Annotated in this window: 101 protein-coding genes and 2 pseudogenes (2 of these 103 cut by a window edge); 48 read left to right on the top strand and 55 right to left on the bottom strand. The window is 72.0% G+C overall.

Going from position 1 to position 114,743, the window contains the following annotated elements:
- Together OG251_RS27695 and ku are read right to left on the bottom strand one after the other, a co-directional pair.
- Positions 1-997, bottom strand: partial view of a serine/threonine-protein kinase gene (locus OG251_RS27695; protein ID WP_326679668.1) — the 5' portion only. It extends 767 nt beyond the left edge of the window; 997 of the gene's 1,764 nt are visible here — the first part of the coding sequence; its start codon is at positions 995-997; the stop codon falls past the left edge of the window.
- 184 nt (positions 998-1,181) lie between these two features.
- The gene (gene ku / locus OG251_RS27690) at positions 1,182-2,336 is read right to left on the bottom strand and encodes a non-homologous end joining protein Ku (protein ID WP_326679667.1); all 1,155 of its coding nucleotides are present in this window, start codon (positions 2,334-2,336) and stop codon (positions 1,182-1,184) included.
- 59 nt (positions 2,337-2,395) lie between these two features.
- Between ku and ligD the strand changes: the two genes are divergently transcribed.
- The 9 genes from ligD (at position 2,396) to OG251_RS27645 (ending at position 12,791) form a co-directional block, all read left to right on the top strand.
- On the top strand, positions 2,396-3,292 hold the full coding sequence (gene ligD, locus OG251_RS27685; RefSeq protein ID WP_326679666.1) for a non-homologous end-joining DNA ligase: 897 nt from the start codon (positions 2,396-2,398) through the stop codon (positions 3,290-3,292).
- A 255-nt stretch (positions 3,293-3,547) separates the two neighbouring features.
- Positions 3,548-5,806 carry a HEAT repeat domain-containing protein gene (locus OG251_RS27680; RefSeq protein WP_326679665.1) on the top strand — a complete coding sequence of 753 codons (2,259 nt, stop codon included), beginning with the start codon at positions 3,548-3,550 and terminating at the stop codon, positions 5,804-5,806.
- Positions 5,803-6,120, top strand: a complete 318-nt coding sequence (locus tag OG251_RS27675) for a zinc-ribbon domain-containing protein (protein ID WP_073717827.1) — start codon at positions 5,803-5,805, stop codon at positions 6,118-6,120. The genes OG251_RS27680 and OG251_RS27675 overlap by 4 nt, the downstream gene beginning before the upstream one ends.
- A 153-nt stretch (positions 6,121-6,273) precedes the next feature.
- On the top strand, positions 6,274-7,026 hold the full coding sequence (locus OG251_RS27670; RefSeq protein ID WP_326679664.1) for a hypothetical protein: 753 nt from the start codon (positions 6,274-6,276) through the stop codon (positions 7,024-7,026).
- Positions 7,023-8,324 carry a HAMP domain-containing sensor histidine kinase gene (locus OG251_RS27665; protein WP_326679663.1) on the top strand — a complete coding sequence of 434 codons (1,302 nt, stop codon included), beginning with the start codon at positions 7,023-7,025 and terminating at the stop codon, positions 8,322-8,324. Before OG251_RS27670 ends, OG251_RS27665 begins: the two co-directional genes overlap by 4 nt.
- 132 nt (positions 8,325-8,456) lie before the next feature.
- Positions 8,457-9,836 carry an FtsW/RodA/SpoVE family cell cycle protein gene (locus OG251_RS27660; protein WP_326679662.1) on the top strand — a complete coding sequence of 460 codons (1,380 nt, stop codon included), beginning with the start codon at positions 8,457-8,459 and terminating at the stop codon, positions 9,834-9,836.
- Positions 9,833-11,290 (top strand): penicillin-binding transpeptidase domain-containing protein, encoded by a 1,458-nt coding sequence (locus tag OG251_RS27655; protein WP_326679661.1) that lies wholly within the window; start codon positions 9,833-9,835, stop codon positions 11,288-11,290. Before OG251_RS27660 ends, OG251_RS27655 begins: the two co-directional genes overlap by 4 nt.
- A gap of 95 nt (positions 11,291-11,385) precedes the next feature.
- Positions 11,386-12,489, top strand: a complete 1,104-nt coding sequence (locus OG251_RS27650; RefSeq protein WP_326679660.1) for an amidase — start codon at positions 11,386-11,388, stop codon at positions 12,487-12,489.
- The gene (locus OG251_RS27645) at positions 12,462-12,791 is read left to right on the top strand and encodes a DUF3291 domain-containing protein (protein WP_326679659.1); all 330 of its coding nucleotides are present in this window, start codon (positions 12,462-12,464) and stop codon (positions 12,789-12,791) included. The genes OG251_RS27650 and OG251_RS27645 overlap by 28 nt, the downstream gene beginning before the upstream one ends.
- Here OG251_RS27645 and OG251_RS27640 read toward each other — a convergent pair whose 3' ends face one another.
- Both OG251_RS27640 and OG251_RS27635 read right to left on the bottom strand, forming a co-directional pair.
- Positions 12,792-13,655, bottom strand: coding sequence for a hypothetical protein (locus OG251_RS27640; RefSeq protein WP_326679658.1), 864 nt, complete (start codon positions 13,653-13,655; stop codon positions 12,792-12,794). It lies immediately after the preceding gene.
- Positions 13,656-13,878: 223 nt separating this feature from the next.
- Positions 13,879-14,991: a ferritin-like domain-containing protein gene (locus OG251_RS27635; RefSeq protein ID WP_326679657.1), complete on the bottom strand. Its 1,113-nt coding sequence runs from the start codon at positions 14,989-14,991 to the stop codon at positions 13,879-13,881.
- Positions 14,992-15,205: 214 nt separating this feature from the next.
- Between OG251_RS27635 and OG251_RS27630 the strand changes: the two genes are divergently transcribed.
- The 5 genes from OG251_RS27630 to OG251_RS27610 all read left to right on the top strand — a co-directional run bounded on the left by OG251_RS27630 (position 15,206) and on the right by OG251_RS27610 (position 21,520).
- On the top strand, positions 15,206-16,141 hold the full coding sequence (locus OG251_RS27630; RefSeq protein WP_326679656.1) for an AurF N-oxygenase family protein: 936 nt from the start codon (positions 15,206-15,208) through the stop codon (positions 16,139-16,141).
- A 41-nt stretch (positions 16,142-16,182) separates the two neighbouring features.
- Positions 16,183-16,959: a TetR/AcrR family transcriptional regulator gene (locus OG251_RS27625; protein WP_326679655.1), complete on the top strand. Its 777-nt coding sequence runs from the start codon at positions 16,183-16,185 to the stop codon at positions 16,957-16,959.
- Between the two features lie 4 nt (positions 16,960-16,963).
- Positions 16,964-17,239 carry a hypothetical protein gene (locus OG251_RS27620; RefSeq protein ID WP_326679654.1) on the top strand — a complete coding sequence of 92 codons (276 nt, stop codon included), beginning with the start codon at positions 16,964-16,966 and terminating at the stop codon, positions 17,237-17,239.
- Positions 17,240-17,319: 80 nt separating this feature from the next.
- Complete coding sequence (locus tag OG251_RS27615; protein WP_326679653.1) at positions 17,320-20,010, top strand: outer membrane protein assembly factor BamB family protein; 2,691 nt, start codon at positions 17,320-17,322, stop codon at positions 20,008-20,010.
- A gap of 163 nt (positions 20,011-20,173) precedes the next feature.
- Positions 20,174-21,520 carry a C40 family peptidase gene (locus tag OG251_RS27610; protein ID WP_326679652.1) on the top strand — a complete coding sequence of 449 codons (1,347 nt, stop codon included), beginning with the start codon at positions 20,174-20,176 and terminating at the stop codon, positions 21,518-21,520.
- 70 nt (positions 21,521-21,590) lie between these two features.
- Here the strand turns inward: OG251_RS27610 and OG251_RS27605 are convergent, their stop codons facing one another.
- From OG251_RS27605 to OG251_RS27585, 5 genes are read right to left on the bottom strand one after another with little or no spacing between them, the layout of a single operon-like run.
- Complete coding sequence (locus OG251_RS27605) at positions 21,591-22,826, bottom strand: styrene monooxygenase/indole monooxygenase family protein (protein WP_326679651.1); 1,236 nt, start codon at positions 22,824-22,826, stop codon at positions 21,591-21,593.
- A gap of 41 nt (positions 22,827-22,867) precedes the next feature.
- Positions 22,868-23,518: a GTP-binding protein gene (locus OG251_RS27600; protein ID WP_326679650.1), complete on the bottom strand. Its 651-nt coding sequence runs from the start codon at positions 23,516-23,518 to the stop codon at positions 22,868-22,870.
- Positions 23,499-23,912 carry a DUF742 domain-containing protein gene (locus OG251_RS27595; protein WP_073717843.1) on the bottom strand — a complete coding sequence of 138 codons (414 nt, stop codon included), beginning with the start codon at positions 23,910-23,912 and terminating at the stop codon, positions 23,499-23,501. The genes OG251_RS27600 and OG251_RS27595 overlap by 20 nt, the downstream gene beginning before the upstream one ends.
- The gene (locus OG251_RS27590) at positions 23,909-24,388 is read right to left on the bottom strand and encodes a roadblock/LC7 domain-containing protein (protein ID WP_326679649.1); all 480 of its coding nucleotides are present in this window, start codon (positions 24,386-24,388) and stop codon (positions 23,909-23,911) included. The genes OG251_RS27595 and OG251_RS27590 overlap by 4 nt, the downstream gene beginning before the upstream one ends.
- Positions 24,385-27,498: a sensor histidine kinase gene (locus tag OG251_RS27585; RefSeq protein WP_326679648.1), complete on the bottom strand. Its 3,114-nt coding sequence runs from the start codon at positions 27,496-27,498 to the stop codon at positions 24,385-24,387. The genes OG251_RS27590 and OG251_RS27585 overlap by 4 nt, the downstream gene beginning before the upstream one ends.
- A 365-nt stretch (positions 27,499-27,863) precedes the next feature.
- Between OG251_RS27585 and OG251_RS27580 the strand changes: the two genes are divergently transcribed.
- Complete coding sequence (locus OG251_RS27580; RefSeq protein WP_326679647.1) at positions 27,864-28,649, top strand: hypothetical protein; 786 nt, start codon at positions 27,864-27,866, stop codon at positions 28,647-28,649.
- A 135-nt stretch (positions 28,650-28,784) separates the two neighbouring features.
- On the opposite strand, the gene OG251_RS27575 is transcribed toward OG251_RS27580, so the two are convergent.
- A complete protein-coding gene (locus tag OG251_RS27575; RefSeq protein ID WP_385891875.1) occupies positions 28,785-29,282 on the bottom strand; it encodes a MarR family winged helix-turn-helix transcriptional regulator in 498 nt (165 codons plus the stop codon).
- Between the two features lie 247 nt (positions 29,283-29,529).
- On the opposite strand from OG251_RS27575, the gene OG251_RS27570 reads away from it, so the two are divergent.
- Both OG251_RS27570 and OG251_RS27565 read left to right on the top strand, forming a co-directional pair.
- The gene (locus OG251_RS27570) at positions 29,530-30,354 is read left to right on the top strand and encodes a lysozyme (protein WP_326679645.1); all 825 of its coding nucleotides are present in this window, start codon (positions 29,530-29,532) and stop codon (positions 30,352-30,354) included.
- A 247-nt stretch (positions 30,355-30,601) separates the two neighbouring features.
- Complete coding sequence (locus OG251_RS27565; protein WP_385892360.1) at positions 30,602-31,282, top strand: polysaccharide deacetylase family protein; 681 nt, start codon at positions 30,602-30,604, stop codon at positions 31,280-31,282.
- 107 nt (positions 31,283-31,389) lie between these two features.
- Here the strand turns inward: OG251_RS27565 and lon are convergent, their stop codons facing one another.
- A complete protein-coding gene (gene lon, locus OG251_RS27560) occupies positions 31,390-33,810 on the bottom strand; it encodes an endopeptidase La (protein ID WP_326679643.1) in 2,421 nt (806 codons plus the stop codon).
- Positions 33,811-34,027: 217 nt separating this feature from the next.
- On the opposite strand from lon, the gene OG251_RS27555 reads away from it, so the two are divergent.
- The 9 genes from OG251_RS27555 (at position 34,028) to OG251_RS27515 (ending at position 45,382) form a co-directional block, all read left to right on the top strand.
- Positions 34,028-34,669 (top strand): RNA polymerase sigma factor, encoded by a 642-nt coding sequence (locus OG251_RS27555; RefSeq protein ID WP_442818380.1) that lies wholly within the window; start codon positions 34,028-34,030, stop codon positions 34,667-34,669.
- Positions 34,666-35,625 (top strand): zf-HC2 domain-containing protein, encoded by a 960-nt coding sequence (locus OG251_RS27550; RefSeq protein ID WP_326679642.1) that lies wholly within the window; start codon positions 34,666-34,668, stop codon positions 35,623-35,625. Before OG251_RS27555 ends, OG251_RS27550 begins: the two co-directional genes overlap by 4 nt.
- Positions 35,622-36,392 (top strand): ABC transporter ATP-binding protein, encoded by a 771-nt coding sequence (locus OG251_RS27545; RefSeq protein ID WP_326679641.1) that lies wholly within the window; start codon positions 35,622-35,624, stop codon positions 36,390-36,392. The genes OG251_RS27550 and OG251_RS27545 overlap by 4 nt, the downstream gene beginning before the upstream one ends.
- Positions 36,389-37,720: a hypothetical protein gene (locus OG251_RS27540; RefSeq protein ID WP_326679640.1), complete on the top strand. Its 1,332-nt coding sequence runs from the start codon at positions 36,389-36,391 to the stop codon at positions 37,718-37,720. The genes OG251_RS27545 and OG251_RS27540 overlap by 4 nt, the downstream gene beginning before the upstream one ends.
- A 104-nt stretch (positions 37,721-37,824) precedes the next feature.
- Positions 37,825-38,412: a hypothetical protein gene (locus OG251_RS27535; RefSeq protein ID WP_326681437.1), complete on the top strand. Its 588-nt coding sequence runs from the start codon at positions 37,825-37,827 to the stop codon at positions 38,410-38,412.
- A 155-nt stretch (positions 38,413-38,567) separates the two neighbouring features.
- Positions 38,568-39,245, top strand: a complete 678-nt coding sequence (locus OG251_RS27530; protein ID WP_326679639.1) for a spermidine synthase — start codon at positions 38,568-38,570, stop codon at positions 39,243-39,245.
- Positions 39,246-39,479: 234 nt separating this feature from the next.
- Entirely contained in the window at positions 39,480-40,217 is a 738-nt protein-coding gene (locus tag OG251_RS27525; RefSeq protein ID WP_073717853.1) for a response regulator transcription factor, read from the top strand.
- Positions 40,214-41,290: a HAMP domain-containing sensor histidine kinase gene (locus OG251_RS27520; protein WP_266802858.1), complete on the top strand. Its 1,077-nt coding sequence runs from the start codon at positions 40,214-40,216 to the stop codon at positions 41,288-41,290. The genes OG251_RS27525 and OG251_RS27520 overlap by 4 nt, the downstream gene beginning before the upstream one ends.
- 258 nt (positions 41,291-41,548) lie before the next feature.
- Positions 41,549-45,382 (top strand): multifunctional oxoglutarate decarboxylase/oxoglutarate dehydrogenase thiamine pyrophosphate-binding subunit/dihydrolipoyllysine-residue succinyltransferase subunit, encoded by a 3,834-nt coding sequence (locus OG251_RS27515; RefSeq protein WP_326679638.1) that lies wholly within the window; start codon positions 41,549-41,551, stop codon positions 45,380-45,382.
- Positions 45,383-45,575: 193 nt separating this feature from the next.
- Here OG251_RS27515 and fxsT read toward each other — a convergent pair whose 3' ends face one another.
- From fxsT to OG251_RS27480, 7 genes are all read right to left on the bottom strand, one after another.
- Positions 45,576-48,554, bottom strand: coding sequence for an FxSxx-COOH system tetratricopeptide repeat protein (gene fxsT, locus OG251_RS27510; RefSeq protein WP_326679637.1), 2,979 nt, complete (start codon positions 48,552-48,554; stop codon positions 45,576-45,578).
- 69 nt (positions 48,555-48,623) lie between these two features.
- Positions 48,624-49,796 (bottom strand): FxsB family cyclophane-forming radical SAM/SPASM peptide maturase, encoded by a 1,173-nt coding sequence (locus tag OG251_RS27505; protein WP_326681436.1) that lies wholly within the window; start codon positions 49,794-49,796, stop codon positions 48,624-48,626.
- Positions 49,797-49,936: 140 nt separating this feature from the next.
- Entirely contained in the window at positions 49,937-50,113 is a 177-nt protein-coding gene (locus OG251_RS27500; protein ID WP_158074357.1) for a YxD-tail cyclophane-containing RiPP peptide, read from the bottom strand.
- Positions 50,110-53,529, bottom strand: a complete 3,420-nt coding sequence (locus OG251_RS27495; protein WP_326681435.1) for an SAV_2336 N-terminal domain-related protein — start codon at positions 53,527-53,529, stop codon at positions 50,110-50,112. Before OG251_RS27495 ends, OG251_RS27500 begins: the two co-directional genes overlap by 4 nt.
- A 7-nt stretch (positions 53,530-53,536) precedes the next feature.
- Complete coding sequence (locus tag OG251_RS27490) at positions 53,537-54,547, bottom strand: AAA family ATPase (RefSeq protein ID WP_326679636.1); 1,011 nt, start codon at positions 54,545-54,547, stop codon at positions 53,537-53,539.
- 127 nt (positions 54,548-54,674) lie between these two features.
- Positions 54,675-56,645 carry a VMAP-C domain-containing protein gene (locus OG251_RS27485; RefSeq protein WP_326679635.1) on the bottom strand — a complete coding sequence of 657 codons (1,971 nt, stop codon included), beginning with the start codon at positions 56,643-56,645 and terminating at the stop codon, positions 54,675-54,677.
- Positions 56,638-56,994: a CU044_2847 family protein gene (locus OG251_RS27480; protein ID WP_073717860.1), complete on the bottom strand. Its 357-nt coding sequence runs from the start codon at positions 56,992-56,994 to the stop codon at positions 56,638-56,640. The genes OG251_RS27485 and OG251_RS27480 overlap by 8 nt, the downstream gene beginning before the upstream one ends.
- A gap of 178 nt (positions 56,995-57,172) precedes the next feature.
- Here OG251_RS27480 and OG251_RS27475 point away from each other — a divergent pair, with 178 nt between their 5' ends.
- Complete coding sequence (locus OG251_RS27475; RefSeq protein ID WP_010061466.1) at positions 57,173-57,358, top strand: DUF6104 family protein; 186 nt, start codon at positions 57,173-57,175, stop codon at positions 57,356-57,358.
- 135 nt (positions 57,359-57,493) lie between these two features.
- Here OG251_RS27475 and OG251_RS27470 read toward each other — a convergent pair whose 3' ends face one another.
- Positions 57,494-58,354 (bottom strand): hypothetical protein, encoded by an 861-nt coding sequence (locus tag OG251_RS27470; RefSeq protein WP_326679633.1) that lies wholly within the window; start codon positions 58,352-58,354, stop codon positions 57,494-57,496.
- A gap of 155 nt (positions 58,355-58,509) precedes the next feature.
- Here OG251_RS27470 and OG251_RS27465 point away from each other — a divergent pair, with 155 nt between their 5' ends.
- Positions 58,510-59,367: a DUF4097 family beta strand repeat-containing protein gene (locus OG251_RS27465; protein ID WP_326679632.1), complete on the top strand. Its 858-nt coding sequence runs from the start codon at positions 58,510-58,512 to the stop codon at positions 59,365-59,367.
- A 1-nt stretch (position 59,368) separates the two neighbouring features.
- Positions 59,369-60,394: a PadR family transcriptional regulator gene (locus OG251_RS27460; RefSeq protein WP_326679631.1), complete on the top strand. Its 1,026-nt coding sequence runs from the start codon at positions 59,369-59,371 to the stop codon at positions 60,392-60,394.
- A 39-nt stretch (positions 60,395-60,433) separates the two neighbouring features.
- Here OG251_RS27460 and OG251_RS27455 read toward each other — a convergent pair whose 3' ends face one another.
- The 5 genes from OG251_RS27455 to OG251_RS27435 form a co-directional block, all read right to left on the bottom strand.
- Positions 60,434-61,015: a Clp protease N-terminal domain-containing protein gene (locus tag OG251_RS27455; protein WP_326679630.1), complete on the bottom strand. Its 582-nt coding sequence runs from the start codon at positions 61,013-61,015 to the stop codon at positions 60,434-60,436.
- Complete coding sequence (locus OG251_RS27450) at positions 61,015-61,224, bottom strand: sigma factor-like helix-turn-helix DNA-binding protein (protein ID WP_014154112.1); 210 nt, start codon at positions 61,222-61,224, stop codon at positions 61,015-61,017. Before OG251_RS27450 ends, OG251_RS27455 begins: the two co-directional genes overlap by 1 nt.
- Before the next feature lie 116 nt (positions 61,225-61,340).
- Positions 61,341-62,747: a cellulase family glycosylhydrolase gene (locus tag OG251_RS27445; protein ID WP_326679628.1), complete on the bottom strand. Its 1,407-nt coding sequence runs from the start codon at positions 62,745-62,747 to the stop codon at positions 61,341-61,343.
- Between the two features lie 81 nt (positions 62,748-62,828).
- Complete coding sequence (locus OG251_RS27440) at positions 62,829-63,794, bottom strand: zinc-binding dehydrogenase (protein WP_326679627.1); 966 nt, start codon at positions 63,792-63,794, stop codon at positions 62,829-62,831.
- A gap of 222 nt (positions 63,795-64,016) precedes the next feature.
- Positions 64,017-65,249 (bottom strand): NAD(P)-dependent malic enzyme, encoded by a 1,233-nt coding sequence (locus tag OG251_RS27435; protein ID WP_326679626.1) that lies wholly within the window; start codon positions 65,247-65,249, stop codon positions 64,017-64,019.
- A gap of 525 nt (positions 65,250-65,774) precedes the next feature.
- Here OG251_RS27435 and OG251_RS27430 point away from each other — a divergent pair.
- The 3 genes from OG251_RS27430 to OG251_RS27420 are packed head-to-tail and all read left to right on the top strand — an operon-like array spanning position 65,775 to position 68,459.
- Positions 65,775-66,731 carry an ABC transporter substrate-binding protein gene (locus OG251_RS27430; RefSeq protein ID WP_326679625.1) on the top strand — a complete coding sequence of 319 codons (957 nt, stop codon included), beginning with the start codon at positions 65,775-65,777 and terminating at the stop codon, positions 66,729-66,731.
- A 28-nt stretch (positions 66,732-66,759) separates the two neighbouring features.
- A complete protein-coding gene (locus OG251_RS27425) occupies positions 66,760-67,701 on the top strand; it encodes an amino acid ABC transporter permease (protein ID WP_326679624.1) in 942 nt (313 codons plus the stop codon).
- Between the two features lie 5 nt (positions 67,702-67,706).
- A complete protein-coding gene (locus OG251_RS27420; protein WP_326681434.1) occupies positions 67,707-68,459 on the top strand; it encodes an amino acid ABC transporter ATP-binding protein in 753 nt (250 codons plus the stop codon).
- Positions 68,460-68,544: 85 nt separating this feature from the next.
- On the opposite strand, the gene OG251_RS27415 is transcribed toward OG251_RS27420, so the two are convergent.
- Entirely contained in the window at positions 68,545-69,306 is a 762-nt protein-coding gene (locus tag OG251_RS27415; protein ID WP_326679623.1) for a class I SAM-dependent methyltransferase, read from the bottom strand.
- An 88-nt stretch (positions 69,307-69,394) separates the two neighbouring features.
- Between OG251_RS27415 and OG251_RS27410 the strand changes: the two genes are divergently transcribed.
- A complete protein-coding gene (locus OG251_RS27410; protein ID WP_073717871.1) occupies positions 69,395-70,024 on the top strand; it encodes a CGNR zinc finger domain-containing protein in 630 nt (209 codons plus the stop codon).
- Here the strand turns inward: OG251_RS27410 and sodX are convergent.
- Positions 69,928-70,365, bottom strand: a complete 438-nt coding sequence (gene sodX, locus OG251_RS27405) for a nickel-type superoxide dismutase maturation protease (protein ID WP_326679622.1) — start codon at positions 70,363-70,365, stop codon at positions 69,928-69,930. The two genes, OG251_RS27410 and sodX, sit on opposite strands and share 97 nt — an antisense overlap.
- Positions 70,366-70,545: 180 nt before the next feature.
- Between sodX and sodN the strand changes: the two genes are divergently transcribed.
- Positions 70,546-70,941 carry a superoxide dismutase, Ni gene (gene sodN, locus OG251_RS27400; protein ID WP_014154121.1) on the top strand — a complete coding sequence of 132 codons (396 nt, stop codon included), beginning with the start codon at positions 70,546-70,548 and terminating at the stop codon, positions 70,939-70,941.
- Positions 70,942-71,039: 98 nt separating this feature from the next.
- On the opposite strand, the gene OG251_RS27395 is transcribed toward sodN, so the two are convergent.
- The 4 genes from OG251_RS27395 to OG251_RS27380 form a co-directional block, all read right to left on the bottom strand.
- Positions 71,040-71,498, bottom strand: coding sequence for an NUDIX hydrolase (locus OG251_RS27395; RefSeq protein ID WP_326679621.1), 459 nt, complete (start codon positions 71,496-71,498; stop codon positions 71,040-71,042).
- Positions 71,499-71,631: 133 nt separating this feature from the next.
- On the bottom strand, positions 71,632-73,161 hold the full coding sequence (locus tag OG251_RS27390) for a DUF6056 family protein (protein WP_326679620.1): 1,530 nt from the start codon (positions 73,159-73,161) through the stop codon (positions 71,632-71,634).
- 128 nt (positions 73,162-73,289) lie between these two features.
- A complete protein-coding gene (locus tag OG251_RS27385; RefSeq protein ID WP_326679619.1) occupies positions 73,290-74,729 on the bottom strand; it encodes a glycosyltransferase in 1,440 nt (479 codons plus the stop codon).
- 150 nt (positions 74,730-74,879) lie between these two features.
- Positions 74,880-75,101 (bottom strand): hypothetical protein, encoded by a 222-nt coding sequence (locus tag OG251_RS27380; RefSeq protein WP_073717876.1) that lies wholly within the window; start codon positions 75,099-75,101, stop codon positions 74,880-74,882.
- Between the two features lie 149 nt (positions 75,102-75,250).
- Between OG251_RS27380 and OG251_RS27375 the strand changes: the two genes are divergently transcribed.
- Entirely contained in the window at positions 75,251-75,649 is a 399-nt protein-coding gene (locus OG251_RS27375; RefSeq protein WP_326679618.1) for a DUF4440 domain-containing protein, read from the top strand.
- Positions 75,650-75,776: 127 nt separating this feature from the next.
- Here OG251_RS27375 and OG251_RS27370 read toward each other — a convergent pair whose 3' ends face one another.
- On the bottom strand, positions 75,777-76,199 hold the full coding sequence (locus OG251_RS27370; RefSeq protein WP_326679617.1) for a DUF7144 family membrane protein: 423 nt from the start codon (positions 76,197-76,199) through the stop codon (positions 75,777-75,779).
- Positions 76,200-76,595: 396 nt separating this feature from the next.
- Here OG251_RS27370 and OG251_RS27365 point away from each other — a divergent pair, with 396 nt between their 5' ends.
- The 4 genes from OG251_RS27365 to OG251_RS27350 all read left to right on the top strand — a co-directional run bounded on the left by OG251_RS27365 (position 76,596) and on the right by OG251_RS27350 (position 81,349).
- Positions 76,596-77,288, top strand: coding sequence for a hypothetical protein (locus tag OG251_RS27365; protein ID WP_326679616.1), 693 nt, complete (start codon positions 76,596-76,598; stop codon positions 77,286-77,288).
- Positions 77,289-77,415: 127 nt separating this feature from the next.
- The gene (locus OG251_RS27360; protein ID WP_326679615.1) at positions 77,416-79,314 is read left to right on the top strand and encodes an AfsR/SARP family transcriptional regulator; all 1,899 of its coding nucleotides are present in this window, start codon (positions 77,416-77,418) and stop codon (positions 79,312-79,314) included.
- 111 nt (positions 79,315-79,425) lie between these two features.
- Entirely contained in the window at positions 79,426-80,250 is an 825-nt protein-coding gene (locus OG251_RS27355) for an SDR family NAD(P)-dependent oxidoreductase (RefSeq protein ID WP_326679614.1), read from the top strand.
- 226 nt (positions 80,251-80,476) lie between these two features.
- A complete protein-coding gene (locus OG251_RS27350) occupies positions 80,477-81,349 on the top strand; it encodes an alpha/beta hydrolase (RefSeq protein ID WP_442818435.1) in 873 nt (290 codons plus the stop codon).
- A 41-nt stretch (positions 81,350-81,390) separates the two neighbouring features.
- Here OG251_RS27350 and OG251_RS27345 read toward each other — a convergent pair whose 3' ends face one another.
- The 16 genes and pseudogenes from OG251_RS27345 to OG251_RS27270 all read right to left on the bottom strand — a co-directional run bounded on the left by OG251_RS27345 (position 81,391) and on the right by OG251_RS27270 (position 96,969).
- Entirely contained in the window at positions 81,391-82,071 is a 681-nt protein-coding gene (locus OG251_RS27345; protein ID WP_326679612.1) for a response regulator transcription factor, read from the bottom strand.
- Positions 82,072-82,198: 127 nt separating this feature from the next.
- Positions 82,199-82,537: a hypothetical protein gene (locus OG251_RS27340; RefSeq protein ID WP_326679611.1), complete on the bottom strand. Its 339-nt coding sequence runs from the start codon at positions 82,535-82,537 to the stop codon at positions 82,199-82,201.
- A 16-nt stretch (positions 82,538-82,553) separates the two neighbouring features.
- Positions 82,554-83,207, bottom strand: coding sequence for a hypothetical protein (locus tag OG251_RS27335; RefSeq protein WP_326679610.1), 654 nt, complete (start codon positions 83,205-83,207; stop codon positions 82,554-82,556).
- Positions 83,204-84,502, bottom strand: coding sequence for an MFS transporter (locus OG251_RS27330; protein ID WP_326679609.1), 1,299 nt, complete (start codon positions 84,500-84,502; stop codon positions 83,204-83,206). Before OG251_RS27330 ends, OG251_RS27335 begins: the two co-directional genes overlap by 4 nt.
- Before the next feature lie 12 nt (positions 84,503-84,514).
- Positions 84,515-84,757, bottom strand: a complete 243-nt coding sequence (locus OG251_RS27325) for an acyl-CoA carboxylase epsilon subunit (RefSeq protein WP_326681433.1) — start codon at positions 84,755-84,757, stop codon at positions 84,515-84,517.
- A gap of 21 nt (positions 84,758-84,778) precedes the next feature.
- A pseudogene (locus tag OG251_RS27320) lies at positions 84,779-86,332 on the bottom strand (acyl-CoA carboxylase subunit beta); the annotation flags it as partial.
- Positions 86,329-87,093: an SDR family oxidoreductase gene (locus OG251_RS27315; protein ID WP_326679608.1), complete on the bottom strand. Its 765-nt coding sequence runs from the start codon at positions 87,091-87,093 to the stop codon at positions 86,329-86,331. The pseudogene OG251_RS27320 and the gene OG251_RS27315, both read right to left, overlap by 4 nt.
- Positions 87,090-89,168 (bottom strand): SDR family oxidoreductase, encoded by a 2,079-nt coding sequence (locus tag OG251_RS27310; protein ID WP_326681432.1) that lies wholly within the window; start codon positions 89,166-89,168, stop codon positions 87,090-87,092. The genes OG251_RS27315 and OG251_RS27310 overlap by 4 nt, the downstream gene beginning before the upstream one ends.
- 22 nt (positions 89,169-89,190) lie before the next feature.
- Complete coding sequence (locus OG251_RS27305; protein WP_326679607.1) at positions 89,191-90,138, bottom strand: aromatase/cyclase; 948 nt, start codon at positions 90,136-90,138, stop codon at positions 89,191-89,193.
- A gap of 95 nt (positions 90,139-90,233) precedes the next feature.
- On the bottom strand, positions 90,234-91,019 hold the full coding sequence (fabG, locus tag OG251_RS27300; RefSeq protein ID WP_326679606.1) for a 3-oxoacyl-ACP reductase FabG: 786 nt from the start codon (positions 91,017-91,019) through the stop codon (positions 90,234-90,236).
- A gap of 55 nt (positions 91,020-91,074) precedes the next feature.
- The gene (locus tag OG251_RS27295) at positions 91,075-91,347 is read right to left on the bottom strand and encodes an acyl carrier protein (protein ID WP_326679605.1); all 273 of its coding nucleotides are present in this window, start codon (positions 91,345-91,347) and stop codon (positions 91,075-91,077) included.
- 110 nt (positions 91,348-91,457) lie between these two features.
- Positions 91,458-92,678, bottom strand: a pseudogene (locus OG251_RS27290) (ketosynthase chain-length factor).
- The gene (locus tag OG251_RS27285) at positions 92,675-93,955 is read right to left on the bottom strand and encodes a beta-ketoacyl-[acyl-carrier-protein] synthase family protein (RefSeq protein ID WP_326679604.1); all 1,281 of its coding nucleotides are present in this window, start codon (positions 93,953-93,955) and stop codon (positions 92,675-92,677) included. The pseudogene OG251_RS27290 and the gene OG251_RS27285 overlap by 4 nt, the downstream one beginning before the upstream one ends.
- On the bottom strand, positions 93,952-94,278 hold the full coding sequence (locus tag OG251_RS27280) for a TcmI family type II polyketide cyclase (protein ID WP_326679603.1): 327 nt from the start codon (positions 94,276-94,278) through the stop codon (positions 93,952-93,954). The genes OG251_RS27285 and OG251_RS27280 overlap by 4 nt, the downstream gene beginning before the upstream one ends.
- A 64-nt stretch (positions 94,279-94,342) precedes the next feature.
- Positions 94,343-95,815: an FAD-dependent monooxygenase gene (locus tag OG251_RS27275; protein ID WP_326679602.1), complete on the bottom strand. Its 1,473-nt coding sequence runs from the start codon at positions 95,813-95,815 to the stop codon at positions 94,343-94,345.
- 122 nt (positions 95,816-95,937) lie between these two features.
- On the bottom strand, positions 95,938-96,969 hold the full coding sequence (locus OG251_RS27270; protein WP_326679601.1) for a methyltransferase: 1,032 nt from the start codon (positions 96,967-96,969) through the stop codon (positions 95,938-95,940).
- 421 nt (positions 96,970-97,390) lie between these two features.
- Between OG251_RS27270 and OG251_RS27265 the strand changes: the two genes are divergently transcribed.
- Positions 97,391-98,632: an acyltransferase family protein gene (locus OG251_RS27265; protein WP_326679600.1), complete on the top strand. Its 1,242-nt coding sequence runs from the start codon at positions 97,391-97,393 to the stop codon at positions 98,630-98,632.
- A gap of 124 nt (positions 98,633-98,756) precedes the next feature.
- Here OG251_RS27265 and OG251_RS27260 read toward each other — a convergent pair whose 3' ends face one another.
- Positions 98,757-100,223, bottom strand: coding sequence for a DHA2 family efflux MFS transporter permease subunit (locus tag OG251_RS27260; protein WP_326679599.1), 1,467 nt, complete (start codon positions 100,221-100,223; stop codon positions 98,757-98,759).
- Between the two features lie 146 nt (positions 100,224-100,369).
- Between OG251_RS27260 and OG251_RS27255 the strand changes: the two genes are divergently transcribed.
- The 5 genes from OG251_RS27255 to OG251_RS27235 all read left to right on the top strand — a co-directional run bounded on the left by OG251_RS27255 (position 100,370) and on the right by OG251_RS27235 (position 105,293).
- A complete protein-coding gene (locus OG251_RS27255; protein WP_326679598.1) occupies positions 100,370-101,080 on the top strand; it encodes a TetR/AcrR family transcriptional regulator in 711 nt (236 codons plus the stop codon).
- Positions 101,081-101,082: 2 nt separating this feature from the next.
- Positions 101,083-101,790 carry an SDR family NAD(P)-dependent oxidoreductase gene (locus OG251_RS27250; RefSeq protein WP_326679597.1) on the top strand — a complete coding sequence of 236 codons (708 nt, stop codon included), beginning with the start codon at positions 101,083-101,085 and terminating at the stop codon, positions 101,788-101,790.
- Positions 101,791-102,035: 245 nt separating this feature from the next.
- Positions 102,036-102,803, top strand: a complete 768-nt coding sequence (locus OG251_RS27245; RefSeq protein ID WP_326679596.1) for a response regulator transcription factor — start codon at positions 102,036-102,038, stop codon at positions 102,801-102,803.
- 205 nt (positions 102,804-103,008) lie between these two features.
- Positions 103,009-104,127, top strand: a complete 1,119-nt coding sequence (locus OG251_RS27240) for a DUF1266 domain-containing protein (RefSeq protein WP_326681431.1) — start codon at positions 103,009-103,011, stop codon at positions 104,125-104,127.
- Positions 104,124-105,293 (top strand): DUF1266 domain-containing protein, encoded by a 1,170-nt coding sequence (locus OG251_RS27235; protein WP_326679595.1) that lies wholly within the window; start codon positions 104,124-104,126, stop codon positions 105,291-105,293. The genes OG251_RS27240 and OG251_RS27235 overlap by 4 nt, the downstream gene beginning before the upstream one ends.
- Positions 105,294-105,395: 102 nt before the next feature.
- Here OG251_RS27235 and OG251_RS27230 read toward each other — a convergent pair whose 3' ends face one another.
- The 4 genes from OG251_RS27230 to OG251_RS27215 form a co-directional block, all read right to left on the bottom strand.
- Positions 105,396-106,277 carry an SDR family oxidoreductase gene (locus OG251_RS27230; RefSeq protein ID WP_326679594.1) on the bottom strand — a complete coding sequence of 294 codons (882 nt, stop codon included), beginning with the start codon at positions 106,275-106,277 and terminating at the stop codon, positions 105,396-105,398.
- Positions 106,274-106,615, bottom strand: coding sequence for a DUF952 domain-containing protein (locus OG251_RS27225; RefSeq protein WP_326679593.1), 342 nt, complete (start codon positions 106,613-106,615; stop codon positions 106,274-106,276). Before OG251_RS27225 ends, OG251_RS27230 begins: the two co-directional genes overlap by 4 nt.
- A gap of 218 nt (positions 106,616-106,833) precedes the next feature.
- Positions 106,834-107,826 carry an NAD-dependent epimerase/dehydratase family protein gene (locus tag OG251_RS27220; RefSeq protein WP_326679592.1) on the bottom strand — a complete coding sequence of 331 codons (993 nt, stop codon included), beginning with the start codon at positions 107,824-107,826 and terminating at the stop codon, positions 106,834-106,836.
- Between the two features lie 94 nt (positions 107,827-107,920).
- A complete protein-coding gene (locus OG251_RS27215; protein WP_326679591.1) occupies positions 107,921-108,874 on the bottom strand; it encodes a LysR family transcriptional regulator in 954 nt (317 codons plus the stop codon).
- Positions 108,875-109,207: 333 nt separating this feature from the next.
- Between OG251_RS27215 and snpA the strand changes: the two genes are divergently transcribed.
- Positions 109,208-109,882 carry a snapalysin gene (snpA, locus tag OG251_RS27210; protein ID WP_326679590.1) on the top strand — a complete coding sequence of 225 codons (675 nt, stop codon included), beginning with the start codon at positions 109,208-109,210 and terminating at the stop codon, positions 109,880-109,882.
- A gap of 218 nt (positions 109,883-110,100) precedes the next feature.
- On the opposite strand, the gene OG251_RS27205 is transcribed toward snpA, so the two are convergent.
- Positions 110,101-110,469 (bottom strand): GntR family transcriptional regulator, encoded by a 369-nt coding sequence (locus OG251_RS27205; RefSeq protein WP_073717891.1) that lies wholly within the window; start codon positions 110,467-110,469, stop codon positions 110,101-110,103.
- Positions 110,470-110,471: 2 nt separating this feature from the next.
- Positions 110,472-111,443, bottom strand: coding sequence for a DUF1648 domain-containing protein (locus tag OG251_RS27200; RefSeq protein ID WP_326679589.1), 972 nt, complete (start codon positions 111,441-111,443; stop codon positions 110,472-110,474).
- Between the two features lie 138 nt (positions 111,444-111,581).
- On the opposite strand from OG251_RS27200, the gene OG251_RS27195 reads away from it, so the two are divergent.
- On the top strand, positions 111,582-112,895 hold the full coding sequence (locus tag OG251_RS27195) for a hypothetical protein (protein WP_326679588.1): 1,314 nt from the start codon (positions 111,582-111,584) through the stop codon (positions 112,893-112,895).
- Positions 112,892-113,308: a hypothetical protein gene (locus OG251_RS27190; protein ID WP_326679587.1), complete on the top strand. Its 417-nt coding sequence runs from the start codon at positions 112,892-112,894 to the stop codon at positions 113,306-113,308. Before OG251_RS27195 ends, OG251_RS27190 begins: the two co-directional genes overlap by 4 nt.
- Here the strand turns inward: OG251_RS27190 and OG251_RS27185 are convergent.
- A protein-coding gene (locus OG251_RS27185; protein WP_326679586.1) for a tetratricopeptide repeat protein crosses the window boundary here: on the bottom strand, positions 113,253-114,743 show its 3' portion. 693 nt of this gene lie beyond the right edge of the window; the window shows 1,491 of its 2,184 coding nt (coding positions 694-2,184); the start codon falls outside the window, past its right edge; the stop codon is at positions 113,253-113,255. The two genes, OG251_RS27190 and OG251_RS27185, sit on opposite strands and share 56 nt — an antisense overlap.

The raw sequence follows: 114,743 nt of genomic DNA, 5'->3' as shown, positions 1-114,743 counted from the left end.
ACGGTACGCGATCGGCGGGGGTGGGACCCGTGGTGGGGATCCGGTCCACGGGGGTGGGGCCCGTGGGTGCGCGGTGCGCCGGATTCAGCGCCAGCGTGTGCGCCGCTGGGGGCGAGCCGGTGGGCTCGGCCGTGGGGGATGCGGGCTCGCGCATCGTTCCGGCGGCCGCGTCCGCCAGCATCCTGTCCAGTTCCCCGACGCCGGGGCGGGCGGCTATGTCCCTGGTCAGCAGGGCCTTCAGGACGGGGGTGAGGGCACCGGCCCGTACCGGCGGCGGCACCTCCTCGTCCAGCACGGCCGCCAGCGTGGCGAGCGTGGTGGCCTTGCGCAGCGGATGACGGCCCTCCACGGCGACGTACAGCATCATGCCGAGCGACCAGAGGTCCGAGGACGGGTCGCCCTCGGTGCCCCGGATGCGTTCGGGCGCGATGTAGTCGGGTGAGCCGATGAGGGCGCCGGTCATCGTCAGGCTGGTGGACTCGCGGATCGCGGCGATGCCGAAGTCGGTGAGGACCGGGCGGCCGTCGGCGCGGAGCAGGACGTTGGCGGGCTTGACGTCCCGGTGGTGGATGCCCGCCGCGTGGGCGGCGCGCAGCGCGGAGAGGATGCCCCGGCCGAGCTCGGCCGCCTCGGCCGGTTCCATCGGGCCCCGGACCAGCCGCTCGTGGAGGGAGGCACCGGGCACCAGTTCCATGACGATCCATGGGTAGCCGTCCTCGCCGGGGTCGACGATGTGGTGGACGGTGACCACGTTGGGGTGGTCCAGGCGGGCGAGCGCGCGGGCCTCGCGCAGCACCCGGGCGCGCAGCGTGCGGGCCGCCTCCGGGTCGTACTCCTCCAGGGCGGGGTCCGGGGGCCGGACCTCCTTGAGGGCGACATCGCGGTGCAGCGCCAGATCGTGGGCGCGCCAGACCATTCCCATGCCGCCGCTGCCGAGCCGCTCCACCAGCGTGAAGCGGCCGTCGATCACCCGTCCCGAGGGGGCCTCTGCGCTCATGGGCCGTAGCGTACGGGGGTGGTGGGACAGCGGTCGTCCGGGGCCGGTTCAGCTGCCCACGACGACCGGATGCCCTAGGGGGACGATCTCCACGGGGATGTTCCGATGGGGCGTTCCCTGTGGGGCGTTTCCTGCGGGGGATTCGCTGTGGGGGATTCGCTGCGGGGCGTTCCCTGCGGGGTGTTCAGGCCGAGGCGCGCTTTCGGGGCGAGGACCGCTCCGACTTCTTCGCGGTGCTTCGGCTGCCGGACGCCGTCTTCTTCGCCGCGGTGCTCTTCGCCGCCGTCTTCTTCGCCGCGGTCTTCTTCGTCGGCGACTGCGCGGATGCCTTCTTGGCCGTTGCCGTGGACTTCTTCGTACCGGTGGTCTTGGGGGCGGACTTCTTCGCGGCGGAGGCCGTGCCACCTCCCGAGCGGGTCACCGTCTTGCCGGTCGGGGTCCGGTGCGTCGTCTTCTGTGCCGTCTTGTGCGTCGTCTTCTGTGCCGTCTTCCTTGCCGGTTTCCGGAGGGGATGGACCTCGGCCACCTCTCCCCCGGTCTCCTCCCCGTCCCCCTCCTCGCCGCGGGACTTCTTCGCCGCGCGGACGCTGTTCTCCAGGGCCGCGATCAGGTCGATGACCTTGCCGCCGCCGGAGTCCTCCGCCGCGGCCGGCTCCGTCGCCCCGCCGGACGCCTTGACGGCGATCAGCTCCTCGACGGCCTCGCGGTAGTCGTCGTGGAGGGTGTCCATGTCGACCTCGCCGAGGGTGTCCATCAGGGCGTCCGCCAGGTCGAGTTCGGCGTCGCGGACCGTCACGTCGGTCTCCGGGGCCACGCCCTCGGGGGCGCGGATCTCGTCCGGCCACAGCAGTCCGTGCAACGCGATGACGTCGTCGACCACGCGCAGCATGCCGAGCCGCTCGCGCCCGCGCAGCGCGTACTTGGCGACGGCGACCTTCCGGCTGCGCTTCAGCGCCTCGCGCAGCAGGGTGTAGGGCTTGGCGGCCGGGACGCCGTTGGCGCAGAGGTAGTACGCCGCGTCCATCTGGAGCGGGTCGATCTCGTCGGCGGGCACGAAGGCGACGATCTCGATCGTCCTGGTCGTGGGGAGCGGGAGGGAGGCGAGGTCGTCATCGGTGATCGGGATCATCGTGCCGTCGGCGTCCTCGTACGCCTTGCCGATCTCGGCGGTGGTCACCTCCTGCTCGTCCAGTTCGCATACCTTGCGGTATCGAATCCGGCCACCGTCGGCGAGGTGGATCTGCCGGAAGGAGATCGAGTGGTTCTCGGTGGCGTTCACCAGCTTGATCGGGATGCTGACCAGCCCGAAGGAGATCGCGCCGTTCCATATGGACCTCACCGTTCACCCCTTTTGCCGGTAATAACCTCTTAGGTCGCCTTTCATGTGATTCTTATCGTATGACGCCCATCACGGAGGTGGAGGGGCGGCGCCTGGCGCTCAGCAATCTCGACAAGGTGCTGTACCCGGCCACCGGGACCACCAAGGGCGAGGTGCTGCACTACTACGCGGCCACAGTGGCGGGGGCGCTGCTCGCGCACCTGTACGACCGACCCGTGTCCTTCCTGCGCTATCCGGACGGGCCCGACGGCCAGCGTTTCTTCACCAAGAATCCGCCGCCCGGTACGCCCGGCTGGGTGCGTACGGCCGCCGTGCCGCGGCACGAGGGCGAGCACGCCCGGCAGGTGCTCGTCCAGGATCTGGCCTCGCTGGTGTGGGCGGCGAACCTGGTGGTGGAATTCCACACCCCGCAGTGGCGGGCGGACGCGCCCGGGATGGCCGACCGGCTGGTGTTCGACCTGGACCCCGGCGCTCCCGCGAGCGTCGTGGAGTGCTGCGCGGTGGCGCTCTGGCTGCGGGAGCGGCTGGCCGCCGACGGGCTCCTCGCGTACGGGAAGACGTCCGGGTCCAAGGGACTGCATCTGCTCGTGCCGCTGGAGCCCACCCCTTCCGGCCAGGTGTCCGCGTACGCGAAGGGGCTGGCCGTGGAGGCGGCCGGCGCCCTGCCGGAGCTGGTCGTGCACCGGATGACCCGGGCCCTGCGGCCGGGGAAGGTCTTTGTCGACTTCAGCCAGAACGCCGCAGCGAAGACGACCGCCACCCCCTACACTCTGCGGGCCAGAACGGAACCCACCGTCTCCGCACCCGTCACCTGGGAGGAGATCGAGGGCTGCCGGGCACCCGGTGAGCTGGTATTCCTGGCCGGTGACATGACCGCGCGGCTGGAACGGTACGGGGATCTGCTCGCCCCGTTGATCAATCCGAACCGGGCGCGGCCGCTGCCCGTGGATCATTAGCGCGGGGCCGGCCGAGGCGGGAACGGGCAGGCGGGACGCTGTTCGGTGGCGGTCGTGCATCGTGTCGCCCGGCGTTCCGGCCATGAAGTGGTCATGACCTGGTCATGGCACGAGGAAAGGCCGCAAGTGGTGGGTGGATTGTCCGGGCCGTGGTGCACACTCTGCCCAGACGCTTCTTCGGAGCGTGCCGGAAGGGTGTGCCGGAAGACTGTGCGCCATTTCCGGGCGCTGCCGTAATCGTGGGGAGGGCATGGCGTGTTCGCGGGGATCGACGAGGTCGACTGGGCTTCGATGGAGCATGCCTACGGACCGGCCGACGATGTGCCCGGTCTCCTGCGGGGGCTCGCCTCCGCGGATCCGGCGGTGCGCGAGAGCGCGCTCGACGGGATGTACGGGGCGGTTCACCACCAGGGCGATGTCTACGCCTGCACACTCGCGTGCATCCCGTTCCTGTTCGAACTGGCCGTGGATCCGGGCGTACAGGACCGGGGCAGTGTGGTCGAGCTGCTCACCAGCATCGGCGGGTTCGATCTGGACGAGGACGACGAGGACGAGATCGATGAGGACGAGATCGAGGGCGCCGCGAACTACGCCATGGCGGCGGCCGCGGTCACCGCGGGCGCGGGGGTGTTCTTCGAGCTGATCGCCGACGAGGACCCCGGAGTGCGGCTCGCGGCCCCGCTGGCCCTCGCCACCCTGCACCGGCACCCGGTGCGGGTGCTCGCGCTGCTGCGGGAGCGGCTGCCGGTGGAGGCGGACGAGGAGGTACGGCTGGCGCTCGTCGAGGCGGCCGGGCGGGTCGCCCTCCGGCACCGCCCGCTGGCCGGCCGGGTGGCGGAATGGCTGAGCCTCCTGGCGGCTCAGGCGTACGCGCCGGGGCTGCGCCTGGCCGCCCTGGCCCAGCTGGCGCGCTGTGCCCCGGACGTCCTGCCCGGCGATGTCGTGCCGGTGGTCTCCGGGCTCCTGGGCGAGCTGCGCTCCATGACCGGCGCGCCCCCGGAAGCGCGGGCGGAGGCGGAGGCGCACGCGGGAGCGGAAGCCGGTGCGGATACGGGCGCGGGCGTGGTCACGGGAGCGGGCCCGTCGCCGGATGCCGGTCTGTCGCCGGATACGGAGTCCGAGGCCGCACCGGACGCCGAACCGGACGCGGAGCCCCGTACCGGCGGGAAGACCCCCGTCGTGGAGCAGGCGCCGCCGACCCTCGTCGGACAGTTCCGCGCGCTGTCCGCCGAGGAGTACGTCGGCCGCAGCGCCCCGTGGACCGCCGACCTGCTGCGCACCCTGCACGTCGGGCTCGACGACCGGGTGAACGACCGGACCGCCCTGCTCACCGACCAGCTGCGCAGCCCCGACCGCTGGCAGCGCATCGACGCCGTGCGGATGAGCGGCGGGCTGATCCGGGCCTGGCGCGGCTCGTACGACGGCCTCGTCCGGCTGGTCGGGGAGCAGCTCGCGGACCCCGAACCCCGGCTGGCCGACGCCGCCTCGCACGTTCTCGAAGAGCTGTTCGGCCTGGCGGCCCCCGCCGCGGATGCCCTGGCGGCTCGGCTGGCCGCCGACCCCGGCGGCTGGGTCAAGGAGTGGGCCAGCGGTCCTCCCGGCCTCGGCTCCACCGTGAAGGCGCTGGCCCGGCTCGGCGACGTCCGTGCGGTGCCCGCGCTCGCGGCGGCGCTGGAGCAGCCCGAGGTGCCGCACGACGTGGGGTACGCCATCGGCCACCTCGGTGCCGCCGCCGCGCCGCTCGCACAGGCGCTGCGGCGCAGGCTCGGCGAGGTCGGTCTCGACGAGGGGGCCTACGACCGGGCGAGCCCGTTGCTGTCCGGGCTGACCGGGCTGCGGGCGGGCGAGGCGGCGCCCGAGGTGCTGCGGGTGCTGCGCGGGGCGCCCGAGTACCGGGGCGAGTGGCTGCGTACGGCGGCGTTGCGGGCGCTCGGTTCGTTCGGGCCCGCGGCGCACTGTGCCGTGCCGGAGCTGCGGGCCCTGATCCGGCGGCCGGGGACCGTGGCGGCCACGGAGGCGGCCGACGCGCTCTGGGCGGTCGCCGGGGACGCCGACGCCGTGCTGCCCGTGCTGATCGAGGGCCTCCAGACGGAGCATGTGCACGACCGGCGGACGGCGGCTGCGGCGCTGGGCAGGCTCGGGCCGCACGCGCTGGTGGTCGCGCCCCGGCTGCGGGCGCTCCTGGAGCACGACGAGCTGTGGCTGCGGGTGGACGCCGCGATCGCGCTCTGGGAGGTGTCTGGGCGGACCGAGGAGACCGTTCCCGTGCTCCTCGCCGCCTGGGAGAAGAACCGGCACGTCCGAGTCCGGGTGGCGGAATGCCTGGCGCGGATGGGTCCCGCTGGTGCAGGCTCGGGAGCAGCGCACGTGCTGCGCGCCGAGCTCGTCTCCGTACGCCGCCACAACGCCATGGACGGCGGATACGGCAGCCATGACACGTACGAGGACGAGAGGCTCCTGACACTGTGCCGTCAGGCGCTTCACGGGAAGACGGGGAGAGGGACCAGAGCATGATCATTTTTGGTACGCGGGGCTATCTGTACCAGTTGGCCATCCTGACGATGGTGTGCGGCTGGTGCGGCAACCCGGCCGCGCACACGCTGCGCAAGCGGGTCACGAAGTTCACGCTGTTCTTCGTGCCGCTGTTCCCGTTCTCGACGAAGTTCGCGACGCAGTGCACCTTCTGCGGCGGGGAACAGCAGATCCCGAAGGAGCAGGCCGACGCCCTGCTCGCCCAGCACCACGCCGGACAGGACGGCAACCCGTACGGCCAGGCGCAGCAGCAGCCCGGCTACGCGCCGCCAGGACAGAACCCGTACCAGCGCTGAGGTGGGGCCGGGGGCCGCGGAGCCGCAGGGCCGCGGTCGCCCGGACCACCGCGCGCCGCGGTCGCCATATCGCTGTAAAACATCATGAAATAGTCATTGCGCGTCCCTTTCCGTCTAGGGTGTAGGCCCTGTCGTCGAAGAGGGGGCCGCGCCGTGCGTCCGCACCACGTTCCGACGCCGGCCTGCGCCGCCGCGGCCGTCGGCGCCGCGCTGGCGCTGCTCTGCGGCTGCGGCGCCGCCGGAGGGCTGGAGAGCGCCGGGCGCACCCCGTCCGCCGTCGAACCCTCCCGGCTCTGGCCGGATCTGCCCGCCGCCTCGGCCGCCCCGTACGACTACGGGGAGGGCGAGACCGCCCGTATCCCCGGTATCCGGGTTCCGGACGGCAATGTGCGCGCGCTGGACCCGGTGGCCGTGGTGCGGGCGGGACTGAAGGCCCACCCCGACCGGGACAGCGGCACCGACGAGCTCCCGCAGGAGACCGTCCGGCGGCTGAACGCCTGCGGCGTACAGGCCGGCACCTGCCCGGTCCTCGCTCCGTATTTCCGCGATCTGACCGGTGACGGGAAGGACGAACTCGTCCTGGGCGTCACGCTGCCCGACCACCAGCTCGCCGTACGGGTCTACATGGCCGACCGGGAGGGGCTGACCCGGATCATGTCCACCGCGGACGCGGTGATCAGCGTGCAGCTGGCGGGCCGCGACCTGATCATGCGGTCGCCTTCGGCGATCACCGGCTACGAGTACCGCACGGCCTGGACCTGGGACGACCAGCAGCACGCGATGCTGCCCACCAGGGACGAGATCCTGCGCATGCCCCGGCAGCGGAACCCTGCCCCCACCCCGCCCGCCTCACCGTCCCCCTCCGTCTCCCCGGCCGCCTCCGACTCCGCACCGGGGCAGCGGTGAAGAGGCGCGGGCTTCGCACGCCCTCCTGGACCGCGAGCCTCACCTGGAAGTCCGCGGTCTTCCTCACGGTGATGTGCTGCACGCTCGCCGCCCTGCTGGGCGTCCTGGTGCACACAGCCGTGACCCGGCAGACGGTCGGCCACGCCCGCGAGAAGGCCCTGGACCGGCTGGAGGAGGTCACCAGGGCGTACGAGGCCGGCGAACCGCTCCCCCGGGGCTCCGGGGTCGATCCGGCGGGCCTGCCCGCGTCGCTGCGCTCCCTGGCCGTGGGCGGCGAGCAGGGCACGGTGGTCACCGACGACGCGGGCCACCCGGCGATGTGGGCGGCGGGTCCGGCCGACGGCCGCGCGCTCGCCACCTGGATCGACTACAGCCAGAGCGCCCGCACGATCAGCGGCCTCGACCGGGCGATCGTCGGCTCCTCGCTGCTGGCCATCGCCGCCACCCTCCTGGTCGGCCTGTTCGCCGTCAGCCGGGTGACCCGGCGGCTGCACCAGAGCGCCCGGGTGGCCCGCCGGATCAGCGCGGGCGACCTCGACGCCCGGGTCCACGACCCCCGTACCGCGCGCCCGGCACGGGCCCAGGACGAGGTGGCGATCGTCGCCGGCGCCCTGGACACCATGGCCTCCACGCTCCAGCACAAGCTCCAGACCGAGCAGCGGTTCACCGCCGATGTGGCGCACGAACTGCGCACCCCGCTGACCGGGCTGTCGGCCGCCGCCGAACTGCTGCCGCCCGGCCGCCCCGCCGAACTCGTCCAGGACCGGGTCCGGGCGATGCGGGCGCTGACCGAGGACCTGCTGGAGATCTCCCGGCTCGACGCCCGTACCGAACAGATCGATCCCGCCGTGCACGAACTGGGGCCGGTCGCCGAGCGGGTGGTCCGGGCCTCCGGTACGGACACCGAGGTACGGATCACCGGCGCGGCCCGGGTCGAGACGGACCGGCGGCGGCTGGAGCGGGTGATCGGCAACCTGGTCGCCAACGCCCACCGGCACGGCCGCCCTCCGGTGGTGCTGAGCATCGAAGGCCCCGTGGTGACCGTGCGCGATCACGGGGCGGGGTTCCCGGCGTATCTGCTCGACGGCGGGCCGCAGCGGTTCCGTACGGACGGCAGCGGGAAGGGCCACGGGCTCGGCCTGACCATCGCCGTGGGCCAGGCACGGGTGATCGGGGCGGAGCTGGTCTTCGCCGACGCGGCGGACGGCGGGGCGGTGGCGCGGCTGACGCTGCCGGAGTACGTGCCGCCCGACGACGACCCGGCTCCGGAATCCCCCGGCCCCGCACCGGCCCCCTGAGGCCGATGGGGGCATCCGGGCCGGGGGCGCGGGCAATCCGGGCCGGGGGGCGCGGGCCCCGGCCCTCTGCCGCGCCGCGGACGCGCTGCGACATAAGGGAAATACCGCACGCCTCTTGCTACGTTGCGTGGCATGACCCCATCGACGGCGGACGCTCCCCCGCCCGAGCTACGCCTGCCCAAGCGGCGCGGGGTGGAGCTCTGTCTCCTCGTCGGGGCCGTCCTCATCTCCGTCTACGGCTACGCGAACGTCGGCCTCGCCAGGAACGGCGCCGTGCCGCCCGATGTCGCCGGTTACGGCGGGGGGCTCGGTCTGCTCGCGCTCCTGGCCCATCTCGCGGTCCGCTTCCGCGCCCCGTACGCCGATCCGCTGCTGCTGCCGATCGCCGTCCTGCTCAACGGCCTGGGCCTGGTGCTGATCTACCGGCTGGACCTGGAGACCCCGAAGGACCAGGCCGCGCCCACCCAGCTGATCTGGTCCACGCTCGGGGTCGCGCTGTTCATCGCCGTCGTGGTCCTCCTGCGCGACCACCGGGTGCTCCAGCGCTACGCGTATCTCTCGGTCGCCACCGCGCTGGCGCTGATGATCGTGCCGATCTTCTTCCCCGCCGTGAACGGGGCCAAGATCTGGATCAGGATCGGCGGACTCTCCTTCCAGCCGGGCGAGTTCGCCAAGATCCTGCTCGCGGTGTTCTTCGCCGCGTACCTGGCCGCGAACCGCAACGCGCTGGCGTACACCGGGCGCCGGATCTGGAAACTCCAGCTGCCCACCGGCCGGGTGCTCGGCCCCATCGTGGCGATCTGGCTGCTCAGCGTCGGCGTCCTGGTCCTGGAGCGCGACCTCGGCACCTCGCTCCTCTTCTTCGGACTCTTCGTCATCATGCTGTACGTGGCGACCGGCCGTACCGGCTGGATCGCCGTCGGACTGCTGCTCGCCGCGGTCGGCGCCTTCGTCGTCGGCTCGTTCGAACCGCATGTGCACAGCCGGGTGCAGGACTGGCTCGACCCGTTCGCCTCGATCGACGCCGGGCGGGGTCCGAGCCAGCTCGCCCAGTCGCTGTTCGCGTTCGCGGCGGGCGGCATGCTCGGTACCGGACTCGGCCTCGGCCACTCCGTCCTCATCGGCTTCGCCGCCAAGTCCGACTTCATCCTGGCGACCGCGGGCGAGGAACTGGGCCTGTCCGGACTGACCGCGGTGTTCCTGCTGTACGCGCTGCTCGTCGCCCGGGGCTACCGGGCCGGACTCGCGCTGCGCGACCCGTTCGGGCGGCTGCTGTCCATCGGTCTCGCCTCGATCCTGGCCCTTCAGGTCTTCGTGATCGCGGGCGGTGTGATGGGACTGATCCCGCTGACCGGCATGGCCATGCCGTTCCTCGCCCAGGGCGGTTCGTCCGTCGTCACCAACTGGATCATCGTCGCGCTGCTGATCCGGGTCAGCGATGTGGCCCGCAGACCCCATCCCGACCAGGTGGAGACCGGCGTCATCGCCCCGGTCCTGGAGGACGAACGGTGATCCGCTACATCCGGCGGGCCGCCGCCTTCTGTCTGCTGCTGCTCGTGGCGCTGCTGCTGAACGCCGCCCGCATCCAGCTCTTCGAGGCGGACGAGCTGGACGACAACCCCGCCAACCGCCGCAACACCATCGACCGTTACGACGAGCCGCGCGGCAACATCCTGGTCGGCGGCAAGTCCGTCACCGGCTCCAAGGACACCGGTGAACAACTCGCGTACGAGCGCACCTATCTGCACGGCCCCCTGTACGCACCGGTCACCGGCTACGCCTCGCAGACGTACGGCACCACGCTCATCGAGAACGCCGAGGACGGCATCCTGTCCGGCACCGACTCGCTGCTCGCCCCCTTCCCCCTGTGGAACGACATCACCCGCGGCCGGCAGCCGGGAGGCGATGTCGTCACCACCGTCAAGGACTCGATGCAGCGCGCCGCGTACGACGGGCTGAGCGGACGCCGGGGGGCGGTCGCCGCCGTGGAACCCTCGACCGGCCGGATCCTGGCTCTGGTCTCGACGCCCTCGTACGACCCCGAGCGGCTGTCCGGCACCGGTTCCCCGGTCACCGACGCCTGGGCCCGGCTCAACGCGGCCAAGAGCCGGCCGATGCTCAACCGGGCCATCCGGCAGACCTATCCGCCGGGTTCCACCTTCAAGATCGTGACGGCCGCCGCGGCGCTGGACGCCCGGGTGGTGACCGATCCGGACGCCGGCACGGACACCCCGTCGCCCTATGTCCTGCCCGGCACCACGACCACGCTGCCCAACGAGGCGAGCGGCTGCGCCAAGGCGTCCCTGGCCGAGGCGATCCGGGTCTCCTGCAACACGGTCATGGCGCACCTCGGCGTCGAGGTGGGGCTCGACAAAATGGTGGAGGCGGTGGGCAGGTTCGGCTTCAACGACGGCGGACTGCGGATTCCGTCCGGGGTGGCGAAGAGCAACTTCGACACGGACATGAGCGACGACCAGCTGGCACTGTCCTCGATCGGGCAGTTCGACACGACCGCGACACCCCTCCAGATGGCGATGGTCGCCGCCGCGGTCGCGAACGGCGGCGACCTCAGATATCCGCATCTCGTGGACCGTACGACCGCCCATGACGGCGACACCGTCCAGCAGCAGGGCTCCCGCTCGTACCACCAGGCCATGAGCCCGTCGACGGCGATGCAGTTGCAGCGGATGATGGTCGACGTGGTGGAGGACGGCACCGGGTCGAACGCCGCGATCGACGGGGTGAAGGTCGGCGGCAAGACCGGTACCGCGCAGCACGGCATCGACAACTCCGGTACGCCGTACGCCTGGTTCATCTCCTGGGCGCAGAACCCGGACTCCGGACGGCCCGCGGTCGCGGTCGCGGTGGTCGTCGAGGACGCCTCCGCCGACCGGGCGGACATCAGCGGCGGCGGCAGCGCGGCGCCGATCGCACGGGCCGTGATGGAGGCGGCGCTCGACGGGTGAACGGGCGGCGGGCGGGCGGGTGAGGGGCCGGGGAACGGGCGGGCCGTTGCGAAAGCCGCTCGACCGCTCGGCGCGCGGGCCGGGAGACTGGCCTCATGACGCAGGTATCGGCGGTGGCGCGGGCGCTGGAGCGGATCGACCGGCTGGACCCGCGGCTGTGCGCGTTCACCGAGGTGTGGCACGAGGCGGCGCTCGCCCGTGAACCGGAGGCCCGGCTGCTCCCCCTGGCCGGGCTGCCGTTCGCGGTGAAGGGGCCCGCCGGCATCCGCTCCTACGCGGCCCGCCGGCTGATCGCGGCGGGCGGTGTGCCGGTCGGTTCGACGTCCGTGCCGGGCCCCGGCACGGTCTGGCAGACCTGGGGGCAGGGCAGGCACGGCCGTACGGTCAATCCCTGGCGGGCCGACCGCACCCCGGGCGGCTCCTCCGCGGGTTCGGCGGTCGCGGTCGCGGCGGACCTGGTGGAGCTGGCGACCGGAAGCGACGGGGCGGGATCGGTCCGCATCCCGGCGGCCTGGTGCGGCGTGTTCGGGCTGAAGACGACGAACGGGCTGCTCCCCTCACCGGACCGTTCGGGGCTCGCGGCGGCCGGGGTGATCGCCCGGTCGGTGGCCGGAGCGGAGCGCTACCTGCGCCATGTACTCGACGACTGCGCACCGCCCGCCGCACCCGCGCCGCCGCTGCCGCTGCCGCTGTCCGCCGTGTACAGCCCGGACCTCGGGTACGCGGACGTGGACCCGGAGGTCGAGGCCGTGGTGCGGGGCGCGGTGGACCGGCTGGTCGCGGCCGGGGCCGTCACGCTGCTGGACGGGGACTGCGCCCTGCTCGACCCGGCGGCGGCCTGGGTCGCGATACGCGGCGGTGGGCCGGACCAGGACGGCGCCCGGTCCGTGCGGGGCGAGAACGACCGCAGGCTCGATGCCCTGTTCGCCCGTGCGCCGTTGCTGCTGACCCCGACCACACCCAACCGGCCGCACGGGCACGAGGGTCCCGGCGACACCTATTCCACGGCGCTGACCTGGGCGTTCAATCTGAGTGGCCATCCGGCGGCCACCTTGCCCGCCGGATTCACCCGGGACGGCTGCCCGGTGGGGCTCCAGCTGGTGGCCGGGCGCGGGGAGGATGCCTCGCTGCTCGGAACGGCCCGCGCGGTGGAGAACGTCCTGCCACCGGCATGGCCGTTCTCGGCGACGACCGGCTGATCATCGACTTGTCCGTGTGGCGGGACGCCGACGCACTGACCCGATTCATGTACGCGGGACGGCACCGCGAACCGCCGGCCCGCCGCCGTGAGTGGTTCGAGCACGCCCAGGAGTCGATGACCGCGCTGTGGTGGGTCCCGGAAGGCCGGCGCCCCACGGTCGCGGATGCCGGGAAGCGCCTGCCCCACCTGTGTGCACACGGTCCCACCGCACGGGTGTCCACGCTGCGGAGCCGCTTCCCGGCACCGGTCGGCGGGCGACCCGGCGGACGGTCCCCACCGCCGCGCCGCCGCGCCGCCTGATCAGCCGAGCGGCTTGCGCGTCTCCTCGCGGACCTTGGCGGCCTCCGCGGCGGACGCCTTCAGATCGATGGACTTGGCGTCCTTCAGCACGTTCTCGGGTCGGATGACCGCGACCATCGCCGCGGTGTTGCCGTCGCCCCAGGCACACATCGGGATGTTGGCGGTGCCGCCGCTGTCCTTCGACTGCACGATCTGGCACTCGATCGTGATGTCGTACCCGTCGGGGGTGAACTTCTTGGCGGGTACGACGAGGGTCGCGCCCTCGGCCTCCGCGGCCCCCTCCATGATCTTGCCGCGCATGAAGTCCGGGCTGGCGAGCCGCCCGTACATCCCGGAGAGCACGAGGGCGCCCTGCTTGTCCGAGGTGTACTGCGCCATGACCGCCTTCCCGTCCCGGACGCTCGGGTCGGGCGTGTCCTCGATCTCCTTGCCCTCGGTCTCCGACATGTCCTGGGCCAGGGTGAATTCCTCGTCCAGCACCTTCTTGGGTACGACGAGCTTGTACTCGGCCTCGGGGAACACCGCGTCGGCGCCCTTGTCGACCAGCTGCGAGACGCCGAAGGCGATCCCGCCGGCGACGACCACCGCACCGGCCACGATCCCGATGACCAGTCCGGTGCGCTTCCTGCGCGGCGGCTGCGGGCCCTGCGGCGGCCAGCCGGGCATCCCGGGCTGCCCGCCGCCGGGTATGCCCGGCTGACCCCATCCGCCCTGCTGCGGCGGCGGGGGCGGGGGCGTCTGCGGGTAGCCGTAGGGCTGTTGCTGTGGCGCGTAGGGCCCCGGGGCGGCCTGCCGGCCGTACGGATTCTGCTGAGGCTGGGGCGGCCCGTACGGGCCCTGCGGCGGCGGAGGCGGCGTGGTCATGCGCTCAAGTTACGTCACGTTTGCGAACGGAATTTCGACCAGGGCCATATCGGTATCAGGTCGAGAGAATCCCGAGGCAGGACCGGCGCCGTCGGGCCGTTCACCGGAGGAACCGAAGGAACCCCGGGACCCCGAGAAACCGAGGAACCGGCCGGGCGCCCGAGGGAGCCGGTGCGCCCGGTTCGGCCCCCGAACACCCCGGCGCGCCCGGCCCGTCGCCGGATCACCCCGCCAGAACGCCGCCCTCCGCTATCGCGTCCGCGACCTCGGCGACCCTGGCCTGCTCCTCCACGGCGAAGCGGTCCCGGTCCAACTGCTCGGCGATCTCCTCGTCCTGGGCCATCAGGAGGTCCAGGCTGGAGTCGCCGAGTTCGAGGACGCCCATGTCGACGTACGCCTTCTGGAGCCTGGGGCCCCACAGTCCGATGTCCTTGACGCACGGGACTATCCGGCTGAACAGCAGCTTGCGGAAGAGCTGGAGGTACTCCGAGTGCTCGGAGAGGTCCTTGGCCTCCTGCTTGGCGATACCGAAGTTCTCCAGGACCTCGACGCCGCTGAGCCGGTCGCGCATGAGGTAGCAGCCCTCGATGACGAACTCTTCGCGCTCGCGCAGCTCGGCGTCGCTCAGCTGCTTGTAGTAGTCGCGCAGGGCCATCCGCCCGAAGGCCACGTGCCGGGCCTCGTCCTGCATGACGTACGCGAGGATCTGCTTGGGCAGCGCCTTGGTCGTGGTGTCGCGGATCATCCCGAACGCGGCGAGGGCCAGGCCCTCTATGAGGACCTGCATGCCGAGGTAGGGCATGTCCCAGCGGGAGTCGCGCAGCGTGTCGCCGAGCAGCCCCTGGAGGTTGTCGTTGACCGGGTAGAGCATCCCGATCTTCTCGTGCAGGAAGCGGCCGTATATCTCCGCGTGCCGCGCCTCGTCCATCGTCTGGGTCGCCGAGTAGAACTTGGCGTCCAGGTCGGGGACGGACTCGACGATCCGGGCCGCGCAGATCATGGCGCCCTGCTCACCGTGCAGGAACTGGCTGAACTGCCAGGACGTGTAGTGCTTGCGCAGCTCGCCGCGGTCCTTGTCGGTCATCTTCGCCCAGTGCGGGGTGCCGTACAGCGTGAGGGCCTCGTCCGGGGTGCCCAACGGGTCGGCCGGGTCGACCTCGATGGACCAGTCGATGCGCTTGTTGCCGTCCCACTGCTTGTCCTTGCCCTTCTGGTAGAGGGCGAGAAGGCGTTGGCGTCCGTCGTCGTAGTCCCAGCTGAACCGGGCGGCCCCGGAGGCGGGCACCTGCCACAGTGGTTCCTCGGGGGCGGTGGTGTAGAGGTCGTGTGTCGACACGGACGGCTCCTTCGCCTCGCATGACTCGGTAAGTTCCTTGGCACCCACGCGCGTTGATCGTTCTCTGAGCACTTCCAGCGACTGCTTCCCTGGCAGGTTCACACGCTGGTAGACGCTGGGTCAACAAGTCGTGCGCAAGGGATTGACGGCCTTGCTGACAGGCAGTCTCATAAGGGGTGACCGCCGGTAACCCACGTGTGAGGTGCCCCCAGCCATGACGACAGTGACCGATCGCGATGTGCAGGCGCTCCGCGACGCACTCGGCCCGCTCCGCGACCGCGAGCAGGTGGCCGCGCGACTGCTCGAATCCTCGGCCAAGCACTCCTTCGACCCCGAGACCGAACTCGACTGGGACTCCGCCGTCGAGGAGGGCAAGTGGTTCTGGCCGCCGGAGCTCGTCTCCCTCTACGACACCCCGCTGTGGGACCGGATGTCCGAGGAGCAGCGGATGGACCTGGCCCGGCACGAGTCGGCCGCGCTCGCCTCGCTCGGGATCTGGTTCGAGATCATCCTCATCCAGCTGCTGGTCCGGCACGTCTACGACAAGCCGGTGACCAGCAACCACGTCCGGTACGCGCTCACCGAGATCGCCGACGAGTGCCGGCACTCCATCATGTTCGGCCGCATGATCGACTGGGGCGGCGCCCCCACCTACCCGGTCCCACGGGTCTACCACAACCTGGCGCGGGTCCTGAAGACCGTGTCCACCACTCCCGGTTCGTTCGCCGCGACCCTGCTCGGCGAGGAGATCCTCGACTGGATGCAGCGGCTGACCTTCCCGGACGAGCGGGTCCAGACCCTGGTGCGCGGAGTGACCCGCATCCATGTCGTCGAGGAGGCCCGGCACGTCCGGTACGCCCGCGAGGAGCTGCGCCGCCAGATGGTGACCGCGCCGCGCTGGGAGCGGGAGCTCACCCGGGTCAGCTGCGGGGAGGCCGCGCGTGTCTTCTCCGTCTGCTTCGTGAATCCGCAGGTGTACGACAACGTCGGCCTGGACCGCCGTGAGGCGGTCGCCCAGGTGCGGGCGAGCGGCCACCGGAAGGAGGTCATGCAGTCGGGCGCGAAGCGGCTGACGGACTTCTTCGACGACATCGGCATACTGAACGGGGTCGGCCGCCGGTTGTGGAAGCGCTCCGGCCTGCTGGCTTGAGCCCGCTCCCCGGCGCGGGGCGGCCCGTTAGGCTTCGGGCCATGACCTCCACCGCCGCAGCCCCGCCGCCGCCCCGTGCGTACCGCAGGCTCAGCGTCGAGGAGCGTCGCACCCAGCTCCTCGGCGCGGCGCTCAGCCTCTTCGCGCACCGGGCTCCCGACGAGGTCTCGCTCGACGAGGTGGCGGTGGTCGCCGGTGTCTCCCGGCCCCTCGTCTACCGCTACTTCCCCGGCGGACGGCAGCAGTTGTACGAGGCGGCGCTGCGCTCCGCCGCGGACGAGCTGAAACTCTGCTTCACCGAGCCCGCGGTGGGTCCCCCCACCGAACGGGTCGGCCGGGTCCTGGACCGCTACCTCGGCTTCGTCGACGAGCACGACGCCGGCTTCAGCGCCCTGCTCCAGGGCGGCAGCGTCGCCGAGACCTCCCGTACGACGGCGATCGTCGACGGCGTACGCCGGGCGGCTGCCGAACAGATACTGCTGCACCTCGGCCGGGGCACGGGCCCCGGCCCGCGTCCCGCCGGGCGGCGGCTGCACATGATGGTGCGCACCTGGATCGCCGCCGTCGAGGCCGCGTCCCTGATCTGGCTCGACGAGGAGAAGCAGCCCCCGGCTCCCGAGCTGCGCGGCTGGCTGGTCGACCATCTGATCGCCCTGCTCGCGGCGACCGCGGCGACGGACCCGGAGACCCGGTCCGCGGTGGCGGACCTGCTGGCCCTGGAGACCGCCGGAGGACCGGCCGGACGGCTGGCGGCGCTGGTTCTCCCGGTCGTCGGCGAGGCGGCGCACCTGCTGCCCGACCCCGCTGCGTCAGACTGACCCGGTGAAAAGCGAGAACACCCCCTTCACCGGCGGCCCCCTGGACGGCAGGGTGCTGCCCATCCTCCTCGGCCCGACCGGCCACCCGCCCAAGTGGTACGAGGTCCCGGTGCCGGACGCCGACGGCGGGCCGGCCACCGTGTACGCGTACCGGCGGGTTCCGGCCGGGTACTCGAAGCGGCTCGGGATCCAGCGCGGCTGGGTGTACGAGTACGCCCCCGGCGGACGCGAGCCGCGCACCCTCAAGTGGCCCTGGACGAAGCCCGGGAGCGGCAGCTGAGCCTGTGGGGCGGAGCGGCGCGGGGCAGGCCCTAAGATCGACGGTCAGGTGCCGAGGGACGGTCACGAGGGGGGTGCGCCATGGAGGCGCTGCGTCAGGACGATCCACGCCATTTCGGCCGGTACACCGTGCTGGCCCGCTTCCGTGAGGGCGCCGCGGCCGTGCAGTACCTGGCGCGGGAGACCGGCGCGGACGAACGCGCCGTGATCACCGCGGCGCGGCCCGCCCTCGCCGAGGTACCGGCCTTCCGCCGCCGCTTCCAGTCGGAGGCCCGCACCGCCGAACGCCTGGCGGGCGGCTGGGTGACGCCGCCGCTCGACGTCCGGGGCACCCGTGACGACGACGCCGGCGGTGCGGCGGAGGAGCCCGACAGCCTCTGGACGGCCACCGGCTACGTCCCCGCGCTGACCCTGTCCGAGGCGATCGGCCTCGCCGGACCGCTGCCCGAGCGCGCGGTGCGGATACTGGGCGCGGGCATCGCCGAGATCCTCTCCCGGGTGCACGCGGGCGGTGCCGTGCTCCAGGGGCTCGCCCCCGGGACGGTGCTGCTGGCCGAGGACGGACCCCGGCTCACCGCCTTCGGCCCGCTGGGCGCGGCGGCCTCCGCCGAGGCGAGGGGCGGGCAGCTCTCGGTACGGCTGGGGTACCTGACGCCCGAGCAGGCCGAGGGCAGGGAAGCGGGCGCGCCCTCCGACCTCTTCGTGCTCGGGCTGCTGCTGGCGTACGCGGCCACCGGTACGACGCCGTTCACGGACGGCCCGCCCGAGGAGGCCGCCGACCGGATCGCGCACGCGGAGCCCGAACTGGGGGCCGTACCCGAAGGGTTGCGGGAACTGATCGCCGGGTGCCTCGCGAAGGATCCGGATCAGCGGCCGAGCGCCGGTTCGGTCGCCGCGGAACTGGCGCTGGAGGGAGCGGCGGGCCTCGCCAGGGGCGGCTGGCTCCCGGAACGGCTGTCGGCGGCGGTGGCGGACCAGGAGGCGCGGGTACGGGCGCTGGAGACGCCGGTCGAGGAGGCGGACGGGGCGGACGGGCCCGAGGACGCGCCGGTCGTGACAGCGGACGGGCCCGAGGACGCCGTCGTCGTCGCACGCGGTGCCGACGTGGTGGCCGTGCCCGCGGCCCCGTCCGGAGTCGTGGCCGGAGCCCCGTCCGGAGCCGTGGCCGGGCAGGAGGACCGGGGAACCACCCGCTTCCTCGGAACCGTGTCCGGCGCCCCGAGGACCGACCACCCGACGACCCAACTCGCCGTCCCCCGCGAGCTGACCGCCGCCGCCCCGGCCGCCGCACAGACCCCTCCGGCCCTTCCGGCCCCCTCCCCCGCGGCGCCCTACCAGCACCACCGGGGCGGCCCCGCCCCGTACGCCGCCGCCGCTCTGCCGGGGGCCGCCGCACCGGCGGCCACCCCGATGGTGTCGCTCCCCCTGCCGCCCCCGGCTCCGGCCCCCGATCCCACCGCGAGCCGCCGGGCCCTGCTGATCACGGCGGGCGCCGCGGCCGCCGGGCTGATCGTCGGCGGTGGCGCCGTCGCCGTACTGGGGTCGGACGACAGCCCGTCCACCGGCGACGACAAGCCCGCCCCGGACCGCCCCCGTACCCTTCCGGGCCAGGCTCCGGAGCCTCGGTGGACCTACGCGCACCCGGCCTCCGAGTCGACGCCGCTCACCACCGCCCTGTGGCAGGACAAGCTGCTGGTGCTGACCAGCGAGAGCCAGGCGACCGGCGTCGACCTGCGCACCGGTAAGCGCCTCTGGCAGCGCGCGGACGCCGCGAAGGGGCAGGCGGCCCTGGCGGCGGGCGAGAACCTCTGCTTCGTGGCGAGCCCGACCGAGTTCCTGTGGCTGTCGCCCGAGGACGGCGCGGTCGAGCACCGGGTGCGGTACGTGGACCAGTTCACCGGCCTGCCGGCTCTGACGGTGGGCCGGATCACCGGGCAGTCCGGGTCCGTCATCTGGTTCACCGGCTCGCACACGGTCACGGTGAAGGCCCCGAAGCCGAAGAAGGGCAAGAAGCCGGGCAAGGACAAGCAGGTCGTCCAGGCGTACTTCTTCGCGTACGACATCGTGCGGCGCAAGGAGCTGTGGCGCACGGCCGTACCCGCGGGCCGGGCCCCGGGAACGCCCTCCTACCAGCTGGTCGCGGAGCGCTCCGCCGACCTTCTCGTACGCCAGGACGCGGCGACCCTCACACCCGCCGACGTCAGGACCGCCAAGGGGAAGGGCACCATCCGCTCCTTCGACCAGAAGACCGGCAAGCTGCTGTGGGCGAAGCAGTACGGTGCCGTCGCCCCGGGCGCGGGTGTGCTGGGCGACGAGGACGGCCGGCTCTACGGCGCGGTGGGCACGAACCTTCAGGCTTTCGAGGCGGACACCGCCAAGCCGGTGTGGGTGCTGAACGGTGGTACGGGTTCCGTGTACGGCACGCCCGTGGTCGCCGGGCCCCTGCTGCACACCACCAACCGCAGCCAGGAGGTCGGCGCGGTCCAGCGGGAGACCGGCCGGCTCGTGTGGCGGCGTTCGACGGAGGTCCCGCTCGGCGGCAACGCCCCCGCCATCACTCTCAGCGCCAGCGAGAAGACCCTGATCGCCGCCGACGCCTCCCAGGTCACCGTGTTCTCGGCGGCCGACGGGCGGCGGCTGTGGAAGTTCCAGGACATCGGGGCGCAGGACCCCAAGGGGGCCACGGTCACCGCCCCGTACCGGACCCTGACCGCCAAGAAGACCGTCGTGGTCCAGCGGGACCGGACGTTCTACTCCTTCCCCGTGGAGTGACGCCCCGCCGGCGGATCCCCCGGCACCGCCTTTCGGGGGATCCGCCGGCCGCCACGCCGCGCGGTGCTTGCCTCACCCGACATCGAGTGAGCGGATTAATCAGATTCGCTTACTTATACGGGGCTCCTTCACGGCGCTCCGCCCCCGTCCCGGAGGTGATGTCGTGTCAGGCGGAATCCTGCGCGCGGTCTGCACGGCGGCACTGGCCGCACTCGTCGCGACCTCCCCCGCCACCGCCTCGCCCGCCTCCTCCGTCGATCCGGGCCCCTCTCCGTCCGGGGAGTCCACACCGTCGGCGGAAAAACCCGGGGAGGAAGCCGGAGCCGGGGACACGGACGCGGACGCGGATGCAGAAGCGGACGTGGACGTAGACGTAGACGCAGAAGCGGACCTGGACCTGGACCTGGATTCCGACGCGGAGGTCGGCCTCGGCCAGGACACGGACGCCCCCGAGTCGGGCAACGGACCCGGAACCTCCAGGAGCATCGGCGAGCTGCTCACGGAGCTACGGACGCTCTATCAGCAGGCCGAAGAGGCCACCGAGACCTACAACGGCACCGCGGAGGAGTTGAAGAAGCGCACCGCGGCGACCAGGAAACTGACGTCCGATCTCGCGAAGGCCCGGCTCGCCCTCGACGGCAGCCGGGATGACGCGGGGCGGCTGGCCCGTGAGCAGTACCAGGGCCGGTCCGAGTACTCCGCGTATCTGCATCTGCTGCTGGCCCGCGACCCCGTACACGCCCTGGACCAGAGCCATGTCATCGAGCGGGCCGCCGCCGGACGGGCGGCGACCGTGAGCAGGCTCACCGGTGCCGAGAGGCGCGCCGCCGCGCTCGCGACCGCCTCCCGCAAGGCGCTGGCCGAGCAGCGGACGCTGACCGCGAAGCAGAAGAAGCAGCGCGACACCGTCCGGTCGAAGCTGAACAAGGTCGAGGCACTGCTGGCCACGCTCTCCGCCGAACAGCTCGCCGGGCTGGCGACGCTGGAGGGGCGGAACACGGCGAAGGCCCAGCGCGAGCTGGTCGCCTCGGGGGCACTCAGCTCGACCCGGCCGCCGACCGAACAGGGCGGTGACGCCGTCGCGTTCGCGGTCGAACAGATCGGCAAACCGTATCTGTGGGGAGCGGAGGGCCCGGACTCCTTCGACTGCTCCGGGCTCACCTCGCGGGCCTGGTCGAAGGCGGGGCGCACCATTCCGCGGACGTCTCAGGAGCAGTGGCGGCAGCTGCCGAAGGTGCCCATGGAGTCCCTGCGCCCCGGCGACCTGGTGGTCTACTTCCCGAAGGCGACCCATGTCGCGCTGTACATCGGCAACGGCAGGGTGGTGCAGGCGCCGCGCCCCGGGACCTCGGTGAAGGTGTCGCCGGTCGCGTCGAACCCGCTGCTGGGCGCGGTCCGCCCCGATCCGCAGGGCACGCCGCTGAGCACGTACACACCGCCGGAGCTGCCCGAGGGAGCGTCGGAGGGCTCGGACGAGGGGTACAGCCCGGACACGGCCCAGGAGGAGTAGACCGGCGCATGCGGCGGCCGGGCCGGCGGGTCGACACATCGGCCCCGGCCCGGCCGCCGGATGTACGGGGTCAGGCCCCGGAGACCTCGGCGAGGTACGCGTTCGTCTTCTCCGGCTCGAAGAAGAAGTTGTCGAAGTCCGCCGGGTCGTTGAACCCGTTGGCGAAGCGGTCGGCGACCGGCTGGAGCTGACCGGCGGCGCCGATCAGGTTCAGGACGTGCTCCGGCGGTACGCCGAGCATCGCGTTGGTCCACTTCGTGACGTGCTGCGCGGTGTCCCAGTAACGGTCGAACGTGGACTGCATCCACTCCGCGTCGAACTCGCGGTCGCCGTGCCCGATGATCGAGTCCAGATACGCGTTCGCGCACTTGGAAGCCGAGTTGGAGCCCTGCCCGGTGATCGGGTCGTTGGCGACGACCACATCGGCCACGCCGAGGACCAGGCCGCCGCCGGGCAGCCGGCCGATCGGCTTGCGGACGGTCGGGGCGTAACGGCCCGCCAGGGTGCCGTTGGCGTCGGTCAGCTCGACCTTGGTGGCGCGCGCGTACTCCCACGGGGTGAACTTCTCCATGAGCTCCAGCGTCTTGGCGAGGTGCTCGGACGGGTCCTTGATGCCCTGGAAGACGTCCAGCGGACCGCCCGGGATGCCCTCCCAGAACAGGATGTCCGCACGGCCGGAGGTGGTCAGGGTCGGCATCACGAACAGTTCGCCGACGCCCGGCACCAGGTTGCAGCGGACCGCGTCGAAGTCGGGGTGCTCGGGGCGCACGCCCATGCCGTGCACATACGCGACCGCCAGCGCACGCTGCGGGGCGTCGAACGGCGAACGGGACGCGTCCCGGCCGAACATGGAGACCAGCTCGCCCTTGCCGGCCGAGACCATCACCAGGTCGTAGGTGCGGGAGAAGTAGTCCAGGTCGGAGACGGCCGCACCGTGGATCACGAGCTGACCGCCGCGCTGGGCGAAGGTCTCCATCCAGCCGGCCATCTTCACGCGCTGGTCGACGGACTGGGCGAACCCGTCCAGCTTGCCGACCCAGTCGACGGCCCGCGAGGAGTCGGGGGCGGCGACCGAGACGCCCAGGCCCTGGATCTTCGGCGCCTGCGACTCCCAGAAGTTGAGCTGGTAGTCGCGCTCGTGCTGGAGGGCGGTGTGGAACATGCACTGGGTCGACATGACCCGGCCGGACCGGATCTCGTCGGCCGTGCGGTTGGACATCAGGGTGACTTCGTACCCTCTCGACTGAAGGCCGAGGGCGAGCTGGAGACCGGACTGACCGGCTCCGACTATGAGTATCTTCCGCATCGCGGTTTCTCCGTTACGTGTTTCCGGCTGACGCCGTGGCTCTACGCCGGGGTGGCGTCGAGAGCGTGGCCGACCAGGGCCAGCAGCGACTCGACGACCGTGATCCTGCTGCGCGCGTCCATGATCACAACAGGTACGTGCGGGGGTACGGTCAGGGCCTCCCTGACGTCCTCCGCCTCGTAACCGGGCGTGCCCTCGAAGTGGTTGACCGCCACGATGTACGGCAGTCCGCAGCTCTCGAAGTAGTCGAGAGCGGGGAAGCAGTCGGCGAGCCGCCGCGTGTCGGCGAGCACGACCGCGCCGATCGCGCCGCGCACCAGGTCGTCCCACATGAACCAGAAGCGCTGCTGGCCGGGAGTGCCGAAGACGTACAGGACGAGGTCGTCGTCGAGCGTGAGCCGGCCGAAGTCCATCGCGACGGTCGTGGTGGTCTTCTCGGGCGTCGCGGAGAGATCGTCGGTCTCCTCGCTGGCCTGGGTCATCAGCGCTTCGGTCTTCAGCGGTGTGATCTCGGAGACCGAGCCGACGAACGTCGTCTTGCCCACCCCGAATCCGCCCGCGACCACGATCTTGGTGGCGATGGGGGCACGGGTGTGGTCGAGCTGCCAGCTCTGGATCGATTCGTCGGCCTGGTCCCTGGGCCCCGGCTGACGCGGGGCGAAGAGCGGCGACTCAGAGACGACGGAGTCCATTGAGCACCCTTTCGAGCAGTGCGCGGTCGGGCTGGCCGGCGCCGTGGCCGGTTCCGTACACGCGGATCTTTCCTTGGTCGGCCAAGTCGCTGAGCAGCACCCGGACCACGCCGAGGGGCATCTTCAGCAGGGCCGAGATCTCCGCGACCGTACGCATCCGGCGGCAGAGTTCCACGATGGCCTGGAGCTCCGGCATCACACGCGAGGCGAGGTTGCCGTTGGTGAGCTCACGGCGCTCCTCGGGTGCCTCCAGCGCGGCGACGAACGTCTCGACGAGCAGGACGTGGCCGAAGCGGGTGCGGCCCCCGGTGAGGGAGTACGGGCGGACCCGTGCGGGCTTCTTGTCGGACCCGCGGACGGGGAGCCTGCGGGCGGGTTCAGCAGCGGACGTCACTGGGTGCTCTCCATCGATTTGCGCAGCTCACTGCGGAGTTCGGGGGTGAGGACGTGTCCGGCACGGCCGACGAAGAGGGCCATGTGGTACGCGATGACGCTCATGTCGCAGTCGGGGGTGGCGTGCACACCGAGCAGGGAACCGTCGCTGATCGACATGACGAAGACGCTGCCCTCGTCCATGGCGACCATCGTCTGCTTGACGCCTCCGCCGTCCATCAGCTTCGCGGCTCCCACGGTGAGGGAGCCGATACCGGAGACGATGGTGGCGAGATCGGCGCTGGATCCCCTGGGCCCGTCCTGGCGGCCTTCCGTGGGGGCGGTCAGATGGCCGGGATCGGAGGAGAGCAGCATGAGTCCGTCGGACGAGACGACGGTGACCGAGTGGACCCCTGGCACCTCCTCCACCAGATTGCTCAGCAACCAGTGAAGGTTCCGGGCTTCGGTACTCAGCCCGAATGTGCTGGGCGCAGTCAACTGCGTGCCTCCTCGACTGTGTCCCCCGTCTCATCGGTCCGGTCATCCGTGCGGCCGGTCAGCTCAGTGTGCTCGGTCGGTGAACTGCGCTCGGTGTGTGCGGTGTGCGCGCCCTGGTCGGTGACGGCCACCTGGCCGGTGCTCTCGGCGATCTCCACCTCGACATCGCGCCGGCCGTCCTTCGCGCCTTGGTGGAAGCCGCCGAGCCGACGGCGCAGGGCCTCCTTGTCGAGGCTGCCCTTGCGCTCGGTGGCGGGTGCCGCGGCGGGCTGGACGACCTTGGGGGTGCGCTTGGGCAGCCCCTTGTCGGTGATCCGCCCGGCCGACGGCTGCCGGGGCCCGGGGAAGGTGTCCGCCGCCGGTGCGGGTACGGGTGCGGCGGGCGGCTCCGGTGCCACCGGGGCGGCGTACGGCTCCCGGGCGGCCGGGACGGGCCGCGTGGGGCCGGAGTCGGCGGGACGTTCGTGCCGGTCGGGGCCGATCGCGTACGGGTCCGAGGTCTCCTCCGGCACCACCGGGAGCCGCACCTGGAGGGTGATCTCGGACTCGGACGGCGTATGCGCGGAGTCGGACGGCGTGTGCGCGGACTCGGACGGCGTCTGCTCCGGCCCGTCCGGCGTCTGCTCGGCGGACGGCGTCCGCTCCGGCCCGTCCGGCGTCCGCTCGGGGCCGGTCGGCGCCTGCTCGGGCGCGGGGGCCTGGGCCTGGGCTTCTGCGGCCGGCTGGACCCCGGCGTCCCGGATCGTCCGCTCGGCGGCGGCGATCAGCGGGTCGACGGAATCGCCGGATTCGACCGGCTCCATGGGTCCGGCCGGTTCAGCAGGTCCGGCCGGTTCGACCGGTTCGGCGGCTTCGGCAGGTTCGGCGGTTTCGACGGGGGCCGCGAGCGAACGGCTGGGCAGTGCGTTGGAGTTGGCCTCGGCAACGGAGCCCGGCAGGTTCAGCGACGGCGCGTCCCCGGTCTTCGGCACCGGCGGCGGCGAGGCGGCGGAAGGCGCCCTCGGCAGCAGGGACTGGGGCAGGACGACGACAGCCGTCACTCCACTCCCCTTCTGCTCGCGCAGCTGGACCCGTACCCCGTGGCGCGCGGCCAGCAGCGAGGTCACCTGAAGCCCGAGCCCGGCGCCGTCGGCATTCTGCTCCCCCGCCTCGAACGAGGTCGGGTCGGCCAGCCTGGCATTGAGTTCGCCCATCCGGACCGACGACATGCCGATGCCCTCGTCCTGCACGGAGAGCATCACCTCACCGGTCTCCAGCAGCCAGCCGGAGAGCTCGACATGGGAATCCGGCGGCGAGAAGGCGGTCGCGTTCTCCAGGAGTTCGGCGACCAGGTGGCTGAGGTCGTCCGCGGCGAAGCCCGCGATCTGGGCGTGCGGCGGCAGGGACTGGATGGTGACCCGTTCGTACCGCTCGATCTCGCTGACGGCCGCGCGCAGGACGTCGACCAGCGGGATCGGGCTCGGGTGGCTGTGGCCGTGCTCGGCGCCCGCGAGGACCAGCATGTTCTCGCTGTGCCGGCGCATGACGGTCGCCATGTGGTCCAGCTTGAAGAGCGTGCCCAGGCGTTCCGGGTCCTGCTCGCGCTCCTCCAGGCCCTCGATGACGCCCAGCTGACGCTCGACCAGACCGAGGGTGCGCAGCGAGAGGTTGACGAAGGTGTGGTGGACCGTGTTCTTCAGCCGCTCCAGCTGCGCGGCGAGATCCGCCGCGTGTACCTGGAGTTCGGCCCGCTGGAGGGTGAGGGCCTCGCGGCCCGCGATCAGTTCGCCCCGCTCGCTCTGGAGGTTCTCGAAGCGTCCGGTGAACTCGTGGTGCAGCCCGTGCAGCTTGCCGTGCAGCGTGTTCATCGACCGGACGACCTGGGCGAACTCGTCGTTGCGGCCGGTGTAGCGGACCGGTTCGGCGCTCTCCGGTTCGCTCGCGAGGCGGGCGGCGCCGATCCTGAGGACGGCGAGCGGCTGGGTCAGCGTGCGGGCGACCGCGGTGGAGACGCCGACGGCGATCAGGAAGCAGCCGCCGAGCAGCGCGATGCTCAGTTCGAGCGCGGTGACGTCGTCGTCGCGCAGCCCCTCCAGCCGCTGGACCTGGGCGGTGCCGAGGGCCGACTCGACGCTGCGCATCCGGTCGATCCGGGCGGAGAGCGCCGTCCCGACCTTCTCCGCGTTCGCCTCGCGGTCCGACGCGGAGAGCTCGGGCCGGTCGGTGAGCCTGGAGAGGTACTTCTCCGCGCTGTTGACCTCGGCCCCGGTGACGACGGTGGCCAGCTTGTCCCGGGCGACGGGGCTCGCCGCCTGGTCGAAGTCGGCGAGCGAGGCCAGTTCGCGCACCCGGGCCTGCTGGGCGGCGGCGCTCAGCTCGTCCCGGTCTCGGTCGCCCTCGGAGTCGCCCTCGTCCTGGGTCTGCAGCGGCAGCCCGGTGAACGGGTCGGTCTGCGTCTCCGTGGCCTTCTTGCCGGGGACGGCGAGGGCGGCGAGGAGAAGCCCGCGGGTGGCGGACGCCTGCTCGACGGCGCCCCCCAGCGCCAGCGGGGCGCGGGTGGCCTCGGCGGCGCGCGGCGGGGTCTTCTCGGCGAGCTCGTCGGCGAGGTCGTGGAGTTTGGAGATGACCTCGGAGTACGCCTGGTGGGCGTCCAGGGCCGATCCCTTGCCGGTGAGGGCGTCACGGCGCAGGGAGGGAACGGTGGAGAGGTCGCGGCGCAGCGTGGCGGGTGCGGCGGCGCGGATCTCGTCGATCTGCTGGTCGACCCGGGTGCTGCGGCTCTTGGCGTCGGCGTTCTTGCCGTCCTTGCCGTCGCCCTTTCCGCCCGCGTCCCGGCCGGCGGCGATGTACGCGGTGACCGTGTCCCGCTCGTCGGCGAGGGAGTGCGCGAGGGTGATCGCCTGCTGGTTCAGCTCGGCGAGGGTGACCAGACTCTGGGACTCGTTCAGTTCTGAGGAGGCGTCAAGAGCGGCGGGCGCACCTGCCGCGATGACGGTGATCCCGACGACTGCCACTCCCGCGACCAGCCGACTGCGTACCCGCACGGTCCGCTTGTCGGCGCCCGCCGCCGGAGGCATCGCCCCGGAACCGTCGCGCGTGCTGCCCTTGCTCCGCGGCCGCTTCTTCTGCACCGGTGCTCGCAATCTTGACTCGTCCACCCTTGAAGCGGAGGTGACGCTCGGTCACGTAAAAAGGCGCCCCCGCTCCTGGTACGGCTTCCGACCATTCCAGCGCTTTTGAGAGGGGGGCGCGCATCAACCGCTCCGCCACTCGAACGAGTGAACATCACTCCTGAGTTGGCGAACAAGTCTGCCCGCGCGCCCTGTCGGCCACACATGGCCGCCGGGGTGGAACTTCCGCCCCGGCTTTGGCAGGATGCCCGCCCGCACGCCGGGCGGAGCCGTTCCTTCCGCCTTCAGGGACCGTACTGACCTGCCGGTACGAGCCAACGACCGTCTCGTGCAGGCTCCGTGAAGAGTGCGTGCAGACTGGCTGTATGCGCATCGAACTCGCCTCCGCCCCCGGAAGCCCCGAACGCCCCAACGAAGACTGGACCTCGACCATTCTTCCCGCGTCCGGGCAGGGTGGAGCGCTGGTCCTGCTGGATGGCGTCACACCACCTCAGGGCAACGTCGGATGTGTGCACCCGGTTCCCTGGTTCACCGCGCGACTGGGTGGCGCGCTGGCCGAACTGTCCGGTTCGCGACGAGATCTGACGCTTACCGAGATCCTTTCGGAGTCCATCCGACGCACCGCCGACGCCCATCGCTCGACGTGTGACCTTTCTCACGTACGCACGCCTCAGGCAACCGTCGTCCTGGCACGCTGGGGCGAACACACGGTCGAGTACCTGGTGCTCTCCGACTCGGTCCTCCTCCTGGAGGCGGCGGACGGCACGGTGCGGCCCGTTCTCGACGACCGGCTCGACCGGCTGCCGCCCGGCTCCCTGGCCTCCGACGCGATCGCCGACGCACAGGTGCGCAACAAGGAGGGCGGCTTCTTCACGGCCGCCGCCGACCCCTCGGTGGCGTCACGTTCCGTGACCGGTGAGGTCCCGTTGGCGGAGGTGCGGTCGCTGGCCGCGCTGACGGACGGGGCGGGGCGCTGGGCGGAGACGTTCCGCGAGGGCGACTGGGCGGCCGCTCTGGGGCTTCTGCGCAAGGTGGGGCCCCAGGGGCTGATCGACCGGGTGCGGGAGCTGGAGAACGCCGACACCGACCGCGCGTATCTGCGTCGCGGCAAGACGCATGACGATGCCACGGCGGTGTTCGTCGAGTTCTGAGTTCCGAGGGCCGTCCTCGCGGCGCCCTCCCCCGGGGTGTCCCTGCGGCCCTGGGCGACGGCCGCCCGGCACCCGGCCCTCCGCCCGGCGCGCACACCCGCCTCCGGCGTACGCGTCGGCCCCCCGGCGTACGTGTCAGTCCTCCGCGCGGGCGTTGAAGTGCTGGAGCAGCCGGGCCAGTTCCGCCACCTCGGCCCGGTCCCAGTCCGCGAGCTTGCTCACATAGCGGCTGCGACGGGCGTCGCGGACGCTGCGGAAGCGGGCCAGACCCTCGTCGGTGAGATGGACCAGCCAGGCGCGGCCGTCCGCCGGATCGGGTTCACGTGCCACCAGTCCGAGGTCTTCCAGGGCGCGCAGTTGACGGCTCATCGTCGCCTTGCCGACGCCGAAGTAGCCCGCGAGTTCGGTGGCGCGCTGGCGCCCCGCCGACTCCAGGCGTACGAGAAGGCCGTAGGCGGCCGACTCCAGGTCGGGGTGCACCTCGCGGGCCATCTCGCCCGAGTTGGCCCGCGCCCGGCGCAGAAAGACCGCCAACTCACGCTCCAGCGCGAGGAATTCGTGGTCCACACCACTTCCCGCGTTGGCACCGGGTTCCCGCCCGCTTTGGCTCCCGTGCACGTCAGCACCCCTCATACGCTTTCCCGCCGCTGAAAGTTTCTTTCGCCACCGGTCATCACCGCAGCTCGGTCAGTATTTCGCAGGCGTAGACCAACGGCGGCGCGCAGGCCCCCTTCCGCCGCACGGGTCTACGTGCGTAGCGTCATGACTGTCATGAGTGGCATGAACACACCATGATGCCCTCGCGGGAGCGGCCCCCCAACCGCCCCCGGGTCAGCAGATCCCCCATGCTCCCCCCACCGAGTCCTCGGAGGCACGCACCATGCCCGTGCTCAGATCCGGTTCGCCCCGCCGCTCGCGCTTCGCCGCCGCGGGAACCCTGCTCGCAGCCTTCTCCCTCCTCCTCGCCATACCCGGCACGGCCGCGGCCGGCGACACCCCCGCCCGCGGTACCGCGCGGATGGGCCAGGGCGTCATCGAACACGACGGCCAGGGCGGACTGCCGCGCGACCCGCGCGCCGTGCAGACCGAAGGCGTGGACGTCAGCGGACACCAGAACGCCGTCGACTGGGCGACGCTCTGGAACAGCGGCGTGCGCTGGGCCTACGTGAAGGCCACCGAAGGCACGTACTACAAGAACGAGGACTTCGCCCAGCAGTACAACGGCTCCTACAACGTCGGGATGATCCGGGGCTCGTACCACTTCGCCACCCCGAACACGACCGGTGGAGCGGCCCAGGCGAACTACTTCGTGGACAACGGGGGCGGCTGGTCCAGGGACGGCAAGACGCTGCCGGGCGCGCTGGACATCGAGTGGAACCCGTACGGAGCCCAGTGCTACGGCCTCTCCCAGGCGGGCATGGTCGCCTGGATACGCGACTTCGTGAACACCTACAAGGCACGCACCGGACGGGACCCGGTGATCTACACCGCGACCAGCTGGTGGCAGACGTGCACGGGCAACAACGCCAGTTTCGGGGCGACCAACCCGCTCTGGGTGGCCCGCTACAACTCGACCGTCGGTGAACTCCCGGCCGGCTGGGGCTTCTACACGATGTGGCAGTACACCTCGTCCGGCCCGACGGTCGGCGACCACAACCGCTTCAACGGCGCCCTCGACCGCGTACAGGCGCTGGCCAACGGCTGACCGCCCCCGAGGGAACCGCACGACCGAGCCCCGGTGACAGCAGGTGTCACCGGGGCTCCGCGCTGCGCGCACCCCGCTATGAACACCATGTATACGTGCTGTGTATAGTCCTGGCCGTACCGCACGAGTGTGCGGATCTACGTTCATGGAGGAGTGACCTGCCTTGCCCAGGAAGACGAAGTCGTTCGGTACCGGGTTGGCTGCCGTCCTTGTGACCGCGCTCACGCTCACACTGAGCGGCTGCTCGATGGAGACGACCGCTCCGGGCTCGGCACGTCAGGACGCCGCATCCGACGCCAAGGGCTCGTTCGGCCCGGTGGACTGCCGCAAGGCCAAGTGCATAGCGCTCACCTTCGACGCCGGTCCGGCGAAGGACACCCCGCGTCTCCTGGACATCCTCAAGGAGAAGAAGGTGCACGCCACCTTCTTCCTGCTCGGCAGGGACCACGTCCTCAAGCACCCCGACACCGTGCAGCGCATCGAGGACGAGGGCCACGAGGTGGCCAACCACACCTGGTCGCACGAGATCCTCACGGACAAGAAGCCCGACGAGATACGCGCCGAGCTGAAGAAGACCCAGGACGCCATCGCGAAGATCACCGGGAAGAAGCCCCGGCTGATGCGTCCGCCGCAGGGCCGCACCGACGACACGGTCTCCGAGATCAGCAAGGACCTGGGGCTCTCGCAGATCCTCTGGAGCGCCACCGCCAAGGACTACTCGACGAACGACTCCGCGCTGATCAAGAAGCGGATACTCGACCAGGCGGGCAAGGACGGCATCATCCTGCTCCACGACATCTACAAGGGCACCGTGCCGGCCGTGCCGGGCATCATCGACGCGCTCCAGAAGAAGGGCTACACCTTCGTGACGGTCCCCGAGCTGATGGCCCCCGCCACCCCGGAGCCGGGCACCATCTACCGCCCCTAGCAGGCACCGATGTCCGCACGCGGAACGGCCCGCCCCCCGTTGACTCGGGTGGGCGGGCCGTCCGTACCGGCCGCGCACCTGGTGCCACGCCCGTCACGCCGTGGCACCTAGGCGGCTGCCGGGATCCTCTCCTCGACCCTGGCCGAGGCCGGGGCGAGGGCGATCTCCAGCACCTGGCGGACATCGGTCACCGGGTGGACCTCCAGCGTGTCGAGGACCTCGGCGGGGACGTCGTCCAGATCGGCCTCGTTCCGCTTGGGGATCACCACGGTGGTGATGCCCGCGCGGTGGGCCGCCAGGAGCTTCTGCTTCAGACCTCCGATCGGCAGCACCCGTCCGGTCAGCGACACCTCGCCGGTCATCGCCACATCCGTGCGGACCAGCCGCCCGGAGAGCAGCGAGGCCAGCGCCGTCGTCATGGTGATACCGGCACTGGGCCCGTCCTTGGGGACCGCGCCCGCCGGGAAGTGGATGTGCGCGCCGCGGTCCTTGAGGTCCGCGACCGGCAGTTCCAGTTCCGCGCCGTGGGACCGCAGGAAGCTCAGCGCGATCTGCGCCGATTCCTTCATGACGTCGCCCAGCTGACCGGTGAGGGTCAGCCCGGACGCCCCGGTCTCCGGGTCGGCCAGCGACGCCTCCACGTACAGCACGTCACCGCCGGCTCCGGTCACCGCGAGTCCGGTGGCCACGCCCGGCACCGCGGTACGGCGCTCGGCCGGGTCCTGGGCGGACTCGGGGACGTGGTGCGGCCGCCCGATCAGACCGCGCAGATCCGTCTCGGTCACCGTGAACGGCAGCTCCCGGTCGCCCAGTTCGTGCTGGGCCGCGACCTTGCGGAGCAGCCGGGCGACGGCGCGTTCCAGGTTCCGTACGCCCGCTTCACGGGTGTACTCGCCCGCCAGCCTGCGCAGCGCGGACTCGTCGAGGCCGACCTCGTCCTTCTCCAGACCGGCCCGCTCCAGCTGGCGCGGGAGCAGGTGGTCACGGGCGATGACGACCTTCTCGTCCTCGGTGTAGCCGTCGAGCCGGACCAGCTCCATCCGGTCCAGCAGCGCCTCCGGGATGGCTTCCAGCACATTGGCCGTGGCCAGGAACACCACGTCGCTGAGGTCGAGTTCGACCTCCAGGTAGTGATCGCGGAAGGTGTGGTTCTGGGCCGGGTCCAGGACTTCGAGGAGGGCGGCGGCCGGGTCGCCCCGGAAGTCGGAGCCGACCTTGTCGATCTCGTCGAGCAGGACGACCGGGTTCATCGAGCCGGCCTCCTTGATGGCCCGCACGATGCGTCCGGGGAGCGCGCCCACGTAGGTACGCCGGTGGCCCCGGATCTCCGCCTCGTCCCGGACACCGCCGAGCGCGACGCGGACGAACTTGCGGCCCATGGCGTGCGCGACGGACTCACCGAGCGAGGTCTTGCCGACGCCGGGAGGGCCCACGAGCGCGAGCACGGCACCGCCGCGCCGCCCGCCGACCACTCCGAGCCCCCGGTCGGCACGCCGCTTGCGCACCGCGAGGTACTCGGTGATCCGTTCCTTCACGTCCGCCAGGCCGGCGTGCTCGGCGTCCAGGATCTCCCGCGCGCCGCGGATGTCGTAGGCGTCCTCGGTGCGCTCGGTCCAGGGAAGTTCGAGAACGGTGTCCAGCCAGGTCCGGATCCAGGAACCCTCCGGGCTCTGGTCGGAGGATCGCTCCAGCTTGTCGACCTCCTTGAGCGCGGCCTCGCGGACGTGCCCGGGAAGGTCGGCGGCCTCGACACGGGCCCGGTAGTCGTCGGACTCGTCCTCCGGGTCGCCGTTGAGCTCGGAGAGCTCCTTGCGCACGGCGTCGAGCTGACGCCGCAGCAGGAATTCGCGCTGCTGCTTGTCGACGCCCTCCTGGACGTCCTTGGCGATGGACTCGGCCACGTCCTGCTCGGCGAGGTGCTCACCGAGCCACTGGATGGCGAGCTTCAGCCGGGCGACCGCGTCCGTCGTCTCCAGCAGCTGGACCTTCTGCGCGGTGGCCAGGAAGGGCGAGTAGCCGGAATTGTCCGCCAGCGCGGAGATGTCCTCGATCTGCTGGACCCGGTCCACGACCTGCCAGGCCCCGCGCTTCTTCAGCCAGCTGGTGGCGAGCGCCTTGTACTCCTTGACGAGCTCCGCCGCGGAGCCGGGCAGCGGGTCGGGCACGACCACGTCGATCCGGGTGCCCTCCACCCACAGCGCTCCGCCGGGACCACTCGTCCCGGCCCCGATCCGCACCCGGTCACGGGCCCGGATGAGCGCGCCCGGGTCGCCGTCCGACAGACGGCCGACCTGCTCGACGGTGCCGAGGACGCCGGTCCCCGTGTACGTCCCGTCGATCCTCGGCACCAGCAGCACCTCGGGCTTGCCGTCGCCCGGACGCGCGGCGGCCTGAGCGGCCTCGACGGCGGCCCGCACCTCCGCGTCCGACAGATCCAGCGGCACCACCATTCCGGGCAGTACGACTTCGTCGTCGAGCGGCAGCACGGGCAGGTCGATCGTTGTGAACGCCTTGGACTCCGTAGTCATGATCTCCCCTTCGGCAGGCAAGTTGAGCTATGTGGACTCAATGCACCTGAGCGGCCAATTGTTCCCCAGCCGGTGTTCGCTCTGAGCGATCGGCCGCTGCCGCTGCCCGCGCGCCGCCCTGCCTCAGCACTTCCCGTGCCTCCGTACCGGGTGCAACACCCGAGGAGCCTCCCGCCTTCCATGAACCGGATACGGTCCGGCCGTCGATAGGGAGGGTGTGAGGCTGTTGCGCCCTGCGGGGGAGGGCCCGGGACACCGGGACGACGGGATCGACGAGGACGACGGGCACCGTGCGGACGGGAGGGACGAGGACGCGGCGCTGCTGCGGGCGGTCGCGCGGGGGGACGCGGTGGCCCTGGGCACGCTGTACGACCGGCACTCCGGCTGGCTCCACGCCCGGCTGAGCCGCCGGTGCCCGGACGCCGAGACCGTGCGGGAGGTGCTTCAGGACACCTTCGTGGCCGTCTGGCGGTCCGCCGGAACGCACCGGGGCGGCCCGGCGGGCGGCTGGCTGTGGGTGATCGCCGCCCGTCGGCTCGTCGACGCCCAGCGGGCCGCCGCCCGGCTGGACCGGCCCGCAGACACGGGGTGGAGCACCACCGTGCCCTCCACCGAGGAACGGGTGCTGGCCGGACTGGAGTACGGGGACGTGGGCGACGCGCTCGACCGGATCCCGCCCGAGCTGGGCGAGGTGCTGCGCGCGACGGTCGTCGACGGCCTGACGACCCGGGAGGCCGCGCGGCTGCTCGGCATCCCCGAAGGCACGGTCAAGACCCGCGCGATGCGGGCCAGACGCGAACTGCGCGCCGCCCTGGCCCGGCCGGCGCCGAACGACGCCCCACTGGGAGGCACGGCATGAGGCACGGCAGGACATCGCGAGCTGCCACGAACGCGGGCCGGCACGTGGGCCAGGACGCGGCGGCACGGTACGCGGACGGCACCGCGTCCGGGACGGCCGCCCGGTCGCTGGAGGAACACATCGAGGTCTGCGGGACCTGCGCGGCCCGCGTGTCGTCGGCGGTCCGGGCCCGGGGCGCGGCGGCGGCGGTACTGGCCGACGTCCGGGCGGCGGTGCTGACCGCGGCACTCGCCGAGCCCGGTGGGGCCCACGAGGTGCGTGGGGCCGGTGAGGCGGTCGCCGCGCCGCCGATCGCTCCGATCGCCCGGATCGCTCCGATCGCCCGGGTCCCCGCCGTCGCCCGGGTCCTCTGGGCCGCGGGCCCCGCCCTGCGCGGGCCCTGGCTGCTGGCGCTCGTGCTGGTGGCCGTGGGGGCGGTGGCCCTGGCGTACGGGGCGGGGCTCGGAGCCGCGGCGCGTCCACTGCTGCTCGTGACCGCGCCGGTGCTCCCGCTCGCCGGGGTCCTCGTCTCGTACGGACGGCATGCCGACCCCCTGCACGAGATCGCCGCCTCGACCCCGTCCGGCGGGGTGGGGCTGCTGCTGACCAGGTCCGCGGCCGTGCTCGGGGTGAGCATTCCGGCGCTGACCTGCGCCGGTGCGCTGCTGCCCGCCTCCGCGGGCGGGCCCGGTGCCGCGGCGTGGCTGCTGCCCGGGCTGGCGATGACCCTCGCGGCGCTCGCCCTCGGCTCGTACATCGGCTGCCGCGCGGGCGCCTCGGCCGTCGCGGCGGGCTGGGCCGCCGCGGTCGTCCTGCCCACCATCAGCGCGGCGCCGGGGGGCGCCGCGCTGGTGGCCGGGGCAGCCCCGTACTTCGCGGGGCCGGGCATCCAGGGCTGCTGGGCGGCCGCCGCCCTCGTATGCGCGGCGCTGATCGCCGTACGCCGTAGATCCTTCGACCATCTGGAGACGTCGTGAGCGTAAAGGTCACCGGACTGACCGTCCGGCACCGCAGGAAGGCAGTGCTGGACGCCGTCGACCTGGACTTCGCGCCGGGTGTGCACGGCCTGCTCGGGCCGAACGGCGCGGGCAAGACCTCGCTGATCCGGGTCCTGGCGACCGTGGCGGCCCCCGCCGAAGGCCGGGTGGAACTGCTCGGCGACGAGGTGGGCGCGGCGTCGGACCACCGCGGCAGGTCGGCGGTGCGGCGCAGGCTCGGATATCTGCCGCAGGAGTTCGGCCACTACCCCGGCTTCACGGTCCGCGAGTTCATCGCCTATGTGGCCTGGCTCAAGGAGATGGACGGGGCGCGGGTGGCGTCGGCCGTGGAACGCGCCGTGGAACGCGTGGGTCTGGCGGACCGGATCGACACGAAGGTGAAGACGCTGTCCGGGGGCATGATCCGGCGCGTCGGTATCGCCCAGGCCATCGTCAACGAACCGGCGCTGCTGCTGCTCGACGAGCCGACCGCCGGGCTGGACCCGGAACAGCGGGTCGAGTTCCGGGCGCTGCTGCGGGAGCTGGGAGAGACGTCCACCGTGATCGTGTCCACGCATCTGGTCGAGGACGTCGCCGCCGCCTGCACCGATGTGACGCTGATCGAGACCGGCCGGATCGCCTACCGGGGCACGACCGCGCAGCTCATCGAGCTGGGCGGCGAGCCGGACGGGCTCGGCGGCAACCCCATCGAGCGTGGCTACACCGCCGCCCTGCGCGCCCACCGTACGGAGGTGGCGGCCGCATGACGGACACCATGAGCCCGCCGGAGCCCACCGGTGCGGCCCCCTCACCCGCGCCGCGGCCCGCTCCGCACGCCGCCCGGTCCGTGCTCCGCGCCGAGCTGCGGCGCGGCTCCGTCCCGTGGACGGGACCCGTCGTCGCCCTGGCCGTCCTGGTCCCGATGGTGAACAAGGCGGACGAGTGGCAGGGGAGCTGGGGTGAGACCCAGGGGCTGCTGCACTCGGCCGCCACGCTGATCGCGGGGCCGCTCGCCGCTGCCGCGGGCTGCTGGCAGGGCGGCCGCGAGCACCGGCGCCGGACCGCCGGGCTCTGGCTGTCGGTGCCCCGCGGCCAGCCGGCTCAGCTGATGATGGCGGCCCTGCCCGTCGCGCTGTGGGCGGCCGTCGGCTATCTCGTCGCGCTGGCCGGGGTGTCCGCGGCGACCTGGCCGTACACCGGGGCGGGCGGCCCGTCGGCCGCGGTCGCCGTCACCGACCTCTGCGCGCTGGTGTCCCTGACCTTCGTGGGCTTCGTGGTGGGGCGGGTGTGCCGGTGGCGGCTGACCGCGCCGGTGCTCGCGGCGGCCGGGTACGTCGGCCTGGGCGCCCCGTCCTATCTGTCGTCCGACGCCCGGTTCCTGAATCCCGCCCAGCAGTTCGAGCTGCACGGGACCGTACCCGTCTGGTGGTTCGCCCCCGTCATGGTGCTCTGGGTGGGCGGCCTCGCGCTCGCGCCGGTGCTCGGATACGCGGCCCGGCGCCGGTACCTCGCTCTGGTGCCGCTCGCCGTGGCGGCCTCGGTGGCGCCGCTGATCGTGGGCACCGGGGAGGGGCTGTTCCGGGACGATCCGGTGGCCGCCCGGCTGGTCTGCGGCGACACCGTCCCGCAGATCTGCGTGGGCGGGCTGGACGGCCCGCTGCTGCCCCGGGCGTCCGAGGCGCTGTCCGGGATGCTGTCCCGGCTGGAGGGCGTTCCGGGAGCGCCGGTGCGTTACGTGGACCCCGCCGTGCGCCCCGGCGCGGACGAATCGGCCCTGCCGTCCCTCACCCGGGGCTGGAGTGTCGTACGGAACGAGTTTCCCGACCCCGTGGACTACGCCGCCCAGACCGTGTGGCAGCTGACCGCCCGCGACTGCCCGGCCTCCCTGGAGCAGAACGACCCGGCGGGCGCCCGGCGGATGTGGGAGACCGACGACGCGGTGGCCGGCTATCTGGCGGACCGGGACGAGGCATTCCCCGATCCCCCGCATCCGGCACGGCTCACCGCCATGCCGGACGCCGAACGCAAGGTCTGGCTCGGGCGCTTCCTGGCCTCGCGCGGCAGCTGCGATCCGCAGGAGGTGCCGGCGCTGTGACCGCCCCCGAGCCCCGTTCCGCACGCCGCCGGGCGCCTTCTCGCGCGCCTCGCGCCACCCCGCCCGCGACCGCCCCGGGCGGCCTGCCCGCGCACCTCCCGCGCCTGCCCACCCTCTACCTCCGTTCCCGCGCCTTCCCGGCCACCGTCGCGGCGGTGGCCGGGCTCGCCCTCATCGCCGCGTGGGCCGCCCACGGGCCGGTGCACGGGCCCGGCTCCGACCCCACCGCCCGCGCCGCGGTGACGGTGTTCGCCCCGTTGTTCGCCTCCGCCGCCATCGGTACCAGCCTGTTCTCGCACAGCGACGAGCTGGACCGTACGGCCGCCCGCCGGTGGTGGCCGCGCCGGCTGGGGCATCTGCTGGCCCTGACCGTGCTGGCCGCCGGGGCGCTCGCCCTGGCCGTGCCGGAGCAGTTCGGCGCCGCGGCGACGGTGCGCAACGTGCTGGGCGCGACCGGGGTGACGGTGGCAGCGGCAGCCCTGCTCGGGGCCGGTACGAGCTGGCTGCCGATGACGCTCTACGGCGGCGCGGTCTATCTGGCGGCGCCCCGCGCCCCGGGCGGGGCCGCGTCCTTCTGGGCCTGGCCGATGCAGCCGGGGGAGCAGGCCGCCGCGTGGGCGATGGCGCTGTCCGCGTACGTGGCCGGGGTCGCCCTCTTCACCCTGTGCGGCCCACGCCCGGAACGGCCCTGACGTACCGGGCCGGCCGCTCCGGTACGCCGGCACCCTGCCGTACCGGTCCGGCCGCCCGGCCGCTCCGGTACGGCAAAGGGTTGGCCCTCACCGCGTCCCGCGCGCCAGGATGGCCGCACACCGACCGCCACGACCGGATACCGGAGAGCAACCACATGTCCGCCAGCACCAGCCCCGTCACGCTCGACCGACGCGAAGGCCCCTTCGGCGAGGTCGTCCTGCGCGAGCGCGGGGCGGACTTCGAGATCATCGCCAACGGCTGTTTCCTGATGGACACCTCGGACGGGCGGTCCGAGCGTCTGCTGATCGACGCGGCGCTCGCGGCCCTGCCGGAGGGGCGGACCGCTCCCGCCGTCCTCATCGGCGGACTCGGGGTCGGATTCTCGCTGGCGCGGGCCGCCGCCGAGGAGCGCTGGGGCCGGATCGTGGTCGTCGAGCGGGAGCAGGCGATCGTCGACTGGCACCGGCGGGGGCCGCTGGACCGGATCTCGGGTGCGGCGCTGGCCGACGCACGGACCGAGATCCTGCACACGGACCTCGTCGCGCACCTGCGGACGACCACGGAGCGTTACGACGCTCTCTGCCTGGACATCGACAACGGACCCGACTGGACCGTCACGGACGACAACGGAAACCTCTACTCCCCGGCCGGGCTGGCGGACTGCCTGGCACGTCTGACGCCGGGCGGAGTGCTCGCCGTCTGGTCCGCGCAGCCGTCCCCCGCCTTCGAACAAGCTTTGCGGAATGCCGGGTTCAGTGGGGTAAGGACGGAAGAGGTAGCCGTTGCCCGAGGTGTGCCCGACGTGGTCCATCTCGCACTTCGGACGATCTGAACCCCCCGCCCGGTATGCGTGGCCCCGTTGTGGCGCGGGGCAACCGGCACAAGGCCGACGATCCGCCTCTCCGACGGGCCGAACTCGTCCACACGGGACAACACCCTGCGTAGCCGGGAGCCGTCCGCTGCCTTTACGCTGCTGACCGGTACAAGGGATCACCCACGAAATCCACGAGCGAAGACCGTGCCTTGCGGGGGAATGGCTCCCGCGAGAACGGGCAGGGGCGGGGCGATGGAACAGACACACACCACCCACAACGGCGTCGCGGCCACCCCAGGGGCTCAGCGCCGGGTGCTGGTGGTCGAGGACGACGCCACGATCGTCGACGCCATTTCCGCCCGGCTGCGGGCGGAGGGCTTTCTGGTGCAGACCGCACTGGACGGGCCCGCGGCCGTGGACGCGGCCGAGGCATGGCAGCCCGATCTGATGGTGCTCGACATCATGCTTCCCGGATTCGACGGGCTGGAGGTCTGCCGCCGTGTGCAGGCCCAGCGCCCCGTGCCGGTGCTGATGCTGACGGCACGCGACGACGAGACCGACATGCTGGTCGGGCTCGGGGTCGGCGCCGACGACTACATGACCAAGCCGTTCTCCATGCGTGAGCTGGCGGCCCGGGTGCATGTCCTGCTGCGCCGGGTGGAGCGGGCGGCCCTGGCCGCGGTGACGCCGCGCAGCGGCATCCTGCGCCTGGGCGAGCTGGAGATCGACCACGCCCAGCGCCGGGTCCGGGTGCGCACCGAGGACGTCCACCTCACGCCGACCGAATTCGATCTGCTGGTCTGCCTGGCCAACACCCCGCGTGCGGTGCTCTCCCGCGAGCAGCTGCTGGCCGAGGTCTGGGACTGGGCGGACGCCTCCGGCACCCGTACCGTCGACAGCCACATCAAGGCGCTGCGCCGGAAGATCGGCGCCGAGCGGATCCGTACCGTGCACGGTGTCGGCTACGCCCTGGAGACCCCGGCACCATGACCCGGCCAGGGGCGGGACTGCGGCCCTTCTCGATCAAGGCCAAGCTCGGCACGCTCGTCGTCGTCTCGGTGTTCATCACCACGGGGCTCCTGATCGTCGCCCTGCGGACCAGGACCGAGTTCCGGTTCATCACGGTGTTCTCGGTGATCGCGACGCTGCTGATCACCCAGTTCGTGGCGCACGGTCTGACCGCGCCGCTGGACGAGATGAGGGCCGTGGCCCGGTCGATCTCGCACGGCGACTACACGGGCCGGGTGAGCGGTGCCGGGCGGCGGGACGAGCTGGGCGACCTGGCGCAGACGATCAACCGCATGGCGGACGATCTGGAGGCGGAGTACCGGCACCGCAAGGAGCTGGTCGCCAATGTCTCGCATGAGCTGCGCACCCCCATCGCGGCGCTGAGAGCCGTGCTGGAGAACGTCGTGGACGGGGTGTCCCCCGCCGACCCCGAGACGATGCGCACGGCTCTGAAACAGACGGAACGCCTCGGCCGGCTGGTGGAGACCCTGCTCGATCTGTCCCGCCTGGACAACGGGGTGGTGACGCTCAAGGCCCGCCGCTTCGAGGTGTGGCCGTATCTGTCGGGGGTGCTGAAGGAGGCCAATCTGGCCGCCTCGCAGCGCAGGCTGTCCTCGGGCTCCGGCAATCACTCGCGCAACGACGTCCATCTGCACCTCGATGTGTCACCGCCCGAGCTGACGGCGCACGCGGACGCGGAGCGGCTGCACCAGGTGGTCGCCAACCTCATCGACAACGCGGTCAAGCACAGCCCGCCGCACGGCCGGGTCACGGTGCTGGCACGGCGCGGGGCGTACCCCGAGTCGCTGGAGCTGGAGGTCATCGACGAGGGTCCGGGCATCCCGGAGGCCGAGCGGCACCGGGTGTTCGAGCGGTTCAACCGGGGGCAGGCGCCGTCCCCGCACGGGCCGGGCAGCGACGGCGGGACGGGGCTCGGGCTGGCCATCGCCCGCTGGGCGGTGGATCTGCACGGGGGCCGGATCGGGGTGGCCGAATCAGCGCGCGGCTGCCGCATCCAGGTCACTCTTCCGGGAATGTCGCAGCCTCGCGGTTGACATAGGGTTCGAACCGGAAGGGCACGTTCTCCGTGTCCTCCGTAAAGGGGATACGGTCGGGTGGCCGTACCCACGGCCCTGCGTACCCGAAGTGCAGCGGAACCCAGGTTGTTTCCCGCCATTTCCTGCGCCGAAACCCGCCTTCCGATGTGACTTGCACGACGAAGACCGGTCCGGTCTGCAAGGAACGGTAAAGGAGGCGTAGCCTTGATTTCCGCTGTCCATCACCTTGTGAAGCGGAAGAGGGCGGTTGCCGCCGTGTCGTCTCAGTCCCCCAGTAACTCAAGCATCTCGACCGACCAAGCCAGCCCGGGTGGGAACCCGGCCGCGGCCTTCGGCCCCAATGAGTGGCTCGTCGACGAGATCTATCAGCAGTACCTCCAGGATCCCAATTCGGTCGACCGCGCCTGGTGGGACTTCTTCGCCGACTACAAGCCGGGTACCTCCGGCACGGCGGACAAGCCCGTTCCCGGCGCCGCGGCCGCGGGGGCTGCGGTGATCCCGGCCCCGGTCGCCACCCCTCCGGCGCAGCCCGCGGCACCGGCTCCGGCCGCCGCACCGGCCGCTCCGGCCCAGCCCGCGGCTCCGGCCCAGCCCGCGGCCGCCGCTCCGGCACCCGCGAAGGCCGCTCCCGCCGCCGCTGCTCCGGCAGCTCCGGCGAAGGCTGCCCCCGCGAAGGCCGCTCCGGCGCCCGCCAAGGACGCCGGGTCGACCGAGGCTCCCGAGGGCCCGGAGTATGTGACGCTGCGCGGCCCGTCGGCCGCCGTCGCGAAGAACATGAACGCCTCGCTGGAGCTGCCGACGGCCACGTCCGTCCGCGCCGTTCCGGTGAAGCTGCTCTTCGACAACCGCATCGTCATCAACAACCACCTCAAGCGCGCCCGCGGCGGGAAGATCTCCTTCACGCACCTCATCGGGTACGCGATGGTGCAGGCCCTCAAGGCCATGCCGTCGATGAACCACTCCTTCACGGTGAAGGACGGCAAGCCGACCCTGGTCAAGCCGGAGCACATCAACCTCGGCCTGGCCATCGACCTGGTGAAGCCGAACGGTGACCGCCAGCTCGTCGTCGCGGCCATCAAGAAGGCCGAGACGCTCAACTTCTTCGAGTTCTGGCAGGCGTACGAGGACATCGTCCGCCGGGCCCGCATCGGCAAGCTCGGCATGGACGACTTCACCGGGGTCACCGCCTCGCTGACGAACCCCGGCGGCATCGGCACCGTCCACTCGGTGCCCCGCCTGATGCCCGGTCAGGGCCTCATCATGGGTGTCGGCGCGATGGACTACCCGGCGGAGTTCCAGGGGACGTCCCAGGACACCCTGAACAAGCTGGGCATCTCGAAGGTCATGACGCTGACCTCGACCTACGACCACCGGGTCATCCAGGGTGCCGCCTCCGGCGAGTTCCTGCGGGTCCTGGCCCAGCTCCTGCTCGGCGAGAACGAGTTCTACGACGAGATCTTCAAGGCGCTGCGCATCCCCTACGAGCCGGTCCGCTGGCTCAAGGACATCGACGCCTCGCACGACGACGACGTCACCAAGGCCGCACGGGTCTTCGAGCTGATCCACTCCTACCGGGTCCGCGGCCATGTCATGGCCGACACCGACCCGCTGGAGTACCACCAGCGCAAGCACCCCGACCTGGACATCACCGAGCACGGCCTCACCCTGTGGGACCTGGAGCGGGACTTCGCGGTCGGCGGTTTCGCCGGCAAGACGATGATGAAGCTCCGCGACATCCTCGGTGTGCTGCGTGAGTCGTACTGCCGCACCACGGGCATCGAGTTCATGCACATCCAGGAGCCGCGGGAGCGCAAGTGGCTCCAGGACCGGGTGGAGCGTCCGCGTCCCAAGCCCGAGCGCGAGGAGCAGCTGCGGATCCTGCGCCGCCTCAACGCCGCCGAGGCGTTCGAGACGTTCCTGCAGACCAAGTACGTCGGCCAGAAGCGGTTCTCGCTGGAGGGCGGCGAGTCCGTCATCCCGCTGCTCGACGCGGTCATCGACTCCGCCGCCGAGGCCCGCCTCGACGAGGTCGTCATCGGGATGGCCCACCGCGGCCGTCTGAACGTGCTGGCCAACATCGTCGGCAAGTCGTACGCGCAGATCTTCCGGGAGTTCGAGGGCAACCTCGACCCGAAGTCGATGCACGGCTCCGGCGACGTGAAGTACCACCTGGGCGCCGAGGGCACCTTCACCGGTCTGGACGGCGAGCAGATCAAGGTCTCGCTGGCCGCCAACCCCTCGCACCTGGAGGCGGTCGACCCGGTCCTGGAGGGCATCGCCCGCGCCAAGCAGGACATCATCAACAAGGGCGGCACGGACTTCACCGTCCTGCCCGTCGCGCTCCACGGCGACGCGGCCTTCGCGGGCCAGGGCGTCGTCGCCGAGACGCTCAACATGTCGCAGCTGCGCGGCTACCGCACCGGCGGCACCGTGCACGTGGTGATCAACAACCAGGTCGGCTTCACCGCCGCCCCGGAGTCCTCGCGCTCCTCGATGTACGCCACCGATGTGGCGCGCATGATCGAGGCGCCGATCATCCACGTCAACGGTGACGACCCCGAGGCCGTCGTCCGGGTCGCCCGGCTCGCCTTCGAGTACCGGCAGGCGTTCAACAAGGACGTCGTGATCGACCTCATCTGCTACCGCCGCCGCGGTCACAACGAGACCGACAACCCGCAGTTCACCAACCCGCAGATGTACGCCCTGGTCGACAAGAAGCGCTCGGTGCGCAAGCTCTACACCGAGTCCCTCATCGGTCGCGGCGACATCACGCTGGAAGAGGCGGAGCAGGCGCTCCAGGACTTCCAGGGGCAGCTGGAGAAGGTCTTCGCCGAGGTCCGCGAGGCCACCTCGCACCCGGCCCAGACCCACATCCCGGACGTCCAGGCCGAGTTCCCGGTGGCGATCAGCACCGGGGTCTCCCAGGAGGTCGTGAAGCGGATCGCCGAGTCGCAGGTCAACATCCCGGACAACATCACCGTCCACCCCCGTCTGATGCCGCAGATGCTGCGTCGCGCGGCCTCGGTGGAGGACGGCACGATCGACTGGGGCATGGGCGAGACGCTGGCCATCGGTTCGCTGCTGATGGAGGGCACCCCGGTCCGGCTCGCCGGCCAGGACACCCGCCGCGGCACGTTCGGCCAGCGGCACGCGGTCCTGGTCGATCAGGAGACCGGCGAGGACTACACCCCGCTGCTCTACCTCTCCGACGAGCAGGCCCGGTACAACGTCTACGACTCGCTGCTCAGCGAGTACGCGGCGATGGGCTTCGAATACGGCTACTCGCTGGCCCGCCCGGAGTCGCTGGTCATCTGGGAGGCCCAGTTCGGTGACTTCGTCAACGGCGCGCAGACCGTCGTGGACGAGTTCATCTCCTCGGCCGAGCAGAAGTGGGGCCAGACCTCCGGCGTCACGCTGCTGCTGCCGCACGGCTACGAGGGCCAGGGCCCGGACCACTCGTCCGCCCGCCCGGAGCGCTTCCTCCAGATGTGCGCGCAGGACAACATGACGGTCGCGATGCCGACCCTGCCGTCGAACTACTTCCACCTCCTGCGGTGGCAGGTGCACAACCCGCACCACAAGCCGCTGATCGTCTTCACCCCGAAGTCGATGCTCCGCCTCAAGGCGGCGGCGTCGAAGGTGGAGGAGTTCACCACCGGCGGCTTCCGCCCGGTGATCGGCGACGCGTCGGTCAAGGCCGAGGACGTCCGCAAGGTCGTCTTCTGCGCGGGCAAGCTGTACTACGACCTGGACGCCGAGCGGCAGAAGCGCGGCGACACGGAGACGGCGATCATCCGGCTGGAGCGCCTGTACCCGCTGCCGGGTGCGGAGCTTCAGGCCGAGATCGCCAAGTACCCGAACGCCGAGAAGTACCTCTGGGCCCAGGAGGAGCCGGCGAACCAGGGTGCCTGGCCGTTCATCGCGCTCAACCTGATCGACCACCTGGACCTGGCCGTCGGCGCCGACATCCCGCACGGTGAGCGCCTGCGCCGCATCTCGCGGTCGCACGGCTCGTCCCCGGCGGTCGGCTCGGCCAAGCGCCACCAGGCCGAGCAGGCGCAGCTGGTCGCCGAGGTCTTCGAGGCCTGATCAGCGGCACCACCCGTCACGGGCCCCGGCCCCCACCGATGTACGTATCGGCGGGGGCCGGGGCCCGTATCAGGTGGTGGGTGCGGTGCGCGGACACCGCCCGGGTGCCGCACGGACACCGCAGGGGCACGGCAGGGGGCCGTCGGACCGGTGGATCGGACGGTGCGTCGGACGGGTGGACCAGAGCGGCGGATCAGACCGGCTGGGGCTCGAAGTCCCAGTACGGGCGTCCCGCGGCCACCGTCGACCGCCTCCGCCGGCGCTCGCCCCCGGCGGCGTCGCCGTCCCGGTCCGGTGCCTCGTCCGCGAGGGCTTCGGCCTCGTCCTCCTTGCCCGCCGCCCGCAGGTCGAGGGCGAGCCCCGCCCTGAGGGCGACCGTCATGGCATGCCCGTCCCCGAGACCCGCAGAGGCCCGTTCCAGGGCGGCGCGCCCGAGGTCCACCGCCCCCAGCGGGTCGTCCGTCGCCGCCCGTGCCGCGGTCGTGTTCAGCGCGCAGCCGATGCTCCAGGGGTGCGCGTCGCCGAGTGCGCGTGCCATGCCCGCCGTCGTCTCCTCGCCGATCGCCAGCGCGTCCGCGCGGTGGCCCAGGCAGCGCAGGACGACCCCGCAGTTGGCCCGGCTGCCGATCGCGTACGGATGGTCGTCGCCGAGCTGGGCGGCGTACACCCGGGCGGTGGACTCGGCGATGCCCAGCGCCTCGTCGTACCGGCCCATCTCCCGCAGCAGCATGGCGTAGTCGGCGGAGATCAGCAGCGTTTCGGGGTGGTGGCCGCCCCGGCGGCCGGTCATCTTCTCGCGGACCCGGCGCATCATGGCGTGGGCGTACTCCAGGTCGCCCTCCCTGCGCCTGCACAGGGCGAGGTTGTGCTGTGCCTGCAAGGTCTGCGAGTGGTCCCGGTCGAGCACCTGGCTGTGCAGCCAGGTGTTCCGTTCCTGGATCACCAGCGCTTCCCGGTAGCGGCCCAGCAGCCGCAGCGTCCAGGCGGTGTGCAGGGCGGACATCAGGGTGAGGGCGTTGCGCGGGCCGAGCAGGCCGACGCGGGCTTCCAGAATCGAGCGGTGCTGGGCCAGGGACTCGGCGTACCGGCCCTGGAGGGCGACGGCCTGGGCCAGGTTGCTGCGGATGGCGAGGGTGCGCGGCACGTTCCTGTCGCCGAGCTCCTCCACCGCCCTGGTCACGGCGCTCTCGTAGAGCGTGCGCGCCTCGTCGTACCGCCCGAGGGCCACCAGCGTTCCGCCGAGGCCGTTCATGGCCCGCATCAGTTCGATGGCCCGCGCCTCCGGGTCCGCGGAGAGCCGGTCGAGGATGTCCCGCCCGACTCCCTCGGCATCGGCGTATCGGCCCAGCCGGCGGAGCATGTTGGCGTACTGGTGGGTGGCGACCAGGATGGTGCGGTCGGTGGGGCCCGAGTCGATGCGCCACTGATCGAGCGCCTTCCTGGTGATCATCCAGCCGTCGGCGTACTCGCCGCGCATCCGGAGGTACTCGACGCAGTTGAGGACGAGGCTGCGCACGTCCTCGTCGGCCGACGCCAGTGCTCCCGAGGGTTCCAGATGGGGGATCAGGTCGGCGTAGCGCTGCCAGTGGCGGGGGGCCGTGGGGTCCCTGGGGTCGGCGGCGACCAGGACCCGGCAGGCGGTCTCGGACGCCCTGCGCCGGTCGTGGACCGAGAGGGTGCTGCGGACGAAGCGGTGGAAGAGCCGGTGCATGCGCAGGGTGCCCACGGTCAGGATGTCGTCCTGCGGACCCGTCTCGTACTCCAGCCGCATGGACGTGGTCTCGGAGAGCGTACGGAGCGCGGAGTTCCAGTTGCTGGGCTCGCTGACCAGGCGGGCCAGATGGGTGGGCAGGTCCGAGGCCCTGGCCGAGCGGAGCAGCCTGACGGGCACGGTGTCGGCGGAGAAGTGGGCCAGCAGTTTGAGGAGTTCATGGGCGTGCGGCGCGTCCTCGCCGAGGGCGTTCAGCGTGGTGGACCACACGGCCTGGAACCGCTGCGCCTCGCCGCCCGACGGCATGACGTCCAGGGCGTTGGGGTCGCCGTCGCGGATGTCCTCGACATAGCGGGCGACGTCCGTGAGCGGGTACGCCTCCAGCCAGGCGGCCATCTGGTCGATCAGGATCGGCAGGTCCTCGACCACGTCGGCCAGCCGGTCGGCGTCCTCCTCGGTGATCCGCGGTGCCCGGCGGCAGGCGAAGGCGACGCTCTCCTCCCGGTCGAAGCGGGGCAGCGAGACGAGCTCCGCGCCGTGGGCCGGCCAGGAGGTGTCGCGGGTGGTGATCAGTACGTGGCCGGGGCCCCGCGGCAGCAGGTCGGCCAGCCCGTCCGGGCTCTCCGCCCCGTCGAACACGAGGAGCCAGCGCTTCCGTGACGAGGCGAGGCGCTCCTGGGCGGCGGTGATGAGCCCGCGCAGCTCGTCGCCGTCACCCGTGCGCAGTTCCTTCGCGAGCGCGGCGAAGTCCTCGCGCGCCATGAGCGGGGTGTGGGCCCTGACCCACCAGATGACGTCGTACTCCCCGGCGTAGCGGTGCGCGTACTCCCGCGCCAGTTCGGTCTTGCCCATCCCGCCCGCGCCGTGCACGGCCACCAGCGCGGAGGTGGCGGGCGATGCCGGGGTGCGGTCGGTCAGCAGCCGGTGCACCTGCTCCAGGGTCCGCCGTCTGCCGGTGAACCGGCGGTTGCGGCGTTCCACGTTGGAGACGGGCGGCGGCTCGTCCGGGAAGCGCAGCCCCCGGTCGAGGTCGACTCCGGTGTGCTTGTCCAGCACGAGGCCGCACGCGGTCAGCAGCCGCTGCTTGGCCTCCTCGCGCCCGATCCCGAACAGGCCGGCCGGGTTCAGTTCGCGGGCCGCTTCGGGCAGGCTGTGCGGGGTGACGGAGACGGCCGCGATCTGCGAACGGTGGGCGGGGAGCACCTGGCGGAGCACATCGGCCCAGGCCCGGTAGCGCCCCGCGTCGAAGCGCAGATACCAGTCGTCCAGGACGAGCAGGACCCGGCCGGGTGCCGCGAGCAGGTCGGTGAGCGCTCTGCCCTCCGGTGGTTTGCGCAGGGGGTCCCAGCGGACGAGGTGCGTGCGGATGCCCGCGGTCTCGCACTCCTCCTCCACCCATTTCGCCCAGGACTCGCTCTGTCCCGCGAAAACGACCGTGACGTGGTCGGAATCCTCCGTCATCCCGGTACTCCCTCGACGCAAGTTGTTCGACTTCGTGCGCAAGCCATTCGATTGTGCGTCAGATTTCGTTCAGTGAGGGCCCGTTGGCGAACAGTGACCATTGTTTCCCGCGTCACACAGCCGTCGTGCGATGTGCCGTATGAGGTGTTCGAGGTCGGCGCAGTAGACGCTCGGGTGCAGAAAGCCGCTCTTCGGGGCGTACCGGTGCGCGTAGTTGCCGCCGCCGCACACCCGGAGCACCGGGCAGGTGCGGCACTCGGGCGCGAGCCCCCGCTCCCCCAGCTGGCGCGCGGCGACGCCGGGGTGGCGCAGCGCGTCGTCGAAGGAGTGGGCGAAGACGTCCAGACCGGTCGCCGGGGCGCCCGCGTAGGCGGTCTTGAGCGAGTCGACCTGCTCGATGGCGCCGTCCGTGTCGACCACGATCGCCGCCATCGGGGAGAGCCCGACCGCCTCGGCGGCGCTGCGGCTGCCGAGCAGCAGGGCCAGTATCTCCGTGAACAGCCGGACTCCCGTCCGCAGCCCGTCCGACTGCCACCACAGGTCGAAGACCTCCGTCAGCCACTGTCCGTACGGCGCCGGGCCGGGCCGGTGCCGCCCCGGAAGCATGGCCGCCTTCCCGGCCGGGGGCGCGCCCCAGTTGGCGTGCGGCAGCAGGAAGTCCAGGCCGGGCGGGTCCAGGGCCAGCAGCGAGGTGTAGACCTCGCGCGGGTCGCTGTCGAGATCGATCGTGCTGAGGATGCCCGCGTACTGCGTACCGCGCCGGGCCAGCAGCGCGGCGGCGCGGGACGCGGCGGGCCAGGAGGCCCGGCCGTCGTGACCCACGCGCCGCCGGTTCAGGCGGGCGCTCCCGCCGTCCAGGCTCAGGCCCACCCGGATGCCCTCGGCGCCGAGCCGGTCGAGGACGCCACCGGTCAGCAGCGTGCCGTTGGTCTGCACGCTGGGCAGGACCGCGCAGCCCCCGGGCACCGCCCGGCGTACCGCTCGGGTGTAGGCGAGCAGCGGTTCGGGTCCCGCCAGCAGCGGCTCCCCGCCGTGCAGTTCGATCCGGATGCGGTCCAGGCCGTGGGCGGCCGCGTGCTCGCCGATGCGGGCCGCGGTGCGGGCCATCGTCCCTTCCGGGACCCGGGCCGGGCGCTCGCGCCAGCTCGTGTCGGGGCTGCGGTAGATGTAGCAGTAGTCGCAGGCGAGGTTGCACCGGCTGTGCACCTTGAGCACGAACTGCCGCAGGGGTACCGGGTGCAGTGCCGCGGTGTCCAGCGCCCGGTGCGGCCAGTACGGAACGGTGTCCGGCGCGGGGCCGGCCGTGGCAGCGGAACCGGCGGTGGTGACCTCCGCCGCACCCGCTACCGCACCCGCCGCCGCACCGGCCGTGGCGCACGCCTTCACGGGGCGTCCTCGTAGTACGCCACGGACGGGCCCGCCTCGGCCGACCGGTCGCGCAGACCGGCCAGGACGGCGTCCAGCACCGGGTGCCCGGTCGCGCCGCCGTGGTCGACGAGGGCGGCCAGGGACCCGAAAACGGGCAGGGGCGTGCTGCTGTCGTCGGGCGGTGACGTCATGCGTCACCCGATTCGAGCTGGTGCACGCTCTCCCGGATGCGCTCCGCGACCTCGTCGCGCTGCTCGCCGTGCTCGGTGAGGATGCCGAGCGCCCGGTGGTACTCGGTGAGCGCGCGGTCCGGTCCGGCGATCCGCTCCAGCATCCTGGCCCGGTCCGCCAGGTAGGCGGCGGCCATCACGGCGGATCCGGCGGCGAGCGCACGGTCCGCGGCCTGCTTGAAGTACGTCGCCGCCTCGGTGAAGCGCACCTCGGCCCCGGTCGACCGGCCGAGCGCCTCGGCGACCTGGCCGCGGATGGCGTGGGCGGAGGCCGCGACATCTCCCGACACCGCCTCGCGGGCCGCCGCTCCCAGTATCCAGTCGGCCTCGTACAGGTCGACCAGGGCTCCCACGAGCCGGAAGCGGACCATCAGCGCCAGCCCGAGATTCATTCGGCGGGCGGCGAGCGCGGGGCTCTTCCCGGAGGTTCCGGCGACGGACCGCCGCAGCAGACGCACCGTCTCGCGCAGATCCTCCTCGGATTCGTTCAGCTGCCCCCGGCGCATCAGGGTGAGACCGTAGATCTGGAGGTTCCCGGGCTGCCACGGGCTGTCGGGGGGCGTCAGCGCCCAGACCTCCGCCCAGGCGTCGACGGCCCGGTCGAGCGCCTCGCGCCGGGATTCCGCGCCCTCGTGGAAGCGCCGGCTCTCGATGGACGCCTTCGCCTCCAGACAGCGCAGCGTCAGCCGGTCGCGTCCGGGACCGGGCGCCAAGCCCTCCGCGGCGGCGCGGCCCTCGTCGAGCGCCCGCAACGCGTGCGCCCAGCCGGTCTCCATGTCGAGGCCGGTCCAGGCCAGTTCATGGGCCTCCGCCAGGGCGATCCAGCCGTCGACCAGGTCGGCGGGGGCGGGCTTCCATTCGGCCGTCGCCGTACGCGGCGGTCCGTCGTCACCGGCCCCCGGCGCCGTGTCGTCACCGTCGGCGTTCACCAGGCGTGTCATCCGGGCCAGCGACTCGGTCAGGTCCGCGCGGGCCCGCCGGGCCGCTTCCCGCACCCGCTCCGGATCGGTGGACGGACCGTCGTCCAGCCGCCCCTCGAACCGGCGGGCGAGCAGGGCGTAGGAGCGGCCCCGGAGGTAGAGCGACGACGGCGGGACGGGGTCCGCCTCGACCAGTGTGTCCAGTACGTCGATCGACTGGAGCATGGTGGCCGAATACCACTCCTGGGGCCCCTCGGGCGGCGGGTTGCGCAGTCTCAGGGCCTGTTCGGCGAAGTCGGCGGCCAGCTCCTGGAGCACCCGGGCACGGACGACCGCGGCCGTCCTGCCGATGCTTCCGCCCCCGGCGACCGCGTCCGCCAGCGCCCGCTGCGCGTCGTCCAGCAGCAGGAACCGTACGGAGTCCGCGTCCGCGGCCTCCCCCGGCGCGGCGGCGGCCTCTCTGAACCGGTCGGGCACCGCGTCCGTGTCCGGCCCGGCCGAGGCCACCTCCTCGGCCATCCGCACCAGTACGTCGCCCATGGTCCGGTAGGCCCGGGAGATGGTGGGCACGGCCCGCTCCGCGGCGCTCAGGGCGCCCCGCAGGTCCTCGCCGAGCCGGCGCGCCTGCCAGCGCTCGACGAGCGCCACGGCCAGGTCCGCGTGGAGCCCGGCCCGCTCCGGGCGGCGCTGCTCGGCCCCGGCCGCCGAGGTCAGCAGGGCAATGCCGGAATCCAGGTCCCGCGAGGTGCCCTGGCGCCGGAACCGTTCGAGCCGCGCCTGTGCCTCGGCCGCGAGTTCACCGGGCGAGCCGGCGCCTTCGGCCCCCGTGGTGACGGGCTGCGGCAGCGAGCCGCGCAGCACCCGGGTGGAGACGACGGCGAACTCCCGCAGCAGCGGGTCGTCCACGGAGCCGCCCGGCGGTCCCGCGGGCTCCACGCCGCCCGCCAGATAGGCCGCCGCCATCGCGGGGAAGTTGCGGGCCGTGCGCCCCCAGCGGCCTTCGACGTAACGGGACAGGTGTTTCAGTGCCAGATCGGGGTCGCCCGGCGCCAGCCGTTGGTGCAGCTCGGCCCAGACGCCGTCGCGGAACGCGTAGGCCGGACTGTCGAGTCCCCGGTCGAGACGGGTGAGCAGGCCCCCCAGAAGCACTTCGGCGAGCACGTCGGGGCCGCTGTCCGGCAGCATCGCGCGCTGGAGGTGCTGCATCACCGGCAGTTCCAGCGGAGTGGTGGTCAGCCACTGGGCGAGCCGGACCGCCGCGGGCGAGGCGTGGCGGCGGAAGTTCCGGACCCGTTCGCGGGCGGGGACGTCGGTGGCGCGGGGCGCCGGCGCGGGGGCGGGCCGGGGGTCGGCACCGACCCAGGCGGCCGCCGCCCGCAGCGTCAGCTCGCCGGTCCCCGACAGCAGCCGCGCCCAGGTCTCCAGGGGCAGGTGGTGGGGCGCCAGCACCGGAACGGCCACCGCGCGGCGGGGCGCCTCGCCCCTGGAGAGGAACTCCAGCCGCCCCGCGGGCCCTTCGGGCCTGCGCAGCAGCCCGGACCGGGCGGGCAGATGGGTGTTGCGCCACATCCGCTGCGGCAGCGGCTGGACGACGGCGACCGGCATGCTGCCCGCCCAGCGGTGGAGCAGCCGCTGCATGGCACCGCTGCGCCACATCGGTCCGGCGCAGTCGCTGAGCAGCAGCGTGATCTGCCGTCCGGTGGGGTCGGTGAACTGGGCCGGCGGCCGCAGCCGCCCCGTGCCCGGGGCGGGTGTTGTGGGTGTGGTGGCGGCGCCCGGGGTGCCGTCCGTGCCCTCGTGCAGATAGTGGACGCGTACTTCGCGGAAGGCACCCGCGCGTTCGAAGACCTCCCGCAGCTCGTCGAGCGTCTGCTCCCACACCATGGTCGAGGAGGAGACGTCCATGAGCAGTTGGGCGCGCGCCTCCCGGCGGCGGGCGGGGCGCAGCACCGGCAGCGTCAGCCCGGTCTCGGCCGCCCGGTGCGCGGTGGCCTTCTCGTCGAGGAGGCCGCGCGGCGGGACGGAGGGCGCGCGGAAGCGCTGAAGGGGACGCAGCGCGCGTTGCAGGGCGAGCGGGTCGGGCAGGGTGGGTGCCGTGGGGACCCGTACGGGCGAGCCGCCGCGCCCGGCGCCGCCCTCGGCTCCTGCGCCCCGGGCGGCCGGGGCGCGCAGGGCCGCGCGTCCCTCGGTGGGCGCGGCGGGGCCGGGGACGCGCGGTGCCACCGGCTCCGGCCCATCGGTGAGCGGGTCCGCCGGGTCGCCGGACGCGGGGTCGGCGACCGCCCCGGCGGCGGGATGCCCGTCGGGCCAGGTCGCGGGCCCGACCCAGCGCGCGAGCCACAGCGCGTCCGCCACCTCTTCGGCCGTGGCGCTGAAGTCGGCCTCCCGGAGCCGGGCGACCAGCGCCGTGAGCACACCGTGCTCGGTGCCGGATGCGCTGCGGGCGGCGGAGGTCATCGTCACATCACCGCTGCTGCGGGTGCTGCTCCAGGGGACGCATGAGCAGCCGGGCGATACCATCCCGCCGGCTGCCCGCCTCCCGGGCGGTGTGCTGGGTGAGGAAGATGGCGTTGAGCAGTTCGTCCGTCGGCCGCAGCCCTTCGTCGTCGCCCCGGCTGAAGCTCTCCAGCAGGTCGCGGTTGGCCTCGTGCGCGCCCTCCCCGAAGTGGGCGTGCACCAGGGCGGCGAGCCGTTCGTCGCGCGGGGGTTCCAGGTTCAGCCGGATGCAGCGGCGCAGCAGCGGCCGGGGGAAGTCGCGTTCGCCGTTGCTCGTCATCACGACGAAGGGGAAGGCCCGGCAGCGCACCTTGCCGTCGACGACGGGCACGCTGCGGCCGTCGTCGTCCAGGACGGTGACGGGTGCGTGTCCCTCGCGCTTGGCGGTGCGCTCCAGTTCGGGGATGCGGAACTCGCCCTCCTCCAGCACGTTCAGAAGGTCGTTCGGCAGGTCGATGTCGCTCTTGTCCAGCTCGTCGATGAGCAGCACCCGGGGGCGCTCCGAGGGCAGGAGTGCCGTGCCCAGCGGTCCGAGCTTGATGTACTCGCCGATGTCGCCCTCACCGGCGCCGCGCTCACGGGAGAGCTGGGCGTCCTGGAGCCGGCCGATCGCGTCGTACTCGTACAGCCCCTGCTTCAGTTCCGTACGGCTGACGACGGACCATTGCAGGACCCTTCCCAGGCCCAGTTCCTGGGCGACGGCGTGCGCGAGCGTGCTCTTCCCGGATCCGGGCTCCCCGGTCACCAGGAGCGGTCGCCGCAGATACAGGGCGGCGTTGATGAGCTGGATCGCGTCCTCGTCCTGGACCGGGAGCAGGGGGCGTCCGCCGAGGCGGCGCTTGGTCGAGGAGTCCGGTCCGGGGACCGGCAGCCCGATCGGCTCACCGGTGAAGGCCCGCCAGGGGGGCGGTGGCGGAAGGTCGCCGATCCGGTCCGGGTCGGGGTCTCCCTCACCCCGGTAAATCAGCCAGTTGCTCATTTCTCGCTCCTCGTCGGCGGTCGGTGGCTTCCCGCGCTCTGGCCGACGGGGCAGGCAGCGCCCGCAAATGGGCCCACGGGAATGTACCCCCGCGAGACCCCGCCAAAGCTGATTTCCGGCCAAGTCGTCATGGTGAGTCCACCGGTCCCACGGGCCTCTCGGGCACCGGGCGGCGGGGGTCGTCGTACATGACGGCGACGGCTTCGGCCCAGTGCCCCGTCGTCCGGGTCTCGTGGATCTCCTCCCTGATGCGGCGCAGCCGGTCGGGGAGTTCGGGGAGGGAGCCGGTGTGCGCGAGCAGTTCGGCCACGCCCTTGTGCAGGTCCTCGCAGTCGCTGCCGCAGGGGCCCCGGTCATGGCCGTCGATGCGCCACAGGGCGATGCCGTGGCCCGCGTCGAAGGCGAACTCGATGGCCTTGCGTCCGACGCCCCGGCCCACGGGCCGGCACAGCACCGGGATGCCGGACGGCTGGATGTCGGCGAAGTGCCTGCTCCGGGGCAGCTGTCCGGTGGGCGGCATCCGGACCGCCGTGAGCGGTCCGGGGCCGGCCGCCGCGCTCCAGCGGTCCGTCCAGAGGGGGTCGGGTTCCCCGCGCCGGTCCACGTTGCGCAGGACGATCCGCCGTCTCACCCCCACCGGCAGATGGGCGGGATCGCCCAGGGGCGCCTCGTCGGCGAGCTGCCATCGGTGCACCGGTGTGTCGAAGTACCCGGCGGGCACGACGACTTCGCAGGGCGCGGGGACCCCGCCCGCCGTGTCGGCGAAGTGGAAGGCTTCGGCCAGGTGTTCGCGCAGATTGAGGCGGAGGCGGCCCGGTGTCACTCCGTTGGGGTCGGTCTCCGAGGCGAAGATCTCGTGGTCACCGCTGCCGTCGTCGATCCTGATCTGCCAGTGCAGGGTCCCGTACGGCAGTTCGTCGAGTTCGACGACGACGACATGGGCCGGGTCGGCGGGCCCCGGGTAGGGGATGACGACACGGTCCGCGCTCTCCCTGTCCGGCAGCCGGGCCTGTTCCACCAGTCGGCGCAGCTGCGGCGGAAGGCGGCGCAGCCGGTCGTTCAGCCATGCGTCGAGCCCGCTCGTGTCGCCCCCGTAGTCGCGGGTGAACTCACCGACGAGCCGCAGGTAGTGCATGAACACGTACGCCGGGAGGGGGCTGCCGTCGCCTCCGTAGAGCAGCCCGTGGCCGTCCCGCCAGGTCATGGGCGCCGGGCCGGTGTGCGACAGCCGCTCACCCCGTACGTCGCGCGCCAGTTCGGCCACGACGCCCATGGGGGCGGGAGCCAGGCCCGCGAGGTGGTTCAGGGCGTTCACCCGGTCCTCGGGGGACCACTGTTCGGGGTCGAGGCCGGCGCTCCGGCCGCCGATCCGGGCCTGGTGGGCGGTCCAGCTGCCGGTGTCCCCCCGCCGGCCGTGGTGCCAGCGGTCGTGGGCGTCCATGACCTCCCGGTACAGCCCGCCGAACCGGCGCAGGGCGGTGGCGGAGACGGCACGCCCGCCGTCCTGGTCCTCGCGGCCGGACTTGACGATCTCCAGCACGGCCCCGGTGGCGGGATCGAGCACGGGGCCGCCCGAGACCCCGGGGGGAAATTCGGCCAGGGACTCGAACCGGACGGCGACGGCACCGTCGTCGACGTTCGCCCGGACCGTGCCGCGCCAGAGTCCGTACGGCCCGCTGTCCTCCTCGGCCTCGTCCGGTGTCGGCCGGAATCCGAAGGCCAGCCGCTCCCCCGCGCCGGACACCGCCCGGTCGCCCATCCAGACGCACTCGTGCTCGACGGTGTCATCGAGCAGCCGCACCAGGGCCAGATCGCGCTGGGCCGGAATGCGGTCGCTCCACGGGTCGGTGACCAGCCACTTCCGCAGCCGGACCGCTGTCGGGGCGATGCCGTGCTGCCGTTCGTCACCGGCGACCCTGAAGCGCATGCCGGGGTTCTCCCGCACATGCGGCACCAGCACGTGCGCGGCGGTCAGGATCCAGCCGGGCGCGATGAAGAAGCCGCTGCCCCACATCTGCGTCGAGCGGGGGTCCTCCGGGAGGAAGCGCACGGTGGCCGCGCGGACGAGGGCGTCGAGGTCGGGGAGGCCGTCAGACATCCGTGCCGGCCGGCCCCTCCGGGTCCTGCTCGCCCAGCCGCCAGGTGAGGGAGACCTGGACGGACGCCTTGGCCTCGCCGTCCGCGAGGATGGCGAGCGCCTTTCCGGGCTTGGTGCTCAGCTCCACTCCGAAGGTGACCGACGCCTCGTGCGGTCTCACCGCGGCGGCGGCGTCCAGGACGGTGCTGCCGACCCGCGCGATCAGCTCGTTGAGCTGTTCCAGCTTGGCCGCGGCGGTCTCGGCCACTCCGACGTCCCGGTCGGACGACCCGTACCCCTCGGCCGCACTCACCCGGGCGTAGACAATCTTGCCGTCGCCGAGATCGATACGACGGACACGACCACTCACGGCTCCCCCGATCCGTACGTCAAGGCGCTTGCCCCGGCGCTGACTTGATCCGGTCACCAAGATTACTGGCCGGTGCCCCGGCAGGCGAGGGGGAGCGGACCCGCGCAGTCGAGATCCGGCCGCCCGCGCCGACGCCATACCCTGAGGGAAGAACACCCGTACGCAACAGGAGCACGCCTTGTACTTCACGGACCGTGGCATCGAGGAACTGGAGAAGCGGCGCGGCGAGGAGGAGGTCACCTTCGAGTGGCTGGCCGAGCAGCTGCGTACGTTCGTCGATCTCAACCCCGACTTCGAGGTGCCCGTCGAGCGCCTCGCGACCTGGCTGGCCCGGCTGGACGACGAGGACGACGAGGACGAGTAGCGAGGGTCCGTCCCGTCCGGGCGGGCGGCCTTCGCAGGGGTCGGGCCTCGCGCCGGGGCCTGGTTCCGCGGGCCTTCCGCGGGCCCGGCGCCGGTGCCTCCGCCGTGGGCCCCGCGCCGGAGCCGCCCGTCCGGGTCAGCCGTTCTCGGCGTCCGCGTCCCGGATGCGGTGGTACGCGATCCCCAGTGCGCCCTGCACCAGCAGTACCGCCCCGGCCGTCGCCCAGCCTGCGCTGCGGCGGCGGGCGCCCCACAGCAGGAGCGGGAGCCCTGCCGCGATCTGTGCCACGGCCACCGCGCGGGCCCTGGGGCCGCGCACCCACGGGCCGAGGCCGCTGTTCTCGACCGCGTCCAGCTCCACCCGTACGGCGTCGCGCCAGCCCGCCCACTCGACGCGTTCCGTCCCGGGCAGCACGGCGGCCACCGAGCGCAGCCGGTCGGCGGACTCTCCGGGCCCCAGGCCGGAAGGCAGGGTCAGACCGGTGCGGGTGAGCACGGCGAGCAGCCCGCGCAGCCGGGCGCCCGCGTCCGCGTCGGGGTCCGGGCGGGTCAGCTCCTCCAGTGCCTGGAGATCCAGGACGGGGTCGAGTCCGAGCCGGGCGGCGAAGGTGCGCATGGCCTCGTCCTCGCCGGCCGGGGTGCCGTCGGCGAGCCAGACATAGCCGACGGGGCGGCGGAAACCGGCCGCCAGCGTGTATCCGGCCCGGTCGCCGTCCCACCACAGGGCGAGCACCGGCCAGGCCGAGCCGACCGCGAGCGCGGTGGCCCAGCCGCCGAGCACCCGGTCGACGGGTTCGGTGCCCCCGGTCGCGGGGGTACGCACGCCGGCCACCTCGGCCCCCGCGCCCAGCCAGGGCTTTCCGTCCGGGACGAGCGCGCTCCACCCGTCGCCCGCCGGGGTGAGCAGCATCGGCTCACGCAGGAGGTGGGCCGGCGGCGCTACGGTCTCGGGGGTGGCCCGGCACAGCAGCAGCGCTCCCACGGGTGTCGCGTTCATGCCTCACACGCTAGGGCAATTTGCCCATGCCTGATGCTATTTGAGAGGCCGGATCGACTCCCGATCCCGCTTGACTTCACTCATCCGCGATATATCGTGTCGAACAAGAGACGCGATATGTTGCGTCATGCCACGCTCTCCGGGAGGTCATATCCATGCCTGTGTCGACGTGGGCCATCAGCGAGTCGCGGAAGCTCACCTTCGACGACCCGGTGACGGCGCTCCAGGTACGCATCGTCAACGGCACCGTCAACGTGGTCGGCACCGAGGAGCAGTCCGCACGGCTGGAGATATCCGGGGTCGAGGGCCCGCCGCTGGTGGTGACCCAGCAGGACGGCACGCTCACCGTCACCTATGAGGACCTGCACTGGAAGGGCCTCCACAAGTGGTTCGACCGCAAGGGCTGGCACCGCAACGCCGTCGTCTCCGTCGTCGTACCGGCCGACTGCGCGGTGGAGGTCGGCGTGGTCGGTGCCGAGGCCTTCGTCTCCGGCATCCGGGGACGCACCGAGATACGCGGCGTCAGCGGCGACACCAGCGTGGTCGGGCTCACCGGCAGCGTCCGGGGCGAGACCGTCTCCGGCAATCTGGAGGCCCAGGACGTCACCGGCGACCTGCGCTTCCAGTCCGTCTCCGGCGATCTCACCGTGGTCGACGGAGCCGGGAGCTCCGTACACGCCGAATCCGTCAGCGGCGGCATGATCCTGGACCTGGATCCGTCCGGAAAGCCCACGGACATCCGGCTGGCCACGATCTCCGGCGAGATCGCCATCCGGCTGCCGCACCCGGCGGACGCGAAGGTCGAGGCGAACACCGCGAGCGGCAGCCTCTCCAACGCCTTCGAGGACCTGCGGGTCAGCGGCCAGTGGGGGGCGAAGAAGATCACCGGAACCCTCGGCGCGGGCACGGGAACGCTGAAGGCGATGACCGCGTCCGGCTCGATCGCCCTGCTGCGCCGCCCGCCCGTCGAGGACGAACCGCACGAAGCCGAGCCGACCGGAAAGGTTCTCTGACATGCCCCCCGTATTCGCCCACGGCCGCCTGCGCCTCTACCTGCTGAAGCTGCTGGACGAGGCCCCGCGCCACGGCTACGAGGTGATCCGGCTCCTGGAGGAGCGCTTCCACGGTCTGTACGCCCCCTCGGCGGGCACCGTCTATCCCCGCCTGGCCAAGCTGGAGGCCGAGGGCCTGGTCACCCACGCCACCGAGGGCGGCCGGAAGGTCTACTCCATCACCGACGCGGGGCGCGCCGAGCTGGCGGGCCGCGGCGGCGAGCTGGCCGATCTGGAGCTGGAGATCCGCGACTCCGTCTCCGAACTGGCCGCCGAGATCCGCGACGACGTCCGTGGCGCGGCGGGCAAGCTGCGCAACGAGATGCGGGCGGCGGCCTCCGAGTCCCGGCACACACCGGGCGGCAAGGAGTCCCGCCGGTCCCCCTTCGGTGACTTCGGCGACTTCTCCGACCTCGGCGACCTCGGCGACAGCGAGGCGTGGCGCACGGCCAAGGAAGAGCTGCGCAAGGCCAAACAGGAGTGGATGGAGCAGGCCCGCCGGGCGAAGGACGAGTCCAGGCGCGCCCGCGACGACGCCCAGCAGGCCCGCCGCCAGGCCAAGGAGGCCCATGAGAAGGCGCGCGAGCAGATGCAGAGCGCCGCACGCCAGGTCCAGGAGCACTTCGCCCGGGGCGACTGGCCCTCCGGCGTACGGGAGGGTCTGGCCGAGATCACCGGCCAGCTCAGCGGGTTCGCCAGGACGGCCGGATGGCCCCCGTCCGCCAAGCCCGAGGCCGCCGGAACCGACCCCGAGTGGGGCCGGGACACGGCGGGCACGGGCGACCCGGCCCGCGACCTGGACCGCCTCCTGGACCGCTTCCGCGACGACATCCGCGACGCGGCCAGGGACCACGGCGTCACCCAGGAACAGGTGACCGAGGCCCGCCGCCACCTGGGAGCGGCGGCGGCGCGCGTCGAGTCGCTGCTGCGGAAGAAGGACGCCACCGGCACCGGCGAAGGCGCCGGCGGCGGCGGCGGGAAGAGCTGAGCCGGACGGCCGGCCCGCCCCTCCGTGCGGAGGGGCGGGTCAGCCCGCCTCGGCCCGCAGTCCCCCGCCCTCCGCCCCGTCCCCGTACAGGGCACGCTCCACGGTCGCGTACGTCGCCCCGTGCTCGGCGAGGACGTCCGCGACCACTCCGGGCGTGGCGGTGAGCGCCAGCAGCAGGTGTTCCTCACCGATGACGCGGTCGCCGCGCCCGAGTGCGATCCGGAGCGACTTCTCCAGGACCGCCTTCGCGCCGGGCGTGAACGCGCGATGCCCGGACCACCACCGGCGGCTCCCGCGATCCCCGGCGAGCGCCCCCTCGCCGTGCGCGCCCTCGATCCGGGACACGATCTCGGCCACGTCGATCCCGATACCGGCGAGTGCGTCCGTATCGGCCCTGGTCAGTCCGCCGCGCCGACGGGCGTCGGCCAGGGAGGCCGCCACCGAGGCGCGGCGGTCGGTGAGACCGAGTGCCGCGACGGCGAAGGAGGCCCGGCTGCCCTTCCGCTCCAGCAGGGAGAGCAGCAGATGCTCCTCGGTGACCAGGTCGGCGCCGGCCCGCTCGGCCTGGGTGACGGCGCCGGTCACGGTGGCGCGGGCCCCCTTGGCGAATCGCTCGAACATCAATGCCTCCCGTACTTCTTGTGCACGGCCTGTCGGCTGACGCCCAGTTCGGCCGCGATCTCCTGCCACGACCAGCCCTGGACGCGGGCGCTTCTCACTTGTACGGCTTCCAGCTGTTCCAGCAGCCGCCGCAGCGCGGCGACGGCCCGCAGCCCGACACGCGGGTCACGGTCACCGGCGCGTGCGGCCAGATCCGTTGCTTCGGTCATGCTGTCAACGTACGTTGACATGCACTCCATGTCAACCAACATTGACACAATCGCCGGCCCGGCGCGCCTTCACGGAGGTGGCCCACCGGAACAACAGCCCTTCTTCCAGCCTCGGTTCAGCCGTGCGAGCCCGCCTCCCGCACGGTTACCGCCACCCGTGCCCCGTCCCTCGCGTCGACCCGCAGTACGCCCCCGTGCGGCGCGTCACCCCGGACCACGGCGCGCCCCACCACCGAGACCCGCCAGCCCCGCGCCGACGGCGGCAGCGAGATCTCCGTCGCGCCACGCCGGGCCGCGGTGTAGGTGAGGCGGTAGACGCGGGCGGCCGCGTCGTACATGTCGGAGTGGACCGTGCCCGCGACCGCCGGGGCGTACGGGGTGGCGGTCAGCTCCTTGTTCGTACGGAAGCCGCCCCGCTCGTCGAGGGCGCAGTAGCCGCCCCCGTAGCACCACACATAGCCCGCCCAGCCGGAGCTGTAGCGGTTCAGGGAGGCCACCGCCTCGCGGTAGAAGCGGTTCATCAGCGGCAGCCCGTTGTTCAGCGGACCCCATTCGCCGACGACGACCGGGATGCGCTGCTCCTTCGGGTACGCGGTGACGGCGGCCTCGTACGACTCGATCCAGCCCGCGGCGGGGTCGTAGTCGGCGCCCGCCTCCATCGCCGTGTTGTAGAAGTGCGGCGCGTACACGGCCCTGCGGTCCTTGATCCGCCCCAGCCCGGTGGGGACGCCCTCGCCCACGATCGGGGTGGGCTCGACGAAGATCCAGGTGCCGGGGTCGACGGAACGGACCGCGCGGGCCAGCCGGTTGTACATCGGGGTGAGCTGCTCGGCCTCGATCCGGCGGGCGGCCGTCGGCAGGTCCTCGCCCTCCCGCAGCTCCCCCATCGGTTCGTTGATCAGGTCGTAGCCGATGACCGCCGGGTGGTGCTCGAAACGGTCGGCGAGGACCCGCCACATGTCGGCCTGGGCGCGTCGCAGGTCCGCGTCCTCGTAGAGGTGGGTGAAGGCCCGCTGGACGGCCGGTTCGAAGTACTCGGCGAACCAGTCGTCGGGGTGCGGGGTGAACGGCAGCCCATCGGTACGGGTGGCCCAGGCGGGGATGCCCCGGTGGCCGAAGGCCGGGCCGAAGACGTCCTGGTGGGAGTCGAGCAGGACCTGGATGCCGTACGTACGCGCCCAGTCCAGGATCCGGTCGATCCGGCGCAGATACCGTTCGCTGTACCGGCCCCGTACGGGCTCCAGGTCGTCCCAGAAGATCAGCAGCCGGGCGAAGTCGAAGCCCTTGGCCCGCAGATCGCGGAAGTGCTTCTCGGTCACGGCCGTCAGGGCCGCGTCGCCGCGGTTCGCCTTGTCCTCGACGTTCCAGCCGCGCAGGGTGAGGACCCTGCCGCGGTCATCGGTCAGCGGCGGGATGCCGGTGGGCCGGTCCCGCCCGGGATGCGCGGAGGCGGCAGGAGTGAGGACCCCTGCCGCCAGTGCGGACGAGATGACAACTGCCGCGAGTGCTCTGCCGATTCGCATGGGGCGCATCCCACCAGCAGAACTGACGCTCCATCAAGAGTGCCTGCGGTGAAGGAAAGGGCCGGCGGGACGGGACAGCCCTCAGGCGGAAGTGAGGACGATCTTCCCGAACTGCTCGCCCGAATCCATCCGTTCGAACCCCTCGCGGGCCCGGTCCAGCGGCAGCACCTCGTCGATGACGGGTCGCACCCCGGTCACCGCACAGAACGAGAGCAGGTCCTCCAGCTCGTCCTTGGACCCCATCGTGGAGCCGACGACCTTCAGTTCCAGGAAGAAGATCCGGGTGAGTTCGGCATGCGAGGGGCGGTCGCCGCTGGTGGCACCGGAGATGACGATCGTGCCACCGGGACGCAGCGACTTCACCGAGTGGGACCAGGTGGCGGCACCGACCGTCTCGATGACCGCGTCGACCCGGTGCGGCAGCCGCGCGCCGGTCTCGTACGCCTCGACGGCACCGAGTTCGACGGCCCGCTTGCGCCGGCCCTCGTCCCTGCTGGTGGCGAACATCCGCAGCCCGGCCGCCCTGCCGAGCACGATCGCGGCGGTGGCGACACCGCCGCCCGCACCCTGCACGAGCACGGAGTCGCCGGGCCGCACCCCGGCGTTGGTGAAGAGCATCCGGTACGCGGTGAGCCAGGCGGTCGGCAGACAGGCGGCCTGCTCGAAGGTCAGCTCCTTCGGCTTGGGCAGCACGTTCCAGGCGGGCACGGTGACCTGCTCGGCGAACGTGCCCTGGTAGCGCTCGGTGAGGATGGACCGGGTCTCGCCGGGGCCGACCCCGTGCCCGGTCTGGCCGATCACCGAGTGCAGGACGACCTCGTTGCCGTCCTGGTCGACGCCCGCGGCGTCACAGCCGAGGATCATCGGCAGCTTGTCCTCGGCGAGGCCCACCCCGCGCAGGGACCAGAGGTCGTGGTGGTTCAGGGAGGCGGCCCTGACGTTGACGGTGGTCCAGCCGGGCCGCGCCTCGGGCGCCGGGCGTTCGCCCAGCTCAAGGCCGTCGAGGGGCTGATCGGGGTCGATGCGGGCTGCGTAGGCGGCGAACATGGCTCGACGATAGGCCGGGGAGCCCGGCGACGTAACCGGCCGGCGGTGTGACACACGCCAACCCGCCGCGGACCGGCCGGTCACCCTCTGCGGCCTGCCGCATCCCTGGCGCCGGGCCCTTCCGTCCGCCACATCCCCGGCCGGGAAGCGGCAAAGGGGTGGGGCGGGAACAGCCCCGACCGGCGGACCCGCCCCACCCCACCCCTCACGCGCGCCGGCGCGTCAGCGCCGCGCCACACCCTCCGCACGGGCGGCCGCGGCCACGGCTGCCGTCACCGCCGGAGCGACCCGCTCGTCGAAGGGCGACGGAATCACGTAGTCCGCGGCCAGCTCGTCGCCGACCACGTCGGCCAGCGCGTTGGCCGCCGCGATCTTCATGCCCTCGGTGATCCGGGAGGCCCGGACCTGGAGCGCGCCCGCGAAGATGCCCGGGAAGGCCAGCACGTTGTTGATCTGGTTCGGGAAGTCCGAACGGCCGGTCGCCACCACCGCCGCGTACTTGTGCGCGATGTCGGGGTGGACCTCCGGGTTCGGGTTGGCCATGGCGAAGACGTACGCGCCCGGGGCCATCGAGGCGATCGCCGGCTCCGGGACCGTACCGCCGGAGACACCGATGAACACGTCGGCACCGGCCAGCGCCGACTCCAGCGGACCGGAGATGCCCGCCCGGTTGGTGATCTCGGCGAGCTCGCGCTTGACGTCGGTCAGATCGTCGCGGTCCCGGCTGACGATGCCCTTGCGGTCGGCCACCGCGACATCGCCGATCCCGGCCTCCAGCAGGAACTTGGCGATGGCCACGCCCGCAGCGCCCGCTCCGGAGATGACACCGCGCAGATCGCCCAGCGTCCGCCCGGACAGCTTCGCGGCGTTGCGCAGAGCCGCGAGCGTCACGACGGCGGTGCCGTGCTGGTCGTCGTGGAAGACGGGGATGTCCAGCCGCTCCTGGAGCTTGCGCTCGATCTCGAAGCACCGGGGCGCCGAGATGTCCTCCAGGTTCACGCCGCCGAAGGACGGTGCGAGCCGGACGACGGTCTCGACGATCTCGTCCGCGTCGGTCGTGGCCAGCGCGATGGGCACCGCGTCGACCCCGCCGAACTGCTTGAACAGGATCGCCTTGCCCTCCATCACCGGGAGGGACGCCTCGGGACCGATGTCACCGAGGCCGAGGACGGCGGTGCCGTCCGTCACGACGGCCACGACCTGCGACTTCCAGGTGTAGTCGTGCACGAGCTCGGGATTCTCGGCGATGGCGCTGCACACCTTGGCGACGCCGGGTGTGTACGCGAGGGACAGGTCGTCCTTGTCCCGGATGGGGACGGTGGACTGCACGGCCATCTTCCCGCCGCGGTGAAGGGCGAACGCCGGATCGAACGGCTCGTCGGCCGTACTGTCCATGTGCTGGATGCCACTGTCAGTAGTGCTGTCGCTGCGAGGATTGACGATCTCCGCTGCCATGGTGTTGACCCCTTAAGTCTTCATCGTTTGAGGGTGGCCACTCCTGGTTGAGGAGGGGTGGGCGGGCACCGCGTATGTGCCCTGCGCCGAACGGTTGGCCCGCTCCGGCAGGGGGAAGTACATACGCGCGGGCGCGCCGCACACGCGCCCTGAGCCCCGGATGAGGGGTGTAAACGTCTTTTTTACCTGACGAACAGTGCCTCGGACGAGTCCGTATCGACGCGGTGACGTGACTCATAGTCGAATATCTGGACAAGTCCGCTCAGTGGCGTAAAAGTCGTCCACCAGTCGAGACGCGCCGAAGATCCTCCGGTCGAGGCATCGTATTCCCAGAGATGGTCCGGCCTTGATGTACCAGGTCGTTGAGACTCGGGGGTCACCCGTTACCCGATTTTGACATGACTATCGCCCTGAATGGGCTAGTCCGAATGGCAAGATGCCGTAATCACACAAGGTGGCGACACCCAAAGGTGCGTGCGCATTCACCTGCCAGTTCCCCACCCTCACCCGCCGGAGGACTCCGACATGACCGCAAGCACCACCTGTCGTACGACCGCGAAGTACCGGATCGCAGCGGTCGGCGCCATCGCGGTCGCCGGCACGATGCTGCTGACCGCCTGCGGCGACCAGACCGACAGCGCCAAGAAGAGCAGCGACACGAACGTCACCGAGAACGCCCCGCTCGCCGGCCTCCTGCCGAAGGCAATCAAGGACAAGGGCGAAATCAAGGTCGGTTCGGACATTGCGTATCCGCCGGTCGAATTCAAGGACAAGTCCGGCAAGGTCGTCGGTATCGACCCCGATATCGCCGCCGCGCTCGGCAAGCAGCTCGGAGTGAAGTTCACCTTCGAGAACGGCACCTTCGACACGCTGATCACGGGCCTGCGATCGAAGCGCTACGACGTGGCGATGTCGTCGATGACCGACACCAAGGACCGCCAGGAAGGCATCGACTCCGAGACCGGGAAGAAGGTCGGCGAGGGCGTCGACTTCGTCGACTACTTCACCGCGGGTGTCTCGATCTACACCAAGAAGGGCGACGACCGGTCCATCGCGGCCTGGTCGGACCTCTGCGGCAAGAAGATCGTGGTCCAGCGCGGCACCGTCTCGCACGATCTCGCCAAGGCCGAGAGCACCAAGTGCGGCAGCAAGGGCAAGATCTCCATCGAGTCGTTCGACAACGACCTGGAGGCCCAGACGCGCCTGCGCGGCGGTGGCGCCGACGCCGGTTCCTCCGACTTCCCGGTCGCCGCGTACGCGGTGAAGACCTCGGGCGGCGGCAAGGACTTCCAGCTGGTCGGCGAGCAGGTCGAGGCCGCCCCGTACGGCATCGCCGTCGCCAAGGGCAACGACCAGCTCACCAAGGCCGTCCAGGCCGCGCTCGACGCGATCATCAAGAGCGGCGAGTACGAGAAGATCATCGCCAAGTGGGGTGTGGAGGCCGGAGCTGTCACCGAGGCCAAGGTCAACGGCGGTTCGTGACGGCGAGCGACGCTGAGAGGCAACGCCTGTGACTGACATCAAGAAGACGGGACCGGCCGACACACCGCCCGCTCCCGCGGCCCCGCCCATGGCGATCGTGGCCGTCCCGGTCCGGCACTACGGACGCTATGTGTCCGCGGTCGTGGCCATCGGACTGCTCGCGGCCCTCGTCTACGCCTTCTCGCAGGGCAAGATCAACTGGGGCGCCATCCCGGACTACTTCTTCGACGACCGCATTCTCCGGGGTGTCGGCCAGACCCTGCTGCTGACCGTCCTCTCGATGATCATCGGCATCGTCGGCGGCGTCCTGCTCGCGGTGATGCGGCTGTCGAAGAACCCGGTGACCGCGTCCATCGCGTGGTCGTACATCTGGTTCTTCCGCGGCACCCCGGTCCTGGTCCAGCTGTTCGTCTGGTTCAACCTGGGCCTGGTCTTCGAGTACATCAACCTCGGGCCGGTCTACAAGGACGAGTGGTCGTCCTTCATGACGCCGCTGCTGACCGCGCTGCTCGGCCTGGGCCTCAACGAGGCCGCCTACATGGCGGAGATCTGCCGCGCCGGTCTGCTCTCGGTCGACGAGGGGCAGACGGAGGCGTCGCACGCGCTGGGCATGAGCCACAGCAAGACGCTGCGCCGCGTCGTGATCCCGCAGGCGATGCGGGTGATCGTGCCGCCCACGGGCAACGAGGTCATCAACATGCTCAAGACGACCTCGCTGGTGGCGGCCGTGCAGTTCACGGAGCTGTTCCGGTACGCGCAGGACATCGGGCAGACCTCGGGCGCGCCCGTGGAGATGTACTTCCTCGCGGCGGCCTGGTATCTGATCATGACCTCGGTGCTGAGCGTCGGCCAGTACTACCTGGAGCGTTACTACGCCCGCGGCTCCAGCCGCACCCAGACCCGTACCCCGCTCCAGAAGATCCGGGCCAACACGCTGTCCCTGGGCCGCCCGAAGGGAGGCATGGCATGACCGCCATGGTGAAGGCCGAGGGCGTCCACAAGTCCTTCGGCTCCGCGCACATCCTCAAGGGCATCGACCTGGAGGTCGCCCCGCGCGAGGTCTTCTGTCTGATCGGCCCGTCCGGTTCCGGCAAGTCGACCTTCCTGCGGTGCATCAACCACCTGGAGAAGATCAGCGCCGGCCGGCTCTCGGTCGACGGCGAACTCGTCGGCTACCGCCAGAAGGGCGGCAAGCTCTACGAGCTCAAGGACAGCGAGGTCGCGCTGAAGCGCCGGGACATCGGCATGGTCTTCCAGCGCTTCAACCTGTTCCCGCACATGACGGCCATCGAGAACGTCATGGAGGCTCCGGTACAGGTCAGGGGCGAGACACGGGCCGTGGCCCGCGCGCGTGCCGAACGCCTGCTGGACCGGGTCGGTCTGTCCGACAAGGCCACGAACTACCCGTCCCAGCTCTCCGGCGGACAGCAGCAGCGGGTGGCCATCGCCCGGGCGCTCGCCATGGAGCCGAAGCTGATGCTCTTCGACGAGCCGACCTCGGCGCTCGACCCGGAGCTGGTCGGGGACGTCCTGGACGTCATGCGCGGTCTGGCCGAGGACGGCATGACGATGATCGTCGTCACCCACGAGATGGGCTTCGCCCGTGAGGTCGGCGACGCGCTGGTCTTCATGGACGACGGTGTGGTGGTCGAGTCCGGCCACCCGCGCGAGGTGCTGACGAACCCGCAGCACGACCGGACGAAGTCGTTCCTGTCGAAGGTGCTGTAACAGGCGGCACGGCTCGGCACGACTGCGCGAGAGGGGCGGTACGGACACGGGTCCGTACCGCCCCTGCGTGCTGCCGGAGTCGTGGTCACTTCACCGCGAGCACCAGGCTGTCCGAGGGCGAGGCCCAGACGGGACGCGCCTCCGCGAACCCCGCCTCGCGCAGTGTGCGGGCGTGCCACTGGACGGAGGGCATGTCGCCGTCCGCGTGCTCGCCGTAGATCTTGTACCGCTCGGCGGTGGGACCGGCGAGGACCGGGTCCTGGGCCGCGAGGGCCCACCAGTCGGCCCAGTCGAGGGCACCCGCGGCCCTGGCACGGTCCATGGCGGCGTGCCGGTGCGCGCGTTCGGCGGCGTTGATACGGGGGGTGTCCGCGTCGATCATATGGTCGGCGTTCATGAACACCCCGCCGCTGCGCACGAGTTGGCCGATCTGCCCGTACAGTGCGGCGAGCGGCTCACTGTGGAGCCAGTGCAGGGCGGTAGCGGTGAGAACGGCGTCGTACGAGTCGTGGGGCAGCCGCCCGGTCCAGCCGGGGTCCTTGAGGTCGGCGGTGACGAAGGTGACCCGGTCGTCACCGTCGAAGGTGCCGCGGGCGATGGCGAGCAGCGCCGGGTCGAGGTCCACGCCGGTGCTGGTGGCGTTCGGGAACCGACGGAAGAGCCGGTCCGTAATACTTCCCGTACCGCACGCGAGGTCGAGCACTCTCGGCTCCGGCCCCACCACGGCCTCGACCATGTCCAGCATCACCCGGAACCGCTCCTCGCGGTCCGGCATGTACCACTCCTGCTGCCGGTCCCAGCTCTCCTGCCAGGACTGCCAGTCGGTGCCCGTCGCCGTCTCCGTCATACCCGCCTCCACGTAATACCCCATTGCCAATATTGCCCATTACACTGGTCGACACATCGACCTTAGACCGACACTGTAAGGACTACAAGTGGAACTGGCCTATTACTCGGACTATGCCGTGCGCCTGGTCAACACCGAGGAGCCGGCCCGCAACAAGGACGTCCTCACCAGGGTCGAAGCCGTCCGGGACCTGTTCGGCGCCAACGGACAGGCGGCCCGCCGCGCGACCGACGCGGACGTGACCCGCTTCCGGTCCGTACGGGCCCGGCTGCGCGCGGTCTTCGAGGCGGCCGACATCGGCGACGAGACCCTCGCGGTCGACCTGCTCAACTCGCTGCTGCTGGAGTTCCCGGTGAGCCCGCAGATCTCCGGCCACGACACCAGGGACGACGACGGGAAGCCGGACTGGCACATGCACCTGGCCGACCACCCGTCGAACGCGACGGCCGGGTACGCCGCCATCGCGGCCATGGGCCTGGCCTTCCACCTCACCTCGCACGGCGTGGACCGGCTCGGCCTGTGCGAGGCCGCGCCGTGCCGCAACGCGTACCTCGACACCTCGACCAACCGGTCCAGGCGCTACTGCTCGGACCGCTGCGCGACCCGGGCGAACGTCGCCGCCTACCGGGCCCGCAAGCGCCTGGAGTCCGAGCGGGCCGCCGAAACCGGCCGCACCGCGGAGACCGCCCAGCCGAGCACGCCCAGCACCGACCGCTGATCCTTCTTCAGCGGCCGGTAGCGGGCCCGCACCCGGGCCAGGACGAGCTCCTCGGGGACGGTCCCGTAATCCGTGCTGTCCCCACCGGCGAACGTGTTGTCACCCCGCACCCACCAGCCGCCCGCCCGGCGCTCGACGGCCCGCTTCACCACCAGCAGATCCTGCTGGAACGGATGACGCAGGATCACCACGTCTCCCGGGCGCACCTGCGCCCCGTACCGCACCAGCAGCAGGTCACCGTGGTAGAGCGTGGGCACCATCGACGGCCCCGACACCTCCACCACCTGAAACGGCACCCGCGCCGCACGCCCGCTTCCGGGCCCCTGCGTCAGCTCCTGCATCTCCGGCACCTCCCCGGTCCATCCCTCAGTACACCCTCCCGCGAACCGCGCCGTACATTCGGCCACCGGTCTGATCCTCACCCTGGACTTTTGACCTAAGCCCATGGGGCAGCCGCTGAATCCGGTCGCTCACGGAGTAATGTCCCACCTGAGAAGACGATCACGAGGAAGGACAGCTCCATGCTTTCCCGCCTGTTTGCCCCCAAGGTGAAGGTCAGCGCCCACTGCGACCTGCCCTGCGGTGTGTACGACCCGGCCCAGGCCCGCATCGAGGCGGAGTCCGTCAAGGCCGTCCAGGAGAAGTACCAGGCCAACGAGGACGCGGACTTCCGCACGCGCGCCGTTCTGATCAAGGAACAGCGCGCGGAGCTCGCGAAGCACCACGTCTCGGTGCTCTGGAGCGACTACTTCAAGCCCCCGCACTTCGAGAAGTACCCGGAGCTGCACCAGCTGGTCAACGACACCCTGAAGGCGCTCTCCGCGGCCAAGGGCTCGAACGACCCGGCGACCGGCCAGAAGGCTCTGGACCTGATCGCCCAGATCGACACGATCTTCTGGGAGACCAAGAAGGCCTGATCGGCTTGCAGCTCAGCCGACGGCTGAATGGCAGGTCAGAGCAGGAATGGGAGAGGCCCGACCGCTTCGAGCGGTCGGGCCTTTCCGTCGTCCGTAGATCATTTGGGAGACGTTTGGGAGACGAGCGCGCTTGCGCCGACAAGGGTTCCGTCCTGGACAGCGCCTCGCAGGACGTCGGCCATCTCCTCGGGCTTCAGGTCGATGCCGTCGATCCCCTCCACCGTCAGCGGAACCTCCTCCAGCGCGTACTCGCCCCGGCCCTCGGCGCTGAACTCGGGTCCGGTGCGGTCCTCGAAGGACCAGGTCATGATGCGGGCCAGGTAGATGAACTGGCGCTCGCCGTCCGATTCGATCGTGTGCAGGAGGCGGATGATGTCGGCCTTCCCGGCGATCTCCTCGTGGATCTCCCGGTGGAGGGCGGCCTCCCGGGATTCGTCACTGGCTTCCACTCCGCCACCGGGCAGCACCCAGTACACGGGGACACCGGGCTTCGTGCGGCGGATGACCAGCATCGTGTCGTCCTCGGTGACGAGGACGGCTCGGACTCGTTCGATCATGCGGTTCTGTCTCCTTGCCTGTTGACGGCCTCGGTACAGCGGCCGGCCGCCGTCGACATGGACCGATGGCCCGGTGATGAACGACGACGCGGAGGGCCGCCGCACCGCGTACCAGGCACCATCACAGCCGAGTTCAGGTCTCGGAGGGGAGTGTGGTCGTGTAGGTGACACGTCCGAGGTGGTAGTAGTCGGCCACGCAACCGGCCGGCCAGACGTCGCGGCCCTGCCGTCCGAACGGTTCCAGCATCTCGCTGACCGTGACCGGTTTGTACGGGAGCACCTCGGCGCCCGCTGCCGCCCGTTCCCGCAGCCATCGGTCCTGGTGGTCCCAGCGCTGGGCCCGTGCCCGCATGCTGGTGTCGAGGTCGCTGAGCGAGAGGGCCGGCTCGATGCAGACCAGGACGCAGAGCGCCGCGCAGAGGGCCGTGGCCGTGCCGGTGAGCAGGCGGGTACGCGGGTCGATCAGCCGCACCGCCCGGCCCAGGAGCAGGCCCGCGCCCACGAGCAGCGCGATGTACAGCAACAAGTAGTCGTTCCAGAGCCGGTTGGCGGTGGCGACGCGTTCACCGAAGGCCGGGTAGGTGATGACCGTACAGAGGTATCCCGAAACGAACAGCGCGAGCGTGCCGGTGACGGCGAGCAGGGGCCAGTGCGCGGGCGGGCGGGGCGGGCGGCCGTCGGAGCGCTGGGCGATCAGGCTCACCAGGAGTCCCACCGCGACCGCACCCACGTACTGCCATGTCGTGGCCACCGTGACGATGATCTCGCCGAACCCCCGCAGTGACGCGATGAGCGAATCGGGGGCCAGCAGGGTGGAGTTCTGCGCACCGTACCGCTCGCGCCGGGTCCGGGAGCCCGGTGAGGTGATCAGGATCAGGGCGCCGATGCCCGTACCGGCGATCCCCGCCGCGCACCACGCGAGCCCGTAGGTCCGGGCATGCGCCGGGAGGACCCTGCGGCCGGTCAGCAGTCCGGCGAACAGTACGACCACGACGACGACCGCGGTCTCCTCCGACAGGGTGCCGACGACCAGGCCCATGACCAGGGCACCGGCCAGGGCGAGGAGCCTGCCCCGGCGCGATCGGGCCCGCAGGAGCGGAATCGTCGCGGCGCAGGCGAGCACGGGCGGCAGGGTGTGCGACACGGAGGCGGCGGGCCAGTAGAACGTCTTGTAGGTGTTGGCCGTCACGAACAGGAAGAGCGCGGTGACCGTGGCGGCGGTCAGGAGCGCCGTGCCGCGGGGCACCGCGAGTCCCGCCCTGCGCAGTGCGGCGGCGGTCACCGCCCACAGGATGCCGAGCATCAGTACGCCGCTGACCAGGGCGAACCACTGGTGCCCGGCGACGCCGAACTTCGCGTAGGCCCCGACCAGCAGTCCGTTCGCGATCCGCCCGTTGTCGTCGAAGTAGAACTTGCCGACGATGCCGGAGATGCCCTCGTCCCGTACGACCGGCAGAAAGCACCAGTCGTCTGCACCGGGGCGGACCCAGCGCCCGGACCATGAGGCGGCGGCGAGCAGAGCGAGCGGCACGAGGGCGAGGGCCGGTACCCAGTAGTCCGCCCACGGCCGCCTCCGCGTCCACCTCCCTCGCCGTCTCCCCGATGACCGGAGCCGTTCGTCCGGCGGTTCCGGAACGGCGGTTCCCGGGACGCTGCCAACCATGTGCGGGTGCCTTTCGTCGCCGTCCGTTCTCGCGTGACGTTCATTGGCGTGGTTCAAGGGCGTGGTGGTTCACGACGCGGTGGTTCAGGGCGTGGTTGTTGAGGGTGGGGTGGACAGGGCGTCTTCGGTCAACGGCTGTCGGACTTGATCGCCGATGGCTCGGCCCGGCTGCCGTCCGGCCGGTCGGGTTGTGCGTCCGTGCCCCGGCCCGACGTGATCGCCCATCGGGCCAGCAGGAAGGAGAAGGGGGTGACGAGCACTCCCGCGGCCAGGGCGGCGACGTTCTTGTCCATGTCCAGGCCGCTGACCGCGAGATGGAGCAGGGCGCCCGATGCCACGAGGTTGATGACGCTCGACAGGGGGTAGCGCGCGAACCCGCGCCAGGTCGGCCTCGTCCCCACGGTGATGTAGGAGTTGAGCAGGAACGAGCCGATGAAGCTGACCGTGAAACCCACCGCATGGGCGGCCAGATACGGGATGCGCTGGTTCAGCACGTAGTAGACGGCCATGTACACCGCCGTGTTCACACATCCGATCAGCACGAAGGAGGCGAACTGGCGCAGGGTGCGTGACCGGCCGGACGCGAGTTCGCTCAGCTCCCCCGTGGCGACCGGTTCAGGTTTTCCCGGCAGCGCCGGGCACGATTCGCTTGTTTCCCTGACGACATAGGGGGGTCGGTGTTTCGCCTCGTGGTAAATACGCCCCACGTACTCGCCGATGACTCCGAGCGTGACCAGCTGAATTCCGCTGAGCGCCACGACGGCGGTGAGCAGGGTGGCGTAGCCGGGTGTGTCCGCACCGTTCAGCAAGACGTTCACGATGGTCCACAGGGCATAGGCGAGTGCCGATACGAAGACCCAGAACCCGGTGTAGATGGCCAGCCGCAAGGGGCGGTTGTTGAAGGACAGCAATCCGTCGATGCCGTAGTTCAGCAGTCTCTTGCTTCCCCATTTCGACTGTCCGGCCGCGCGTTCCCGGTTCCGGTACCGGAAGCTGACCGTATCGAAGCCGATCCAGGAGAAGATCCCCTTCGAGAATCGATTGCTCTCCGGGAGCGAGAGCACACTCTCCACGGCCCGTCGTGACAGCAGCCGGAAATCGCCGGAGCCGTCCAGGACCTCCACGTCCATGCAGCGGCGGACCAGCGCGTAGTAGGTGTGGCTGAGGGCGTTGCGCAGCACTCCGTCGCCGGTCCGGTCACGTCGCGGAATCACCTGGTCGTAGCCGTGCCGGTGCAGTTCCAGCATGCGGGGAATGAGTTCGGGTGGATGCTGGAGGTCCGCGTCCATCAGTACGACCGCGGCGCCCCGGGACATCCGGAGCCCCGCTAGCATGGCGGCCTCCTTGCCGAAATTCCGGCTGAACGCGGTGTACCGGACACGCTTGTCCATGGCCGCCAGACCACCCAGCAGTAAGCGCGTCCCATCGGTACTGCCGTCGTCCACATAGCAGATTTCCAGCTCACCGCCCAAGGGCCCCAGGGCGGCGATCAGTGTGGTGTGAAAGGTCTCGATCGCTTCGGCCTCGTTGAAACACGGCACCACGACCGTCAGCTGAAGGGCAGTCATTCCCACGCTCCCCGGAATCGGGTGACCGCCTGTCTCTTCGACACGGCCCCGTCCACTGTGCGGCCTTCTGTCATTCCGCCCAGCTATCCGGACTCCGAACGCGCGGAACCCCTCTCCTTTTCATACGAACAGCGCACGCGGCGCCCCGCCTCAGTTCGTGTACCGATGCGCCTCGCCGCCGCGCCACTCGACAAGGGCCGGGGTGTCCAGGGCCCGATCCGGGTCCTCCAGACCGGCCTCTTCGAGAAAGGTGACGAGGTCGTGGTCGCTGTGCGCGATCCCGAGCGTTTCCGACCGACCGTTGATGTGGACGGTCACCAGCCGGCCACCGGCCGACGTAGGGGCGTGGATGACTATCGGGGGAATCGCCATGCCACCAGGCTCGTCCTCGCGGGAGATCTCCGCATCCGGCGTGGTCCGGTCGCGTGACACGGCCCGCCGGCCGTCCGGTCCCGAGGGACCGGACGGCCGGTCGTGCCCGCGGGGTCGGCGCGCGGCGGGCCGGGTGCTACCGTCCCGCCATGTCCAAGACCGAGATCGACGCGCTGACCGCCGAGTTCTTCGGCGCCTTCGACAACCGGGGCGGCCGGGTCGCCGACGTGGGCCGGATCCGTCGGCTGCTGCTCCCCGGCGGCGTGATCGTCAAGACCGGCCCGGACTTCACCGTCCAGAGCGTGGAGGAGTTCATCGAGCCTCGCCAACGGCTGCTGTCCGACGGCCGGCTGGTCGAGTTCTCCGAGTGGGAAACCTCCGAACGGACCGATATCGCGGGCGACATCGCCGCACGGTTCGGCGAGTACCGCAAGTCCGGAATCCTGGACGGGGCGCCGTTCGAGGGTGGCGGTACCAAGACCATCCAGTTCGTCCGTACCTCCGCGGGCTGGCGGATCTCCGCGTTCGCCTGGTACGACCCGTCCTGACACGCTCCCGGACCGTCCTGACACGCCCTGAACCGCCCGGAGCGCGAACGTGGGCGCCGGGCGGTTCAGGGAGGGCCGACTCCCCCGCCGGGGTGGTGCGACGGCGGGGAAGTCCGGGTCGAACGCCTCAGATCTTGCCGTCGGACTGATAGGTGCTCAGCGACCAGATGACGAACAGGCCGATGGCGACGGTGATCAGGGCCCAGACGGGCTGGTACGGCAGGAACATGAAGTTGGCGATGACGCTCAGTGCGGCGAGAGCGATACCGGCACCGCGCGCCCACGTGAATGCCTTGAGCAGCCCGTAGCCGGTGATGACCAGGATGATGCCGAGGATCAGGTGGATCCAGCCCCAGCCGGTCAGGTTGAACTTGAAGATGTAGTCGCCGAACCGGGTGTAGACGTCGTCCTCGGCGATGGCGGCGATGCCCTGGAAGATGCCGAGGATGCCCTCGATGAGCATCAGGACACCCGCGAAGACGAGCCCGCCGGTGGCCCAGGAGTTCGCCGTGGACGCCGGTGTCCGGTGCTGCTGCGCCGAGTTGCTCATGGGGGGACCTCCGTAGTTCGGTCGCCGAACCCTGACATTCCGGGTTTGGTCTACGAACCCTGAGGTTCCGCCGCCCGGGGGTGTGCGGCCACCCGGACGCGGCCATCCGGGTGAAATCCGCGGGAATGCGCGTACGGGCGGGCGAGTGCGGGGCGGGCGGGGCCGCGCAGCCGGGGGCGGGCCCGTGAAGGGGTGGTTCCGCGCGGTCTGCGCAGGTTCTCTGACGTTTCTCTGCAGTTCCCCTGACATGGTTCTGCATTTCTGCGAAGAGATGGCTGCCGAGTTTCATTTTCTTATTGCATCGTTTACCTGCATGCATGCGAAACTGTCACGGCGCCATCGAGTATGGGAATCCGGAGCAGGTCCACCGATACATCTCTTTGCGAGGAGCCGAGTATGACCTTCGAATCCGCAGGTCTGCCAGTCATCGACCGTCCCGATGTGACCGTCGCACTGGTCGAGGTGGTGGCTGTCGACGGCCGGGAGGGGCAGCGCGCCGCGACGGACGCGATATCCGCGCACTGGCGTTCGGGCGTATGGCCCGCGGAGCTGGTGTCCCTCAGCTGCTACGCGAGCACCGACGGCGCCTGGGTGCTGACCTACGGGCAGTGGTCGTCCGACGAGGCGCTGCACGGTTCCCTGCGGCAGGAGACGGGCGTCTCGCGCGGGGGGCCGGTGTGGGAAGCGGTCGGCGCTCGGCCGTCCGGGGCTGTGCCGTTCCGGCTGTACCGGGTGGTGCGGGGCGGCAGGGTCACCGACACGGACCCGGCACCCGAGTGCTTCCCGGCGGCGGTGTTCCCGATGGCCGGCGAGGAGGCCGCCCGCGGCTGGATCGACGGACTGCTGGCCTCGGAGGAGGCGACCGAGGGCGCCGACCGGGACTATCCCGGCGCCATTGCCGCCAATTTCCATATCGGCCTGGACGGCGGCAGTGTTCTCGTGCTCTCGGAATGGGTGTCGGAGAAAGAAGCCGCCGATCATATCGAGGAAGTGATCCAACCGTTGCTCGACCAGGCGGGCGGCGGTGACCCCGGGGCTCTTTACGCCCATTGCCTGACGCTGGAATCACCAGAAATACCTGCGACCTGAGCGCTGCGGAAATCGGAGAACATTCCGCGCGGCAACGGTAACCACGAACGGGGAGTTCATGCATTTCGCCATTCTCGGACCGGTGGAAGTACGCGGGGACCGGGGTGCGTGCGAACCCGCCTCGCCCATGAGCCGCCAAGTCCTGTCACTGCTGCTCGCCCACGCCAACCACGTCGTGACGCTGGAGAGCCTGGTGGAGGAGCTCTGGGGGGACGCGCCCCCGCGGCTCGCGCGCAAGACGGTGCAGACGTACATCTACCACGTACGCAAAGCGCTGCGGGAGGGCACGCAGGGCACCGACGGCACGGCTCGGGCGGAGGGCACCGCCGCGGCGGACGGCGCACAGGACCGGGAACCGCCGCGGCTTGAGACGGAGTCGCGCGGGTACCGGCTCCGGGTGGCGAAGGGGCAGCTCGACCTCTGGCGCTTCGAGGAGCTCTGCGCGGCCGGGCAGGCCGCGCAGAGCAGGGGAGATGCCCGCGCCACGTCCGACGCGTACCGCGAAGCGCTCGCCCTGTGGCGGGGGCGGCCGTTCTCCGGGTCGGCGGCCGGTGTGCTGCTCTCGGCGCAGCAGGCCAGGCTGGAGGACCTCCGGATGGGTGCCCTGGAGCGGCGCGTCGAGGCCGACATGGCGCTCGGGCACCACCGTGAACTGCTGAGCGAGCTCAAGGGGCTCGCGATCGACCACCCGTTGAGCGAGGTGATCTGCGGGCAGCTCATGACCGCGGCGACGCGGTCGGGGCAGCGGCAGGTCGCCCTCGACGCCTACAGCAGGCTGCGGGCGGCGATGATCGCCGAACTCGGCCTGGAACCCTCGACCGGGCTCAGGAGTCTTCAGCAGAGCGTCCTGGAGGACGCCGCGCCTCCCGGCGGCCGGACCGCGGCACCGACGGGCACCTGGGCGGCGCCCGCCTCTCCGGCCGAACTCCCGCCCGGGATGGCCGACTGCGTGGCCCGGCAGCGGGACGTGTCGGGCATCGTGGCCGCGGTCGGGCCGGTCGGCTCGGGTGCGGACGGACCGTCGGCGGTACGGGTCGCCCTGGTGACGGGGGCCGTGGGCACCGGGAAGACGGCGACGGCGGTGCAGGCCGCCCACCGGCTCCGCTCGCACTACCCCGGCGGCCAGCTCTTCACCACCCTCCACCGCCCGGACGGCACCCCTGTCCCCGCCCGTGACGCGCTGGCGTCGCTGCTGCTGTCCTCGGGGTACGCCGCCGAGCGCCTGCCGGACGCGGCGGAGGACCTGGCCAGGCTCTTTCGCAGCTGGACATCGGAACGCCAGATGCTGGTGGTGCTCGATGACGCCTCCTCCGGCGAGCAGGTGATTCCGCTGCTGCCGAGCAGTCCGGGCTGTTCGGTGGTCATCACCTCGCGCCGGCGGATGGAGGGCCTGCCCGGCACGGTCACCACGGTCCCGCTGCGGGGGATGTCGCCGGACGAGGGAGTGGCGCTCCTCGGCGGCATCGTCGGCGCCCGCCGCGTCGCGCGGGAGCGGTCGGCCGCACGGGAGTTGGTCGAACTGTACGGGGGGCTGCCACTGGCCCTCCGGGCGCTGGGACGGCGTCTGAGCGCCTGGCCGAACCTGGCCCTGCGCGACCAGCTGCACTGCGCACGTGGCGACGGCGGACGGCTCGCGGTGCTCCAGGGTCCGCAGGACGACTGTCTGTCGAGGCTCGGCCGGGCCCATCTGCGGCTCGCGGAGGCGGAGCAGAATCTGCTGTTCCTGCTGTCCGATCTCCCCCAGCCCATCCTGGAGCGGGACCTCTGGCAGGCCGCGGCGCTGTCGGGGCTGCATCCGGGCGAGTTCAGCCAGCTGGTGGAATCCCTCGTCGCCTCCCACTTCCTGGAGTTCCGCGACAGCCGCGGGGGCCCGGCGTTCGCCGTGCCGGTCCTGACCCGGCTGGCGCTGCCCGGCCGGACGCGGCCGGCCCGGCGGCATCCCCCGCGCGAGGTCGCCACCGGTACGAGGGGCGGCAGTGGCCACGGCGCCTCGGGCTCGCCCGTGCTGGCCGGGGCGCCGCAGTGAGCCGTCCGCCCTGCGCCGCCCTTTCCGGCCATACGCCCACGTCTGTTGCATGGGTCACACCAGACAACTAGATTGAACTCGCTGGTTCAACCCATGGCAAGGAGACTCCTGGTGAAGAACATCGTGATTCAGGGCGGCACGGACGGGATGGGCCGGGCCCTGGGACTCGCCCGGCTGCACCGTGGCGACGCCGTCCTCATCATCGGGCGCGATGCCGCGAAGGGGGCGTCCTTCCTCGCCGAGGCGGCTGCCATGGGAGCCGGGGAACGGGCCACGTTCGTCCAGGCGGATCTGAGCCTGATCAGCGAGAACCAGCGGGTCATCGAGAGCATCGCGGCGCGGTTCCCCACGCTGGACGCCCTCGTGCTGTGCGCACGGCACTACCTCTCGGCGCGCCGTGAGACGGCGGAAGGCATCGAGGGCACCTTCGCCCTGTTCTATCTGAGCCGGTTCCTGCTCGGCCACGGTCTGCGCCCGCTGCTGGAGAAGGGCGAGCAGCCGGTCATCATGAACGTGGCGGGTCCGGGAAGCCCGATGGGCGAGATCCACTGGACCGACCTGGAGATGAAGCGCGACTACAACGGGCTGGTCGCCCAGATGCAGGGCGGCAAGGCGAACGACCTGCTCGGTGTCGCGTTCGCGGAGGAGTACGGCACGGGCGGCATCCGGTACGTGCTGTTCAACCCGGGCAGCGTGTCCACCAGCTTCTCCGGCGAGTACGACCCCGCGACGAAGGCCCACATCGAAGGGATGAAGCGGATGGCGAAGCCGGTGGAGGCGGGCATCGCGCCGATCCTCACCGTCCTCGACGCGCCGCCCGCCGAACCGGTGAGCGCCTTCGCCGAAGGCCGGCGGATGGGGCTGACGGACAAGTCCTTCGACACGCACGATGCGAAGCGACTCGCCACCCTGACCCGGGAACTGCTGGCACGCTGAACGGAGAACCGGGAACGCCGGCCGCTGACCGGAGACCCGGATCCTCCTCACCGAATCGGAGCTTCCCGTGACCCAGCCCCTCACGTCCCCGCCCCCGGTGACCGGCCCCGGCACCCCGGCCGCCTCCGGCGCTCCCGGTACTCCCGACGCCTCCGTAACTCCCGCCGCTGATGGTGCTCCTGACACCACCGCACCTCCCGGTGCTCCTGAACCCGCCGTCACCGGGATCGAACTGGACGCGGACGGCCTCACCCTCTCCGGACTGCTCGCCCGCCCCCGTACGGCGGACCCCAGGGCGGTGGTGGTGGCCCTGCACGGCGGCGGGATGCGTGCCGGGTACTTCCACGGGCAGGCCGATCCGGCCACCTCGCTGCTCTCCCTCGCCGCCGACTGCGGCTACGCGGCCCTCGCGCTCGACCGGCCCGGCTACGGACGCTCGGCGCGCGAGGCTCCCGACGGGGTGGGACTCGCCGGACAGGCGGACCGGCTGCGGGCGGCGCTGGCGGCGTACGGGCGCGAACACCCCACCGGGGCGGGCTTCTTCCTGGTGGGGCACTCGCTGGGCGGGAAGGTCGCACTGGCCACCGCGGCGGGCTGGGGCGGGGACGGGCTCCCGGGCACGGAAGGACTCCTGGGGGTGGATGTCTCCGGCGTCAGCGACCGGTGGGCCGTCGCCCCCACGCGGGTGACCGGTACGGACGGGCGGCAGCGGCACGCTCTGCACTGGGGGCCGCCCTCCCTCTACCCGCCCGACACGTTCCGGCTGGCCCGGCCGCTGATCGCGCCGATGCCCACGATCGAGGCGACGGAGGCGGTGGAATGGCCCGCGACGTACGCCGGACTGGCCCCCTCGGTGCGGGTCCCGGTGCGCCTCACGTTCGCGGAGCACGAGCGCTGGTGGCACATCGATCCGCCGACCCTGGAGGCGATGGCCGCGCGGCTCGGCTCACCCCTGGTGCGTACCGAACACCTGGCTGACGCCGGACACAACATCAGCCTCGGTCTGACGGCCCGCAGTTATCATCTGCGCGTCCTCGCCTTCCTGGAGGAGTGCCTCGCGCGCGCGCAGCGGCCGGTGTCCGTGCGAGGGCGCGGATGAGGCCGCGCCCGCCGGGAGCCCTGCCGCCGCCGTCGGCCGGCTCATCTGCGGACCATCTTGAACCCGACGCCCCGCACCGTGACGACCCAGTCGCTCGAACCGAGCTTGCGGCGCAGGCTGCTGACATGCGTGTCGATCGTGCGGCTGCGCCGGATGTCGGTGTCGTGCCAGATCTGCGAGAGGATCTGCCGCCTGGTGAAGACCGCCCCCGGTCTGGACGACAGCAGGCGCAGCAGGTCGAACTCCTTGCGGGTGAGGGGCACGGTCCGCCCGTCCAGCCGTACCTCGCGGGTCTCCTGATCGATGACCAGCGGCCCCAGGTCCACGTCCCGGGCCGCGGCGCGCCCGGCCCGGGACCGGCGCATCACCGCGGCCATCCGGGCCAGCAGCTCCCGGACGCCGTACGGCTTGGCCAGATAGTCGTCCGCGCCCGCCTGGAGCCCCAGCACCCGGTCCAGCTCGCTGTCACGGGCGGTGACGGCGATGAGCGGGGTGTCGCACAGCGCGGAGATCGACCGGCAGATCTCCAGCCCGTCGACGTCCGGCAGGTCCAGGTCGAGCAGGATGAGGTCGGCGGTGTGGTGCTCCTCCAGCGCCGCTGCCCCGGTGGTGACGGCGCTGGCCGTGTGGCCGTGCCAGCGCAGGTCGTTCACGAGGGTCAGCGCCGCTTGCGCGTCACCCTCCACCACAAGCACGTTCCATGCGTCCGTCAATTGCGTCATCCCCCCGGACCTCGGACTGCTGCTGTGCGTCGGGCCGGGACTGGAACACCTGGATGACCCCCTGAGCCATAGGCGTCTCCCGGAGCTTCACGACGCGTCTTCGCCAACGCCTTCGGCTGCTGCATCGTCACATGCGCGCAGCGGAGCGAGGAGGTAAATAGCACCAAGGTTGACCACCACCGGTCCGGTTCACCGGCGGGTGGCCGGCCGCGGTGAGCGCCGGACCGTCCTGAACCAGCCACCGGCCGCGCGGAGCGCCGAGCAACTTCCGGGCGGGGGCGTCGAGTTCCGGACTGGGGCGGACCCGGAACGTCGCGGTGTCCGGCGCGATCACCACGACGGCGTCCGCCGGCCCGAGCCAGGCCCCGGCGACGGGCTCCTCCTCTTCGGGGAACAGCGTGACGGCGGGCACGGCGTCGACGGCGTACGCGGTGCGCAGCCCGGCCGGAAGCGGTTCGGCGGTCACCGCCGTGCCCTGTGTCTCATCCCAGACTTCGGTGGAGGTGGTAGCGCTTGAAGCCGATGGGGCGCACCCCGGGGATGTCACCGCTGACCCGCAGCGTCGTCACCCGTGCGGAGCCGTCGAGGAATCCGGTGTGCGCCTCGTCGGTCGTCCACTCCGCGTAGTTGAGGACCCGGGTGCCGTCGGTCGCGGTGTGGAAGTTCGCGGAGAGCATGCCCGCCGTCCGGTCCGCGGGCATGTCCTCCAGCGCGTCGGACAGCGTGCGGATGAGGTGGTCCTGCCGTTCGGCGCCGTCCACGTCGAACGTCGCGACGACCATGCACCCCGGCATACCGGAAGCGCCGGACGGCACCACGCTCCGGCGCAGCCGGTACTCGACCGTGCCCCACGGCTCCGCTTCCCCCAGGGTGTGGACGAAGGGGCGGCAGGAGTCCGCGTCGGCGCTCTGCGCGTAGGTCAGCACGGTGTCCTGCTCCGTACTGAGGTAGCAGCTGAAGGAGAGCATCGACGGGGGCCAGGGAGTCCCGGCCCATCGTCCGGCCGTCCGCTCCAGGACGGCGGTCCCCCGCTGCCCGTCGGGCACGAACAACTGGCCGACGAAGACGGCCGCGGCGTCCGTGCGCCGCACCGACGGCATGTCCCCGGATCCCGTACGAAGGGCGTGCTCGGTCATGTGCGGGCCTTTCCGTCCGGTGGTACGGGGTGGTGGTGGCGGGGAGCGAGGCCGGTGAGCGCGATGAGCAGGCCCGCGGCGCCGACGGCCGTGATCAGCGCGACGGCGGGCCGGTAGCTGTCGTAGCTGGTCGTCAGGAGCGCGACCAGCGGCAGCGTGAGGACGGCCCCGAGCTGGACACCGGTCTGGTAGAGCGGCACGGCCAGCGCGCGGTCGGCGGGCCGGACGGTCGATGTGGACTGCATGTTCAGTGCCGCGAAGGACAGGACGAAGCCGGTCTCCACCAGCAGCAGCACCGGCAGCATCCCGGTCCAGTACGCTCCCGCGTCCGCACGCCACAGGTACAGCACATGGCCGAGGAAGGGGGCGAGCGCTCCCAGGGCGATCAGCCCGGCCGTACCGAAGCGGCCGACGAGGCGCCCCGCGAAGGGGACGGCCACCGCCAGGGGCACACAGGCGGGAAGCAGGGCCAGCGCGCACTGCCACGGGGACCAGGCCAGTTGGCGCTGGATCTGGAAGGTGATCAGCAGCAGCAGACCGGCGTACGTGCCGTTGAGCGTGGCCGCGCCCAGGGCCGACCGCACCAGCGGGCCGTCGCGCAGCAGCGCCGCCGCACCGGACTTCGGCCGCGGTCCCGCCTCCGCCGGCCGCGCCTCCGGTACGGGACCGGGGGCGTCGGCCCCGGTGTCCTCGGGGATGAGCCGTGCGCCCAGGAGCAGCAGCACGACCGCGACCGGCGCGGGGAAGAGGAACGTCCAGCGCCAGCTCGATTCGAGGAGTGCCGCCGAGAGGAGCACCCCGGCGGTGAATCCGGCCGCACCGAAGAGGGAGTAGACCGACACCGCCCGGCGCTGCTGCGGCCCCTCCCGGAACGTGGTGCTGATGATGGCCAGCCCGGTCGGTGCCGTCAGCGCGGCGCAGAAGCCCTTGACGACACGGGTGGCGATCAGCAGCCCCTCGCCGTCGGCCAGGCCGCCCACCACCGAGGCGACGGCGAACAGGAGCATCGCGCCGAGGTAGGCCCGGCGCCTGCCCCAGCGCGCGTGGACGCGGGGGCCGAGGAGCAGCAGTGCGGCGAAGCCGAGGGCGAAGCCGCTCATCAGCCACTGCACCGTCATCAGGCCCATGCCGAGGTCGGTGCCGATCGTGGGCAGGGCCACGAGCACCACGGACACCTCGATGGCGTCCAGGACCATGTTTCCCGACAGCACGAACAGCAGGGCCCACCCGCGTGCTCCCCAGGGCGCCGGGCCGGGCGGCGCACCGGAGGCACGGGCCGAGTGACGGATCGTCATTCTGCGCTCCCCTCAGTCGGTGGCGCCGCGCCAGGTCCGCGGGTCGGCGAAGGGCAGGGCCCGCTCCGGCCTGCGCCACCGGGCACCGCCCCCCGGACGGGTGGTGTGCGCGGCGCCGGCCGGTCCGCCGCCGCAGGCCGCCTCCGCGCGGGCGAGCAGTACGGCGGTGAGCGCGGCCAGTTCCTCCGCGTTCGGGGCGCCTTTCTCCACCCGCAGCACCTCGTGCGGCGGGGCACCCAAGGGCTGTCCACTCATCGTCGGGCTCCTTCTCACTGCGGGGGGGTTGCCGTGCTTGCGGCGGGGCAGGTCGGAATCCTTGGCCCGCAGCATGGCGAGCGAGGCGATGAGTACCGAGCGGGTCTCCCCCGGGTCGATGACGTCGTCGATGAGCCCGCGCTCGGCCGCGTAGTAGGGGTGCGCGAGCTGCTCCTTGTACTCGTCGATCTTGCGGCGGCGCACTTCCTCGGGGTCCGGGGCGGCGGCGATCTCCCGGCGGAAGACCACGTTGGCGGCGCCCTCGGCACCCATGACGGCGATCTCGTTGCCGGGCCAGGCCAGCGCGATGTCGGCGCCGATCGAGCGCGAGTCCATCACGATGTACGCGCCGCCGTACGCCTTGCGCAGCACGAGGGAGACCCGGGGCACGGTGGCGTTGCAGTAGGCGTAGAGCAGCTTCGCGCCGTGCCGGATGATGCCGTTGTGCTCCTGTTCCACGCCGGGCAGGAAGCCGGGCACGTCGACGAGGGTGACGAGCGGGATGTTGAAGGCGTCGCAGAACTGGACGAACCTCGCGCCCTTCTCGGACGCCTTGATGTCCAGCACCCCCGCCGTCACCGCCGGCTGGTTGGCGACGATGCCGACGACCTGGCCGTCGAGCCGTCCCAGTGAGCAGACGAGGTTGGGCGCCCACCCGGCGTGGACCTCCATGTGCTCCGCGTCGTCGACGATCTCCTCGATCACCGTACGGATGTCGTAGGACTGGCTGCCGTCCGCCGGAACGAGGTCGGCCAGCGCGTCGCAGGGCCGGTCGGGCGCGTCCGACACCGGTGCGGCGGGCGGCAGTTCACGGTTGTTGGACGGCAGGAGGGACAGCAGGTAGCGCACCTCGGCGAGGCAGGACTCCTCGTCGTCGTAGACGAAGTGCGCCACCCCGGAGACCTTGCCGTGGACGTCCGCCCCGCCCAGCCCGTCCTGCGAGATCTCCTCGCCGGTGACCGTCCTGACGACGTCGGGCCCGGTGATGAACATCTGGGAGACCTCGCGGACCGCGAAGACGAAGTCGGTGAGCGCGGGCGAGTACGCGGCACCTCCCGCGCACGGTCCCAGCATCACGCTGATCTGCGGGATGACGCCCGAGGCCCGGGTGTTGCGGCTGAAGATGCCGCCGTACCCGGCCAGGGCCAGGACCCCTTCCTGGATGCGGGCCCCGGCCCCGTCGTTGAGGGAGACCAGCGGCGCGCCCACCGACACGGCGAGGTCCATGAGCTTGTGGATCTTCTGCGCGTGTGCCTCGCCGAGTGCGCCGCCGAAGATCCTGAAGTCATGGGCGTACACGAAGACCGTCCGGCCCTCCACGGTGCCCCAGCCGGTCACCACACCGTCGGTGTACGGGCGTTTCGCCTCCAGGCCGAAGCCGGTCGCCCGGTGCCGCCGCAACGTCTCGACCTCGGTGAAGCTCCCCTTGTCGAGCAGGAGCCCGATGCGTTCGCGGGCGGTCAGCTTGCCCTTGGCGTGCTGGCGTCCCGTGGCCTCGGGGTCCGGTCCGCCCCGGGCCAGTTCCCTCAGCCCGGCCAGCTCCGCCCGTGTGTCGGTCCTCCCCACGGCGCTCACCAGGCCAGTTCCTGACCGGTGGGGGTACCGTCCTCGCCGACGAAGGAGGCCGTCGGGCCGTCCGCGCCGAGGGTGGCCAGCCGTACGGGGATCCGCGCGCCCTGTTCCGGTGTGAGGTCTCCGCGGTGGCCGTTGATGTCGGTCGCCACGAACCCGGGCGAGACCGCGTTGACCAATATCCCCTCCTCCCGCAGCTCATTGGCGTACGTGACGGTGAGGGCGTTCAGCGCGGCCTTGGAGGTGTTGTAGTCCAGCACCGCCGGGAAGACACCCTCCGGGAAGACGCCGGAGGGGTCCTGCCGTCGCGCCGCGTGGGTCAGGGATCCGAGCAGGCTGCTGACGTTCACGATGCGTGCGGCCGTGGAGCGGCGCAGCAGCGGAATCATCGCGTTGGTCACGGTGATGACACCGAAGACATTGGTCTCGTAGGTCCTGCGGACCTCGGCGAGCGGAGTCTCGCTGGGGGCGCCCACCGGACCGCCGGTGCCCGCGTTGTTCACCAGGACGTCCAGGTGGTCCGACTCGGCCCCGATGCGCTTGGCGGCGAGCGCCACGGAGGACTCGTCCGTCACATCGAGACGTACGAAGCGGATGTCGAGGCCGTCCGCGCGCAGCTCGCGTTCGGCGGTGCGCCCGCGCTCCTCGTCGCGGGCGCCCAGGTAGACGCACATGCCCAGCTCGCCGAGCCGACGGGCCACGGCGCGTCCGATGCCCTTGTTCGCGCCGGTGACCAGCGCCACCCGCGCACCGGTGGCGGTCATCCGAGCAGGGTCCCGCCGCTGGCGTCGATGTAGGAGCCGGTGATCCACCGGGACTCCTCGCTCGCGACGAAGGCCACCACGTCCGCGATGTCGCCCACCTCACCGACCCGGTTGAAGGCCGAGGTCCGCGCCATCTGCTCCACCGCCTCCGGGATGTCGAAGACGGGTGCGCCGTTGTTGGTGATGCCGGGGGCCACGCTGTTGACGGTGATCCCGCGGGGGGCCAGATGCCTGGCGAGGTGCAGGGTGATCTGTTCCAGGGCGCCCTTGGTCATCGAGTAGGCGACCTGTTCGGGCACCGCGCACCGGGTGAGGCCGGAGGAGATGTTGATGATCCTGCCCCCGTCCGGCATGTTCCGTACGGCGCGCTGCGCGAGGAGGAACGGCGCCCTGGCGTTCACCGCGAAGTACCGGTCGAGGTCTTCGGCGGTGACGTCCTCGGGCTGGATCCCGTCGTTGCCGGTGACGGCCGCGTTGTTCACGAGGATGTCGAGGGTGGTCTCGCCGGTGCGCTCCTTGAGGCCCTGTTCCAGGCCGAGGAACAGCTCGTGCACATCGCCGGGGACGCCCAGCTCCGCCCGTACCGGGAAGGCCCTGCCGCCCTCCTTCTCGATCCGGGTGACCGTCTCCCGCGCGGCCTCCTCGTTGCTCGCGTAGTGCACGGCGACCAGGGCGCCTTCGCGGGCCAGCCGCACGGCGGTGGCGCGGCCGATGCCGCGGCTGGAACCGGTGACGAGAGCGGTCTTTCCGGTGAGCCTGCTCATGGGGGAACTCCTTTGCTCGGTAGGGGGAGTCGGGTGGGAAGCGGAGGGGGAACGCACTGCGCTCTGCGGGGTGTGCGGGGTGTCCAGGCCGCTGATCCTCCGGGCGAGGTGACGGCGTACGTCGTCCTGTCCCAGCAGTTCGGCGAACACCTCCCGCGCGCCGTCCACCTCCGGGCCGCCGAACAGCAGCAGCGCCTGGGCCTGGATGTCGGTCAGGGTGCGGGCTCCGGCGTGACGGCGCTCCGCGTCGTAGGCGTCCAGCACCTCCTCACCGGCCCGGCCGGTGACCAGCGCGGCGAGCCGGGGCCCCAGGGAGGCCGCGTCCTGGAGCCCCAGGTTCAGTGCCTGGCCGCCGACGGGCATCTGGACATGCGCCGCGTCGCCCGCCAGAAGGACCCGGCCCGACCGGTAACGGGTGGCCTGGAGACGGGCGTTGTCGAACCGGTTGAGCCAGCGGGGCCGGCCGTGGCCGATGTCCTCACCGGTCACCCGCGCCCAGGCCGCCACGACCTCCTCGAACTCCGGCGCACCGGTGTGCCCGGCGGGAGCACGGGTGCGGTCGTGGACCATCAGGCGGGTGCTGCCGTCGGCCCTGCGATGGGCGGTGGCGGTGCCGTTCGGGTAGCGCCGCAGCCTCCGGTCCGGCACGGCGATGTCCAGCACATCGGCCCGGAGCATCTCCCGGGTGGCGTCCTCGCCCTCGGTCCCGAACCCGGCGAGCCACCGTACGGAGCTGCGCTCGCCGTCGCATCCCACGACGTAGGAGGCCGCGAAGGCGCGCGTGCGCCCACCGGGACCGGCCGCTTCCACCCGCACCCCGCCCGCCCGCCCGTCCGGCCCGGTGGTGTCCGGTCCGGTGGTGACGGCCCCGGCGCTGTCCGGTCCGGTGGCGGTCAGGGCGGTGACGGTCAGGCCGCGGCGGACCTCGGCGCCCAGGTCCTCGGCCCAGCTCTGGAGCACGGGTTCCAGGCGGCTCTGCAGGCACTCCCACTGGCCGGCGTACGGGTGGGCGGGGTCGGCGAGCGCGGGGTCGAGCGGCATGCCGCCGAAGTGGCCGCGCCCGCCGTCGGGCAGAGGTCCCAGCCGGTCGAGGACGCCCCGGTCCGCGAAGATCTCCATGGTCCTGGTGTGCAGGATGGAGGCCCGGGACTCGGCGGTCGGCCGGTCCAGCCGTTCCAGCACGGTCACCCGGGCACCGCCCGCGGCGAGTTCACCCGCGAGCAGCAGGCCCACGGGACCGGCGCCGACGACGATCACGTCCACGGCCCCGCCCTCGTCGGCCTGTACGGCCCCGCCCACCGCCCCGTCCATCTCCGCCGCGCCGCCCATCGCCTCAGCGCCGCGCTTCCGCGAACGCCTTGGCATGGCCGAGGGTGGCCCGGCTGTTCGTGCCCAGGGCCTCCCGCAGGAACGCGCGGGCCTCGGGCACACCGGCGTCCGGGCCGAGGATCGCCGTGATGTTCGCGGTGTTGACCACCACGGTGTGCTGGGAGGTCGCGACCGTGCCGCCGTCGTCCTGCTCGTCGAACTGCCAGTAGCCGGTGTGCAGGGTCATCAGGGCCGGGAGGGTGGTCTGCTTGTACGCGATCCGGTGGTGCGGGAAGCAGATCCTGACCGACTCCGTGGTGTGCGTGGAGCCGTCCTTCGCCACGGTGTCCATCCGCAGGGTCTGGACGCCGGGGCTGTCCTCCGTCAGGCGCACCTCGTGGACGTGCGGCAGCCGCTCCGTCCACAGCTGGGCCTCGTTGACGAAGTCGAAGGCGTCCTTGGCCGAACCGTCGATCCGGACGCTGTCCTCGAAGGAGAGGGTGAGCCCGGCGGACTCGGCGGCCAGCTCCAGGTTCTCCTTCAGCGCCGGGAGTTCGGCCCTGCTGTTGCGGTCCACCGCCTTGTCGATCCAGTCCAGGCCCTCCGGATCGTCGTCGATGGCCCGGTAGGTGTGCAGCAGGCGGACCCGTGTCTCGGAGGCCCCGCGTGCCTCGATGATCCAGGTGCCGCTCATCTCGGCCACCGGAGGCGCGGAGACCTCCTGCCGGAAGGTGATGCGCAGGCCCTCCGGGTCGAGGGTGCGGCGCGATGTCCAGTTCTTGGCCTCGCCGTTGGCGGTGGCCCAGATGCGGATGCGTTCCTCGTTGCCGTTCTTCTCCGCGTAGTCCACGTACACCGACGGCGGGAAGAGCCTGGGCCAGTTCTCCACCTCCGCCAGGAGGCGGTACACCTCCGTGGCGGGTGCCTGCACCGTGATCTCGTGCTCGACCTCGCGGGGCGCCTGCTCCGTCATCTCTGTCCTCTCCTTTTCCTGTGGTGCGCGGCCGGGCTCCCGTGGGTGGCCGGGCTCCTGTGGGTTGCCGGGCTCCCGCGGGCGGGCGGCCGGGCTCAGAAGTTGCCCAGGCCGCCGCAGACGTTCAGCGCCTGGGCGGTGATGGAGGCCGCGGTGTCGGAGGCGAGATAGCCGACGAGCCCGGCGACCTCCTCGGGGGTGGAGTAGCGGCCGAGCGGGATCTTGGCCGTGAACTTCTGCATGATCTGCTCCTCGCCGGTGTCGTACGCGGCGGCGTACCCCTGGCGCACCCGCTGGGCCATCGGGGTCTCCACATAGCCGGGGCAGACCGCGTTGACGGTGATGCCGGACGGCGCGAGCTCGTTGCCGAGGGCTTTGGTGAAGCCGACGACCCCGTGCTTGGAGGCGGAGTACGGGGCGCCCAGGACGACGCCCTGTTTGCCCGCGGTGGAGGCGATGTTGATGATCCGGCCGCGGTCCTTCTCCCGCATGCCGCCGGTGGTGAGCACCTCCCGGGTCATGAAGAAGACGCTGTTGAGGTTGGTGTTGATCACGTCCAGCCACAGCTCGTCCGCGATGTCGGCGGTCACCCCGCCGCCGCTGCGGCCCGCGTTGTTCACCAGGACGTCGACCGTTCCGTAGCGGGCGACGGCCGCTTCGACGAACGAGGCGACATCCTCCTTGGACCCCACGTCCGCGACGGTTCCGTCCACGTCCAGGCCCTCGGTCCGGAGCTCCTTGACCGTGCGGGAGACGGTGTCCGCGCTCCGTGCGCAGAGGAAGACCCGGTGGCCCTGCCGGGCCAGCAGCCGGGTGGCCGCCAGTCCGATGCCGCTGGTCCCGCCGGTGACGAGGGCGACCCTGGATACGTCGTGCGTCATGTGTGCCTCTCCTGATTGCGGATCCGGCCCCGGAAGGTGCCGGGCGGGCGGGACGTCAGGCGGTCTGTGTCGCCGACAGATGGGTGTTGACCAGCGCGATCAGGGCGCGGGGCGTGCCCGCGGTGCTGAACGCCTCCTCGTCGAGGCTGATCCCGAACTCGCGCTCGATGCGGCCGGCGGTCTCCAGCATCGCGAGGGACTCGTAGCCCAGCTCGTCGAAGGCGGCGTCGAGGATGTCGCCGTCGAGGTCGACGCTCTCGTCCGCTCCGGCGCCCTCGCGCAGGATGTGCTTGAGGTCGTCGATGGTGAAGGCGATGTCGATGGACATGGCGGTCCTTTCCTGAGTGCGTCACAACGGAGGTGCACAGGCGGGACGTTCGCCGGGCGGGGGGCCCGGGTGTCGGTCGCGCGGTGCCTGTGGTGCGGTGCCGGTGCGGGTCAGTCGCGTGGTGCGCGCACCACGACCGCGGAGTTGAACCCCCCGTGGCCGCGGGCCACCACCAGCGCGGTGCGTACCGGGGCGGTGCGCGGAGCACCGGTCACCAGGTCGATCTCGTACCGGCCGGAGAGCGAGCTGTGGATGGTCGGCGGGATCAGTCCGTCCCGGATGGCCAGGCACGCGGCGGCCACGTCGAGCGGCGCGGCACCCGAGTAGAGCCGCCCGGTCATGGTCTTGGGCGCGGTGACCGGCACCGCGTACGGTCCGAACACCTTGGTGATCGCGGCGGCCTCGATCCGGTCGAGCTCGGGCAGCGCCGCCGCGTCCGCGAAGACGACGTCCACCTCGTCGGGGACGGTCCCCGCGTCGGCCAGCGCCTCTTCGATGACCCGCTGCACGGCGGGCCCCCGGCCGCTCCACGGCGGCGGGTCGAAGGTGGAGGCGTGGCCGGTGATCTCGCCGTAGATCTGCCGGGCGCCGCGGGACCGGGCGTGTTCGGCGTCCTCCAGGATGAGCAACGCCCCACCCTCGCCCGGCACATGACCGACGGCCGCGTCATCGAAGGGCACATAGGCGTGGCCGGGGTCCTCGCTCCGGCTGAGCCGGCCGCCGGCGAGCTGGGCCACCCACCCCCAGGTTCAGAGGGAGGCGTCGACGGCGCCGGAGACGATCAGCGGGGTGCCCTTGCGGATCTGGCGGCGGGCCTGCGCGATCGCGTCCAGACCGCCCGCCTGATCGCTGACGACGACACCGCTGGGGCCGCGCATGCCGTTGCGGATGGATATCTGGCCGCTGTTGACGGCGTAGAACCACGCGAAGGACTGGTACGCGCTGACGTACTTGCCGCCCTTGCTCCACAGCGCCTTCAGTTCGTTCTGGCCGAACTCGAAGCCGCCCGCATGGCTGGCCGTGATCACGCCCATGTCGTACGCGGGCAGCTCGTCCGGTACGACTCCGGCGTCGTCCAGCGCCCAGCCGGCGCTGACCAGGGCGAGCTGGGTCATCCGGTCGGTCTGCGGCAGCAGCCTGCCGGGCAGGTGCTCCGCGGCCGTGAATCCCCGGATCTCGCCCGCCAGCCGCGCCGGGTAGGAGGAGGCGTCGAACCGGGTGAGCGGTCCGATCGCCCCGCGCCCCGCGAGGGTGGCGGACCAGTACTCCTCGATGCCGAGCCCGTTGGGTGCCGCGATGCCGAGACCCGTCACCACCGTCCTGACGCTCACCGCTCGCCCCTGTCCGGCCGGGCCAGCACCACCGCGCTCTGGAATCCGCCGAATCCGCTGCCCACGGACAGCACGGTGTCCGTCCGCTGTTCGCGTGCGGTCAGCGGGGTGTAGTCCAGGTCGCACTCCGGGTCGGGGGTGTGCAGATTGGCGGTGGGCGGCACGACACCGTGCTCCATGGCCAGGGCCGACGCCGCGAGCTCGATGGAGCCGACGGCGCCCAGCGAGTGGCCGATCATCGACTTGATCGAGCTGATGGGAGCGCGGTGGGCCCACTCGCCCAGGCTCCGTTTGAAGGCCGCGGTCTCGTGGCGGTCGTTCTGTTTGGTGCCGGAGCCGTGCGCGTTGATGTAGTCGATGTCCTCGGCGTTGACCCTCGCCTCGGCCATGGCCACCCGTATCGCCTCCGCCATCTCCTGCCCGTCCGGGCGCAGTCCGGTCATGTGGAAGGCGTTGGACCGGGTCGCGTAGCCGGCCACCTCCGCGTAGACATGGGCGCCGCGCCGTCGGGCGCTCTCCCGTTCCTCCAGGACGAACACGGCCGAACCCTCCCCGAGGACGAAGCCGTTGCGGCTGGCGTCGAAGGGGCGCGAGGCGTGTTCCGGGTCGTCGTTGCGCGGGGTCGTCGCCTTGATCGCGTCGAAGCAGGCCACGGTGATGGGCGAGATCGGCGCCTCGGCGGCACCCGCGATCATGACGTCCGCGGAGCCCTCCCGGATGACCTCGGCCGCGTAGCCCACCGCGTCGAGTCCGGAGGTGCAGCCGGTCGAGACGACGGTGGCGGGGCCCTCGGCCCCGACCGCCCAGGCGACCTCGGCGGCGAAGGAGCTGGGGACCATATAGCTGTAGAGGTGGGGTACGGCGTAGGCGTGGTCGACGAGTTCGAGGCGTCCGCCGTCGCTGACCGTGCGGTACTCCTCGTCCAGGCCCATGGTGGCCCCCACGGCGGTGCCGAGGGTCACCCCCATCCGGCCGGGGTCCACCGCGTGGAATTCCAGCCCGCTGTCGACGGCCGCCTCGCGTGCGGTGACCACCGCGAACTGGGCCGCCCGGTCCATGCGCCGGATCTCCTGCGGGCCGAGACCGAGCGCCGCGGCGTCGAAGTCCACCTCGGCGGCCGTCTGGGAACGGAAGGGCGAGGGGTCGAACAGGGAGATCCGCCGGGTGGCGGTGCGTCCGTCGGTCAGCAGCTGCCAGAAGCTCTTCGTGCCCGGCCCGCCGGGTGCGGTGACACCGATGCCGGTGATCACCACCCGGCGGCCGTCCGCGCGGCTCATCGGCTGGTCCAGTGGTAGAAGCGCTGCGCCATCGCGTCGGCCGGCGAGCGCCAGGTGGCGGGGTCGTACGCCTCGATGAGCGGCTTCAGGTCCTCGCTGACCCGGACGAAGCGCGGGTCCGTCTTGGCCTCCTCGATCCGCGATCCGCCGTCCTCGGCGTCGAAGTCCTGGAGGTGGAAGTAGAGGCCCCGGTAGGAGAAGAGCTGCCTGCGCCGGGTGCCCATGCGATGGGGCATGTCGGTGCCGTCGAACTCGGTGAAGACGCGGGCGACGTCCTCGGCGGAGCCGATCTCCATCCGGGCGACGATCAGGGTGCTGTGCATCTTTCCTTCTCTCTGCGCGTACGTACGAAGGGTGAGGTCCGCGGTCCGGGTGTCCGCCCCGGAGCTACCGGCCGGGCCCGAACCAGCGCTCCAGGGCCATGGGCAGGTCGTGGTGGCTGCCGGGCGCGATCCAGGCGACATGGCCGTCGGGGCGCAGCAGGACCGCGTACGCACCGTCGAGCGGACCGGCCGGCGTGGCCGCCTCCCGCGCCTCGGCGGTGACGAGGTCGACGCGGTGCCGCCACGGCTCCGCGCGGTTCCGGAGCGCCGTGCTGTCGTCCAGGTCGAGCAGCACGCCCCGGCCGGGCCGCAGGAGTTCGGCCGTGCTGGTGGGGCGGCCCCGGTGGTGCAGGTCCACCCGCGGCAGCCGCAGCCCCAGGAGGGGATGGGTGCCGCCGCCGACGTCGTAGCGGATGTCGAGGCCGGCGGCCTTGGCCGCGAGATGGCGGGCCGCCTGGTCGTACCGGGCGAGTTCGGCCAGCGTCTCGCGCAGCGGCTGCACCTCCTCGCCGCCGAGCAGGAGCAGGCTCTGGGCGCGGGTGTTGGCGAGCAGCCGCCGTCCGACCTCGTGGCGCTCCGAGTGGTAGGTGTCCAGCAGTGCGGGGGGCGCTGTGCCGCGCAGGACGGCCGCGAGTTTCCAGCCCAGGTTCACCGAGTCCTGGATGCCGGTGTTCATGCCCTGCCCGCCGGCGGGCAGGTGGATGTGGGCCGAGTCCCCTGCCAGCAGCACCCGGCCCCGCCGGTACTCGGTGGCCTGCCGGGTCGCGTCGCCGAAGGCGCTGACCCACACCGGTTCGGCGGTCGAGATGTCGATGCCGGTGAGCCGTTTCCAGGTGTCGGCGACCTCGGCGAAGGGGGGCGGTCCGTTCCTGCGGCGGGGCGGGGCGCCGCGTTCGCCGACGATGACGCGGTGGATGCCGTCGCCGAGCCGGCCGACCATGACCATGCCGTCGGTGACCCGGTCGGCCACCATGCGCGGCTCCAGTTCGACACCGCGGATGTCGGCGAGGAACAGCTCGGTGGTGGCCTCGGTGCCGGGGAAGTCGAACCCGGCGGCCTTGCGTACGGCGCTCCGGCCGCCGTCGCACCCGATCAGATAGCGGGTGCGCAGGACGCTCTCGCCCGCGGGCCCCCGCACCTGTACGTCGACACCGTCCCCGTCGTCCGTCAGCCCGACGAACTCGTGGTCGCGCCGGACGTCGACCCCGAGTTCGCGGACCCAGGTCTCCAGGACCGCTTCGGTGGCGGACTGCGGAACGCTCCGGGCGGCCAGATCGCCGCCGCCCAGTACCGCGAAGTCCAGCGGGATGCCCCCGAAGTGCCCCTGGCCGCTGGTCTCCAGCTCACCGAAGCGGGACAACAGGCCCCGCTGGTCGAAGACCTCTCTCGTACGGGGGGTGAATCCGATGCCGCGGGATTCGCCGGTGCGCCGCGGCAGTCTCTCCAGGAGCATCACGTCCGTACCGGCCAGGCGCAGTTCTCCGGCGAGCATGAGTCCCGCCGGTCCCGCTCCCACGACTATGACTGAAGCGTCCATGTACCTCTCCTCACGTCCTCACGCCGGGAGACGCGCGTCGCCGTACACGGCGGCGGCGCTCCGTCGACAGCGGTCGGTGCCGGCGGAACCGGGCTCGGCGGTCCGGTACCGGCGAAGCGGGCTCAGCGGTCCACGTGTCCGATCACGAAGACGTCGTCCGGGGTGTCCTCGGGGCCGATCGTCTCGGGGCGGAAGCCGGCTTCCTTCAGCCAGGCGTGGCATTCGCCGACGGAGTACTCACCGCCGCCCGCCGACCAGACCAGCATGCTGAGGCTCGCCAGCGTCGCGTAGAGCGGCGGCCTGCTGTTGCTGACCATGGGGTCGTAGACCAGGACCGCGCCGCCGGGCCGGATCGCCGCGTGCGCCTTGCGCAGCAGTGTGACGCGGTCCTCGGTGCCCCAGTTGTGCAGGACGTGCCCGAAGACGAGTACGTCGGCCTCCGGCAGCGGGTCCGTGAAGAAGTCACCGCCGTGGAAGGAGACGGCTCCCTGATCGCCGAGCGTCTTCATGTACTCGGTGAAGGGCTGCTCCAGCTGCGGCAGGTCGAAGACGGTGCCCGTCAGATGGGGGTGGGTGGTCACCAGATGGTGGGCGAGGTTCCCGCGGGCGCCGCCGACGTCCACGAACGACTGGTGCTTTTCCCAGTCCAGGTCGCTCACCCGTCGCGAGAGCGGGGTGTTGAACATATCCATGCTCTCCAGGAAGGAATGCGTCACCTCCCTGTCCTCGTACAGCGAGTAGTAGGGATTCCCGGCCCGCGCGGCGGTGTTCCGGGGCTCACCCGTGCGCAGTGATTCGGACAGCCCGTCCCAGGCCGGATTGAGTTCGCTCTCGCAGAACTTCAGGTAGCCGCCGACGAATTCGGGGCGCCCGCTCACCAGATAGCGTTCGGCGGCCGGTGAGTTGTGGAACGTGCCGTCGTCCGTCGCTTCGAGCAGACCGATACCCGCGAGGGCGAGCAGGAAGTCGCGGGCTCCGGGCATGCGGTGTCCGAGGCTCCGGGCAAGGTCCTCGGCGGTGGCCGGGGCTCCCGACAGCCGGGTGAAGACGTCCGACTCCACGGCGGTGAACAGCAGTTTCGTCTGCCAGTAACCGCTCAGGATCCCCATGACCTGGCCGACCGAGGGCTCTTTCGGGGAGTGGTGGTCGTTCATGCGAGGCGCCTCCTGGGACAGCTCGGATGGGTGCCCCGCCCCGCACGGGATCCGGTCGGGGCGTGGGTTCCCGATGAGCGTCGCAGCACCCGACCAAGGAACGGCCAAAGTCCGTCCAAAGCCGTCGACAGCCGCGGACCGAATGCTTCCGGGCCGAAAAACGCCGTCGCCGAACGGCGTGTTTACCGTTCTTTGAACACCGGCTGCGACACTCGGCCCACTTCCGTGCGCCCTGCGGGAAATCAGCGCGCCGGCCAGGGATTACGTGGCAGCCCTCAGGCCGGCCGGAACCGCTCGCACACCCGGGAACACCCCGATTCCCGGTCACGCGGCCCTCTCCGCATCAGCGCGATTCCCCGGCGCAGCAGCCATTCACTCCGCGGTCCCGTCGGCGACCCGGAATACCTCACAAGGATGTCCCATGACGCTTTTAGCAGGAACCGGCGTGACGCCCCGGACGGCACGGCTGGAAAAGCTGACGGGGCTGCGATTCATCGCCGCCGCGCTGGTCTTCGCCTTTCACGCGTCCGTCGAGGGGTTCTTCTCCGACGCCGGAATCCAGGACGGATTCGCGGCCCTCTTCCAGAAGGCGGGATGGATCGGTGTCTCGTTCTTCTTCGTGCTCAGCGGCTTCGTGCTCGCGTGGACGGCCCGCCCGGACGACACCGCCCGCAGATTCTGGCAACGGCGCCTGGCCAAGATCTATCCGAACCATCTCGTCACGGCCGTCATAGCCCTCACCGCCGCCGCGGGGGTGAGCGGTGCGCTCGCGCTGCCGGGCGCGGTGCCCAATCTGCTGCTCGTCCACGCCTGGTACCCCAGGATCGAGATCTTCCTCAGCGGCAACCCGGTGAGCTGGTCCCTGGCGTGCGAGCTGCTGTTCTATCTGTCGTTCCCGCTGCTGTGGCGCTTCCTGTCACGCATCGGGCCCGCGTACCTGTGGGGATGCGCCGCGGCGACCGCCGTGGCCATCTGGTGCGTACCGCTGCTGGCCCAGCTGCTGCCGGACGGGCCGCAGGCGGCGATGCCGGACGGAACGGTCGGTGTCACGCGGTTCTGGTTCGTGTACGTCCTGCCCTCGACCCGGGTCCTGGAGTTCGTCCTCGGCATCCTGGTCGCCCGCATCGTCCGCGAGGGGCTGCTGGTCCGGGTCCGGGTCCTCCCGGCGGCCGCTCTGGTGCTGGCCTCGTACTGGCTGGCCTGCCAGGTGCCGTATCTCTTCAGCCTGGTGGCCCTGCCGGCCGTTCCGCTGGCGCTGCTCGTGGCGGCCGTGACCCAGGCCGATCTGGCGGGGCCCCCGCGCGGCAGCGGCCCGGCAGCCCGCGTTCCGGTGTGGCTGGGTGAGGTCTCCTTCGGCTTCTACATGGTGCACGGCCTCGTCCTGCTGTACGGCCACCGGCTGCTCGGCGCCGGGGAGAGCCTGCCGGCGCCGGTGGCCGTCGCGGTGATCCTGGCCGCCTTCGTGGTCTCCCTGGTACTGGCGTGGCTGCTGCACACCGTGGTGGAACAACCCGTCGTGCGCTGGACGGCGGCCCGCCAGCGGCGCCGTGCCCCGGTCCGCCGCGACGGCCATGTCCTCGTGGCCCCGGCCGGGGGCGGGGGCGCGCCCCCGCCCCCGGCCGACGATCCGCCCCGCAGTCCGGAGGCGCTGTCCTCCTCCTGAGAACGGGACCGGGCCGGTCCGGTCCGCGTCTTCGCGGGCCGGACCGGCCGGGCGGCTTCCGGAAGACCCCTTCCGGACCGGCCGGGCGCTTCCGGAAGGACCGCCGACCGTCTCCGCGCCTCTGTCACGCGCCGCCGACGGGCTCCTTCGCGGGGGTTCCCTCGGGCTCCGCCGCCGCGGCGGGCGCGGCCTCGGGCCTGCCGGGCAGCAGCGGCGTGGCGATCAGGATGACCGCACAGACCGCGGTCACGAACCAGTAGACGCTGTGGAATCCGCTGACCGCGTCGGCCTGATTCCCGTTGTCCGCCCCCGCCGTCGCGAGGATCAGGGTGACGAGGGCGACGCCGAGCGCTCCACCGAGCTGGTTGAGGTTGTAGAGCACCGAGCTGCCCTGGGGCACCTTCTCCGGGGGCAGCGTCCGGTAGAGCGCCCCCATGGTGGGCGCGCCGACGGCGCCCAGGCCGAGGCCGATCGCGAAGGCGCCCAGCGCCGACCACAGTTCACCGCTGTCGCCGCCGATGCGGGTGAGCGCGAAGGCGCCGAGCGCCGCGATGACCGCGCCGCCCTGGGCGAGGCTGCGGGCTCCCATCCGGTCGCTGAGGCGTCCCGCGAGCGGCATGGCGAGTGCGGAGCCCAGGCCCAGCGGCGCCACCAGCAGCCCGGCGGCACGGGCACCGTGCCCGTGCAGCAGCTGGTAGTAGAGGGGCAGCGCGAACAGACCGGCGTAGGTGGCGAGTCCGACGAGCCCCTGGACGGTGACGCTCGCGGCGAAGCTGCGGCTGCTGAACAGCCGGACGTCGATCAGCGGCGGGACGCGCCGGGCGCGCAGCGCGTGGAGTACGTAACCGGTGAGCAGGACGACGCCGATGGACAGCGGGACGATCACGGACGGCGCCGTGAATCCGGCGTGTTCGCCCGCCTGCGTCAGGCCGAGCACCATGGCGGCGAAGCCGGGGGCCATCAGCGCGAAGCCGGTGACGTCCAGCCGGGTGTCGGACCGTGCGCCGGCCGGGTCGGCCGGGATGACCCGCATCGCGAGCAGGAAGGCCACGATCCCGATCGGCAGGTTGATGTAGAACATCCAGCGCCAGTCGAGGGATTCGAGCACCACCCCGCCGAGCACGGGGCCGAGGACCGGGCCGAGCGACAGCACCACTCCCATCATGCCCATGACACGTCCGGCCCTGCTCGGACCCGCCGCGCGGGCCAGGATCACCAGGACGAGCGGATCGAGCACGCCGGAGCCGAAGCCCTGCACGATCCGGAAGACGATCAGACTGCCCAGGTTCCAGGCGAGTGCGGAGGCCAGCGAACCGACCAGGAACAGCACCAGCCCGAACAGCCACAGCCGCTTGACGCCGAACCGGCCGATCGCCCAGCTGGTGACCGGGATGGTGACGGTCAGCGTGAGCAGATAGGCGGTCGAGGCCCAGCTGATCGACGTCAGCGAGGTCTTGAACTCCTGGGAGAGCGTGTCGGCCGCGACGGCGACCATGGTGCTGTCGAGGATCCCCATGATCCCGCCCAGCAGGACCACGCCGATCAGTTGCAGCAGCCTGGGATCCAGGCGGCCATCCTGCGCTTTGGACATAGTCGCAACTCCATCGGGAATGACATGGAACATCGCTTGAACCGGTCGGTTCAACATAACGGTCGCCGTCGTAGCCACGCAACCAGGACGCCCAGGAAGTTGTACTTGTCGGTTCAATTTTCGAGTTCCGACGGTACGATGGAGGGGTGACTGAACCCAGAACATCTCCCGCGCCACGGCGAGACACCTCACGCGGACGCATCGACAAGCGGAGGGCCATCCTCGACGCCGCCTTCCGGGTCTTCGCCCGCGAGGGATACGGGCAGTCCTGCGTGCAGGAGATCGCGGCCGAGGCGGGCGTCGCCAAACCCACCATCTACAACCACCTCCGCGACAAGGAGTCCCTGTTCCGCGAGTCGATGGAGACCGTCGCCGCCCGCACGGTCGCCCACCACCTCGCGGCGCTCGAAGGACTGCGCGAGCCGGGGGACGGCGTACGCGCCGCACTGGAGCTCACGGGCCACCGGCTCCTGCGCTCGCACTCCACCGAGGAGTCATGGGCGCTGCGCCGGCTCATGCACGCCGAGGCCACCAGGTTTCCCGAACTGCTCGACGTCGTACAGCGCGAGGGGGCACAGCGCGTCAAGGACACCCTCGCGGACCGGCTGGCGCGCCTCACGCTCTCCGCACGGCTGCGGAACCGCGACCCGGACCTGGCGGCGGAGCAGTTCCTCGCCCTGCTCCTGGGACCGATGGAGATGCGTTCACGGCTCGGCACCCGACGGGTACCGGACGGTGAACTGCGCACCGTGGCGCGGGCGGCGGTCGACACGTTCCTTGCCGCCTACGCCACGCAACCACCGGCCGACGACGTCGCCGTCACCATCGGCGCAGACGGCTCCTCCGGGAGGGCGTGACCATGACGTCGACACTCATCACCGGTGCCACCAGGGGGCTGGGGCTGGAGACGGCCCGGCGCCTGGTCGAAGCGGGTCACACCGTCCATCTGGGCGCGCGGGACCTCGACTGCGGGCGGGAGGCCGCCGCCGCCATCGGCGCGCACGCCGTGCTCCTCGACGTGACCCGCGACGACACGGTACGGGCCGCCGCGGCCGCCGTCCGCGAGCGGAGCGGGTGCCTCGACGTCCTGGTGAACAACGCGGGCATCACGGGTCCCCTCAAGGAACCCGGCGAGATGACGGCCGACGACGTCCTCGCGGTCTACGAGACCAATGTCCTCGGGGTCGTACGGGTGACCCAGGCGTTCCTGCCGCTGCTGGAGGCAGGCGAGTCCCCGGCCGTGGTGAACGTCAGCAGCGGACTCGGCTCCCTCGCGATCGCCGCCGCGCCCGAGCGTTACCGCCCCCTCCTGCCCGTCTACTACCCGAGCCTCGGCTACAACTCCTCCAAGGCCGCGCTGAACATGCTCACCGCGCAGTACGCGCTGACCTACCCCGCGATCCGCTTCAACGCGGTGGACCCCGGCTGGACGGCCACCGACCTGAACGGCCACACGGGTGTCCTGACGGTCGAGGAGGGCGCCGAGGTCATCGTGCGGACGGCGACGGCGGGAGCCGGGAGTCCCACGGGCGGCTTCGTCGGAAATTTCGGCCCCGTCCCGTGGTGACGCACCCCGCGAACAGAATTGAACGGTCCGGTTTCTCTGCTGTTAAAACTGAGATAAACGCCCACCCCGCACCCGCCGATTCATTTCGGCCAAAAAGGCGGCCCATTCTTTTTATCGCGCCAGAATTTACGCATTCAATGCGCTGTACGGCATTGACAGTCGCGCAATGCCGTTTGTTACCGTCGCCAGGGCCGTGAAGTCCCTCTGAGGGCTGTCCCGTACCGCTCGACCAGTGGAAGGTGACCATGCCCCCAGTCCGCATCATCGTCGCAGGCGAGCACCCACTGCTCCGGGAGGCTCTCGCCGGCCTGCTCCACGCACAGAAGGACCTCGCCGTCCTCGGGCTGACCTCCGACGCGCAGGAGACCGAGCGGGTGGCCCTCCGGCTGCGGCCCCATGTCGTCGTCCTGGAGCCGTTGCAGACGCCGGGGGCCGCGGTCCGCACCGTGCGGGCCCTGCGCCGTACGGTCCCCGCGGCCTCGGTGCTGGCGGCGCCGCCCTACGGCGCGGTCGACCGCGCCGCGCTCCGGGCCGCCGGGGCCCATGCCTGTCTGCCGCACGACGCGGGCCGGGACGCGCTGGTCGCCGCCGTACGCGCGCTCGCACCGCACACCGCCGAACGCGCGCTCGCGCCCGGCTCCGAGGAGGACTCCGCCCTCGGCCGGGAGCCCGCCCCGCTCTCGCCGCGCGAGTTACAGGTGGTGCGGTGCGCCGCCGCCGCCATGACCAACCAGCAGATCGCCAGCAGCCTCGGGATCACGACCGGCACCGTCAAGCGCCATCTGCACGCGGCGTTCCGGAAGTTGGACGCCGTCTCCCGGCTCGACGCGGTGGCGAAGGCCCTCGCGTCCGGAGCCATCACCGCGCCCGTGCCCACCGGACTGCCCGACTGGGCGGACGCGCATCCGGACGCCCGTCCGGCGGAGACGCAGCCGACGGAGACCCACCCGGCGGACGCGCACCCGACGGCGCACCCGGACACGGACCCCGGCTGGGAGAGCCGTGCCGCCTGACCGGGGCGCCGGAGCCGGACCACCGAGCCGCGCCCGCCGTATACCGAGTGCCCCGCGCCGCCGTCCGGCACCCGTTTCGTAGGATCGGCCCGTGACCACGGGGACCGGGGCGGAGACAGGGGCGGGGCCAGGGCCGCACGCGTACAGCGGTGCCGTCGGGCCGACGGGAGGGGACACCGGGACCGGCAGCCCTCCGCCGACGGACATCGAGCGACAGCTGTACGAGGCCACGGCGCACGGCAGCGCGGACGCGGTCCTGGACGTGCTCTCCCGTACCCGGCTCTATGTGCTGGTCCCCCGGCTGCACGCCGACACCCCCGGCTTCACCGCCCCGCTCCCCTCGTTCCACGACCCCGCGTCCGGCCGCACCTGTGTCCCTGTCCTGACCCCGGGCATGCTGCCGCCCTGGCATCCGGAGTGGGTGTTCCGCCGGACCCGGCTCTCCGAACTCGCCCTCGCCTGGCCGCAGGACCGCCGGTGGCTGGCGGTCAACCACGGCACGCCGTACGCCGCCGTCGTCGAGGCCCGGACCCGGCACCACCGGGCCTGGCTCAAAGCCGACGCGCGGTCGGGCGGGCCGCGGGCCGGTCGCCTGCTCACGCACAGCGGCGGGCCGCTGCACGGGCCGCTCGCGCACGGGCTGGCCCTCGGTGCCCATCTCGCCGTACACAACGGCCTCGTCTGGAACGGTCTCGGCGCCGTCTACGACGACTACCCGACGGACAAGGCGCGGCTGCGCAGTCCCTGGGGTGTCCACCACCGCGCCGACTACCGGGACACACTCGACTCCCTGATGAGGACCCGGTTGGCCGGGCGGGTCCCCGAGGGAGTCCTGCGGACCCGGTCCGCTCTCGTCACCCGGCTCGGCCGGACTCCCTCGCACGAGGAGTGGTCCGATGCCGTCACCGGTCCACCGGCCGCACACCGCGCGGACCCGGAGGATCTCGCCGAGGCGGCGCGTTCGCTGCGGCTCATCGAGCGGTACGAGGCCCTGTTCCGGGCCGAGGGCCTCCTCGCGCCGGACGGGCGGGTCGACACCCTGGCCGCGTTCGACCACGGGCGGGCGGTCAACGTCGTGCGCCTCGCGCTGGGGGCCCGTTACTGCGAGCCGCACGAGGCCGAGCAGGCCGTCCTGCGGATCGGCGAACTGGCCCGCCGGGCGTACGGCTCGTGGGCGGACTTCTCGCTCGGCTACTGCCTGACCCGGCTGATCCACTTCGACGGGGACGAGGGTGCGGGGCTCACGGTCCAGGAATCGCTCGCCCAGCACCGCATCCTCACCCAGGACCCCATGAGCCCCTACCGGAACATCCCTTGGTCATGAACCCGCACCCGCAGGCCCCGCACCCGGCACCCTGGTCACCGCCGTCCGAGACCGAACAACTGCTCCACGAAGCCGGGCTGCGCGGTGACGTGGCGGCCCAACTACGGGTCCTGGCAGGGGCGGAGCTGTACATCCCGGCGCCGAAGGCCGCGGTCGACGCCGATCCCCGGACGATCACCTGGCGCCCGCACCGCGACCCCGCGGGGTTCGTCTGCATGCCGGTGCTCACCCGCGGGATGCTGCCCCCCTGGCATCCGGACTGGGTGTTCCGCGGGGTTTCGCTGCGGTGGATCGCCGAGTTCGACTGGCCGGACCCGCGGGAACTGCTGGGGGTCAACGTCGGTACACCGGCCCAGCTCCTGCTGCCCACCACACCCCCGCACCGGGCGATGTGGCTGCGCCACTACGCGGAGAACGACCGCCCGGACGGGGGCAGGCTGCTCGCCCTGCGGCACGGCGCGCTGCACGGGCCGCTCGCCTACGGGCTGGCCTGCGGGGTGCATCTGGCGATCGGCAACGGGGTGCCGTGGAACGAGATCGGCACGGTCTACCGCGCGTACACCCAGGAGCGCGCCCAGCTCCGCGAGTCCTGGGGAATCACCGATCACGCGGGCTGGCAGGAGCAGTTGAACGCCCTGCTCGACGCCCGCAACAGCCCGCCGGAACCGGACTTCGCCCTCCGCGCCCGCGAACAGCTGCGGGCCGTGTACGGCGAGCCGCCCTCCGCCGATCTCTGGCGCGAGACCGCCGCCGGGCATGCCCAGGACATCGGCGCGGACCCCGATGACGTCCGGGGCATCGAGGAACTGGTGCGGCGGATCATCCGGTACGAGGCCCGGTTCCGCGCGGACGGCCTGCTGCCCCCGGACGGCAGGGTCCGCACCACGGTCGCGTACGACTACGGGCGTGCCGTGAACCTCGCCCGCTGGGGGCTGTCGGCCCGGTACTGCACCCAGGCCGAGGCGGAGCAGGCGATCGTGTACGCCGGCGCGCTGAGCAAGTCCGCCTACCGCTCGTGGGAGGAGTTCTCGGCGGCGTACGCGCTGGGCAGGGTGCTGCGCTTCGACGGGGAGGAGTACGGCCCGTTCTACGGGCAGAACGTCCTTGCCCACCGTCTTCTGACGGAGAGCGAGGGCAGTCCCTGGCGCCATATCCCGTGGCGCTGACCCCGCGCCGCCGGACTCCGGCCCCGTCGCGCCCGGCCCCGTCGCGCCCCGGTCCTCCGCGCCCCGGTCCCTCACACCCCGGTTCTTGGGGCCCGCGCTCCCTCAGCCACCGGCGAGCAGGTGACGGTAGCTGTCCGGGTGCTCCTCCAGATAGGTGGCGAGGCTCTGGGCGGGGTGCCCGGTGAGGGCCGGCACGGCGTCCGAGACGGCCGCCATCTCGCCCGTCGCGATGGCCTCGTAGGAGGTGACCCAGCCGGCCACCTCCCAGTCCTCGGCCCCGTACCCGGCACGGGAGGCGTAGGCCTCCTCACGGGTCTCGGGGACGTAGCGGACGGGCCGTCCGGCGAAGCGGCCGAGCACCTCCGCCGCTTCGGCCAGCGTGAACGCCTCGGGCCCGGTGAGGTCGTACACCCGGCCGTCGTGGACGGTGCCCTCGTCGAGCAGTACGGCGGTCGCGGCATCCGCGATGTCCTCGTGCGCGACGGCCGCGACCCTGCCGTCGCCGCCCGGCCCGCGCAGGATGCCGTCGGCCCCGGTCATCGCCGGGAGCCCGGCGAGATACCAGCTGTCGCGCAGGAAGGTGTGGCGCAGCCCGCTGGTCCGGGTGTGTGCCTCGGTGTGCCAGTGGTCGCGGGCGAAGGTGAACGTGGCGTCCGGCGCGGCGCCGAGGAACGACACGTACACGATCCGTTCGACGCCCACGGCGACGGCCGCGTCCACCGCCGTGGTGTGCTGGCGCACCCGGTCGGGGCTTTCGTGCGCGGAGACCAGGAAGAGGGTGTGTGCCCCGTCCAGGGCGCGGCGCATCGCTTCCGCGTCGCCGTAGGGGGCGGCGGGCGCGTGGACCGCGCCGGGCAGGTCCGGCAGCCGGGACGGGTCGCGGCCGAGCAGCCGGACGGGGACGCCGGTGCGGGCGAGCCGCCGGGCGACCCGTCCGCCGACCGCGCCGCTCGCTCCGGTCACCGCGGTGAGGGGGCCGATCACTGGAATTCGTCTTCCTCTCGTTGCCAGGGCCGCACGTCCACGACGGCGTCCACCGGAAGCGGTCCGTACAGATGCGGGAACTCCTCGCCGCCCGGCGCCACGGCCTCGTACCGCACGGGGGCGGTGAGCCGGGCGGGGTCGATGACCAGGACCACCAGGCTCCGGTCGTCCGCCCCGTAGAGCATCCGGGCCACACCGGCCAGCTGGTGGGGCAGCGAGCAGTGGATGAAGCCTTCCTGCTGGAGGGTGCGGCCGCGGGTGGACATCTCGTACGTCCCCTTCCCGCGCGCCGCCTCCCAGAGGGGTTCTTCGGCGAGATGCAACAGCAGTTCGGTCATCGGACCACGTTAAGGGCTGACCCGGGGAACACGTGTCCCAGTGGCCGCAGCCATCGCCGCCTCGGTTCCCTCACCGCGCCTGTGCGCCTGTTCTCCCATGCCGCGCAATATGCATCTCTGATGACAAATCATCCGGAAGCCACGCCGCAGGTACCGGGTTCATGGGCCCATAGGGGCCATGGCTGCGCCGAACGCCGGTACGCCGGTACGCCGGTGGCTCAGCCTGCCAGCAGCTTCGCCTCGGTCGTCGGATCGAGGCCGACCCGGGGCCGGTCCGGGCGCTGCGGAGCGCTGCCACCGCGCTCGCACAGCCAGGCCCAGGTGTCGGCGACCGTCTCCCCGACCGGCCGGCAGCGCAGCCCCGCGTCGTACGCCTTGGTGTGCCCGCCCCGGTACAAGGTGTCGTAGAGCTCACCGGCGGGCAGCCAGAGCGGCAGGTCGCTCCAGGGTTCGACGCCCGCCGCGAGCAGCGTTTCGGGAGCGGTCCAGCGCAGCTCGGCCGTGGAGCCCGTGACCCGCACACAGGAGTCCAGCAGCTCCCCCATCGTGGTGTGGCCGGGGCGGCTGACGGTGTTGTACGCGCCGTCGAGGCCGCGTTCCGCCGCGTCCAGGACCCAGGTCGCGAGGTCGCGGGCGTCGACGTACTGGAGGGCCGTGTCCCGGGGGCCGGGGGCGATCACCGGTCCGCCGCGGGCGATCCGTCCGAGCCACCAGGGCAGCCGGCCGATGTTCTCGCCGGGGCCGATGATCAGGCCCGCGCGGGCCAGGAGGGCGCGGTCGCCGAAGGCGTCGAGGGCGGCCAGCTCGCCGCCGCGCTTGGCCAGGGCGTACGGGACGTCGTCACCCGCGTCGGGACTGGCGCCGGACACCGGCGGACCGTCCTCGCCGAGACCCGCCGGGGCCGGGTACGCGTACACGGAGCGGCTGGAGATGTAGGTGTAGTGCCCGGCTCTCCCGGACAGCAGCCGGGCGGCGTCCCGGACGGCCGACGGCGCGCCGCTCCAGGTGTCCACGACCAGGTCCCAGGTGCCCTCGGCCAGGGCGGCCAGGCCGTCCGCGCCGCGCGTCCGGTCGCCGGTCAGCGCGGTCACGCCCGCCGGTGGCGCGTGGTGGCCGCGGTGGAGGACGGTGACCTCCCAGCCCCGTTCCCCCGCCGCCTCGGTGACGGCCCGTCCGACGAATTCCGTACCGCCCAGCATCAGAAGCCTCATGGTGGTGACTCTGCCCGCCGGGCGCCCCGCCGGGAACACCAGCACGCTGTCAGCGGAACCGGGAACCTGGCACCCCTGCCCCGCCGCCCCCGCGTCAGGGCGTGCGCGCCAGCGGGCTGCGGTGGCGCAGCAGCCACTCGTGGTATCCGGCCGCCTGCCGGGCGGCCTCCATGTAGGCGGCCTCCAACTCCCCGTACACCGCGCCCATGTCGGCCCCGGGCCGCGAGACCAGCAGCAGCCGTACGGCGAGCGGGTCGTCGCGCAACGGGCGGATCGCCATGTCCTCGCGCGGCCCCGAGGTGGGCTGGCAGGGAGCGACCGCCTCGCCGAGCACGACCAGCGAGGCGGCGGTGAGGTAGTCGCCGTGCAGCACGGGCGGGTCGAGTCCGGCGGCGCCGAGCACCCGGCGTACGCCGTCCCACTCGCCGTCCACCGACGGATCGACCATCCATCGGTCACCGGCCAGGTCCCCGAGGTCCACCACTGGCCGGCCGGCCGCCGGATGGTCGCGGGAGAGCGAGATGAACTGCGGTTCGCGGTCCAGGAGTACGCGCTGCGACAGACCGTCCGGGATCGAGAGCGGACTGCCCTCCACCTCGTGCACGAAGGCCACGTCGAGGCGGCCCGCCTCGACGGTGCGCAGCAGCGCGTGGGCCGAGACGTCGACCCGCAGCGTGATGTCGGTGCCGGGCAGCCGGACCCGCAGCCTGCGCAGCCAGCCGCCGAGCACCCGGCTCGCGGTGGATCCGATGCGCAGCCGCGGGCCGTGCGGACGGGCCGCCTCCGCCTCCGCCAGCGCGTCGCTGACCAGGGCGCTCATGCCGTCGACGAGGGGCCGGGCCCGGCTGAGGACGGCGCGGCCCAGCAGGGTCGGGCGACAGCCGGTCCGTTCGCGCTGGAACAACTCGGCCCCGAGGGTGTTCTCGATCCGCTTCAGCTGGGTGGTCAGGGAGGGCTGGCTGACGCCGAGGCGCCGGGCCGCTTGATGCAGGCTTCCCGTCTCGGCGATGGCGCAGAGCGCCCTGAGGTGTCTCACCTCAAGCTCCATGGCGCCGAGACTATGGCGGCCCGCACTCCGGGCACCAGACGGCACAACCCCACCAAAGGGCGTCAATTCAGCGGGTGTTGGGGCGAGGTAAACGTGCCGATGCCGTGCTGTTCCGGTGCGCGTGACACAGCGGGAGCGTGCGCGTGACACGGCGGGTGGGGGGCGCGCGGCAGAACGGCGGCGGGTGGGCGATAGGGCCGCGCTATCGCCGGTTGACATCATCCGCCCGGGACCTGTGCGCCCCCACACTCTCCCCGTACCGCACCCGTACCGAGTCCGCTCACCGGACACCCCCGCGGCACGGGTTCATCGGACAGGCAGGAGAAACCCCCCATGAGACACCCCAGGACAGTCTTCGCGTCGGCCGTCGCCGGCATCGGTTTCGGGATCGTCGCCGCGCTGGGCACCGCCCCCGCGATCGCCGCCGCCCCGGCGCCCGTCGCCCCCTCCGCCACCGGCACTCAGGCGAGCATCGCCGCGTACACCGGGTCGAGCGAGAACGCCGCCGCGAACCGGGCGTTCTTCGACGCGGTCGTGAAGTCCGTCGCCGAGAAGCGCGCCGCCAACCCGGGCACCCAGGCGGTCACGGTCATCTACAACGCCGCCAACGCCCCGAGCTTCAGCAGCCAGATAGCCAGCAGCGCGCAGATCTGGAACAGCTCCGTCTCCAACGTCAAGCTCCAGCAGGGTTCCAACGCGGACTTCACGTACTACGAGGGCAATGACTCGCGCGGTTCGTACGCGAGCACCGATGGCCACGGCAACGGGTACATCTTCCTCGACTACGCGCAGAACCAGCAGTACAACTCGACCCGGGTCACGGCACACGAGACCGGGCACGTGCTCGGCCTTCCGGACCACTACTCCGGGCCGTGCAGCGAGCTGATGTCCGGCGGCGGCCCCGGCACGTCCTGCACCAACCCCTACCCGAACGCCAACGAGAAGTCTCGGGTGAACTCCCTGTGGCAGAACGGGTTCGCGGCCGCGCTGGGCCGCGCCACCTCCTGACCCACACGCACCAGCCGCCGGCCGGACCGTCATCCCGGGGTCCGGCCGCCGGTTCCCCCATGCCACAAGGGGCCGCTCCGTCACCGGAGCGGCCCCTTGTGGGTGGTACGTGCACGGCCGGGCGGGCCTCCGGCACGTACCGGACCGGGACGCACCGACCGGCACGTGCCGGAGCCGACCGTGTCGGAGCCGACCGTGCCGGATCAGGACTTCGCGGATCAGGGTTTCGCCGGCCCGCCCAGTTCGCCACGGACGAGTGTCAGCAGTTCCTCCTCCGTCATCCCCAGCTCACGTGCGTCCGCGACCACTTCGCGTACGCGCTCCAGCAGCCGGGCCCGGTGCGGCGAGGCTCCCCCGGTGACCACCGCGCCACGGCCACGGCGCAGTTCGATCAGCCCTTCCTCCCGCAGCCGCTGGTATCCGCGGAGCACCGTATGGACGTTGACGCCGAGCGATTCGGCGAGCACCCGGGCGGCGGGCAGGCGTTCGCCCGGGGTCACCGCGCCGTCGGCGACGGCGCGCCGGACCGATGCGGCGATCTGGTCGCCGAGCGGCACGGTGGACGTGGGGTCGACCCGGAAGAGCATGGTCAGCGCCCCGCCCGGTGCCGGTCGGCGAGGGTGTTCAGGAGTGCCGCGCCGGTCGCCGAGTCCTCGACGGTGACGGCGAAGTCACGGCCGCTCGCCAGCCTGGCCACGATGGCCTCTCCCGAGCGGATGATGACCCCGCTCCGGCCGGGACGGATGCGGTAGCCCCATCCGCCGTACTCGGCAACGGCGTTGATCTCCTGACTGCCGGCCGACTCGATCCGCTCCAGCGGCACCCGGACGCGCGGCCAGGGCAGCAGCCCGGAGACGGTGAGGCCGCGCCGGTCCACGGTGACACAGGGCCGGGAGAAGGTCAGCACCAGCAGGCCGAGGACCAGCAGCGGGAGCGCGGCGAGCCATCCGGCGGCGAACAGGAGGACGACCGCCGCGGCGAACAGCGCGAGGGTGGACAGCGGCAGCCACCAGGAGCCGGTCGTGCGCGCCCAGCCCGCGACCTCCCCGTCGGCGAGCGCGATCCGCTCACCGGACCGCGGGTCCCGGCCCGTTCGCGGGTCCCGCGGCGCCGGCACCAGCCGGGCGATCAGCAGTCCGAGCCCACCGCCGAGGACCCCGGCCCCGAGGGTCGCGGCCAGCTGCCACCACGGAAACCCGTCGCCCGGGGCTCCGTCGGCGACGTCCACGTTGATGAACAGCACCGCGGCGAACAGATAGCCGAAGAACGCGGCCATGGCGTACCCGCCGGCGACGGCCCAGTCATGGGCCCGGTCGTAGAACGTGCCCCTGGCCACCGTCCAGGTCCACAGGACGCCGAGCACGCCGAACACCAGCACGATGTTGAGGACGAACCAGGTCCGGCCGATATGGCCGTCGGCATCGCCGGTGGCGTCGAAGTGGGATGCCAGCCGGTCGGGCAGCCGGTCGGCGAGGACGGCGAACAGGATCAGGTCGACGGTCGACGCGAGCAGAAAGGGAAGGGCGGCAAGGGTGATGCGGCCAAGGTTCTTACGTGTCATGAAAACCTCCGTTGTTCGCATGTTAGTAGAACAATGTGAGCGCAGCAAGGTTCCGGCAAGCGCCGGGCAAGCCTGCGGAGCACCGGGCGGGGCAGCCACCGGTCACGGCTACGTTCGACTCCAAGACGGGGGAAATCGATGTCTGCTGTGGAGAGGCCCGTCGGCCTCGTACCCGCCCGCTCCTGCCCGCCCGTGCGACCGCTGCGGCCGACGCCGCGCGAACACCGCGATCCCGGCCAGTGGGTGACCCTCACCGGCTGCCGGAAGGTGCTGATGGTCGTCCACACCGAGGTGTACGGGCAGCGGCTGCGGGATCTGCTGCCGCTCGTGGAATCCGACCTGCGGATCCAGGTGGCCTTCACCATCGCGCCGCACGCGTTCAACGGCGGCGCCGTCCGTTCGCTGCCTGCCGGGGGGACCACCGTGATCCCCTGGGAGGAGGCGGTCCGGACCGAGTTCGATCTCGCGCTCGCCGCCGGCTCGCAGGGCATGGAGCAGGTGCGCGCCCCACTGATCCGGCTGCCCCACGGCATCGGCCACATGAAGCTGTCGCGGGCGGCCGACGGCCCGGACGGGGCGCCCCGGACCGTCGGCGGCCTGGGCAGGAAGTACTTGATGCGGGACGGCAGGGTGGTCCCGAGGTCCATCGTCCTGGCGCACCGCGAGGATCTCGCGGAGCTGGGGAGGTGGTGCCCGGAGGCGCTGCCGGCGGCGGAGGTGGTCGGCGACGCCAGCCACGACCGCCTGGCGGCCAGCCTGCCGCTGCGGGAGCACTACCGCAGGGCGATGGGACTGAGGCCGGGACAGCGGCTCCTGCTGGTCTCCTCCACCTGGGGGACCGGCTCCTCGTTCAACCGGCTGGACGCCCTGCTGCCCCGGCTGCTGGCCGAACTGCCGCGCGAGGAGTACCGGATCGCGCTGCTGGTCCACCCCAACGTCTGGTCCGGGCACGGGCGTTGGCAGGTACACGCGTGGCTGGAGGCGTTCCGGCGGCGCGGGATCGCGATCGTGCCGCCGGAGGCGGACTGGCGCGCCGCGCTGATCGCCTCGGACTGGCTCATCGGCGACCACGGCTCCGTGACGCTGTACGCCACCATGACCCGGGCGCGCATCCTGCTGGCCCGGTTCCCCGAGGCGGACGTCAACCCGCTGTCGCCGGGGGCGGAACTGGCCAGGACCGCCCCGGCGCTCTCCCCCGCGCATCCGGTCACCGAGCAACTCGCCTACGCGGACGCCGAGTACCCGGCCGCGGAGTACGCACGGATCGCCGCCCGGATCTCGTCCGAGCCCGGACAGTTCAATCAGCGGATGCGCGGGGTGCTGTACCGCATGCTCGGCCTCGGCCAGCCCGCCTTCGCCCCGGCCACCCGGCCGCTGCCGCTCCCCGCACCGCTGGATCCCGCCCCTTCGGCGGACCCCTGGGGAGCCGACGGAACGGAGATCTCCGCATGACCGGCGACACCACCGCGAACGGCGGCGAGGACGGCAGGCCCCTGTGCGTCGACCTCGACGGTCCGGCCGGCGAGAGCTGGCGGCAGTGCGCCGACGTCCTGCGCGGCGGGAGGCCCCGCCCGGCCCGTGAGGCCGCACGGGTCGCCCGGCAGGCGCTGGTGCGCTACCCCGGCTGTCTGCTGACCGTCGTGAGCCGCACCGACGGCGGCTGCACGACGGCCTCCTGGCTCGACGGCCGGCCGAGCGTGCGGGTGTACGCGCCCGGCCGCGTACGTCCGGGACGGGGCACCGCCCGGCTCGCCGCCGAGCTGTACGCGCGGCTGATCGACGAGGCCCCGGAGCGTTCCGGTGACCGTGTCAGCGGGCCGCTTCTCCCAGGCGGTCCTCCAGACGCCGGACATCGTCCGCGCTGACGGATGCGTAACGGGCCAGGGACTGCTCGTACCAGCCCCTGGCCTCCGCGCCCTCCCCGCGCTCGGCCGCCGTCTCCCCGAGCATCTCCAGCACCCGGCCCTGCCAGTGCACGGAGCCCGTTGCCTCGAACTCGCCCAGCGCCCGGCCCAGTTCCTCGGCGGCGAGCGCGAAGTCGCCCGCCCCCGCGTGGGCGCGGGCCAGGTGGGCGAGTGCGCGGGCGGCATCGTACGCGTCCCGCACATCGAGGAGTACGGCGCGGGCGCGCGACAGCGGGCCGATCGCCCGCTCGGGGCGGCCCTCCGCCAACTCCACGTCACCTAGGCACAGTTCGGTCAGGGCGGCGCCGCGCCGGTAGCCGGCCGCCTCACGCAGTGCGAGGGCCCGGACGAAGAAGGACCGGGCTTCGGTGAGCCGCCCGGCCAGCCGGTGGGACTGGCCCACACCGTGCAGGGCCTGGGCCTCGGCGACGGAGTCCTGATCTCGCAGGGCGGCCTCGGCGGCCCGCGTGAACCAGGCGACGGCGTCGTCGTGACGGCCCACGTTGCGCAGCCCGGTCCCGCCCGAGGTGAGCATCCGGCTCTCCCCCTGCGGATCACCGGCCCGCCGGGCGGCGGCCAGACCCGCTTCGTGCGCCTCGATCCAGAGGTCGTACGGGCGCAGCCGGAGGAAGAGCGGCCACATGGCATCGGCGAGCTGCCACACCGCGGCGTCCCAGCCGAGGCCGGCCGCTCTCCTCAACACCGCCATCAGATGGGTCCGTTCCGCGTCCAGCCACTCCAGCGCGCCGGTCGCGTCGCCGAAGGGCGGCGGCTGCTCCCGGTCGCAGGCGTAGTCCCGGCGCAGGGTGCGGTGGCTGGGCGACAGCAGGGCCTCGGCGGCCGTGGCGGTGCGCAGATACAGGTCCACGACGCGGCGCACCGTCCGCCGCCGGTCCTCGGGGCTCTCGTCCGCCTCGGCGAGTGCCCCGGCGTGCGCGCGGACGAGGTCGTGGAACCGGAAGCGGTCCAGTCCCGTGACGGGGTCCGGGCCGAGGTCCTCCAGCAGGTTCACCTCGGCCAGCGCGTCGACGATCCGGTCCGCCTCCACCGGGTCGGCCCCGCACGCCGCGGCGGCGACGCGGACGCTGAACACGGACACCGGGATAATGCCCAACTGCCGGTATCCCAGAGCGAGATCAGGCTCAAGGAGCCGGTACGAGGCGTCCAGCGCGGCCCGCACCGCGGGCTCCCCCTCGACCTTGAGGGTGTCCAGGCCGCCGTCCCCGCCCAGGGCGAGCGCCATCGCGGCGAGCGGCTGCCGGGGGCGTACGGCCATCCGGGCCGCCGCGACGCACACCGCCAGCGGAAGGCCCGCGCACAGCGCCGCCACCTCACGGGCCGCCTCGGGCTCACGGCTGACCCGGTCGGAACCGATTCTGCGGCTCAGCAGCTCCAC

Source organism: Streptomyces sp. NBC_01237, assembly GCF_035917275.1.
Taxonomy (GTDB): Bacteria; Actinomycetota; Actinomycetes; order Streptomycetales; family Streptomycetaceae; genus Streptomyces.
The sequence above is the reverse complement of the archived record's forward strand: the minus strand, read 5'-3'. Positions and strand labels throughout refer to the sequence as shown.

Coding starts and splice junctions, on each gene's coding strand:
- OG251_RS27285 (WP_326679604.1), bottom strand. CDS start 93,955: ATGAGCCGCGCGGACGGCCGCCGGGTGGTGATCACCGGCATCGGTGTC.
- OG251_RS27200 (WP_326679589.1), bottom strand. CDS start 111,443: ATGACACGTAAGAACCTTGGCCGCATCACCCTTGCCGCCCTTCCCTTT.
- OG251_RS27420 (WP_326681434.1), top strand. CDS start 67,707: ATGGTGAAGGCCGAGGGCGTCCACAAGTCCTTCGGCTCCGCGCACATC.
- OG251_RS27225 (WP_326679593.1), bottom strand. CDS start 106,615: ATGACCGAACTGCTGTTGCATCTCGCCGAAGAACCCCTCTGGGAGGCG.
- OG251_RS27525 (WP_073717853.1), top strand. CDS start 39,480: ATGGAACAGACACACACCACCCACAACGGCGTCGCGGCCACCCCAGGG.
- OG251_RS27305 (WP_326679607.1), bottom strand. CDS start 90,138: ATGACGGAGCAGGCGCCCCGCGAGGTCGAGCACGAGATCACGGTGCAG.
- OG251_RS27435 (WP_326679626.1), bottom strand. CDS start 65,249: ATGGCAGCGGAGATCGTCAATCCTCGCAGCGACAGCACTACTGACAGT.
- OG251_RS27580 (WP_326679647.1), top strand. CDS start 27,864: ATGCGCATCGAACTCGCCTCCGCCCCCGGAAGCCCCGAACGCCCCAAC.
- OG251_RS27575 (WP_385891875.1), bottom strand. CDS start 29,282: ATGAGGGGTGCTGACGTGCACGGGAGCCAAAGCGGGCGGGAACCCGGT.
- OG251_RS27375 (WP_326679618.1), top strand. CDS start 75,251: ATGTCCAAGACCGAGATCGACGCGCTGACCGCCGAGTTCTTCGGCGCC.
- OG251_RS27280 (WP_326679603.1), bottom strand. CDS start 94,278: ATGCACAGCACCCTGATCGTCGCCCGGATGGAGATCGGCTCCGCCGAG.
- OG251_RS27485 (WP_326679635.1), bottom strand. CDS start 56,645: ATGTCTGACGGCCTCCCCGACCTCGACGCCCTCGTCCGCGCGGCCACC.
- OG251_RS27245 (WP_326679596.1), top strand. CDS start 102,036: ATGCCCCCAGTCCGCATCATCGTCGCAGGCGAGCACCCACTGCTCCGG.
- OG251_RS27520 (WP_266802858.1), top strand. CDS start 40,214: ATGACCCGGCCAGGGGCGGGACTGCGGCCCTTCTCGATCAAGGCCAAG.
- OG251_RS27395 (WP_326679621.1), bottom strand. CDS start 71,498: ATGATCGAACGAGTCCGAGCCGTCCTCGTCACCGAGGACGACACGATG.
- OG251_RS27365 (WP_326679616.1), top strand. CDS start 76,596: ATGACCTTCGAATCCGCAGGTCTGCCAGTCATCGACCGTCCCGATGTG.
- OG251_RS27250 (WP_326679597.1), top strand. CDS start 101,083: ATGACGTCGACACTCATCACCGGTGCCACCAGGGGGCTGGGGCTGGAG.
- OG251_RS27360 (WP_326679615.1), top strand. CDS start 77,416: ATGAGCCGCCAAGTCCTGTCACTGCTGCTCGCCCACGCCAACCACGTC.
- OG251_RS27530 (WP_326679639.1), top strand. CDS start 38,568: ATGTCCGCCAGCACCAGCCCCGTCACGCTCGACCGACGCGAAGGCCCC.
- OG251_RS27450 (WP_014154112.1), bottom strand. CDS start 61,224: ATGACCGAAGCAACGGATCTGGCCGCACGCGCCGGTGACCGTGACCCG.
- snpA (WP_326679590.1), top strand. CDS start 109,208: ATGAGACACCCCAGGACAGTCTTCGCGTCGGCCGTCGCCGGCATCGGT.
- OG251_RS27335 (WP_326679610.1), bottom strand. CDS start 83,207: ATGACCGAGCACGCCCTTCGTACGGGATCCGGGGACATGCCGTCGGTG.
- OG251_RS27625 (WP_326679655.1), top strand. CDS start 16,183: ATGACCTCCACCGCCGCAGCCCCGCCGCCGCCCCGTGCGTACCGCAGG.
- OG251_RS27380 (WP_073717876.1), bottom strand. CDS start 75,101: ATGGCGATTCCCCCGATAGTCATCCACGCCCCTACGTCGGCCGGTGGC.
- OG251_RS27205 (WP_073717891.1), bottom strand. CDS start 110,469: ATGCTCTTCCGGGTCGACCCCACGTCCACCGTGCCGCTCGGCGACCAG.
- OG251_RS27600 (WP_326679650.1), bottom strand. CDS start 23,518: ATGGACTCCGTCGTCTCTGAGTCGCCGCTCTTCGCCCCGCGTCAGCCG.
- OG251_RS27415 (WP_326679623.1), bottom strand. CDS start 69,306: ATGACGGAGACGGCGACGGGCACCGACTGGCAGTCCTGGCAGGAGAGC.
- lon (WP_326679643.1), bottom strand. CDS start 33,810: ATGACTACGGAGTCCAAGGCGTTCACAACGATCGACCTGCCCGTGCTG.
- OG251_RS27345 (WP_326679612.1), bottom strand. CDS start 82,071: ATGACGCAATTGACGGACGCATGGAACGTGCTTGTGGTGGAGGGTGAC.
- OG251_RS27550 (WP_326679642.1), top strand. CDS start 34,666: ATGAGGCACGGCAGGACATCGCGAGCTGCCACGAACGCGGGCCGGCAC.
- fxsT (WP_326679637.1), bottom strand. CDS start 48,554: ATGACGGAGGATTCCGACCACGTCACGGTCGTTTTCGCGGGACAGAGC.
- OG251_RS27570 (WP_326679645.1), top strand. CDS start 29,530: ATGCCCGTGCTCAGATCCGGTTCGCCCCGCCGCTCGCGCTTCGCCGCC.
- OG251_RS27500 (WP_158074357.1), bottom strand. CDS start 50,113: ATGACGTCACCGCCCGACGACAGCAGCACGCCCCTGCCCGTTTTCGGG.
- OG251_RS27325 (WP_326681433.1), bottom strand. CDS start 84,757: ATGAGTGGACAGCCCTTGGGTGCCCCGCCGCACGAGGTGCTGCGGGTG.
- OG251_RS27460 (WP_326679631.1), top strand. CDS start 59,369: ATGCCCCCCGTATTCGCCCACGGCCGCCTGCGCCTCTACCTGCTGAAG.
- OG251_RS27445 (WP_326679628.1), bottom strand. CDS start 62,747: ATGCGAATCGGCAGAGCACTCGCGGCAGTTGTCATCTCGTCCGCACTG.
- OG251_RS27615 (WP_326679653.1), top strand. CDS start 17,320: ATGGAGGCGCTGCGTCAGGACGATCCACGCCATTTCGGCCGGTACACC.
- OG251_RS27385 (WP_326679619.1), bottom strand. CDS start 74,729: ATGACTGCCCTTCAGCTGACGGTCGTGGTGCCGTGTTTCAACGAGGCC.
- OG251_RS27260 (WP_326679599.1), bottom strand. CDS start 100,223: ATGTCCAAAGCGCAGGATGGCCGCCTGGATCCCAGGCTGCTGCAACTG.
- OG251_RS27455 (WP_326679630.1), bottom strand. CDS start 61,015: ATGTTCGAGCGATTCGCCAAGGGGGCCCGCGCCACCGTGACCGGCGCC.
- OG251_RS27640 (WP_326679658.1), bottom strand. CDS start 13,655: ATGACCACGCCGCCTCCGCCGCCGCAGGGCCCGTACGGGCCGCCCCAG.
- OG251_RS27605 (WP_326679651.1), bottom strand. CDS start 22,826: ATGCGGAAGATACTCATAGTCGGAGCCGGTCAGTCCGGTCTCCAGCTC.
- sodN (WP_014154121.1), top strand. CDS start 70,546: ATGCTTTCCCGCCTGTTTGCCCCCAAGGTGAAGGTCAGCGCCCACTGC.
- OG251_RS27265 (WP_326679600.1), top strand. CDS start 97,391: ATGACGCTTTTAGCAGGAACCGGCGTGACGCCCCGGACGGCACGGCTG.
- OG251_RS27675 (WP_073717827.1), top strand. CDS start 5,803: ATGATCATTTTTGGTACGCGGGGCTATCTGTACCAGTTGGCCATCCTG.
- OG251_RS27235 (WP_326679595.1), top strand. CDS start 104,124: ATGAACCCGCACCCGCAGGCCCCGCACCCGGCACCCTGGTCACCGCCG.
- OG251_RS27390 (WP_326679620.1), bottom strand. CDS start 73,161: ATGGTTGGCAGCGTCCCGGGAACCGCCGTTCCGGAACCGCCGGACGAA.
- OG251_RS27330 (WP_326679609.1), bottom strand. CDS start 84,502: ATGACGATCCGTCACTCGGCCCGTGCCTCCGGTGCGCCGCCCGGCCCG.
- fabG (WP_326679606.1), bottom strand. CDS start 91,019: ATGACGCACGACGTATCCAGGGTCGCCCTCGTCACCGGCGGGACCAGC.
- OG251_RS27540 (WP_326679640.1), top strand. CDS start 36,389: ATGACGGACACCATGAGCCCGCCGGAGCCCACCGGTGCGGCCCCCTCA.
- OG251_RS27565 (WP_385892360.1), top strand. CDS start 30,602: ATGGAGACGACCGCTCCGGGCTCGGCACGTCAGGACGCCGCATCCGAC.
- OG251_RS27215 (WP_326679591.1), bottom strand. CDS start 108,874: ATGGAGCTTGAGGTGAGACACCTCAGGGCGCTCTGCGCCATCGCCGAG.
- OG251_RS27295 (WP_326679605.1), bottom strand. CDS start 91,347: ATGTCCATCGACATCGCCTTCACCATCGACGACCTCAAGCACATCCTG.
- OG251_RS27470 (WP_326679633.1), bottom strand. CDS start 58,354: ATGAACGCGACACCCGTGGGAGCGCTGCTGCTGTGCCGGGCCACCCCC.
- OG251_RS27660 (WP_326679662.1), top strand. CDS start 8,457: ATGACCCCATCGACGGCGGACGCTCCCCCGCCCGAGCTACGCCTGCCC.
- OG251_RS27650 (WP_326679660.1), top strand. CDS start 11,386: ATGACGCAGGTATCGGCGGTGGCGCGGGCGCTGGAGCGGATCGACCGG.
- OG251_RS27630 (WP_326679656.1), top strand. CDS start 15,206: ATGACGACAGTGACCGATCGCGATGTGCAGGCGCTCCGCGACGCACTC.
- OG251_RS27430 (WP_326679625.1), top strand. CDS start 65,775: ATGACCGCAAGCACCACCTGTCGTACGACCGCGAAGTACCGGATCGCA.
- OG251_RS27490 (WP_326679636.1), bottom strand. CDS start 54,547: ATGAGCAACTGGCTGATTTACCGGGGTGAGGGAGACCCCGACCCGGAC.
- OG251_RS27190 (WP_326679587.1), top strand. CDS start 112,892: ATGACCGGCGACACCACCGCGAACGGCGGCGAGGACGGCAGGCCCCTG.
- OG251_RS27220 (WP_326679592.1), bottom strand. CDS start 107,826: ATGAGGCTTCTGATGCTGGGCGGTACGGAATTCGTCGGACGGGCCGTC.
- OG251_RS27440 (WP_326679627.1), bottom strand. CDS start 63,794: ATGTTCGCCGCCTACGCAGCCCGCATCGACCCCGATCAGCCCCTCGAC.
- OG251_RS27465 (WP_326679632.1), top strand. CDS start 58,510: ATGCCTGTGTCGACGTGGGCCATCAGCGAGTCGCGGAAGCTCACCTTC.
- OG251_RS27275 (WP_326679602.1), bottom strand. CDS start 95,815: ATGGACGCTTCAGTCATAGTCGTGGGAGCGGGACCGGCGGGACTCATG.
- ligD (WP_326679666.1), top strand. CDS start 2,396: ATGACGCCCATCACGGAGGTGGAGGGGCGGCGCCTGGCGCTCAGCAAT.
- sodX (WP_326679622.1), bottom strand. CDS start 70,365: ATGCAGGAGCTGACGCAGGGGCCCGGAAGCGGGCGTGCGGCGCGGGTG.
- OG251_RS27495 (WP_326681435.1), bottom strand. CDS start 53,529: ATGACCTCCGCCGCCCGCAGCGCATCCGGCACCGAGCACGGTGTGCTC.
- OG251_RS27270 (WP_326679601.1), bottom strand. CDS start 96,969: ATGAACGACCACCACTCCCCGAAAGAGCCCTCGGTCGGCCAGGTCATG.
- OG251_RS27645 (WP_326679659.1), top strand. CDS start 12,462: ATGGCCGTTCTCGGCGACGACCGGCTGATCATCGACTTGTCCGTGTGG.
- OG251_RS27370 (WP_326679617.1), bottom strand. CDS start 76,199: ATGAGCAACTCGGCGCAGCAGCACCGGACACCGGCGTCCACGGCGAAC.
- OG251_RS27315 (WP_326679608.1), bottom strand. CDS start 87,093: ATGACCGCCACCGGTGCGCGGGTGGCGCTGGTCACCGGCGCGAACAAG.
- OG251_RS27310 (WP_326681432.1), bottom strand. CDS start 89,168: ATGGACGGGGCGGTGGGCGGGGCCGTACAGGCCGACGAGGGCGGGGCC.
- OG251_RS27195 (WP_326679588.1), top strand. CDS start 111,582: ATGTCTGCTGTGGAGAGGCCCGTCGGCCTCGTACCCGCCCGCTCCTGC.